This is a genomic window from Microbacterium sp. P5_E9, from assembly GCF_054049175.1.
This window is the reverse complement of record NZ_JBFUMV010000002.1, coordinates 341438-451568: the sequence shown is the minus strand read 5'-3', so window position 1 is coordinate 451568 and position 110131 is coordinate 341438. Positions and strand designations below refer to the sequence as shown.

Genomic DNA, 110131 nt, shown 5'->3' with positions numbered 1-110131 from the left:
CGCCGCAGCGTGGGGAGGAAAGGGCCCCCGAAACAGGGGCGGCATCCCATGGGGGGAATGGGATGCCGCCGCGCGCGACACCCGCATATCGGGGGGTGCATCGGGTGCCGCAATGCCAGAATCGATGTTCGGCCGCGACCGAGCATACGCAGGTCGTCGACGTCCATCCAAACAAATCGGGGCCGTACGCTGAGATATATCGGTCCCACGTCCAGCGGAACCGAGCGCTACCCACTTCCGGAGGTACCGGCCGCCGTTGGAGCGTGGGTAGATTGCATCCGGCTCAGCACGTCCCGCCATTCGTCCAAGCCGCAAAGGAGCGCGCCCCATGAGCAGCCAGATCGACCACCTTCTCGACGAGACCCGACGGTTCGCACCGTCCGCGGATTTCGCGCGCAACGCCGTCGCCACCTCGGACCTGTATGAGCGCGCCGCCGCGGATAGAGAGGGATTCTGGGGGGATCAGGCACGCGACATCCTGCACTGGCACAAGCCGTTCACGCAGGTGCTCGACTGGTCGAACCCGCCGTTCGCGAAGTGGTTCGCCGATGGCGAGCTGAACGTCGCCTACAACTGCCTCGACCGGCACGTGGCGGCCGGCAACGGCGACCGGGTCGCGCTGCTCTGGGAAGGCGAGCCCGGCGACGCCCGCCGCGTGACGTACGCCGAACTCACCGATGAGGTGAAGCGACTCGCGAACGTGCTGGAGGGACTCGGCATCCGCGAGGGCGACCGCGTCGCGATCTACCTGCCGATGATTCCAGAGGCGATCGCGGCGATGCTCGCGGTCGCGCGGCTCGGCGCGATCCACTCGGTCGTCTTCGGTGGCTTCTCCGCAGACAGCCTGCGCTCGCGCATCGACGATGCCGGGGCGAAGCTGGTCATCACCGCCGACGGCGGCTACCGCAAGGGGAAGGTCTCTCCGCTCAAGCCCGCCGTCGACCTCGCTCTTGCCGACCGCAACGGCTCCGGCGTGCAGGAGACCGTCGAGAACGTGCTCGTGGTGCGCCGTGGCGGCAACGATGTGGAGTGGACCGAGGGCCGCGACCTCTGGTGGCACGACGTGGTGCCGCAGGCATCGAACGACCACGAGGCGCGGCCGTTCCCCGCGGAGACCCCGCTGTTCATCCTCTACACCTCCGGCACCACCGGCAAGCCGAAGGGGATCCTGCACACCTCGGGCGGCTATCTCACTCAGGCCGCATTCACCAACAAGGTCGTGCACGACATCCACCCGGAGACCGACGTCTTCTGGTGCACGGCCGACATCGGCTGGATCACCGGACACTCGTACGTCACCTATGGCCCCCTCGCGAACGGGGCGACGCAGGTGCTCTACGAGGGCACGCCCGACACCCCGCACCCCGGGCGCTGGTGGGAAGTCATCGAGAAGTACGGCGTCACGATCCTCTACACGGCGCCCACCGCCATCCGGTCGTTCATGAAGATCGGGCGCGCGGTGCCCAAGAAGTTCGACCTGTCGTCCCTCCGACTCCTCGGCTCGGTGGGTGAGCCGATCAACCCGGAAGCCTGGATGTGGTACCGCAAGATCATCGGCGGCAAGACGGCCCCGATCGTCGACACGTGGTGGCAGACCGAGACCGGCGCGATCATGATCTCCGCCCTCCCCGGCGTCACCGAGACGAAGCCCGGCTCAGCCCAGGTCGCGCTCCCCGGAGTCACCGTCGACGTCGTCGACGAGGACGGGAGCCACGTCGGCAACGGCAACGGCGGACTGCTCGTCGTCACCGAGCCGTGGCCGAGCATGCTGCGCGGCATCTGGGGCGACCCGGAGCGGTTCGTCGAGACCTACTGGGAGAAGTTCCAGAAGCAGGGGTATTACTTCGCCGGCGACGGTGCGCGCCTCGACGAAGATGGCGACGTGTGGCTGCTCGGACGCGTCGACGACGTCATGAACGTCTCCGGCCACCGGCTCTCCACGACCGAGATCGAGTCGGCGCTCGTCGCGAACGAAGCGGTCGCCGAAGCCGCCGTCGTCGGGGCGTCGGATGAGACCACCGGGCAGGCGGTCGCCGCCTTCGTGATCATCAAGCAGAGCTACCTGGCCGCGCACTCCCCCAACGGCCTCGCCCAGTCGCTGCGGGCGTGGGTCGCTGAGCAGATCGGGCCGATCGCCCGGCCGCGCGACGTCTACATCGTCGAGGAGCTGCCCAAGACGCGCTCAGGCAAGATCATGCGGCGGCTGCTTCGGGACGTCGCGGAGGGACGAGAGGTGGGCGACACCACGACCCTCGCCGACACCGCCGTCATGAGCGTGATCTCGGCGCAGGTGCACTGACCCCGGGCAGCAATGCGAAAGGGTGGATTCCCGCCGTTGTGAACGGCGCGAATCCACCCTTTCGTGCAGTGCGGACGAGTCAGGTCACTCGAACGAAAAGACGACCTCGACCTCGACGGGGGCGTCGAGCGGAAGAACCGGAACGCCGACCGCCGAGCGGGCATGCCGACCGGCCTCGCCGAAGATCTCGCCGAGCACCTCGCTGGCGCCGTTGACGACGCCGGGCTGGCCGGTGAACTCGGGAACGGATGCCACGAACCCGGTGACCTTGACGACACCGGTGAGGCGGTCCACCCCGCCGACCGCGGCCGCCGCCGCGGCGACGGCGTTGAGCGCGCACTGGCGGGCATAGTCCTTGGCGTCCGACGCGGGCACGAGCCCGGGACCTTCGCCGACCTTGCCGGTCGCGGGCAGGGCTCCCGAGATCATCGGCAGCTGGCCTGCCGTGTAGACGAGGTCGCCGTGCGCCTTCGCGGGAACATAGGCGGCCACGGGCGGCACGACATCGGGAAGGGCGATGCCGAGCTCGGCGAGCTTCTGCGAGATCGTCATCGGATCAGTTCCCTTCGAACTGCTCTGCGGCCACGGCCGCGGCAGAGAGACCCGTGTTCGCGGTTCCGGCGCCGGTCGGACGCTTCAGATATGCCACCAGCCCGCCTTCGGGCCCCGGCACGACCTGCACCAGCTCCCAGCCCTGCTTTCCCCAGTTGTTGAGGATCGCAGCGGTGTTGTGGATGAGGAGGGGCGTGGTCAGATACTCCCACGTGGTCATAGCGGCTCCGGTTTCGTTCGCGGGGTCGGTCGCGTGTCGGCACTTGAGAAAAGGCCAGATGAGAGAGAATTGCGGACGTCCTGGACGGCGACGCATGAAGGGTTCGCCCAGGGTTCTCCCTTACGATCAAGCCTATGCCCGATACGAAACGGACTGCTAGCGGCGTGCTCGGAGGCTTTGCCGGCCTCATCGGACTGAGCGCGGTCGCAGGCGTGCTCATCACCGCCACCGTCACGCCCGCCATCGCTGTGTCCGGCGCCGCCGCAACCGGCGCCATCGAGATGTTCGACAATCTGCCGAGCGTGCTCGACATCGAGAAGCTCATGCTTCCGACGACGCTGTATGCGAAGAATCCCGACACCGGCGAGTACGTCGAGCTCACCCAGTTCTACGACCAGAACCGCTCTCCCGTCGTCTTCGACGAGATCTCGCCGGTCATGTACGACGCGATCCTCTCCAGTGAGGACAAGAACTTCTACAAGCACGGCGGCATCGACCTCGTCGGCACCGTCAGCGCCGTCTACGACAACGTCCGCGGGCACGACACCCGCGGTGGCTCGTCGATCAGCCAGCAGTACGTGAAGAACATCCTCGTCCAGCGCTGCGAATCGAACGCGACCGAGGTCACCGAGGAGAAGGACGGCCAGACGGTCGTCGTCAAGACCAAGGACGAGGTACTTCGGAACTGCTACACCGAGGCGACGACGTCCACCGGCACGGAGGGCCTGCAGCGCAAGCTCCAGGAGATGCGCTACGCGATCGCCCTCGAGCAGAAGTACTCGAAGAACGAGATCCTGCTCGGCTATCTCAACATCGCGGCCTTCGGCGGCCAGACCTACGGGGTGGATGCCGCCGCACGCCGCTACTTCAACGTCGCGGCGAAGGACCTCACGGTGGGGCAGGCCGCGGCTCTGGCCGGCATGGTGCAGAACCCGAACGCCTACCGTCTCGACAAGCCGGACGGCTCGACGACCAATTCCAACGGGGAGGCGGTCAACAGCGCGGCCGACGGCTACAAGCTCACGAAGGATCGTCAGGTCTACGTGCTCGACCGTCTGCTCGCCGACGGCAAGATCACCCAGGAGCAACACGATACGGCCGTCGCCGAGCCGATCGCACCCGCCATCACGAAGCCCAAGATCGGCTGTGCGTCGGCGCCCTCGGCGCAGTACTTCTGCCAGTACGTCAAGGAGATCATCAAGAGCGACCCCGCCTTCGGCGCGACGCCCGAGGACCGCACGAAGGCCCTGCAGCGGGGCGGGCTCAAGATCTATACGACGCTCGACTACCGGCTGCAGAACGCCGCCCAGGACATCATGTCCCAGACCGCGCCGGCCGCGATCGCCGGCATGAATTTCGGCGCCTCGGCGGTGAACGTCGAGGTCGGGACCGGACGCGTGCTCTCGATGGTGCAGAACTCGCAGTTCAGCGAAGACCAGGCCACCACCGACTCCGACCCAGCGTTCAAGACCCTCGTCTACGCGGCCGACAAGAAGTACGGCAGCTCGACCGGCTTCTCGGCCGGCTCGACGTTCAAGCTCTTCACGCTCATCGACTGGCTCGAAAAGGGCCACTCCGTGAAGGAAGTGCTCAACGGCAACGCCCGCGTCATCAAGCGCGTCACGAATTCGTGCGACGGCGACTGGGTGAATTTCAAGAACGAGAAGGTCAACAACTACCGCAACACCGCCGGCTTCGTGGGCACGCCGATGCAGTTCACCGCCGCCTCGCTCAACACCGGCTACTTCGCGATGGCCGAGAAGCTCGATCTGTGCGACATCCAGAAGGTCGCGACGAAGATGGGTGTGACCAGGGGCGACGACACGCCCATCAAGATGGACACGCTGTTCACTGTCGTGGGCTCGAACTTCGTCACCCCGCTCGCCATGGCCGGCGCCTACGCGACAGTCGCGTCGAACGGCATCTACTGCCAGCCCAAGGCGATCGACCGGGTCACCGATGCCGACGGCGTCGACCTGCCGATCCCGGCGACGACGTGCACGCAGGTGCTCGACCCGAAGGTCGCAGCCACCGCGGCGTTCGTGCTGCAGGGCGTCATGACCGGCAGCGGCACCGGCGCCGTCTCGAACCCCCGGGACGGCACCCCCGTGATCGGCAAGACAGGCACCAACGAAGACGACCAGACCTGGATGGTCGAGTCGTCGACGAAGGTCGCCACGGCAGTCTGGGTCGGCAACACGGTGGGCCCCTACGCATCCCTCAGCAAGCAGTGGGCGAACGGCATCCAGCTCAACCAGATGCGTCACAAGATCGCTCCGGTGATGCAGCGGACGGCCGACGCGGCCTACGGCGGCGCCGAGTTCCCGCAGCCCGACAACGACCTGACGAAGACCGTGCTCACCGATCTGCCCAACGTCGTGGGCAAGTCCGTCGAGGAGGCCACGAATGTCCTTCATGAGGCCGGCTTCGATGTCATCGTGGGCGCCCCGGTCGACTCCAGCGAGGGCGCCGGCATCGTCGTCGCGCAGAACCCCGGGGCCGGCAAGGCCGCCGGCGGCACTGCCATCACGATCAGCCCGAGCAACGGTCAGGGTGTCACTGTGCCATCGGATGTCGCCGGCAAGCCGATCGGCGAGGCGCTCGCCTATCTGAGCACGACGTTCCCCAACGTCAGACCAGGAACGTGCACGGCGGAGAAATCCGCCAAGGGCAACGGCATCGCGACGGGCACCAACCCGCCCGGTGGCACGGTCGTGAACCGGAACACCCAGATCACCGTCGACTACAAGAGCGAGCACTGCAGCTAGTGCCGACGACAGCCGGCCGCTCCGCCCTCACCGCCCTGGCTGCGGTGGGGGCGGTCGGCGTCGGGTCCGCGGTCTGGGGCATCGGGATCGAGCGGTACCTCTACGCGGTCCGCCGCCACGCGCTGCACCTGCTGCCGGAGGGTTCCGCCCCGATCCGCATCCTGCATGTGTCCGATGCCCATATGGCGCCCTGGCAGGAGCGAAAGCAGGCCTGGATCGCCTCGCTGGCGGAACTCCAGCCCGACTTCATCGTCAACACGGGCGACAATCTCGGCCATCAGGAGGGGCTGCGGGGCCTCCGGCGCGCGTTCGACCCGCTCCGCGGCATCCCCGGGGTGTTCGTGCACGGATCGAACGACCACGCGGCTCCGTCGCCCCGCAATCCCCTCCTCTACTTCACCGGCCCGTCCAAGACGACCCCGACCGTCGAACCCCTCGACACGCGGGCGCTCGACGCCTATCTCGTGGAGGACCTCGGCTGGACCGACCTCAACAACAGCGTCGCGACGCTCGACCTCGACGGTCTTCGCATCGACGCCTTCGGGGTCAGCGACGCCCACCGCGGCTGGGACCGGCTCGACGCCCTCCCCGATCCGCTGGACGAGCTGCGGGGCGAGGGAACCGCCGACCTGGAGATCGGCGTGACGCACGCACCGTACCGACGCGTGCTGGACGGCTTCACCGACCTCGGCGCCGACATGATCTTCGCCGGTCACACCCACGGCGGACAGGTGCGACTGCCGGGCTTCGGCGCGCTCGTCGCCAACTGCGACATCCCGCTCCGGCAGGCACGTGGCCTGAGCGAGTGGACCCACGGTGGTCGCACGGTGCCGTTGAACGTCAGTGCCGGCATCGGCCACTCGATCTACGCCCCGGTGCGATTCGCCTGCCGGCCCGAGGTGTCGCTGATCACCCTTCTCCCCGGACTCTGACGTGCCCCGCGCGGCCGGACGGTTCGGAGCAGGTCCACTCATCGGGTAGACTTGGAGGGTTGCCACGGGGTGTGGCGCAGCTTGGTAGCGCGCGTCGTTCGGGACGACGAGGCCGCAGGTTCAAATCCTGTCACCCCGACAGCAGAGAGGCTCCACCAGCAATGGTGGAGCCTTTTGCATCCCAGGAACAGGAGCATGAATGCCGGCACCCCGCCTTGTCGCCTTCGATCTCGACGACACGCTCGCGCCCTCCAAGAGCGCGATCGACCCGCGCATCGGCGACCTGCTGATCGCACTCGCCGAACACGTCGAGGTGGCGGTCATCTCGGGAGGTCAGCTCGCCCAGTTCCAGAAGCAGGTGGTCGACAGACTGCCGGATGCCTCGGCCGAGGTGCTCTCGCACCTGCACCTGCTGCCGACCTGCGGGACGCAGTACTACCGACTCCAGGGCGACGGGGTGACCACCGTCTACGCGCACGCGCTGACCGAAGACGAGAAGGAGCGCGCGCTCGCCGCTGTCGAGGAGGAAGCCCGCGGGCTCGGACTCTGGGAGAGCGAGACCTGGGGCGACATCCTCGAAGACCGGGGATCCCAGATCACCTTCTCGGCGCTCGGCCAGTCGGCTCCCCTGGCGGCCAAGACCGCGTGGGATCCGACCGGAGCGCGCAAGAACGCCCTGCGCTCGGCCGTCGCGGCGCGCATCCCCGATCTCGAGGTGCGCTCCGGCGGCTCCACCTCGGTCGACATCACCCACCGTGGGATCGACAAGGCCTACGGCATGCGCCAGCTCGCCGAGCAGACCGGCATCCCCCTCGACGACATGCTCTTCATCGGCGACCGGCTCGATACCGACGGCAATGACTATCCGGTGCTCGCGATGGGCGTGGCGTGCCACGCAGTCGAGGGCTGGGAGGACACCGCCACGTTCCTCGAGAACCTCATTCCGACCCTCCCGGAACGCTGAGCTGGACCCGAACCGTCGAAAGGGTGGATTCACGCGCGACGTGAATCCACCCTTTCGCCGTCACCGGGCGTGCGTCACGATCGCGCGGCCGAACGGGGCCGCGGGGTGACCCGCGAAGGACCCGGCTGACCGACCGGCACCAGCCGCTGGAGCTGCGTCACGTGCTTGGGCTCGAGCTCGGCCAGCGAGGACACCCCGAGCAGCTTCATGGTGCGCTCGATCTCGCTGCGCAGGATCGCGATCGTGCGATCCACACCCTGGCGTCCGCCGGCCATCAGGCCGTAGAGGTACGCGCGGCCGATCAGGGTGAACTTCGCGCCGAGGGCGACGGATGCCACGATGTCCGCGCCGTTCATGATGCCCGTGTCGATCATCACTGTGGCGTCCTTGCCGACCTCGCGCACGACGGTCGGCAGCAGGTGGAAGGGGATCGGCGCACGGTCGAGCTGGCGCCCGCCATGGTTGGAGAGGATGATCCCGTCGACGCCCAGGTCGATCAGGCGCTTGGAGTCCTCGACGTTCTGCACGCCCTTCACGACGATCTTGCCCGGCCAGATGTCGCGGATGATGGCGAGGTCGTCGAAGCTGATCGTCGGGTCCATCGCCGCGTTGAGCAGCTCCCCCACCGTGCCGCCGGTGGTCGACAGCGATGCGAATTCGAGCTTGGGGGTGGTGAGGAAGTCGTACCACCACCACGGCCGCGGGATGGCGTTGATGATCGTGCCGAGCGTGAGTTGCGGTGGGATCGCGAACCCGTTGCGCTTGTCGCGCAGTCGCGCTCCCGCGACCGGTGTGTCGACCGTGAACTGCAGCGTGTCGAATCCTGCCGCGGCCGCGCGTCGGGCGAGCGCGTAGGAGATCTCGCGGTCGCGCATGACATACAGCTGGAACCAGTTGCGCCCGTGCGGATTGGCCTTCTTGACGTCTTCGATGGACGTCGTGCCGAGCGTGGAGAGCGTGAACGGGATGCCGGCCGCCCCGGCCGCGGACGCGCCGGCGGTCTCGCCTTCGGTCTGCATCAGCCGGGTGAAGCCGGTCGGCGCGATGCCGAACGGCAGCGCGCTCGGGCCGCCGAGGATCGTCGTGGACATGTCGACGTTCTCGGCCGGGCGGAGGATGCCGGGATGGAACTCGATGTCCTCGAACGCCTGACGGGCGCGGCTGAGCGAGAGCTCGCCTTCGGCGGCGCCGTCCGTATAGTCGAACGCGGCCTTCGGCGTGCGCCGTTTCGCGATCGTACGCAGGTCGGCGATCGTGAGGGCCGCCTCGAGCCGGCGCTTACGGCCGTCGAGCTCGGGCTTCTTGAACTGCATGAGTTCGAGCAGCTCGGCCGGTTTGGGCAGTTGTCGAGTGACCATGGGAGATCCTTCCTTCAGCCTCGGGAGAGGCCCGTGGCGGCGTAGTAGCCGACGATGTGATCGTGGACGAGGGTGCGGGCTGCTTCTGCATCGCCGGCGTCGATGGCCTCGAGGATCCGGTGATGCTCGTGGCGCAGGGTGACGGCGATGGCGTCCCAGTCAGCGACCTTCTCCGCGCCGGCGCGGACGTAGCCCTCGATGGCGGCACGCAGGCCGCCCATCGAGGCTGCGACAACGACGTTTCCCGACGCATCGGCGAGGTCGAGGTGGAACTGCGCGTCGAGGGCGAGGAACTCGCCAGGCGTGAGACTCGGATCGTCCATCGCCGCGACAGCGGCGCGCGCCTCGGTCAGATCATGGCCATCGGCTGCGGCCAGCGTGCGAACGATCCACTCCTCGAAAAGCAGGCGGGTCGCGACGACGTCCTCGAGGGGAAATCCGTGGGCGGCGACCTGCAGGCGCAGGAGGGCGGCCAGTCCGCCGCGGGGTGTGGCGGTGATGATGGCGCCGGAGGTCGGGCCCGAGCCGGTGCCCGTGCGGATGAGGCCCATGACCTCGAGCACGCGCAGCGCTTCGCGCACGCTGGATCGGCCGACGCCCAGGGTCGTGGACAGCTCGCGCTCGGGAGGGAGTCGGTCGCCGGGGCCGAGGCGACCCTCGAGCAGGTCGGTCTCGATCTTCTCCAGCACGACGCGCCAGGCGCGTGCGGGAGCCGGTGCTGCTGGTGCGGCGGCGGCATTGTCGGGCACGGGGGCTCCTCTGTCACAGGTGTGGTCCGGTCACACTACACGCTGTGGTCAGACCTCGCAACCCCACCGCCCCGGGACCTACGCTGTTGCTATGGATCCCCTCGCCCTCGTCCTCATCGCCGCGGCGGTCGTCAGCGCCTTCTGCTGGGTCGCGTCGCTGATCACGAAGGACACATCCTGGGTGGACCGGATCTGGTCGATCGTCCCCGTCGTCTACGTGTGGATCTTCGCGGCATCGGCCCTCGTCGACGGTGCGAACGCCACGCGCCTGGTCGTCATGGCCGTCCTCGTGACTGCGTGGGGCGTGCGGCTGACCTTCAACTTCGCCCGCAAGGGCGGCTACAGCGGCGTCGAGGACTACCGCTGGGCGGTCCTGCGCGGGCGCATGAAGCCCTGGCAGTTCCAGCTCTTCAACCTCTTCTTCATCGTCCTTTACCAGAACGCCCTTCTCGTCCTGATCTCATTGCCGGCTCTCATCGCATGGCAGAATCCCGTGCCGTTCACTGGTTGGGATGCCGCGTTCGCGGTGCTCTTCGCGGGCTTCCTGTTCGGCGAGTTCGTGGCCGACCAGCAGCAGTGGAGGTTCCATCAGGCCAAGCGCGCGGCCGGCGGACAGCTCGAGCCGGGATTCGCGACGTCCGGGCTCTTCGCGTACAGCCGCCACCCCAACTTCTTCTTCGAGCAGGCCCAGTGGTGGGCGTTCTATGCCCTCGGCGCCACCGCGGCCGCGGCATCCGGACTCGGCGTGTGGGGTGGGGCGATCAACTGGACGATCGCCGGCGCGGCCCTGCTCACCCTGCTGTTCATCGGATCGACCATCTTCACCGAGTCGATCACCTCGGCGAAGTACCCCGGCTATCGGGACTACCAGCGCGCGACATCGATGCTCATCCCGCTCCCCCGCCGTCGGCGTGAAGCCGAGGCGACCGCCTGAGGCCCGACCGGCTCAGCCGAGTCGGCCGCCTGACTCGCGCAGATAGCACTCCGCGCACATCGACTCGTAGGTGACCCGCTCGGTGGACAGCTCGTCGATGGCGACCTGATCGCCGTCGAACACGAACCGACCGCCGACGAGCCGCGCGTTGAAGATCGCCTTTCGCCCGCACCGGCAGATCGTCTTGAGCTCTTCCAGGCTGTGCGCGAGTTCGAGCAGGCGCCGCGAACCGGGGAACGCCTGGGTCTGGAAGTCGGTGCGGATGCCGTACGCGAGCACGGGGACGCCGTCGAGCACGGCGATCCGAAGGAGGTCATCGACCTGCTCGCGGGTGAGGAACTGCGCCTCGTCGATCAGCAGGCAGGCGACGTCGACCGGGTGGTCGTCGGACTCGGGAACGAGGGATGCCGCGGCATCGCGCTGCACCCGTGCGCGCTCCTGCGCGAACAGCGCGCGCACGCCCGCGCCGGGGCCGATCAGGAAGTCGACCGGACGGCTCACGCCGAGGCGGCTGGAGATCTCATCGGCGCCTTTGGTGTCGATCTCCGGCTTGGCCAGCAGCACGTGCTGGCCGCGCTCCTCGTAGTTGTAGGCCGCTTGCAGCAGTGCCGTCGACTTGCCGGAGTTCATCGCCCCGTAGCGGAAGTAGAGCTTGCCCACCCAGCGAGTCTAGGGGGCTGTCGAAGCGCGCTCCCACGGCTCCACCCCGCCGTGGACCAACACGAACGTCGGCGCAGCGAGCGCCACCGCCGGAATCCGCGGCAGCCAGGCGGCGTCGCGGAGTGCGACCTTCGCGCGCAGGTGCGCCAGCTCGAGGGCGAGCTGGCCATCGGTGACCGGGATGCACGGCGACGCGGCATCCGTCCGCCCGATGAGCGAGCCGTCGAAGCGATAGCCGCGTGCCGTCGCCTCGGCGCGCAGGGCGCCCAGGAAGTGGCCGATGGCGTCGGCGGGCTCCGCCGTGGCGCGGAAGCGCTCCAGCTGCGGGTGACGGGTGTAGCCGCGCGTCCCCCCGGCCAGCACCTTCTGCGCGAGCAGGCCCTCGCGCCAGCACGCGACCAGCGCAGCGCGGTCGAGGATCGACGGGTGCAGCGACCAGAGTCTCATCGGCCGCCGAAGCCTCCTCCGCCGCCACCGCCGCCGGAGAAGCCGCCGCCGCTGGATCCGCCTGAGGACGACCAGCTGCTCGAGGACGAGCTCGACGAGCCGCTCGACCCCGCGCGGGACACGGGAGTGGCGGCGAGGTGCCCGATCGATGACGAGGCATCCGACAGCGAATCGGTCGAAATCGAGTTGAGCAGCGCCAGCCGGCCGGCTTCGATCTGCGGCTGCGCGGCGTGCAGCACCTTCACCCAGTCCTTCTCGAGGCCGTAGAGGACGGCATAGGGCAGCAGGCGCTCGTAGAGGTTCACGACATCGGCGCCCGGCGCGTTCGGGGCATCGCCATACGTCCGGTGGCCGCCGGAGACGAGATCGGCCGTCTCCGGGGACTGTGCGGCGCGCAGGCGCTCCTCCTCGGCGAGCCGGAGGTAGTCGCGGATGCCGTCCAGGTAGGTGCGGTGGATGCCGCCCGCCAGCGTCAGCGTGGTCTTGGGCAGCCCCACCAACGGCAGGATGAAGAACGCGGCGAAGCCGCTGACGATCGCGAGGACGTTGATCCATCCGCCCCACGCGCCGAGGTCCAGCAGCACCGAGGGCACGGAGTCGAGGAAGAACAGCAGCAGGAACGCGACGACGATTCCGACAATCGCGAACGCCCCGCGCATCGCGACCACCCAGTTCGGCACCGCGCTGCGGTACCCGCGCTGGATGGTGAAGTCCACGATGCGGCGCACATAGGTAACCGCGCGCACCGGCGGCTTGCGCGAGAAGCTGCCGAGGTCGACGATGTCGCCGCGCTTGGCGTCCTTGCCGAAGATCGTCGTGACGATGCGCAGGTCGTCGTGCTGCAGACCCTCGAGGTCGCGCAGCACGACATCGAAGTCGGCGACATCCTGACGATCCCCGGATGCCGTGATCTCGACCTTGTCGCGCACCGCGAGGTCGACGACATGGGCGGCGAACGCGCGGGCGGGCACATCGAGCACGCCGGCCGAGAGGGTCGGGGACTCGTCGACAGGTGGGGTGTACTGCACGATGATCGGCGAGTCGTCGGGATTGCGCCGCAGCACCGCCTTCATGACCAGCAGGTAGATGAGCCCGCCGATCCCGGCGAACAGGCCGAGCCCAGGCAGGATCCACTCCCACCACGGGTACGGCGGCGGAGGCGGCGGGGTCGGCGCGGCGAACGTGCCCAGCTCGAAGCCGAGCGCGACCGTCACGTTCTCATCCGGGCCGAGATCGGTGTCGGTCGCCGTGAAGGTGACACCCGACGCCGGCGGCTCGGCGAGGCCGCGGCCCGCCATCCAGGCCACGACCGGCATCGGCCACTCGCCCCCCTCGGCGGGTCCGCTGAGCTCGCACCGATCCGTCGATCCCTCCGGCCCGGTGTAGCAGAAGGCGCGCCCGGGGAGCAGGCCGGCCGCGGCATCCCCGGCGATGTGCACCTTCGCCGTCACCCGCTGGAACGGCTGCGCGTGGTCGGTGCCGATGGTATCCCAGTAGAACTCGTCGGCCTCGGTGGTGTCGGCGTAGCGCAGCACGACCTCGTCCATCCAGTACGAGATCACGTACGTCTGGGGTCCGTGCACATACGTGTCGTCACCGGTGAGGACGTAGACGTAGTCGTCGTCCTCCTCGAACCACCACGGCACCGGCGCCCCGTTCGCCCCGGTCACCGAGACGATCTCGGTGGCGTGCGCGATGCCCGAGTCGGCCTTGGGCAGCCAGCGGACGATCCCCTTGTTCTGATCGGCGTCGGGGAACTTCGCCACGAGCGTCTCGGTCACGAAGAGGTGGCTGGCACCGCCCGGACCCCGCACGAGCCAGTACTCCCCGTCGAAGGAGTCGTAGCTGAAGTCGTCGACCCCCATCGGCGCGTGGGCGGGGCTGCGGGTATCCTGCGGAACGGATGCCGCGGCCGGCGTCGCCACAAGACCCGCTCCAAGCCCTAGCGCACACGCGAGCGCGACCGCGCGCGCGATCGTCCGGAGCCCCATCCGCCCAGACTAGGGGCGGGAGCGATCCAGCCGCTATGCGGTGAGGGCGAGCGTCGCCGCCGTCTCGCTGAGCGACTCCTCGGCGACCTCGGGCTGCGGGTTGAGCTTCTCGCCGTAGCTCGGGATGAGCTCGCGCAGTCGCGGCTCCCAGCCTTCGATCCGGTCGGGGAAGCAGGTGCCGAGCAGCGAGAGCATGATCGAGACGGCCGTCGAGGCGCCGGGCGAGGCGCCGAGAAGCCCTGCGATCGTGCCGTCCTCGGCGGTGACCACCTCGGTGCCGAACTGCAGCACGCCGCCCTTCTCCGGGTCCTTCTTCATGACCTGCGCGCGCTGGCCGGCCTGGATGAGCTCCCAGTCCTCGTCCCGCGCGGTCGGCACGAACGTGCGGAGGCTGTCGACCTTCTTGGCGTGGTTCTTCAGCAGCTCGCTGACGAGGTACTTGATCAGGCCGGGGTTGTCCCATGCCACCTTGGTCATCGGCCAGAGGTTGCCCGGGCGCACCTGGGTCACCAGATCCAGCGGCGATCCGTTCTTGAGGAACTTCGGACTGAAGGTCGCGAACGGTCCGAACAGCAGCGACGCCTGGCCGTCGACCACGCGCGTGTCCAGGTGCGGCACCGACATCGGCGGAGCGCCGACCGACGCCTGCGAGTACACCTTGGCCTTGTGCTGGGCGACGAGCGCCGGATCGCTGGTCTTGAGGAACTGCCCGCCGATCGGGAACACGCCGTAGCCCGAGATCTCGGGGATGCCGGAGCGCTGCAGGAGCTTGAGTGCCCAGCCGCCCGCGCCGACGAAGACGAAGCGAGCCTTGATGTCACCAGGGGTGCGGCCGATCGTGTTGCGCCAGCTGAGCCGCCAGGTGCCGTCGGACTGCTTCTTGAGCCGGCGCACCTCGCGGTTGAGGACGACGTCGACTCCTCGGTTGCGCAGGTTGTCGAACAGCTGGTGGGTCAGGGCGCCGAAATCGACATCCGTCCCCGCCGGAACGCGGGTGGCCGCGAACGGCTCGCCAGCGCGGCGCTTCTTCATGAGCAGCGGCGCCCAGGTGTTGATGACCCGAGAGTCATCGCTGAACTGGATGCCGGCGAACAGCGGCTCGGTCTTGAGCGCCTCGTAGCGCTTGCGCAGGTAATCGACGTCCTTCTCGCCGCGCACGAAGGTCATGTGCGGGGTCGTGTTGATGAAGGTCTTCGGCGCGTCGAGCACGCCCGCCTCCACGAGCGACGCCCAGAACTGGCGGCTCTGCTGGAACTGTTCGTTGATCGAGATCGCCTTGGCCGGGTCGACGGTCCCGTCGGGGCCTTCCGGCATGTAGTTCAGCTCGCACAGCGCCGCGTGACCGGTGCCCGCGTTGTTCCAGGCGTTGGAACTCTCGAGGCCCACATCGCCGAGACGCTCGATGACCGTGATCTTCCAGTCCGGCTGGAGTTCGGAAAGGAGGGTTCCCAGGGTGGCGCTCATGATGCCGCCACCGATCAGGACAACGTCGACAGTCTCGGTCATCATTCGATTCTATGGCTCAGCCGGGCGCCCCCGAGTCCCGCGCGGACCCGCGCTCAGGCGGTGACGCCACCCTTCGACAAGCTCAGGGACCGAGCCGCGACGACCTCGGCGATCTGCACGGCGTTGAGCGCGGCGCCCTTGCGCAGGTTGTCGTTGCTGATGAACAGCACGAGGCCCTTGCCTTCTGGGGCGGACTGGTCGGCACGGATGCGGCCCACGAAGCTCGGGTCCTTGCCGGCCGCCTGCAGCGGGGTGGGGACCTCTTCGAGGGCGACACCGGGCGCTGCCGCGAGCAGTTGGCGGGCGCGCTCTGGGGTGATGTCACGGGCGAACTCGGCGTGGATCGACAGCGAGTGACCGGTGAACACGGGCACGCGCACGCAGGTGCCTGCCACGCGGAGGTCGGGAAGCTCGAGGATCTTGCGGCTCTCGTTGCGGAGCTTCTTCTCCTCGTCGGTCTCGTTCAGGCCGTCCTCGACGAGATTGCCGGCGAACGGGATGACGTCGAAGGCGATGGGCGCGACGTACTTCTCCGGCGCCGGGAAGTCGATCGCGGAGCCGTCGTGCACGAGACGGAGGGTGTCGCCCTGGGCGAGCACGCCCTCGACCTGGCCGAGGAGCTCCTGAGCGCCGGCGATGCCGGAGCCGCTGACCGCCTGGTAGGTGCTGACGATGAGGCGCTCGAGGCCAGCCTCGGCATGCAGGACCTTGAGCACGGGCATCGCGGCCATGGTCGTGCAGTTCGGGTTCGCGACGATGCCCTTGCGCGCCTCGTCGATCGCGTGCGGGTTGACCTCGCTGACGACGAGAGGCACGTCGGGGTCCATGCGCCAGGCGCTGGAGTTGTCGATCACGAGCGCGCCGGCCGCGGCGAACCGCGGTGCGTGCGCGCGACTGCCGGTCGCACCGGCAGAGAACAGCGCGATGTCGATCCCGGCGGGATCGGCGGTCTCGACATCCTCGATCACGACCTGCTGTCCGGCGAATTCGACCGTCGTCCCGGCGGACCGCGCCGTCGCGAACAGTCGGAGCTCGCCGATGGGGAAGGCCCGCTCGGCGAGAATCTCGCGCATGACGGTGCCGACCTGGCCAGTGGCGCCCACGACGGCGACGGAGAGTCCGGATTCGGAGATGCGGGTCATGACGAACGTCCTCAGGGTGCGGGGATGGAGACCCCCGAGTCTACCGGGGCTGTCTGAGGGTGAGCGTGTTCCAGCGGCCGGGCTCGTCGAACGCCCCCGACGCGAGGTCGACACCATCGGGACCGACCGTGGCGACGCACACCAGCAGCGACAAGGTCGGGAACCCATGCGGGCGGTTGTCGCGGACGATTGCGCGATCATCGGTCGCGGGAAGCGCGGTGGACGCCTCGAGCAGTTCGAGCCAGGGGGCGAACCACTCCGCCGGGTCACCGGCATCCGTCCGCTGCTCGGCGAAAGCGGCGAGCCACTGGGCGATCCGCGGAGTCGCGGCGTCGTCGACGCCCTCGTGCGCGATCATGTGTGTTCCGGGTGGGAGGTCGGTGGTGCGCACCTCCACGCCGTCCCACGTGGTCACGCGCGTGCGCGAGCCTTCGACCTCGACGAGATTGAAGCCGTGCGTGGGCGGGCTGTCGCCGGGCGATCGCCCAGCCACAGCCTCGAGCACGACGCCCCCGCGCGACTGCAGCTCGTCGCCCTCGACGGCGGCCAGCTCGGCGCGATTGAGCAGCACCGCGAGCCGGCGCGCCTCGGCGCTCGCGGCCAGCCACGCTCCCCCGGCGCGCACGTCGCGTACGCCGACGACGGCGGGGTAGGTATCGGGCCACCACGCGCCGGGCGGCTGCCAGGGCCGCGCGGGGTCTTCGTCGCGCACGGCCAGCACGCGAGTGGGCTGGTCAGCGCTCTCGGGCACATGGACGATGACGGTGCACATCGGTATCCGCTCTCCGGAGTGGTGCGCGCAGAGCCGGCCAGATGGAAAGCGGTGCGTGGGAGGATCGAGGAATGTTCATCGTAGTCGGTGTGACGGGCGGGATCGCCGCCTACAAGACGGTCCAGCTCGTCCGGATCCTGGTGCTGGATGGCCACGATGTGCACGTCATCCCCACGCAGGACGCATTGAAGTTCGTCGGGCTGACGACCTGGGAGGCGATCAGCCGCAACCCGGTCACGACCAGCGTGCACGAGGACGTCGCCGAGGTGCGCCACGTCGCGCTCGGCCGTGCCGCGGATCTCGTCATCGTCGCACCGGCGACGGCCAACACCCTCGCGTCGATGGCCGCAGGTCTCGCCGACGACCTGCTCGGCACGACCCTGCTGGCCACCAGCGCGCCCGTCGTCGTCGCGCCCGCGATGCACACCGAGATGTGGCGGCATCCCGCCACCGTCGCGAACATCGAGACCCTCCGCGGCCGCGGGGTGCGAGTGGTGGGACCGGCCGACGGCCCCCTCACCGGCGGCGACAGCGGACCCGGACGGATGTCGGAGCCCGACGAGATCGCCGCGTTCGCGCTCGCAGTCGCCACCGAGGGCGGCGACCTCGCGGGGCTCCACGTCGTCGTGTCCACAGGCGGGACCCGCGAGCCGATCGACCCCGTGCGCTACATCGGCAACCGGTCGAGCGGCCGTCAGGGCGCGGAGGTCGCCGTGGCCGCCGCCGACCGCGGCGCCGACGTCGTGCTCGTCGCCGCACATGTCGACGAGTCCGCGCTGGGCGCGGCATCCGTCCATCCCCGGGTGACGATCGTGCGCGTCGGAACCGCCGCCGAACTCGGCGCCGCCGTGGGCGAGGCGGCATCCGCCGCGGACATCGTCGTCATGGTCGCCGCGGTCGCCGACTACCGGGTCGCGAACGTGTCCGACCACAAGCTCAGCAAGGAGGACGGGCCGCTGCAGACGCTCGAACTCGTGCAGAACGACGACATCCTGGCCGGGCTGGTCACGGACCGCGCCCCGGGCCAGACCATCGTCGGGTTCGCCGCCGAGACGCCGGCGGATGCCGATGATCTGCTCGATCGGGCGCGCCGCAAGCGGCGCCGCAAGGGCGTCGACCTTCTCGTCGTCAACGAGGTCGGGTGGGCCAAGGGGTTCGAGGCCGCCGACAACCACGTGCTGGTCATCGATGCCGACGACGCCGTGGCCGCGGAGGCCGCGGGCACGAAGCGGCAGGTGGCCGACGCGGTGTGGGACGCCTTGCGGGTGAGCCGGGAGTCCTAGCGGCCGCTGCCGGCGTGGATGACCGCGTCGGTTTCGCCGTCGAGGCCGTAGGCGGTGTGCACCACGCGCGCCGCCGCAGCGAGGTCGTCGCCGCGCACGACGACCGAAATGCGGATCTCGGAGGTCGAGATCATCTCGATGTTGATCCCGGCGATGCTGAGCGCCTCGAAGAGGGTCGCCGAGACGCCGGAGTGGGTGCGCATCCCGGCCCCGACGACCGAGAGCTTGCCGATCTGGTCGTCGTGCACCAGGTTCTCGAAGCCGACCTCGGCCTGATCGCCGGCCAGCGCCTTGAGCGCCAGGGTGGCGTCGCCCTTGGGGAGTGTGAAGGAGATGTCGGTGCGGCCGGTGGCCGCCGCTGACACGTTCTGCACGATCATGTCGACGTTCGCACCGGACTTGGCGACGATCTTGAAGATCTCAGCGGCCTTGCCCGGCACGTCGGGCACGCCGATCACCGTGATCTTGGCCTGTCCGAGATCGGTCGCGACGCCCGCGACGATCGGCTCTTCCATCTCTGCTCCCTTTTGGCTGTCCGGCAGGGTCATGCCCGCACCGAGCACGTAGGTTCCCACGCTCGAACTGAACGTGGATCGGGCGTGGATGAGCACGCCATGACGGCGGGCGTACTCGACGGCGCGGATGTACAGCACCTTCGCCCCGTTCGCCGCAAGTTCGAGCATCTCCTCGGACGAGACGACGCCGAGCTTCTTCGCCTTCGGCACAACGCGGGGATCGGCGGTGAAGATGCCGTCGACGTCGCTGTAGATCTCGCAGACATCGGCGTTGAGCGCCGCGGCGAGCGCGACGGCTGTCGTGTCCGAACCGCCGCGTCCGAGGGTCGTGATGTCGCGGGTGTCGCGGTTGAATCCCTGGAAGCCGGCGACGATCACGATCGCGCCCTCATCGAGCGCTTCGCGCAGTCGCACCGGGGTGACATCGACGATCCGGGCGGCGCCGTGCGTGGCATCCGTGATCATGCCGGCCTGGCTGCCGGTGAACGAGCGCGCCTCGAATCCCATCGAGTGGATCGCCATCGCCAGCAGCGCCATCGAGATGCGCTCGCCGCTGGAGAGCAGCATGTCGAGCTCGCGCGGCGCCGGGATCGGGGCGACCTGCGCCGCGAGGTCGAGCAGCTCGTCGGTGGTGTCACCCATGGCGCTCACGGCGACGACGACTTCATGGCCGGCGCGGCGCGCGTCGACGACGCGCTTGGCGACCCGCTTGATGCTCTCCGCGTCGGCGACGGAGGACCCGCCGTACTTCTGGACGATCAGCGCCACGTTGGAACTCCCCGGAGATGCCGCGGCGGCGGCATGCGTGTGGTGACGGGCCGCGAACGGATGCCGCGCCCAGTCGTCCATCTTACGTTCGCGGTCACTCGGCAACTCGCCATGTGACCGCTGGCGCGGCGCCCTCGACTGCTACGAGGAGCCGCTCGACGTCGGAGCCGGAAGCGCGCGCACCCTGCCGCCGGTCGCCGCCAGCCAGCAGCCTGCGACCACGAGCGGGAAGCCGATCAGCAGTCCGAGCGTGATCTCCTCGCCGAGGATGATGCTCCCCAGGATGATCGCGACGATCGGGTTGACGTAGGTGAACAGCGGAGCGCGCACGGGCCCCACCCGCGCGATGAGCGCGAAGAAGACGACGAAGGCGATCGCGGTGCACAGGACGGCCAGCGCGACGAGCGACACCGTGCTGCGCGCGGTCGGCACCTCGTGCTGAGTCAGCAGCGCGATCGGCAGATAGAACAGCCCGACCGCGAAGAGCGACAGCGTCACGGTGCCGAGCGACGGCACGTCGTCGAGCCGGTGGGCGACGATGAACGGCGCCGTGGCGTAGCAGATCGCGACGAGAAGCACTTCGCCGACGGCGATGAGCCCGGCACCGCCCTGCACCGCGAGACCAGGGCCTGCGACGATCACCGCCACACCGGCGAAGCCGATCGCGAGCCCGATCGCACGGGCGGGCTTCAGCACACTGCGATCGCCGCCGGTGAAGGCGATGATCGCGGCGAACAGTGGAACGGTGGCGACGAGGAGGCCGGTCAGCCCCGATGGGAGGGTCTGCTCGGCATGCCCGAGCAGCAGGAACGGCCCCGCCATCTCGATCGCACCGAACGCGAGCACCCACCCGATCTTGCGCAGAGCGGGGCGGAGGGCCCGCTGGCGCAGGGCGAAGGGCAGCAGCAGGAGCCCGCCGAGCAGCGTCCGCCCGGCAACCACCGCGGCCGGCGAGTAGGAGTCCACGGCCTCCTTGATGAACAGGTACGGGATGCCCCACAGCACCGCCATGGCCGCGAACAGCGTCCAGGCGCGCGCGTCGAAACGCTGCACGGTCGGAGCGGCCATCAGATCGACCGGCGCCCCTCGAAGGCCCGGCCGAGCGTCACTTCGTCGGCGTACTCGAGGTCGCCGCCCACCGGCAGCCCAGATGCGAGGCGGGTCACACTGATCTCGATCGTGTGCAGCAGGCGGCTGAGGTAGGTCGCGGTGGCCTCGCCCTCGAGGTTCGGGTTCGTCGCGAGGATGACCTCCTGCACGGTACCGTCGGCGAGACGCTGCATGAGCTGGGTGATCCGCAGGTCTTCCGGCCCGATCCCGGCGATCGGACTGATCGCACCGCCGAGGACGTGATACAGCCCGCGGAACTCGCGGGTGCGCTCGATGGCGGCGACATCCTTCGCGTCCTCCACCACGCAGATCAGCGCAGGGTTGCGGCGCGGGTCACGGCAGATCGAGCACCGATCCTGCTCGGACACATTGCCGCACACCTCGCAGAACCGCACCTTCTCGCGGACCTCGCTCAGCAGCACAGCGAGACGCGACACGTCGAAGGACGGCGTCTGGAGGATGTGGAACGTGATGCGCTGCGCGGATTTCGGGCCGATGCCGGGAAGGCGGCCGAACTCGTCGATGAGGTCTTGGACGATGCCGTCGTACATGGCCTAGCTGAACCTCGTGGGCGGCTCGTAGGGCTCTTCGCGCACGAAGGTGGCGCCCAGCACCTGTCGCACCACCGCCTCGCCGTAGCGCGGGCCGCGACCGTGGGCACCGCGTGCAGGTTCGACCGGGGGCGCCGCGCGCGGGGGTGCGATGGCCGGCGGCACCGGAAGGTCGACGGGTGCTGTGCCTGCCGTCTCGTCGTCGTCCTCGTCGCGCTCGATCGACGCGGTCACGACGTTGTCGGGCAGCACGTCGCCTTCGCGGACCGGGTCAAGCGTCACCGTGCGCAGCCGCGCACCCACGGTGGCGGCGTCTTCCGGCTCGTCATCGACCGCGAACTGCGCCACCGACGCGGAGGCGCCGCGCGCGGCGTCGATCGACGCCGAGGCGAACCCGGCTGGGGACTCCGCGCCGGGAATCGACGCGACCGCCCATTCGGTGACCGGCGCCGCTGACGCGCGTGCCGGTGCGGCGCCACGCGCGGGCGGTCGTTTGGCGGCGGGGGGTTCCGAAGGCGGCCCGGATGACGACGGCGGCGATTCCGGCGCGTCCGGCGGGGGCGGCGGCCCGTCGTCAGGGGGCACGACATCGTGCTTGGCGATGTACTTCACCCGGATGCCGAGCACTGCCTGGATCGCGGTGCGCAGGTCTTCGCTGGGCCCTGCCCCTGCCGAAAGCTGCTTGAACTTCGCGACGTCGCTCTGGCTCTGGAAGGTGAGGGTGAGCACGTCGCCGCTCAGCTGGACGGGCTGGGCTGCAGCAGCGAGCAGCCACGACGAACGGCTGATCTTCTCGAGGCGACCGAGCACCTCCGGCCAGGCCGCGCGGAGCTGCGGCAGGGTGATGGGGCCGCTCGGCATGGGGGCTGCCGCTTCGTCCGGCTTCGCTCGGTCGGCAACCGGCGGAGGACCCGCGCTCTCGGTGGCGGGAGGCGGGCCGGCAGCCGCAGGCGTTTCGTCTCGCTTCGCTCGCTCAACGACCGGGGAAAGGCCTGCTCGCTCAACGACCGGGGGCGCGGCGGCCGCGACCACGGCCGGTGCTGCGACCGCGGCACCCTGGGCGAGCACGCGGGCCACGAGCAGTTCGAGCTGCAGGCGGGGCGAGGTGGCACCGGTCATCTCATCGAGCGCGGTGATGACGAGGTCGGCCGTGCGGGAGAGCGCGGCGGCGCCGAAGGCATCGGCCTGGCGCGCCATGCGGGCCAGCTCCTCCTCCGAGCTGCCGCGCAGCACGGCAGCGGCGCCCTGACCTGTCGCGCTCACGATGATGAGGTCGCGCAGGCGCTCCAACAGATCGTCGACGAACCGGCGAGGGTCTTGACCGGTCTGCACGACTCGGTCGATCGCGGCGAAGGCGGCCGCGGCATCCCGCGCGGCGAACGCGTCGACGACCTCGTCGAGCAGCTCGGCGTGCGTATAGCCGAGCAGCGCGACGGCGCGTTCGTAGCGGACGAGCACCGCGCCATCGGCGGGGTCCGATCCGGCGATGAGCTGATCGAGCAGCGACAGCGTGTCGCGGGGTGAGCCGCCCCCGGCGCGGACGACGAGGGGCAGCACGCCGGGCTCGACGGTGACGCCCTCGGTCGCCGAGAGCTGCTGCACGTATTCGAGCATGGCCGCGGGCGGGACGAGCCGGAACGGGTAATGGTGGGTGCGCGACCGGATCGTGCCGATGACCTTCTCGGGCTCGGTCGTGGCGAAGATGAACTTGACGTGATCGGGCGGCTCTTCGACGAGCTTGAGCAGGGCGTTGAAGCCCTGCGGCGTCACCATGTGCGCCTCGTCGAGGATGAAGATCTTGAACCGGTCGCGGGCCGGGGCGAAGATCGCGCGTTCACGCAGGTCGCGCGCATCGTCGACGCCGTTGTGGCTCGCGGCGTCGATCTCGACGACGTCGAGCGACCCGCCGCCGCCGCGACCGAGCTCGACGCAGCTGTCGCACTCGCCGCACGGGGTGTCGGTCGGTCCCTTGGCGCAGTTGAGGCAGCGGGCGAGAATGCGCGCCGACGTCGTCTTGCCGCAGCCGCGGGGCCCCGAGAAGAGATAGGCGTGCCCGACCCGGTCGCCGCGCAGCGCCGTCATGAGCGGCTCGGTGACCTGGGACTGCCCGATCATCTCGCCGAACGCCTCGGGACGGTAGCGGCGGTACAGGGCGGTGGTCACCGCTCCACCCTACGGTGTGGCGCCGACATGCCGGCGGGCCGTGCGCGCGCTCGGATCACACATCGATCGGATCGATGGTGCCGTCCGGGTTCTCCGTGATGATCGTGATCGACGTCGTCACGGTGGGCACGGAGGCCGACAGGATGGTCCCGTCTTCGCGGCGGGCGTCTTCGAACTCGATCAGCGATGGCCGACCGGCGATCACCGGCCCCTGATCGGCGAGCGGCACCGTCACCGTCTCACCCGGAGACACCCGGTAAGGGGCACCACGCACCTCGAACTCGACCTCGAGGCCGCCTTCCGCCTCGATGCGCAGCTCGCTGCGGCTCACGGCGACGGCCAGGCGGGTGCCGTGCCAGTGCACCGTGTAGGCGAGCTCGTCCCACGACGCGGGCAGCCGCGGGTCGAACGTGAGCTTGCCGAAGTGGTCGCGCATGCCGCCGAAGCCGGCGACCACCGCGGTCCACACTCCACCCGCCGAGGCGACGTGCACCCCATCAGACGCGTTGTGGTGCAGGTCGCCGAGGTCCACGAAGGCCGACTGCAGGAAGTAGTCCAGCGCGAGGTCCTGGTAGCCCACCTCTGCCGCGAGGATCGCCTGCACGACCGCGGACAGGGTCGAGTCGCCCGTGGTCAGCGGGTCGTAGTACTGGAAGTCGGCGAGCTTCTCGTCCTGGGTGAAGTGGTTTCCCTGGAGGAACAGCGCGAGCACGACATCCGCCTGCTTGAGCACCTGATACCGATAGATCACCAGGGGGTGGAAGTGCAGCAGCAGCGGGCGCTTGTCGGGCGGCGTGTTCTCGAGGTCCCAGATCTCGCGCTCGAGGAAGACCTCGTCCTGCGGATGGATGCCGAGGGCCGCGCTGTAGGGGATGTGCAGCGCCTCTGCGGCGCGCTCCCACGCCTCCGGCTCGCCGGGATCGAGGGCGAGGCGGTCGACCATGAGCCGATACGCCTCGGGGGCGTCATCCGCCATCTCGCGCACCGTGCGTGCGGCGAACCGCAGATTGAAGCGGGCCATGACGTTGGTGAACAGATTGTCGTTGACCACGGTCGTGTACTCGTCCGGGCCGGTCACGCCGTGGATGTGGAACGTCTCCACTCCGCCGGTGTCTCCGTCGCTCGTGCGCCAGAAGCCGAGCGAGTTCCACAGCCGCGCCGTCTCGACCGCCATGTCGATGCCCTCCCGATGGAGGAATTCCACGTCGCCGGTCGCGCGGACGTACTTCGCGAGGGCGAAGCTCACGTCGGCGTTGATGTGGTACTGGGCGGTGCCGGCGGCGTAGTAGGCGGACGCCTCTTCGCCGTTGATGGTGCGCCAAGGGAAGAGCGCCCCCGCCTCATTGAGCTGACGGGCACGGCGACGGGCGGCCGGGAGCATGAGATACCGCATGCGCAGGGCGTTGCGCGCCCAGAGCGGCGTCGTGTACATGAGGAACGGCAGGACGTAGATCTCGGTGTCCCAGAAGTAGTGACCGCTGTAGCCCGACCCGGTCATGCCCTTCGCGGGCACGCCCTGGCCGTCGGCGCGCGCCGCCGCCTGCGCGAGCTGGAACATGCACCAGCGGGTCGCCTGCTGGAGCTCGTCATGGCCGGCGATGCGCACATCGGACCGATGCCAGAAGTCGTCGAGCCAGGCACGCTGCTGCGTAAAGTGCGCATCGACGCCGACGATCTTGGCGCGGTCGAGAGTGCGACGGCAGCGGTCGACGAGTTCGCGCGCCGGTACGCCGCGGGACGTGTGGTAGCTCACGAGCTTCGTGACCCGGATCGGCACACCCGCTCTGGCCTGCACGCGGAACACGTTCTTGGCGATGTCGGCTTCGATCGAGGCGCGCGCCGAGTACTCGTTGGCGGTCTCGATGACGTGGTCGGCCGCCAGACCGATGGTCATCCCCGATTCGGTCACCCGGTACGACAGCGCGGAGCGACCGCCGTCCTGCCAGAACTCCTGCGGCTGCAGCACGCGCTGGTGGATGCGCTCCGCCTTGCGGGGGTCGAATCCCGGCTTCTTCCCTCCGACTGGGCTCCCGCCGTAGACGTCTTCGCCGTCCTGCCGGTTGATCATCTGGCAGGAGACCGTGACCGGGGCGTCGGCATTGAGCACCGTCACATCGACCCGCATGATCGCCAGGTGCTTCTCTTCGAACGAGACCATCCGCTCGAAGTCGATGCGCACCTCCTTTCCGGAGGGCGTCACCCAGATGAGGTGTCGGCGCAGCACCCCGTCGCGCAGATCGAGCGAACGCTCGTACTCGCGCACGTCGGCGAAATCGAACGACAGGGGCTCATCGTCGACGTAGACGCGCATCACCTTCGCATCCGGCGCGTTGATGATCGTCTGGCCGACCTCGGCGAATCCGTACGCCTGCTCGGCGTGCCGGATCGGGAACGTCTCATGGAAGCCGTTGATGAACGTGCCGTGCTCGAGCGCGTGCCGGCCCTCGGGCTGATTCCCTCGGAGCCCGAGGTAGCCGTTGCCGACGGCGAAGAGGGTCTCGGTCACGCCCGCGTCTTCGAGGCTGAACGACTTCTCGACGAGGCGCCATGGGTCGACGGGAAAACGGTCGCGATCGATCATGGGACGAGCTCCTCCAGGTCCTGAACGACGATGTGGGCACCGGCGGCGGTCAGATCGTCCGCGCCGACGCCGCGGTCCACTCCGACGACGAGACCGAAGCCGCCGGCGACGGCGGACTGCACGCCGCTCAGAGCGTCTTCGACCGCGACGCTGCGGGCTGGATCGACCCCCAGCATCCGTGCGGCTTCGACGAACACATCCGGGGCGGGCTTGGAGGCGAGGTGGTCGCGCTCGGCGATGACCCCGTCCATCACGATCGGGAAGCGGTCACGGATGCCGGCGGCCTCGAGCACCTCTTCGGCGTTCTTCGAGCTGGACACGACTGCGACGGGCGTGCCGGCGGCCTCGAGCACCTCGAGCAGCGCGATCGAGCCGGGGTAGGGAGCGATGCCATCGCGCCGCAGCACGCGGGCGAAGACCACGTTCTTGCGGTTTCCCACCCCGCACACCGTGTCGACCTCGGGCGCATCGGACGGATCGCCCCAGGGCAGCTCGACATCGCGGCTGCGCAGCAGGCTCGCGACGCCGTCATAGCGCTTCTTGCCGTCGAGGTACTCGAAGTAGTCGCGCTCGGCATAGGGGGGCTCGATCTCCCATGCGGCGAAGAGCTCCTCGAACATCGTCTGCCACGCGTGCATGTGCACCTCGGCCGTGGGCGTCAGCACCCCGTCCAGGTCGAACAGCACGGCGTCGTACGAGGTCAGGTCGGGGGGCACATCGGCGGGCACGGAGCCTCCATATCGGGTGCGAGGGCGAAGGAACGGCTCGTCTCCGCGGCGTGGTGCCAGCGTAGTTGCTGGGGGTTGCGCGGCACAGCGAGGCGACGTTACGGATGGATGAAAGATCGCCGAGCGCCGGGATCAGACCGCCACCGCGAGGGTCTGGCGGGCGATCTCGAGCTCCTCGTTCGTGGGCACGACGAGGACCGTCACGGGCGAGGCATCCGTCGAGATGACCCGGATGCCGCGGCCGCGCGCATCGTTGCGCTCCTGGTCGATCTCGACTCCGGCGAACCCGAGTGTGGCAAGGGCGCCGGCGCGCACGATGGGCGCGTTCTCGCCGACCCCGGCCGTGAACGAGATCACATCGACCCCGCCCAGCTGGGCGAGATAGGCGCCCGCGTAGGCGCGGAGCCGATGCAGGTAGACCTCCATCGCGAGGGTGGCCGCGGCATCCCCGTTCTCCATGCCGATCTCGATGTCACGCATGTCCGCGACGCCGGCGAGGCCGAGCACTCCGCTGCGCTTGTTGAGGAGGTCGTCGAGGTCGTCGATGGACAGGTTCGCGCGGCGGGCGAGGTGGAACAGCACCGCCGGGTCGATGTCGCCCGACCGCGTGCCCATGACCAGCCCCTCGAGCGGGGTCATCCCCATCGAGGTCTCCACGGAGCGCCCGCCGTCGACGGCGGTGACGGAGGCCCCGTTGCCGAGGTGGAAGACGATTTGCTTGAGCTCTCCGAGGGGGCGGCCGAGGAAGGCCGCGGCGGCCTCGGAGACGAACTTGTGGCTCGTGCCGTGGAAGCCGTAGCGGCGGATGCGGTGGGTCTCGGCGAGTTCCCGGTCGATCGCGTAGGTGTACGCGGCCGGCGGCAGGGTCTGGTGGAACGCGGTGTCGAAGATGGCGACGTGCGGCAGGTCGGCGAAGGCGGCCTTTGCGGCCCGGATCCCCTGGAGCGCGCCGGGGTTGTGCAGCGGCGCGAGCACGGACAGTTCGTCGATGTTGATCTCGACGAGCGGTGTGACAAGGGTGGGCTCGAAGAAGCGGGCTCCACCGTGCACGACGCGGTGCCCGACCGCGACCGGTGCCCGGTCGTCCAGCGAGGGGCCGTGCTCGGCGAACGCGTCGAGCATCACCCGGAACCCCGCGGTGTGATCGGGGATCGGCAGCTCCCGCTTGTAGGTGGCGTCGAGCATGGCCGGGGCGTCAGATCCGAGGGAGGCCGATGTGACCGTGTGCTTGGAGGTGCCCACCTCTTCGCCGATGCGCTCGACCAGACCCGAGGCCAGCACGGCCTCGGCATCCATGTCGATGAGCTGGTATTTGAACGACGACGAACCGCTGTTGACGACGAGCACAACACTCATGCGGGATGTTCCCCCTGGGCCTGGATCGCGGTGATCGCGATGGTGTTGACGATGTCGTCCACGAGCGCCCCGCGCGACAGATCGTTGATCGGCTTGTTCAGACCCTGCAGCACCGGACCGATCGCGACTGCGCCGGCCGATCGCTGCACCGCCTTGTACGTGTTGTTCCCCGTGTTCAGATCGGGGAAGACGAAGACGGTGGCGCGCCCGGCCACGGCGGATTCGGGCATCTTCGCCTTTGCGACCGCGGCATCCGCTGCCGCGTCGTACTGGATCGGACCTTCGACGAGCAGCTCGGGTGCACGCTCGCGCACGAGAGCGGTGGCCTCGCGCACTTTCTCGACGTCGGCTCCCGATCCCGACTCGCCGGTCGAGTAGGAGAGCATCGCCACCCGCGGGTCGATGCCGAACTGCGCCGCGGTCGCGGCCGATGAGATCGCGATGTCGGCGAGCTGCGCCGCGGTCGGGTCGGGGATCACCGCGCAGTCGCCGTAGACGAGCACGCGGTCGGCGAGCGCCATCAGGAAGACCGACGACACCACCGAGACGCCGGGCTTGGTCTTGATGATCTCGAACGCGGGGCGGATCGTGTGCGCCGTCGTGTGCGCTGCGCCGGACACCATGCCGTCGGCGAGGCCGAGGTGCACCATGAGCGTGCCGAAGTAGGAGACATCGGTCACCGAGTCGGCGGCCTGCGCGTAGGTGACGCCCTTGTGGGCACGCAGGCGCTCGTACTCACGCGCGAACTTGTCGACGTGGACGGCATCGAAGGGACTCAGGACCGCCGCCGCGCTCAGATCGATGCCGAGTTCGAGTGCGCGGCCGCGCACCTCGATCTCCTCGCCGAGGATCGTGAGATCCGCGATGCCGCGGGCAAGCACCTTCGCGGCCGCGCGGAGCACGCGATCGTCGGTCCCCTCGGGCAGGACGATGCGCCTGCGGTCGGACCGAGCACGGTCCATCAGCGCGTACTCGAACATGAGCGGGGTGACCACCGCCGAGTGCGCGAGGCCGAGGGACTCGACAAGCCTCTCGGTGTCGATGTGCGTGTCGAACATCCCGAGCGCCGTGTCGTACCGGCGCTGCGAGTCCGCCGCGAGCCGCCCGCGGGTGGCCATGACGCTCACGACGGTCTCGTAGGTGTCGAGGTCTGCCGTGATGATCGGCAGCGTGACCCCGATCCCGTCGATCAGTCGGTTGATCTCCTCGGGCAGCTCGAAAGGCCCGTTCAGGATGATGCCCGACAGCGTCGGGAAGGTTCCCGATCGGTCGGCGAGGATGGCGGCCAGCAGCACTTCGGTGCGATCGGCCGGGATGATCACGAGTGCGCCGTCGAACAGGCGCGGCAGCACGTTGACCATCGACATGCCGCCGATCACTACCCCGAGCACCTCTCTGGTGAGGAGGTCCTGGTCGCCCTTGAGAAGGGTGCCGCCGACGGAGCGGACTACTTCGCGCACCGAGGGTGCGACGAGGAGCCGATCTTCCGGGAGCGCCCACACGGCGATCGACCGATCCGCGGCGGCGTGGCCGGAGCCTTCCACGGCGTCGACGACCGCCTGGATCCGCGTGACGATCTCGACCAGGTGCTCGGGGTCGGCACGATTGGCGACGACCGCGAGCAGGCCGGCGCGGCCGTGGGTGAGCTCGGCGAGGGCCAGCGCGGTCAGCTGTCCCATCTCGTCAGCGGTGCGCGCCGGCGACGTGCCGAGCTGCTCGGCCTGTCCTTCCCGGCCGCTGAGCACGAGGAGCACCGGGGCGCCCAGGTTCGCCGCGATCCGGGCGTTGTAGCCGAGCTCGGTGGGGCTGCCGACGTCGGTGTAGTCGCTGCCGACGATCACGACCGCGTCGCACCGCGACTCGACGGCCTTGTAGCGTTCGACGATCTTCGCGAGCGCGGCATCCGGATCCTGGCGGACGTCGTCGTAGGACACGCCGACGCACAGGTCGTAGTCGAGGTCCACCCCGTCGTGGTCGAGGAGCATCTCCAGCACGTAGTCGCGTTCGGCGGTGGAACGGGCGACAGGACGGAAGACGCCTACCCGGGGGGTCGCGCGACTGAGCGCTTCGAGCACCCCCAGCGCAACCGTCGACTTTCCGGAATGACCTTCTGCGGAAGTGATGTAGATGCTCTGCGCCACGGGCTCAGCCTATGGGCGCGGCGCCGGTCGAACCAGGGAGCGAGCCCGGAGAAATCGCCGAAAAGAGCACGAAGTCGGCTGTTTCCGGGCAAAGAAAGACTCTCCGCGAACCCGGCAGAGCCCGGTTACCCTTGCTACGTTTCCGTCCTGGGGGATTTGGCCTGGATGCCGCCTCGCGGAGAGCTGAGACAAGTCTACCCGGCCCCGGCGAATGCTCCGAACCGCTGCCGCTTCGATGCCCGGTCACTTCCCAGGAGCCAGGCGGTCACCAGGTTGTTACGATCAGAGAAGTGAGCGACGGCGCTCTGGAACGACGGACGGACCGAGGGGGGTCCCATGGCGGACACTGCGATGACGGATGCCTCGGCCGACGCGGTCGCCGAGCTCACTGCCGAAGACTTCGCCCGCGCGACCGAGGAGATCCTCGCCTCGGTGAGCAGTGTCATCGACGGCAAGCCCGAAGCGGTCCGGTCCGCCCTGGTCTGCCTCCTCGCGGAAGGGCACCTCCTGATCGAGGACGTGCCAGGTGTCGGCAAGACGATGCTCGCCCGGGCGCTCGCGGCCTCCGTCGATGCCACCGTGCGGCGCATCCAGTTCACCCCCGACCTGCTTCCCGGCGATATCACCGGGGTGAGCGTCTTCAATCCGGTCGAGCGCGAGTTCGAGTTCAAGCCCGGCGCGATCTTCGCGAACCTCGTGATCGCCGACGAGATCAACCGCTCCTCCCCCAAGACGCAGTCCGCGCTCCTGGAGGCCATGGAGGAGGGACAGGTGACCGTCGACGGGCGCTCGCACCTGCTGCCTGACCCGTTCCTTGTGGTGGCGACCCAGAACCCACTGGAGATGGAGGGCACCTACGCCCTGCCGGAGGCGCAGCGAGACCGCTTCATGATGCGCATCTCGATGGGCTACCCGGACGCGAAGTCCGAAGCCCTCATGCTGCGTCAGCGGGATGCGATCAACCCGCTCGATGAGCTGGTGCCTGTGGTGTCGGCGGCCGAAGTCGCCGAACTGGTCTCGTGGGCGCGGGCGGTGCATGTCGCTCCGACGATCGAGGACTACGCCGTGGCCCTGGCGAACGCGACCCGCACCCACCCAGATCTGCGCCTGGGCGCAAGCCCCCGCGCGACGCTGCAGCTCGTGCGCGCCGCGAAGGTCTGGGCCGCCCTCGACGGGCGCGGCTTCGTCATCCCGGACGACATCACCGCCCTCCTCATCCAGGTGTTCGCCCACCGCCTGATCCCGACCCGCTCCGCCGGCGGTGCTCGTGCCCGATCGGGCGCTGATGCGATCGTGGGGATCCTCGAACGCATCGCGCAGAGCGTGCGCGTTCCCATCGCCGCACGCCAGTAGCCGGCCGTCCGCGAGCACCCGATGAAGCGTCTCTGGCCGTTCACCGCCCGTGGGACGGGCGGTCTGCTGCTCGCGCTCGGCTGCTTCATCGCGGCGAGTGAACTCGGCGTCACTGTGCTGATGTACTTCGGGCTCCTGCTGCTCGCACTGCTCGTCGCGGGGCTCGTGTCGCTGCATCTCACCCGGCGCACCGACAACGTCACCCGGTCGCTGTACCCGGAGGTCGTCACGGTCGGCCGGTCGGCGACCGTGACCGCGCACGTCGGCATCCGCAGTCCCGTGCCCACTGCCCCGGGCACGTGGGAGGACACCCTGCCGAAGGGGCTCGACGGCCGGCCGCACGGGGTCTTCCCAGCGCTCGGCTCAGCGCTTCGCCGCGCGGACTGGTCGGTCGACATCGAATATCCGGTGACCGGGCTGCGCCGCGGCATCCATCCCACCGGTCCCCTGATCGTGACCTCGACCGATCCGTTCGGACTCGTGCGGCGGCGCACTGTGTTCACCGACCGCACGGCTGTCACGGTCGCACCCGCGATCGTCGACCTGTCCGCGCTGACCGACATGCTCGGCAACACCGGCGGAACGCTGCACACCGAGAACAACCAGCTCGGCCAGGGCGCCGACAACCTCATCGCGCGGCTGTACCTGCCCGGCGACTCGATGCGGCGCATCCACTGGCGCGCGTCCGCGCACCGGGGCGAGCTCATGGTGCGGCAGGAGGAGCAGGAGACGACCCCCGAAGCGGTCGTGGTGCTCGACCGCAGCGCTCGCCGATGGGCGGCCGAGGCGATGGGTTCGACCGGGGCCGATCCCGGCTTCGAGTCGGCCGTGACGACGTGCGTGTCGGCGGTCGCCCGGCTGGTGGTCGACGGCTACTCGGTGGACGTCATCGATTCCGACGGCACCGTCCTCGCCGATCGCATCGAAGGCGGCGACCTGAGCGGTGTCGAGGATCTGCGCACGCATTTCGCCACCGTCACCGCACGGCGCGAAGACCACCTGCCTCAGCTGGCCCGGCTGTTCAACGGCGTGACCACCGGACCGCTCGTGCTGATCGTCGGACGACTCGATTCCGCGGATGCCGAGACCCTGGCGCCGCTCGTGCATCACTGCACGCTTCCGCTGCTCTTCGCCGTCGCCCCCGAGCGCGCGGCGGCGGACCTGGCCGCCGAGTTCGGCTGGCGGGTGGCGACGATCGGTCCGGATGACGAACTTCGGGCCGCGTGGACCGGCACGGTGGATCGGGGGGTGAGCAGTGGTCATCGCTGACCGGACCGTCGACCAGACGGCCGAGCGCGCGCCGATGCGCGCCGACCTCGCCCTGAGCCTCGGCGTGCTCCTGGCGATCTTCGCCGCCCTGCTGCCGCTGCTGACGGTGCTCAAGCCCGGCCCGTGGCTCCCCGCCGCCGTGCTGCTCACCGCGATCGTGCTCGCGGCCGGCTACTTCGGCCGCAGGATCGGGCTGCGCGCGCTGGTGGTGAGCCTGATCGAGATCCTCCTGTGGGCGCTCTTCCTGACCTGCGTGTTCTTCCGCGAGACCGCCCTGCTCTGGTTGATCCCCACCCCGGCGACTGCCCGGGAGGTGCCTGACGCCCTCGCAGCGGCGTTCCAGGACATCAATCTCGGGTCGGCCCCGATGACGGTCAGCGCTGAGCTGGCGTTCCTCATCGTCGGTGCGACGGCTCTCCTGGCGATCATCGTCGACCACGTCGTGCTGACGGCCCGGATGCCGCTCCTCGCGGGCGTCGGGCTGATCGCCGTGTCGCTCATCCCCTCGATCGTCGTGCCGCAGGGCGTCGACATCATGGCGTTCGCCCTTCTGGCGGGCGCCGTGCTGTACCTCATCAGGACCGAGACACGCTCCCGTGATCTGCCCGCCGCGCGCGAGGCATCCCGAGCCGCCGGCGTACCGGCCACTGCACTCGGGATCGGGGCGATCGCGATCGTCGTCGCGATCGTGGTCACTCCCCTGCTCCCCCCGCCCACGCCGATCGTGGCAGGACAGCCCGGTCTCGGGCAGGGAATCGATGTGACGCTGCAGCTCGGCGACGACCTGCGTCAGCCTCGCATCACCGAAGCGCTGCGCCTGCACACGGATGCGCCGACACCGCCCTACCTGCGTGCCGCGACGCTCTCGGTGTTCACGGGAGCCGTCTGGCAGCCCGATCGCATGCGAGCCGTCCCGCTGGACAGCGACAACGCGCTCAGCGAGGTCGCGGTCACCTCGGGCGTGAAGGTGTCGGAGTACACCACCGAGGTCGAGGTGCGCGAACTCGTCGCCTCGTGGCTGCCGGTCGCGTTCCCGGCCGTCGCCGTCACCGGACTCGACGGCACGTGGAAAGTGGTGCCGTACAACCGCACGGTGCTCAGCCAGTCCGGATCGACCAGAGGCCAGACCTATCACGTCGTCACCCACGTGCCCCGACCCACGCTGGAGCAGATCCGCGTCGCCGAGGCCGGCGGACCGCAGATCCGCGACGACACGACGGCGCTCCCGCCGGACCTGCCGCCGATCATCGCGGAGACGGCGGCGGCGGTGACCGCGGGCACGTCGACGGACTACGACGCGCTGATCGCCCTGCAGCGCTGGTTCCGTGGCAGCGACTTCCGCTACTCGCTCAAGGCGCCGGTGGAAGAGGGCTTCGACGGCAGCGGCGCCGACGCGGTCGCGAAGTTCCTGGAGGTGAAGCAGGGATACTGCGTGCACTTCGCGTCCGCCTTCGCGCTCATGGCGCGCACCCTCGGCATGCCGACTCGGATCGTCGTCGGCTATCTGCCCGGCAACCCCACGACCGAGAAGACCCCGGAGCAGACCGGCGAGCAGACCGGCGGGCAGACCATCTATTCGGTGTTCAGCAGCCAGCTGCACGCCTGGCCCGAGGTGTACTTCAACGGCGTCGGCTGGGTGCCGTTCGAGCCCACCGCCAGCCTCGGCGTGCCGACCAGCTTCTCTCCTGCATCGACGACCCTCGGAGATCTCGGCGCCGGGACCGATGTCACGTCGACGCCGAGCCCCACGGCATCGGGGGCGACGGCGAATCCCCTGGATGACGGACTCGACGGCGCACCGGCCGAGAGCGGCTCCGCGGTCCCCCGGGTCGACCCGCTGCCCACCGTCAGCATCATCTTCGGCATCCTCCTCGCCCTGTCGATCCCGGCCCTCCTGCGAGCCTTCCGCGGACGCCGACTGCTGCAGGCGGCGCGCGATGGCGATGCCGCCGCGGCGTGGGTGCTGGTGCAGGACGCCGCGATCGACCTCGGCATCGCGGCGCCCGGGAGCGAGTCGCCGCGCGCGCTGGCCGCGCGTCTGGTGGGCGAGCACGGGGCCCCGGCCGAGCCGATGCGAGAGCTCGTGGTCGCGATCGAGCGGGCCAGCTACGCGCCAGGTGCGGCGCGGCGACGGTGGACGGATGCCTCGATCCCGGCCGCGGCCGTGTGCCGGGGACTCTTCCGCGAGGCGCCGCGGGCTCGGCAGCTCCTCGCGGTCTTCGCGCCGCGGTCCCTCATCGTGCGACCCGGTTCGGTGTACGCCGCAGCGGGTGCCGGACCGGCGGCAGAGCGGGCGACGGCGCGGGAGCGATAGCGCGCATCGGGAAGCGGTCGGCGTCGGGGTGGCCCGCGTCGGGAAGACGGCGCCCGGCAGGATAAGATGGTCTGCGGCCCGCGAGGGCCGAGGAGGATTCGCCTAGTGGCCTATGGCGCACGCTTGGAAAGCGTGTTGGGTGCAAGCCCTCGGGGGTTCGAATCCCCCATCCTCCGCCATTTGATGTCCGAGGACATCGTGAACGGCTGAGTCCCCGGAGACGGGAGCTCAGCCGTTTTCACGTGGGTCGCGGCGGAACGTGACGTGAGTGACTCCACTCGGCGCCGACTCCGACGTCACCCGGCAGCCGGCCTCGAGTCCCCGCAGGTCGTCCCACAGACGCACGCCCCGGCCCAGCAGGATGGGGACGATCGCGACATGCAGATCATCCACCAGCCCGGCTCGGAGGAACTCGCGCACGGTGGTCGGGCCCCCGCCGATGCGGACATCGCCGCCATCCGCCACCGCGACAGCGCGCGCGAGCGCCTCTTCGGGAGACGCGGTCAGGAAGTGGAACGTCGTGCCGCCGTCCATCTCGATCGAGGCTCGCGGCGTGTGGGTGAGGACGAACACGGGAACCCGGAACGGCGGCTCGTCTCCCCACCAGCCGCGCCAGTCAGGATCGTCGGGGTGCTCGTGCAGGCCGAACATCGCGGCGCCCATGATCTCGGCGCCGACGGCCTCGAAGTAGCGTGCGGCGTACTCGTCGTCGACGCCGGTCGTGCCGGCGCCGCTGGTGTCATGCAGGACGCGCTCGCGGAACGTACGGGTGGCGACGTAGGCGTCGGTGAGGCGTCCCCAGTCGTCGCCGAAGGGGTTCTCCGGCGTCTGGTCGGTCGTCGTGGCGAAGCCGTCGAGTGAGATGTTGAGGTCGACGCGGACTCGGGTCATCGGTGAATCTCCCAGGTGGATGATGGATCGGCGTGGGGTGGTCTCAGTCGAGCAGCGTGACGTCGACCTGGAGTTCGGCCGCGAGTCGTTCCACTTCGGCCGTGAGCGCGTCGACGTCGACGGATGCCGGCACACTTGCCGCGATCGTCGCCTCGAACAGACGCCCACCCGCCATGGCTGCGTCGCGCGTCTCGGTGGTCATGCGGTCGATGCTGACGCCGTGCCCGCCGAGGGTCGCGGACAGCTCGCGCACGATCCCTGGATGGTCGTTGCCGAGCACCTGGAACACGAAGCGGCGCGGGGGCGAGGCATCCGTCGGCGCGGTGGGCGCTGCAGGGAGCGCGACCGTCACGAGTCCTTCGAGCTCGGATAGGGCGGAGCGCAGCGCCTCGGCGCGGTCGGCGGCGATCGACACCTCGATGATTCCCGCAAAGGCACCGGCGAGCTCGGCGAGCTGGCTGTTCTCCCAGTTGCCGCCGTGGGAGTCGATGACGCCGGCGACCGCGGCCACCAGCCCGGCGCGATCATCTCCGACGACGGTCAGGACGAGGGTGGTCATGGGCTCAGCGTACCGAGCGCATCGGACAGCCGCTCGTACAGACGACCGCGGGCGAACTCGGCCTGACGGGTCATGTAGCCGAGCAGGGGCGGCGGCGCCGAGACGGCGACGGTCTCCGTGACGCGCGCGCCGCCGGGGGCGTTCACCGCGCGAGCGGTGATGTCCAGTCGGCATCCGGGTGCCGGACGGACGACGCTCGTCATCGAGGTGCCGGTCGTCCTGCTCGTTCGCGTCGGAAAGCGGAGCGGGTAGGAGAACGGGCCGACCCGGGACGTCTCCGTGACTCTCCAGTCCGTCCAGGGCCCGTCGGCATCCGATCCCTCCGCGACGATCTCCGCGTGCGTGAAGTAGGGATGCAGCCCCGGGTGCTGGTCGAGGCGCAGCAGGAAGTCGATCGCCTCGGCAGGCGGAACGCCTACGGAGGTGTCGAGATCGAATGTTCGCGTGGCCATGGCCCGATCATCTCAGCCGCGGAAGTCCTCGGGGTCGACGTCGTTCAGGAACCGCTTGAACTCGTCGACGCGCTCCTCTTCGTCCGGCACCTCATCGTCATCGTCCGCCGTGGTCATGTCGGGGATGCCGGCTTCGTCCATCACTTCGTCCGCCACCCAGATCGGCGCACCGACGCGGGTGGCGAGCGCCACGGCATCCGACGGCCGCGCGTCCACGGTGCGGGTGCCGAGCGCCGTCAGGAGGGTGATCTCGGCGTAGTAAGTGCCCTCGTCGATGCGCGTGACCTCGACGCGCTGCACCTCTGCCCCCGCCCCTTCGAGCAGCGATCGCATCAGATCGTGGGCGAGCGGGCGCGGGACCGGGGTGCCCTGCAGCGCGACCATGATCGAGGTCGCCTCGAGGGAACCGATCCAGATCGGCAGCATCCTGCCGCTGCCGGGCGGCTCGCCGAGCGGCTTGACCAGCAGCACGTGCTGCCCCGCCTCGTCGAGGGCGAGGCCGAGGACGCGTACCTGGACGACCATGGCGGCTCCTCCGGTCGGATGCACTTCCATGGTAGGCACGCGGGGCGCGATGCGCTGGGCTCTCAGCCACCGTCTTCGATGAGGTGCAGCTGTGTGCCGTCGATGTCGATCAGGTACCCGGCGCGCTGACCCCACTCCTGGAGTGCGATCGGCAGGAGCCGCGGCATCCCGGTCGGCGTCTCGGGCACTCCGCTCCGACGGACCGCCGTGAACAGTTCCTCGAGGTCGTGCACGCGGATGCTCGTCATGAACCAGCTCGAGTACGGGTCGTGCTCGGGGGCAGGAAGAACTCCAGCACGACCGTGCCGCGACCGAGGATGAGCCATCCTCCGTCGCGATACGCCACCTCGAACCCGAAGCCGCCGTAGAAGTCGACCGTCGCATCGAACGAACGAGAAGGAAGGTTCGGCACCGCGCGATCGGTCACGAGCCGAACCTACGTCCAGCGGTGGCCGAGCGGAAGATGCGTTGAGGGAGTTGACTGGTTCCACACCCATCGCGAGGAGGACACATGCTGACCCTCGACCCCGAATCGATCGAGACCGCCGTCGCCGAGCGGGCTTTCACCGGCGTGGTCGCCGTGGATTCCGCCGACGAGAGGATCTTCGAGCGCGCCAGCGGATTCGCCCATCGCGCCCTCGAAGTGCCCAACACCGTCGACACGCAGTTCGGCATCGCCAGCGGCAGCAAGGCGTTCACGGCGCTGGCGATCATGCGACTCGTCGAGGACGGCAACCTGAGCCTCGACACGCCTGCGCGCCAGATCCTCGGCACGGACCTTCCCGAGATCGACGATGCCGTCACGATCGAGCACCTGCTCACCCACACGTCCGGCATCGGCGACTATCTCGACGAAGAAGCCGAGTGGGAGCCGTCCGACTACGTCCTCTCCGTGCCCGTGCACACCCTCACGACGGCCGAGGCGTTCCTGCCGCTCGTCGACGGGTTCGAGCAGAGCTTCGCCCCGGGCGAGCGCTGGGCATATTGCAACGGCAGCTACGTCGTGCTCGCGATCATCCTCGAGCGGGTGACCCGGGAGATCTACCACGACGTCGTGCGCCGCCTCGTGTTCGCGCCGGCGGGCCTGCAGAGCACCGACTTCCTGCGACTGGATGAGCTGCCCCGCCGAGCGGCCCTCGGCTACCTCTTCGACGAGGGCGACCGGGTCAACACGCTGAACCTCCCCGTGCTCGGCAGCGGAGACGGCGGCGCGTTCACGACCGCGGCGGACCTGCATGGGTTCTGGCGAGCGCTGTTCGCCGGGCAGATCGTCTCGCCCGCCGTGGTCGCCGAGATGGTCCGGCCCCGCCACGTTCCCGATGAGGGCATGCGCTGCGGGATGGGCTTCTTCCTGCACGCGACCGCGCCGGCCGTGCTGATCGAAGGGTACGACGCCGGCGTGTCGTTCCAGTCGACGCACCTCCCGGCATCCGCCACCACGGCGTCGGTGCTCGGCAACAGCTCCGAGGGGGCCTGGCCGGTCGTCCGGGCCGTCACCGATGCCATCGACCGTCTCGGCGCGGATGGAGGTGGCGGCGCAGGGGGGTGAGGCGTATTCAGGCCGTCAGTCCGGCAGCACGAGCGGTAGCTCGCGGGTCTCGTCCCAGGGCTCGGTCCAACCCAGGTGATCGAACATCGCATCGAGCAGCATGCCAGTGAAGCCCCACACCAGATGCTCACCGCCCGCGTGCGGCACGAGAAAGCCGGGGCCGCGCCACTCCTGTCCGTCGCGGCGGATGACCGTCGACCCGCGGTGCGCGGGGTCGAGCAGATCGGCCACCGGCGCGCGGAACACATCCGACGATTCGGCTTCGTCGACGACGTGCACGGGGGACGGATGCCGCCACCACCCGAGCACCGGAGTCACGAGGTGCTGCGAATACGCCAGCGGAATGGGTTCGAGCATGCCCAGCACCTCGACGCCCGCGGGGTCGAGACCCGTCTCCTCCCGAGCCTCGCGGAGAGCAGCCGCGACGAGACCGTCGTCCTCGGGATCGACCCGTCCGCCTGGGAACGCGACCTGCCCGGGGTGCGAACGGAGCGTCGACGCACGCGCCAGGAGCAGCACGTCGAGATCGCGGGACACCGCACTCGCATGAGCGTCGTGATCGCTGGGAAGCGCGTCGAGCACTCCGAAGAGGATGAGCACCGCCGCCGGGCGCGAATCCGCCGCCTCGGGCAGCTCTGCGATCCGGGGGAGAAGACCGACGCCGCTGCCCGCAGCCACGGCATCGGCGAGTGCGAGGAGCTGCGCCCGCGCGCTCTGGACGGAGATTTCGGCAGGCATTCGTTCAGGCTACGCCGGGTTCGGGGGCCGGGCGCCGGTAGAGCTCGGCCGGTCGGCCGCGCCCTTCGCTGAACAGGTCACCGGTGGGCTCGAGCCCGGCGAGCATGGTGCGCCGGAACGTGTCGGGCAGCAGCCGCTCCCCGGCCACCGCCTCGTGCACTTGGCGCAGCCTGCGGATCGTGAACGGTTCGGGAAGGAATCCTGCGGGGTCGGGTGCGCGCCGATACTCGGCACGCAGGGCAACGACTGCGAACGCGATGATCTTCGCGTGGTCGTATTCCAGAACCGGCAGGGCGTCGACGTCGACGATCCGGGTCCGGTCGGATGCCGGCATCCGCTCCTCTCGCACGACGTCGTAGTGCGCGACGCTGAGCACCCATCCGCGATCGTCGCGGCCCGGCTCGTCGAAGACGTGCAGCTGCCGTGGCTCGAGCCCGACGATCCCCGCCTTGTCCTGGAGCGAGCGCCGCACGGCATCCGCAAGCGTCTCGCCGGGATGGAGGAAGGTGCCAGGAAGCCGCCACTCCGGGGTGCCGCCGCGAGCCGCGTCGTTCGTCAGCGTCAACAGGACGCACAGGCGCCCGCCGGAGATCGTCAGCACCGCGGTGTCGGTCGCCACCGAGGGCCGCGGGTAATCCCCAAGGGTCCGGCCCGAGCCGTCGCGGTAGGTCACAGGCCGATTTTACGCTGAACTGCGCAATGTCGGAGGCGTCTGAGATGCTGAACGCATGGAATCAACCGCCCAGCAGCTCGACCGCGCTGTCGGCGCCGTCCTCGCCTCCGCCGCGGGCGACGCGCTCGGATCGCACTACGAGTTCGGCCCCGCACTGGACGACGCCGTGACGCCGGAGTTCGGAATCGGATGCTTCGGCCACGACGTCGGCGAATGGACCGACGACACCAGCATGGCCCTGCCGATCCTCCAGGTGCTCGCGGATGGCCGCACCCTCGAGGACTCCGCCGCACTCGACGAGATCGTCACCCGCTGGCGCGATTGGTCGCGGACAGCGAAGGATGTCGGCACCCAGACCCGCGGCATCCTCTCGCACCTCACCGACACGACCGCCGACGCAGCGCTCGCCCGCTCGCGTGCTGTGCATGAGTCGACCGGGCGCAGCGCCGGAAACGGATCGCTCATGCGCACGGGCCCGGTCGCCCTCGGCTACCTCGACCGCTCGCCCGGGGAACTGGTCGCGGCCGCAGGTCGGGTCGCGCAGCTGACCCACTGGGAGGACGACAACGTCGACGCATGTGCGATCTGGTGCCTCGCGATCCGGCACGCGATCCTCACCGGCGAGCTGGATGTCCGCGCGCAGGTGGCGCTGATCCCGGCCGGGCGTCGGGCCCGCTGGACGAGCCTGATCGATGAAGCTCTGGCATCGGGCATCCATCCGCGCGATTTCCAGTCCGGGAACGGCTGGGTGGTGCGGGCATTCCAAGCCGCGCTTGCTGCGGTCAGTGGAGCGGCGTCGCTGACGGACGCGCTCGAGCGAGCCGTGCGCGGCGGTGGCGATACCGACACCGTGGCGGCGATCGCGGGGTCGCTCGCGGGCGCGGTGCACGGCGGCAGCGCGGTGCCCCTCGGCTGGAAGCGCCGGCTGCACGGGTGGCCCGGCATCGACGCAGAAGAGCTGACCAGGCTCGCCGGACTCGCCGCGCGCCACGAGACGCTCGAACGCTAGACGGCACCGCCCGGACTACAGCGGGCCGAAGACCCTGGAGGGATCGGCATCCAGCTCCAGCACTTCGAGCGCACCGAGCAGTTCGCGCTCCTCGTAGCGGAAGTGCGACTCCATGATCGCGCCGATGCCATCGAGGTGCCGGCGGAGCACCGCGCCGGGCTCGCCCGACTGCAGCGCGTGATCGAGCTGCGCCAGCAGATGGCCGATCATGCCGTGATCCTGCTCGAGCTTCGCGATCACGGGACGAAGGTCCGGATGCCGCGCCTTGAGCTCGGGGAACAGCCCGGCGTCCTCGCCGACGTGGTGTGTGCCGAGGGCGACGCAGAACCCATGGCAGTAGAGGAGCAGATCGCGGGTCACCGATTCCGGGTCGGATTCGAGGCCGGAGCGCGCGACCTGCAGCGCGGCGCGCAGACGCTCGTGCGCGGTGCGAAGCTCGGCGTCCCACGCGATGAGTCTCGCCCGTTCGCTGTTGCCCACTCCCCCACTCTGGGGCACGGCGAAGCCGATGTCGACCGCGATCTCCTTCACCCGCGGCGCGTCGGCGCTCCTCCCCCGCCCAAGCCGCGGCGCTGGCTCCTGGGAACTGTTCTGACCCCGTCGAAGAGTCGCGCGATCACATCGAGGCATCACTGCATCACGGAGCCTGATGTTATGATGCAGGATGCGCACAACCATCACGCTGACACCTGAGGCCGATGCCCTGGTGCGCCGGGTGATGCGAGAGCGCGGACTGTCTTTCAAAGACGCAGTGAACGCCGCAATCGTCGACGGTCTGGCCCCACGACCGCGCACCGCCTACGAGACGCCGGTGCGACGCCTGGGCCGGGCGCGCATTCCCCTCGATCGGGCGCTGGGCGCGGCATCCGATCTGGAGGACGAAGCGCTCCTGCACAAGCGGGAGCTCGGCAAATGAAGCTCATCGACGCGAACGTGCTGCTCTACGCGGTGGACGCGGATGCCCGCCACCACCAGCAGGCGAAGCGCTGGCTCGATCGCGCCCTCTCGGGGGCCGACACGGTCATGCTGCCGTGGGTGTGCGCGCTCGCATTCGTGCGCCTCACGACCAGCGCGCGGGTCTATGAGAACCCGCTCTCCGTCGACGATGCCCTCGACATCGTCGGGAGCTGGATGTCGCAGCCGAACGTGATCACGCCGGAGCCGGCGAGTGGGCATCTCGAACGGATGCGCGAGCTGCTCACCCACACGGGATCCGGCGGCAACCTCGTCACCGACGCGCATCTCGCCGCGCTCGCACTCCAGCATCGGGCAACAGTCGTCACGTTCGACAGCGACTTCGGGCGGTTCGACGGGGTCGACTGGATGCGGCCCGAGTAGCCGGGGTCACTCCCCCAAGGCCCTCAGGGCGAGGAACGTCACCCACTTCGACGGCTCGCCCGGCGGAACGTCCATCGGGAACCACACCCGACCGGGAACGATGTCCTCCTGCAGCCACGTGCCGTCGGGCTGACGACGGGAGCGCACCAGCTCGAGAGTCTCGTCCACGCGCGGATCGAGGGGCACTCCATCACGACGTGCGGCCTGGGTGAAGTAGTCGACGGCCTTCAGCGCCGTGAACGGCGCCCGATACGGCCATAGGATCACGGTCGCCCAGCGCGTGACCTGCTCGCCATCGGACAGCCGATAGCGCAGCCGGCGCTCGAGCAGATACTCCTCGCCCCGCTTGCGAGCCGCGCGCAGCTCCGGCGTGCTGCCGGCGATCTCCTCGTACGCAAGGATGCCGCGGAGGGCATTGATCGTGGAGTGGAACGACGATCGGGTGGAGCCCTCGATCCATTCGCAGTTCCACCCGCCGTCGGCGAGCTGGTGCTCGGGAAACCATGCGGCGAGCGCACTCACGTCGGCGCCGAGCCACGCGCCGTTCGCGAGGGTCATCGCGTTGATGCAGACATCCACCTCGCCGTCCCAGTAAGGCAGGTCGTCGTACTCCCACCGCGAGTTGGCCGCGATCTTGGCGGCGGTGCCGGCGAGGGCCGCGGCATCCATCCCCCATTCGCGCAGCGCGGTGAGCGACCAGGTGGTCGCGGTCCATGGCTGACCCTCTTCGTCGTTGGTCATGTCAGCGGGGAAGAACGCCCCACCCGCCCACTGCCCATCGGGATCCTGGTGGGCAAGCAGAGCGGCGCCATTCCCCTCGATCGCGATGCGTGCCCGGGTCGCCTGCCAGACCTCCGGCGGCGCTCCGACGAGGTCGCGCTCCACCTGCCAGCGCAGCGTCGGATCGGAGTCGAGCAGCCAGGCCATCACGTCCATTCGCCCACGCTAGATCGCACGGCCGACATGCGCCACGGATGCCTCTACCCCGCGCCGATCGAACCCACCCGTCGTACGCTCGATGCATGGCTACCGAAGCGGGCTGGTACGACGACGGCTCCGGCAGGCAGCGCTGGTGGGACGGAGCGCGCTGGACGGAGCACTACGTCGACCTCAGCGAGCGGGACATCGCCCTGCACGCGGATGAGGCGACACCGGGTCGCGCTCCGGCCCGAGCGGGCTGGTACGACGACGGTCGTGGTCGCGAGCGTTGGTGGGACGGCACCCGCTGGACGGACGCGGCCAAGTTCAGCGGCGACGAGCGGTCGCTCGCGGGCATCGTCATCGATGGGCGCTGGATCCACTTCGGCGCGCTGAGTCAGCCGGTCACCGGCGCCGGTGCGGTGCAGGTGACGGGGGCTGAGCTGCTCAAGCGCGGTCGGCTCCAGAAGCCCGCGGTCGCCCGGACGCTCTTCGGACCCTCGGGCCCGATCACCCCGCATCTGCTCAAGCGCTCGGTGCGGGCCGAGGCGACCTACCTCCTCATCGAGGTGGCGGGACAGACCTGGCTCACCGCCGTTCCCCCGGGACAGGATGCCGAGGCCCGGCAGTTCGCGACCTGGATCAACCAGGTCTCGGAGCATTACCGTTACCGGTGATCGGACCAGAGGAACTCACAGCGCGTCCCCAGGTTCGCGGGACCAAAAGCAGCGCGGCATCCGTTCTTCTCTATGGCGCCGCAGCCAGCAGCGCCGATCCAGGAGGGACCACCCAGTGAGCACCGACTACCGCAAGACCCCCGAGGCGCTCGAGCGCCTCACCGACACCCAGTACCAGGTGACCCAGAACGCGGGCACCGAGCCGCCGTTCCGCAACGAGTACTGGAACAACCACGAGGCCGGCATCTACGTCGACGTGGTCTCGGGCGAGCCCCTGTTCTCGTCACTCGACAAGTACGACAGCGGCACCGGCTGGCCGAGCTTCACCCGGCCGATCGCCCCGGACGCGGTCACCACCAAGACTGACTGGAAGCTCCTGATGCCGCGCACCGAGGTGCGCTCGTCGGCCGCCGAGAGTCACCTGGGGCACGTCTTCAAGGACGGGCCGCGCCAGGCCGGAGGCCTGAGATACTGCATGAATTCGGCGTCTCTGCGCTTCGTCGCCGTCGCCGAGCTCGAGGAGCAGGGGTATGGCGAGTACCTGAGCCTCTTCGACAACACCGACAGCACCACCAGCACCAACACCGAGGAGCACGCATCATGACCAGTGGCAGGACCGACACCGGCATCATCACCCAGACCCCGGGCACCGAGACCGCCGTCCTCGCGGGCGGCTGCTTCTGGGGCATGGAGGATCTCATCCGCCGCCAGCCCGGCGTGCTCGACACCCGCGTCGGGTACACCGGCGGCAAGAACGACCACGCCACGTATCGGCACCACCCCGGTCACGCCGAGGCGGTCGAGATCGTCTTCGACCCCACCAAGACGTCGTTCCGCGACATCCTGGCATTCTTCTTCCAGATCCACGACCCGTCGACCATGAACCGTCAGGGCAACGACATCGGGTCGAGCTACCGGTCGACCATCTTCCCGCTCTCGCCCGAGCAGGAGCAGGTCGCCCGGGACACGATCGCCGACGTCGACGCGTCGGGCCTGTGGCCCGCTAAGGCGGTCACCACGATCGAGCCCGCCGGTCCGTTCTGGGAGGCAGAGCCCGAGCACCAGGACTACCTGATCACGTACCCGAACGGGTACACGTGCCACTTCCCGCGCGCGGGATGGGTGCTGCCCAAGCGCTCCGACGCGACCGTCTAGTCGACGCGATGACGGATGCCGGGGCCCGACGGGTCTCGGCATCCGCTCATTTCCGGCACCTAAACTCGAACCCGTTATGACTCCACTCACCGACGCCCAGATCCGGGCATCGTTCATCAACGCGTCCCGCAGCGAACAGAAGAATGTCACCCTCCCGCCCGACCTCGACGATCTCGTCTGGGACCGGCTCGACTTCCTCGGCTGGCGCGATCCCAAGCTGCCGCACGTCGGATACCTCGTGCTCCACATCGACGACGAACCCGTCGGCCTGATCCTGCGACAGACCGACACGCGAGCGCGCAGCCGCCCGCAGTGCTCGTGGTGCTCCGACATCCTGCTCCCCAACGACGTTGTGCTCTACACGACCAAGCGCGCGGGCCATGCCGGCCGCCGCGGCGACACGGTCGGCACGCTGATCTGCGAGAACTTCGAGTGCTCGAAGAACGTGCGGACGCTGCCGCCGATGGCCTACATCGGCTTCGACCGCGAAGCAGCCAGAGACCGTCGCATCGAGACGCTCCGCGAGCGCGTTGCGGGATTCGTCGGGGAAGTGCGCGGCGAGATCTGATGAGCGGATGCCGCGGCCCGGCCGGGTCGCGGCATCCGTCGTCCGCGCTGTCAGACGTGACGGACGACGACGACCGAGACCGGGTCGCCGATGTCCTTGCCGAGCTGCTTGCGTACCTTCGCGTTGAGCGAGATCATGTGGCCACCCGTCCCGGTGACCATCGCGCCGACGTTCTCCAAGCGAACCTCGTCGATGACGGCATCGACGCGCACGGTCTTGCGCGTACAGAAGAATTCGGCGGACCCGGGGATCTCGACGCAGGCCCAGGTCTCGCCCTTGATCTCGATGCCGATCGTGGTGTCGAAGCGAAGTTCGTCTGAAGGAGTCACGCTGATCCGGTCGTTCGCTCCGCGAGCGCAGCGAGCGCGTCGCCCGTGAGGCGCTGGGTGGTCCACTCGTCCATCGGGGTGGCGTCGAGCGAGCGATAGAACGCGATCGCCGGCGCATTCCAGTCGAGGACGGTCCACTCGAGGCGGCTGTACTCCCGCTCGACGCAGACGGTCGCGAGCGACGCGATGAGCGCCTTGCCGTAGCCGCGGCCGCGCTGCGCCTCGTCGACGATGAGGTCCTCGAGCCAGATGCCGTGCCGGCCGGTCCACGTCGAATAGGTGAGGAACCAGATCGCGATGCCCACGATCTCGCCTTCGCGCTCCACGACGTGCGCGAACGCCTTCGGCGCGGCGCCGAAGAAGGTCTCGGTGATCGCTTCGACGGTGTTCTCGACGGCATCCGGCTCGCGCTCGTAGACGGCGAGCGCGTGGATGGACGCGAGGATGCCGGGCTCGTCGCCTCGGCGAGCCTCGCGCAGCACGGCACCGTCGGAGAAGGTTCGGGGAGTCACGATTCGAGCGTAGAGGCAGCGGGGCGCGGCATCCGTCGCCGGCGGACCAGAGCGGCGATCAGCCGCCAGCCGACGAGGAACAGGAAGAGCACGATCGACGCGACGATGACGAAGACGGGCACGACGCCCTGCCCGGACATGGCACGAAGGACCATTCCGCCGACGACCGTGACCACCCAGAGGCCGAGCCCGGTGCGGATGGGAGCAGCCGGAGCACGCCACGCGACGGTGACGGCCCAGCCGACGACGAGTCCGGCGAGGAACGGCCAGGCGGTGTGCCAGAGGCCGGCGAGGGCGTCCTCGTCATGGCTGGCGCGGCCGATCGCGGCGAAGAGGACGACCAGCAGTGCGTCGAGCGCGAAGGATCCGGCGATTGCCCGAGAAGTGGGCGGGGCACCACTCATCAACGGACCGGGCCGATCGCGGCGAGATCGGGCGTCAGCGCCTCGCGCTCGTCGAATACGAAGCACTCCCCCGTGAAATGGTCGCTGCCGACCTGTTCGAAGTATCCGAGGATGCCGCCGTCCAACTGCAGCGCGTCGACGCCGAGGTCGCCGAGGTAGAGCGCCGCCTTCTCGCAGCGGATCCCGCCGGTGCAGAAGCTCACGACGGTCTTGCCTTCGAGGTCCGCGCGGCGCGCGGTCGCGGCATCCGGGAACTGCGTGAACCGTTCGATGCGCCAGTCGAGCGCTCCCTCGAAGGTGCCGTAGTCGACCTCGAATGCGTTGCGGGTGTCGAGCAGCACCACTTCGCGACCCGCGTCGTCGCGTCCCTGGTCCAGCCACCGGCGCAGGGTCGTCGGTGCCACCGCGGGCGCGCGCACCGCGGTGGGTCGGATGGTCGGGTGGTCCATCCGGATGATCTCGCGCTTGACCTTGACCAGCATCTTGCGGAAGGGCTGATCCTCGGACCAGCTCTCCTTCGTGGTGAGCGCTGCGAATCGCGGATCCTCGCGCATTTCGTCGACGAAGCGGCGCACGGCGTCTGGGTCCCCGGCGAGGAAGAGGTTGATCCCCTCCTCGGCGAGCAGGATCGTGCCTTTCAGGCCCGCCGCGTCGGCCCGCGTGCGCAGCAGGGGACGCAGCGCGGCGCAGTCGTCGAGCGCCGTGAAGAGGTACGCGGAGATGTTGAGGACGGATGCCACGGCTCAAGCCTACGGACGAGGCGGAGTGCCGAGCGACGGGAGCGCGTAACCCGCGACCGGGCGATCGTCAAGGGGTGGGTCGTCGGTGACGACCCGGCGGAGGATGAATCAACCCGTCGCACCTCGGCGGGGAATGGAGGATCCCATGAACGCGTCACTTCCGGAATCACCGCTGCCCGGGCCGGGCGAGGTGCCCGCGGCTCCATCCGCTCCCACCGGCCCGCCGCAACCGGGAACTCCCGGCACCCCGGCGGCACCGCCGGCTGCTCCGCAGCCGGTCGCCCCCACGCCCGACGAGCCGCTCGCGCCGAATCCGGCGGAGCCCACCGTCCCGACGCCGACCGAGCCGCTGGCCCCGAATCCGCCGGAGCCCACCATTCCGGCGCCGGCCGAGCCGCTCGCGCCGCGTCCCGACGAGACTCCCCCGCCCGGCCTGGATCAGCCGACGGCCCCGAACCCCGCCGAGCCCGCCCCGATGTAGCCACGGCGGACGCGGCATCCGTCGTCATCTCATCGCGGAGGCAAGGCGTCGCCGAGATGTTCTTCGAGCCACCCGCACCACTCCGAGATCGCGTGCCACCGCTCGCAGATGACCTCACCCGCCTCCGGCGTCCACATCCAGTCGGCGGGCGGATCGCTGCGGCGGATGGCCAGGCGCTTGAGCCGCAGGAACTCCACCCGCGGGTGATCCGCGGGGTAGCCACGCGGTGCCGTGCGCAGCGCGTCGTCCGTCGAGAGTTCGAACTCCCGCGCATCGAGCGCCCGCAGGACGGAATCGAGCGAGCGAGCGGATGCCTCGTCGTCGACGAGCTGCCGGAAGCGCGCGAGCGCCGCGGGCGGGACGTCGAAGACTCCGCCGCCGGTGAGGAGGCCCTCCTCGCTCAGGTGCACGTAGTGCGCGACCCGCGCGCGAGTGACCATGCCGATGTGGAGCTTGTACGGCGACTTGTCCGCGCTGAACCGGACGTCCCGGTAGGGCCGGAAGATCTTCACCTCACCGAACTCCGCTTCGAGATCGGCGGCGAGCTGGAGCATCGGCTCGTGGACATGCCGCTCGTAGCGGGTCTTGTTCGCCGTCCACCATTCCTTCGTGTTGTCGCCGCGAAGCTCGGCATAGAAGGAAAGCGCGTCGCGGTCGAACCCTGAGAAGCCCACGGCGCGATGGTAGTCCCCGCGCCGGTCGCTGTCGCGCCTCAGCCCGATCGCCCTCGGCGACCCCACAGCCCCCCGAACAGGGCGTGCAGCAGAGCGGGAACCGATGCGACCTTGAGTACTGTCCCGAGGACCCGTGCCTCCGGCCTCGCAACCAGCCCGCCGACGAGGAGCCCGGAGAACAAGACGGCCGACACGATCCGGCGGTTCGCCCGCTCGAGCCGTCGCATGCGCTGGTTCAGCGCCGGCGAGTCGATGGCGAGTCTGCCACCCTCGAGCCGTGTGGTGAGTGCGTCGAGCCGCTGCGGCAGGCGTGCGTAGACGCCGGCGACCGAGAGCGCCTGCTTCGCGAACGTCTGCACGACGTTGCCACCCTGCTCGCGCAGCAGCCTTCCGGCGAAAGGCTCGACGGCACCCCACATGTTGAAGCCCGGGTCGAGAGCGCTGCACATGCCCGACGTCAGCGACATTGCCCGCACGATGAGGAGGAAGTTCTCGGGCAGCTGGAACGGCAGGGCTCGCACCACGTCGCCGAACTCGGTCGCGAAGTCGCGCAGCTCCCGGGGATCGACCTGCTGCAGCTCGGACAGGCCCATGCCGCCGAAGCGGGCGAACAGCTCGGTCATCGCCCGCTCGAGCTCTTCCGTGTCGGCAGAAGGGAGCAGCACGCCTACCTCGTGGATGCTCTCGACGAGTGCCTTGCCGTCGCGTGAGGCGACCGCGATCATCAGCTTCTGCAGGCCTCGACGCAGGTCGTCGGTGACCTCGCCCATCATCCCGAAGTCGATGAATGTCAAGGTCCAGGTGCGGCCGGTGGCGGCATCCGGAGCGCCCGCAATCGGGGTGACGAAGATGTTGCCCGGATGCGGGTCGGCATGGAAGTAGCCGTCCGAGAAGAGCTGCTCAAACATGACGGCGGCGAACTCGGCCGCGACAGCGGCCGGTTCGATGCCCGCCGCTCGCAGGGCATCGAGGTCGTTGATCTTTATCGCGGTGACATCCGCGAGGGTCAGCACCCGACGGGTGGTGCGCTCCCACACCACCTGCGGAGCATCGACCCGCGGATCCTCGGCGAAGTTCTCGGCGAAGCGCTCCGCGTTGCCGGCTTCGTGGATGTAGTCGATCTCCTGCAGGCTCACATGGGCGAACTCCTCCACGAGGGAGGGCAGGTCCACGTGGTCCGCCACGACTCTCACCCGACTGAGCCACGAGGCGACGCGACGGAGGGCCCGGAGGTCGACGGCGACGATCGCGTCGATGCCCGGCCGCTGGATCTTCACGACCCCCTCAGCGATCCCGGTGTCAGCGGCGTCGACGGCCGACAGCCGCACCCGATGGGCCTGGCCGAGGGATGCCGCAGCCAGCGGAGTCGGATCGATCGATGCGAATGCACGCTCGAGCGGCATCCCCAGCTCAGCCTCGGCGATCGCGCGGATAGCCGCGAAGTCCACGGGGGGAACCTCGTCCTGCAGCCCTTCGAGCTCCTTGGTGATCTCGGGGGGCAGCACATCGAGGCGCGACGACATGAACTGGCCGACCTTGATCATGAGCCCGCCGAGCGACACCGCCAGCACGTGGAACCGCTTGGCGATGGTCTCGAGCCGCTTGCCGCGCCCTCGTGCCGACAGCCTTCCGAGCCCGATCCTGGGGAGGAACAGCTCATACCACCACGCCTGGACGATGTATCGCCCAGCGAAGCGCAGAATCCGGCGATAGCGGGCGCGCGAGTCAACTGCGTCGAACATCAAGCCTCCTTGACGCCGACGGGCCGGAGCCGACAATCTCAGTCTTGAGCGAGGATCGAGTACAGCTTACGGCGAGCTTCGTCGAGCACCTCCACCGCCTGCTTCACCTGCTCCGGGGTCCCCGACCGGCCCACCTGCGCGGCCGCCTGAGCGAGATCGATGCCGGCCTTCGGCAGCGCGCTCGTTCGCGGTCCGCCGAGGCCAGTGGACTCCCATGGCGCCGACTTGCCCGTGGATCCCTCTGCTTCGGCGCGCCCCGCATCGGTGAGCGAGTAGGTCTTCTTGCCGCCGGACTCCTCGGCGCTGATCAGGCCCTCATCGGCGAGCATCTGGAGGGTCGGATACACCGAGCCGGCGCTCGGCTTCCACGAGCCGCCGCTGCGCTCCTCGATCTCGTGGATGATCTGGTAACCGTGCATAGGCTGCTCCCCCAAGAGGGCGAGGACGGCGGCACGCACGTCGCCTCGGCCCATGCGCGTGCTGACGCCGACGTTCTTCTCGAACATCGTCTTCAGCTGGTCCAGCCCCTCCCACAGGCTGCCGCCGCCCGGCCAGCCCGAACCCGGCCCGCGACCGTGCGATCCGAAGGGCTCTCCTGCATACGATCCGCTCATGATGTCCTCCTAGCTATCGTCGTCCAGCTCTGGACGATATATACCGATATATCGCTGACTGGCCGAAGATGCCAGTGCCTTGGCGGATTTCACACGCCGCTCCCAGGTTCGACCGGCTGCCGCAGAATGGTCCGCAGCTTCGCCGGATCGGTGCGGCGGATGTCGCTGAGGTAGATCTCGTGGTGCCTGCCCGTCATCCGCAGGCCCCGCGACGGGATGACGTCGCGATGCATCGCCTCCAGGACCGGACCCTCGTCATCGAACGAACCCAGGTGGAGCGTCTGCACGCACCGGCCTTCCGCCAGCGTCGCGATCCGCAGCTTGTCGAGTGCGGGCGCGGCAGCCGCCGAGCGGACGCGATCGATCTGGTCGTCGGTGATCCAGTCCGGCACGAGGTTCATGACCGTCCAGCTCCAGCGGGACTTGTCCCGGTCGCTCGTGAAAGCAGCCATGTCTTCCGACCACCAGAGCGCCTCAAGCGGCATGACCGCATAGTCGCGGCCCGACTCCTTCTTGCTCATGAACTTGAGCCGGTAGGCGACCGGGAAGATCGTGGAGACCGCGTCGGCGTATTCGGGTCCATTCGGATCGCCGTGGCCGTCGATCATCAGATACCGCAGCGGTGGCACATCGACGATGTCGAAGGAGCCACGGCGGGCGCGGTAGGCGGAGATCTCCTTCTTGAGGTCGGTCTTGGCGTTCCGGATGCCGTCACTCATGGCATCACCGTACCCACAGAGGCGACATGCAACTTTTTGGTTGCAGTTCTTCGCGGATCGTGCAACCATAGCGTTGCAGTATTCCTCGAAGACAAGGATCATCATGAGCATGACATTCAACCCGTCGGTGGTCGATGAGGGCGGCTTCGCCGTTCGACGCACGATCCGGATCGCCGCACCGATCGAGAAGGTGTGGTCGGCGGTCACCGACCCCGCGCACATCTCACTGTGGTTCGGCAAGGCCGTGCTGGACGGCGCCGGCGTCGGCGCCGCCGGCACGCTGACCTTCCCGGACTACGGGGCGGTGCCACTCCGGATCGAGGCCATCGATGCACCCCGGACGGTCACGTACCGCTGGAGCAACGATGACGCGCTCGGGCACCTGCCCGCCGCGCTCGACGTCGCACACTCGACCGTGTTCACCTTCACCCTCGAATTGGTGCCGGATGGCACCGAGCTCACCGTGGTCGAGACCGGATTCGAGAACACGTCCGATCCGACCGCCAACCTCGAGAGCCACCGCGAGGGCTGGGACTCCGAGCTCGACAAGCTCGTCGCCCTGCTCGAGGGCGGCTCGTGATCGAGACGCTGGTTCCGGTGTTCGCCGCGCTCGGAGACGAGACCCGGTGGAGCATCCTCGCGGCACTCGGCGAGGGCGACGCTTCGGCGTCTGCCCTCGCCGGGCGCCTGCCGGTGAGTCGCCAGGCGATCGCGAAGCACCTCGCGGTGTTGCACGAGGTAGGCCTCGTGGAACCGATTCGCGTGGGGCGCGAGCTGCAGTACCGCGTGATCGGGTCGCAGCTGAGCGCCACCGCGCAGCGCCTCGACACGATCGGCGCCGAGTGGGACCGCCGCCTCGCCGTGATCAAGGCGATCGCGGAGGGCTCGGCCTACTTGTAGAAGCCCTCGCGCAGGGAGATGCCGTGCTCGAGCCAGACCTTGAGCGCGGCGAGCATGCCCGTCCAGCCCTCGCAGTTGCCGAACGCTCCCTTCGCGCCCTCGGCGGTCGCAAGCCACGTCGACTCGGTGATCGTCACGAGTGTCCTGGCCCCGTTGTCGATCGGCGCGAACTCGAAGGTGACCGTCGTCTTCCCGTCCGCTGCAGTCGCTGCAGCTGGGGCGGTCCAGCGGAGGACGATCCTCCGAGGTGGGTCGGCCTCGCTCACGTCGATCGGGAAGGCGCCCGGGAAGTCGTGGAAGTCCCACGTGACGTCGGCTCCGGCATCCAATCTGCCCTTCGCTCCCCCGGTGGTGAAGTACCGGGAGAGCTGAGCAGGGTCGGCCACGGCTTCATAGACCTCCGCGACCGGACGCGCGATGCGGCCGGACACCGTGAAGGCGAGTTCTTCCAGCGGTTGCGATGAAGCGGTCGACACACCTCACCGTTACGCCCGCCCCCGGGGGTTGTCAAGGTGGTTCCGGGCACCGGCATCCGCTTCTAGCGTCGAAGCATCCACACGACGGAAGGAACGAAGATGGCCACGGCACGTGAAATCATGACGTCGGACCCGCAGTGCATCGGCGAGAACGACACGCTCGTCGACGCGGCGAAGCTTCTCGCGCGCATCGATGTCGGTGCTGTGCCGATCTGCGGCGAGGACAAGCGGCTCAAAGGCATGCTCACCGACCGCGACATCGTCGTCAGGGCACTCGCGACAGGCAAGGACCCGAGCACGACGACGGCGGGCAGCCTCGCCACGGGGTCCGTCGTCTGGGTCGATGCCGAAGCCGACGCCGAAGAGGCCATGCGGCTCATGAAGGACAACCAGGTCAGGCGGCTTCCGGTCATCGCCGACCATCTGCTCGTTGGCATCATCAGCCAAGCCGACATCGCGCGCTCGATGTCGCCCGAGGCGACCGGCGAGGTGGTCGAGGAGATCTCCGAGTAGAGCCGAGGACCGTCGGGCGGCGAGGGCGCGGCGGCGAGGCATCCCGTCCGTCCCCGCCTAACCTGGCCACATGGTGGCCAGCAACAGCCGACGGGCGCGCGCAGCGCGCAGACGCGTTCGGCGCGTTGCGGCGGCGGACAACGACCTGACCGCAGCCGAATGGGACAGCATTCGTGAAGCATGGGCGGCGTGCGCGTACTGCGGCGCGACCGGCGTGCCGCTCCAGCGAGACTGCGTCCAGCCGATCTCGCGTGGTGGGCGCTACACCCTCGACAATGTCGTCCCCGCCTGCGGGTCGTGCAACGCAAGCAAGTCCAACTCCGAAGTCACCTCGTGGATGCGCCGGCGACGCCTCGACGAGCCGGCATTCCTCCTGCGCTACCGCGAAGTGACGGTGCTTCTGCGGCCACCGGTGGCCGTCAGCAATCCGCCCCAGGCTTAGTCGGGCGTACACGTACTGCGGGGGAAGGCGATAGTCGCCCTCCCCCGCAGTGCGTGAAGTACAGGTGCTAGGAGGCAGCCGCCTTCGGGGTCACTTCGATGACGAGGTCACCCGGCTTGACGGTTCCCTCGAGCACCGGCGACACCTCACCGAAGTCGTCAGCGTTGAGCACGATGACCGGGGTGATCAGCGGGTAGCCCGCATCTTCGATCACCTTGCGGTCGAACACCACCAGCGGGGTGCCGAGCTCGACCCGGTCGCCGTTCTTGACCTTCACGTCGAAGCCCTTGCCCGCGAGGTTCACGGTGTCGATGCCCACATGGATCAGCACCTCGAGCCCGCCGTCCAGCACGAGACCGAACGCGTGTCCGGTCGGCTGGGCCGCCGCGACGGTGCCGGCTCCCGGCGAAAACACCGTGTTGCCGCTCGGGATGATCGCCACGCCGGGTCCCATGACTCCGCCAGCGAAGACGGGATCGGGCACCTCGGAGATCGGCACGATCTGGCCCGCGAGGGGGGACCCGACCTCGAGTACGACGCGGTCGAGCAGCGCCGTCCCCGCCACCGTCGCTGTCGCAACGGCGGCTGCGGCCGCGGCCGGCCTGGCGTCGGATGCGTCGATCGCTCGCGATTCGGCCGCCTCGACCGATGCCGCCGAGACATGTTCAGCGGCAGCCGTAGCCTCAGCGGCGTCGCGCACCGCCTCGAACTCCGCCTGCTGCTCCTTGGTGCGGAAGTTCGACCCGATCACGAGGAACATCGACGTGAAGAAGGCGCCGGCGATCGCGATCGCGTAGAGCCCGATGGGGTTGAACGCCGGAATCGTGAGCAGAGAGGTGAACACGAACGCGTTGGTCGTGACGCCGTCCGGCAGACCCAGGATCAGGCTGCCGGTGCCGATGATCAGACCGCCGACGAAGCATCCGACGAGCATGCGTGGATAGATGCGCTTGAAGCGCAGATGGATTCCATACAGCGACGGCTCCGAGATGCCGCCGAGCAGACCCGCGGCGAGAGCACCGGTCGCGGTCTGCCGCATCTGCTGGTCGCGGTGGCGGAGCGAGAGCACGAGCACGCCTGCCGTCGCGCCGAAGCACGCGAAGTTCCACGCGCCCATGGGGCCCTGGATGAAGTCATAGCCGAGTGTGTTGATGTTCAGCAGCATGACGGCGTTGATGGGCCAGTGCAGGCCGAGCGGCACCATGAACGGATACGCGAGCGGGATGACGATCGCGAAGATGAACGGTGACCATTGGTTGATCGCCGCGAGCCCCTGCGCGAGCGCGGCACCCGCGTAGACGCCGATCGGGCCGATGATGAAGGCCGTCAGCGGGATCATGATGAGCATCGCGAAGAACGGCACGAAGATGAGCTGCAGGTTCGCCGAGATGATCTTGCGCAGCAGCTTGTAAAGCGGTCCCAGTACGGCTGCCATGAGCAGCGGCGGGAACACCTGGGAGCTGTAGTCGAAGATCGTCAGCGGGAAGCCGAAGATCGGGACGATGAAGACCGTCGAGCCGAACACGACCTGCTCGGTCGCCTCGGCCTTGAGGGCGGTGAACCCCGGCAGCATGAGCACGGCCATGATCGCGAAACCCACCCACGGGTCGGCGCCGATCTTCTTCGATGCGTTGTACGCGACCATGAGCGGCAGGAAGACGAAGACAGATTGCCACATCAGGTTGATGAACGCCCACGACGGGTCGAGTGTCACGCCGGGCGCGTTCCAGTCGGGGATGACGTCGAGTGTCGCCATGAGCGCCATGAAGGTGATGAAGAAGGATGCACCGAGCAGAGCGCCGAGGATCGGCCGGAAGGAGTCCGACAGGAACTCGAAGAACGAGTCGATCCATGCGACCTTGCCCCGGACGCCCTTCGCGCGCTCCCGAGCCTTGATCGCGTCGAGATCGTCGTCGTCACCGCCGGACGGTGCTGCCACGGTCCGGCCGGTCATCTCGGGCAGCGCATTGATGTCGTTGTAGACGGTCTGCACGGCGCCACCGATGACGACCTGGTAGCGGTTGCCCGCCTGGGGCACCGCGCCCATCACGCCGGGGATCGCCTCGACGACCTTCTGGTCGACCGCGCTGCCGTCCACCAACTGGAACCTCAGCCTCGTCGCGCAGTGCGTGAGGCTCTCGATATTTCCCGCACCACCGACGCTCTTGACGATGTCGGCTGCAGTATTACTGGCCATTCACTCGCTCCTTCGAAGTCCCCCGTCACGGAGACGACCGTTCATGCAGAGATTTCACAGGAAGGGGCCGTCGCTCCGGATGCTATACCCGTAGTCGGGGACAACTGAAGGGGGCTCCCGGCGCGCCGGATGCTCCATGCATTCATTGGAATGCATCGGTCGCGTGTGCCGTTGCACACCACATGCAGCGCTTCGGAACCCTCTCCTTCGGCCACTACGGCCCCCTCGGCGGAGGCCGGCAGCTGACCGCCGGCGACTCCATGCGGCAGGCGATCGACCTCGCCCAGGGGATGGACGATCTGGGCGTCGACGGCACGTACTTCCGCGTGCACCACTTCGCCCGGCAGCAGTCGTCCCCCATGCCACTGCTGGCCGCGATCGCGGCGCGGACGAAGCGGATCGAGGTCGGCACCGGGGTCATCGACATGCGCTACGAGAACCCTCTCTACCTCGCCGAGGAAGCGGCTTCCGTGGATCTCATCAGCGACGGGAGACTTGCGCTCGGCGTCAGCCGCGGCTCACCCGAGACGGTGGTGCGCGGCTATGAGACGTTCGGCTACACGGGGTCGGACGACCCCCGCGGCGCGGACATCGCGCGCGACCACTTCTCGACCTTCCTGCGCGCGATCGAAGGCGAAGGGCTCGCGGAGCGGGATGCCTCGAGCCCGTTCGGCGGCGGCCCGTCGACAGGCTCAGTGACCGACTTGCAGCCCATCGAACCGCACTCCCCCGGTCTGCGCTCGCGGATCTGGTGGGGCGCCGGCAACAGCGACTCCGCGGAGTGGGCGGGACGGATCGGCGTGAATCTCATGTCGTCCACCCTGCTGACCGAGTACCGCGGGCTCCCGTTCGACGAGCTGCAGGCACAGCAGATCGAGGTGTTCCGCACGGCCTGGCGCGAAGCCGGGCACGCCGGCGAGCCGCGCGCGTCGGTGAGCCGCAGCATCTTCCCGATCACCACCGCCGAGGAGGAGATGTACTTCGGCGGGCGCCAGGACGGCGACCAGGTCGGCGTGATCGACGGCATCCAGTCGACCTTCGGCAAGACGTATGCCGCTGCGCCCGATGTACTCGTCGAGCAGCTGCTGGCGGATGCCGCGATCCGCAGCGCGGATACGCTCATGCTCACGATCCCGAGCCAGCTCGGGGTCGAGTTCAACCTGCGCCTCGTCGAGTCGTTCGCGAAGTACGTCGCCCCGGCGCTCGGCTGGACCGGCACGCGCGCCGCCTGAGCGAGCGCCGCTCAGCCCAGGAAGGTGTTCGGGTCGAATTCGTCGATCGGGATGACCCGGATGCGCGGCAGAGGCGCGTCGAAGACGCGGGCGTCGTACTCGAGGTCGAACTTCTCGATGCCCTCGAGCGCGTTGAAGCCCGCGTTGCGGAACTCCGTGAATGCGACGACTCCCACCCGGCGGTCCTCGCCGATGAGCGCACCGACATCCTGCAGGAAGTCCCCGTCGTGGCTCACGAGCATGACATCGGCGGAGCGCGGCTCGAGCGCCTGCAGCGTCCGCTGGATCGCGATGTCGACGACCTTCTCGTCAGGCGCACCGGCCAGGGGTACGACGACGAAGTCCATCGCCTTGAGCGCCTGGACGAACGCCATCGGGATGCCGGACGAGGCGTTGAGGAAGAACACGCCCTGCGCGTGCTGAGACCACACGCGGGCGCAGAAGGAGATGAGTCGATCCCACCGCGGCCGCTCATCCGGCTGCGGTCGACGCCCCAGAATCGCGGTGCCGAAGGTGGCATCGATGTTCTCGCCATCCACCAGCACCCAGGTGATGCGACCGTCGTTCGCCATGTCCCGCCTCCGTCGCGCACCGCAGTGGTCCGCTGGTCCTGATCCTATGGGGCGGAGGCGACGACCAGACTCGCAGTGGCCCACGCGCGAGAGCGCCCCCCGCACGCGGCGGGGAGCGCTCTCGCAACCAGCTGGAGGGTTACGCGGCCTTCTTGCGACCGGCGATGAGCCAGTAGATCAGCAGCACGATGAACGAGCCGACGATCGCGAGCACCCAGGTCCAGATCGAGAAGAAGTCGCCGAGGGGGGCGTTGAACAGGACGCTGCCGAGCCAGCCGCCCAGGAGTGCGCCGACGACGCCGAGGAGGAGGGTGATGAGCCATCCGCCGCCTTGCCGACCGGGCATGAGGAGCTTGGCGATCGCTCCCGCGATCAGACCAAGGATCAGAAATGCAATGAATCCCATGAGGGTGCTCCTTCGTTGTGAAGCGCTCCGGGCATCGTTGTCCGGAGGTCATGAGCGTATTCCCCATGGTATTGCGCGCCGGGACGGCCTCGGCGTGTCCGGAATCGTCGTGATGAGAATGCAATGTGCGCGGGGAAGCGGGCCGCGGTATCCGTTTATGAAGTCACGTAATCATGAACTAAGGTAACGATATGCACTCGCCCATTCTGCTGGATCGTCTGCTCGAGGTCGGCGAGCTGTTCCAGCGCGATATGACACGCGCCTTCGACGGCACCGCACTGTCGTCGGCGCGGATGCGGGTGCTCTGGGTCATCCACCACACCGGGCCGCTCACTCAGCAGTCGCTGGCGACGAATCTCGCAGTGACCCCCCGGAACGTCAGCGGGCTCGTCGACGCACTCGAAGCCACTGGGTTCGTCGTGCGAGGCCCACATCCCACCGATCGCCGGGCGACGCTGGTCACCCTCACCGCGACCGGCATGCAGCTCATGGGCCGGACCGTGCGCGAGCACGCCGACCTGAGCGCGACGCTGCTCGATGCCGTGCACGCGGATGATCGCGCGTCGCTCGAGCGCGGACTCGACGCCGTGCTGGCGCGCCTGCGAGGGCTGGTCGCCGAAGCAGAAGCCGACGACGAAGCGGCGGAGTCGTGACCACGACCGAGGCGCCCCGCAGGATCGTCGCGATCGGGTCGCTGCTGTGGCGAGCGGTCCTGATGGAGCTGCGGGTCTACGCGAACATCGGCCGTGCGATCGTCCGTCGTCCAGCGCTCCCGGTCGGCGCCTCGGGGTTCGGCTACCACCGTCCCGTGCTGACGATCCTGCTCGTCTTCATCGGACTGTCGGCGATCGAGATCCCGATCATCGACCTCATCGCGCAGCGCTGGCCGGCCGCACGGGTCGGGCTCCTCATCCTCGGCATCTGGGGCGTCACCTGGATGGTCGGTCTGCTCTGCGCGTACCTGATGCGTCCGCACACCGTGGGGCCCGATGGCATCCGCGCTCGGCAGGGCTTGGAGATCGACATCCCGCTCGCGTGGGACGACGTCGCCTCGGTCGCCCGAAAGCTGGTCATCGACGCGCCGAAGGCGCCCCGCATCGCCGACACCGAGGGCGTACGGATTCTGTCACTCCGGATGCAGAACGAGACCAATGTCGAGATCCTCCTGGAGCGACCGACGGAGGTGCGGCTCCCGGGACACGCCCCGAAGGGCGGGGCTCAGGTGGTCGAGGCTGTGCGGCTGTGGACCGACGACCTCGACGGCTTCATGGCCGCCGTGCGCGAGCACATGCCCTAGTCGCGGAGTGCCCGCCAGTCGGGAGACTGACGGGCAGGTGATCTTGCCTCGGAGCTCTAGTAGCCGACCGCCGTCAGCGCGAACGCGATCTGCTCGGCGCTGTATTCCTCGTAATCCAACTGATCAGCGAGTTCGTCACGCGAGAATGAAGAGTGGTCCAGGTAGGACTGAGCCGACTCAGCCGCCTCCTGGTTCCAGTCGGCGCCCGCCGCGTCCGTCGCCCAAGTGGCCTCGTCCGTGGTGTATCCCTCATACTCCAACTGGCCGATCAGGCCAGCGCGCGAGAAGCTGCTGTGCTTGAGATAGGACTGCGCCGACTCCAGCGCGTTCTCCTGCGCGAGGGTGAGTACAGGCTTCTTCTCGACGGTCAGCGTGATCGTGGATCCCTCCTCGACCTCGCCCGACTCGGCGACCGCGAGGACCTTCGCGCCCTCGAGTCCATCGCCGTCGTCTGTCACCTCGAGGCCGAGCGCCTCCAGCGCCGCGACGGCATCCGTCAGCGGCATCCCGACGAGGTCAGCCGGCACGGTGACCATCACCGGCGCCGCGACCTCCTCCACCTGGGATGTGCTGACTGAGCTACTGGCCGCCGGATCCGAGGATCCGTTGGCGACTGACGAGATACCGGCGACGGCGAGCGTGGCCGCCAGCACGGAACCGGCGATGATCAAGCCCTTCTTTTTCTTCTTCTTCGGCTTCTTTCCGTCGGACGGCTCGGCAAGCGGAGCCGGCGGAGCGGGCGGAGCCGGCGGAGCGGCGGGGGCTGCCGGACGCGTCTGGTCGGTCCACTGCGTGCCGTCGAACCAACGCTCGAATCCGGGCCGATTGGTGTCGGGGTACCAGGCTGCTGGCGGAGAAGTGGTTTCCTGCGGGGTCTGAGTGCTCATCGGAGCCTCCATGTATCTCGTGGCTTCGGTGGGTGAATTGGCCCAACGACCCGATGCCGCGCGATGCAGAAGGAAAGATGCAGGAATGGGTGAGTCACCTATCCCCGCGGCGGATTCCGAGGCGGACTCTGCTGCCCTGGGCTCGACTTACGCCGCGCCGTCCTTAGATCCGATTCGCGCTTGATCTGGTGTTTTCAGTTTAGCGTATGTGGTCAGACCACACCCTGCGAGGGAACCGTGAAGGTCCTGGAGTTGCCTGGGCGCAAGACGACGCGCCCGCGTTGCTCACCAGGTGGAGACGTACTCCGAGACGCGCTGCTGCGCGGCCTGCTCGATAAGCGGCAGACCGCGGCTGACGGCCTGCTCGATGCGCTGTTCGACGCTGCCCTCACGCAGGCGGTAGCCGTCGAAGTCGCTCGTGCTTGCATAGACGCCGAGCGGCAGGGTGAGCGACTGGAAGAACCCGAACAGCGGGCGCAGCTGGTGCTCGATGATGAGCGCGTGGCGCTCTCCCCCGCCGGTGGCGCCGAGGAGGACGGGCTGGCCGACGAGAGCGTACTGATCCACGAAGTCGAAGAGGTGCTTGAACAGGCCGGTGAAGCTTGCCCGGTAGACGGGACTCGCGACGATGAGCAGGTCGGCGCTCTCGATGTCGAGGAGTGCCTGCTCGACATTCTCCGGAAGATCGGAGCGCTTCAGCGAGCCGGCGAGTGAAGGGCCGAGCTTGGCGATCTCGATCAGCTGCGCGTCCACGGGCACCTTGCGCCCGACGGCCGCGATGAGCGCCTCGACGAGCGCGCTCGTCTTGCTCGGCTCGTGCAGCGAGCCCGACACGCCGACGACCTTGAGCGGTCGGCGGACGGAGCCCGCGAGGGTGCTGGAGGACTCGATGCGGTCTGTGATCGTCGTCATGCGTCGACCGTACGGCGATCCGGCTCGGGGCGCGCACGCGGTCCGACTCAGGGCGTCACACGAACGTCATGCCGCGTAACGGTCCGCCCTCACCACCGAAAACCCCGGATAGCGTCGTAATCCCGCACGGAACTTCAACGCCCGCGCGAGAACCGACATCCGCACGCGCGAGAGGCACCCACCGCCATGACCGACTTCTTCGACCGCGAGGGCGACCGCGCCTACACCCGCGTCTACAAGGCCGAGACCCCCGACATACTCAAGGCCTGGGCCGAGTTCGACGGCGCCGTGTTCGCCGCCGAGGGTCGCGAGATCCCGCTGAAGTACCGCGAGCTCATCGCGCTGGCTGTGGGCATCACGACGCAGTGCACGTACTGCATCGACGGACACTCGCAGAAGGCGGTCCGCGCCGGAGCCACCGAGGCCGAACTCGCCGAGACCGCGTGGGTCGCCGCCGCGATCAAGGCAGGCGGCGCCGTCGCGCACGGCCGCCTCGGCTTCAAGTTCGCGCAGGACGCAGTTCCCGTCCACCAGCACTGAGTCTCAACCCCGGCAGCACTCTCAGAGGCTGCTGCCGGGGTTCAGGATCCCCTGCGGGTCGAACAGCGCGCGCAGCCTCAGCTGCAGCCCGTGCACGTCGGCACCGAGTTCGCGGCGTGCCCACTCGCGCTTGAGGCGCCCCACGCCGTGCTCCGCCGTGATGGTGCCCCCCAGCTCGAGTGCCAGCGCGAAGATCCGGTCGGCCGCGGACTGCGCGGCGGGCGGGATGACGGCATCCGTCGCTCCCTCGGTCACGATGATCGGGTGCAGGTTGCCGTCTCCGGCATGCCCGAACACGAAGATGCGCACGCCCTCTTCGGCGGCGATCGCGCCGATCCGCTCGACCGCTTCGACGAGTCGCGAGCGCGGCACGGCGATGTCCTCGATGAGGGCTCTGCCCAGTGCCTCGAGGGCCGGCAGGGCACGCCGCCGTGCGAAGAGGAGGCGATCGGATGCCGCGGCATCCGTCGCCGTCTCCACCTGCGTGACGAGCCCCGAGATCGCGTCGACGATCACCGCGAGCTCCTCCTCGGCGCCGAACCCGTCGGTCTGGATCAGGAGGAAGGCCTCGCCCCGGCTGCGCAGGTCGGTGCCCTCGAGCAGGTCGATCGCGCCGAGGGTCGGCCCGTCGACGAGTTCGAGCACCGCGGGTCGGGCGCCCGACCGGGTGATCGCGGTCACCGCATGAGCGGCGGTGCTGACATCGGCGAAGAATGCCGCCGCCGTGGCGGTGCGGACGGGCCGCGGGATCAGCCGCACCGTGGCGCCCACGATGATCCCGAGGGTGCCCTCGGAACCGGTGAACAGCCCGACCAGGTCGTAGCCGGTGACGCCCTTGATGGTGTCGCGGCCGACCCGGATGAGTGTGCCGTCGGCGAGGACGACATCGAGCGCGAGCACGTGATCGCGCGTCACGCCGTACTTCGCGCCGCGCAGCCCTCCGGCGTTGGTGGCGATGTTGCCGCCGATCGTCGAGATGCCGACGCTCCCTGGGTCGGGTGCGTACATGAGGCCGTGAGCGGATGCCGCCGCATCCAGTGCCGCGGTGATCACACCTGGCTGCACCCGGGCGAGCTGTTCGTCGGGATCGAGGTCGAGGATCCGGTCGAGCCCGGAGAGGTCGAGGATGACCGCGCCTTCGAGCCCGACCGCCGCACCGGCGAGACCGGACCCCGCGCCACGGGCGACGACGGCCGTGCCGCTCGTGTGGGCCCAGGCGATGAGCTGCTGCACCTCGGCGATGTCGGCGGGCCGGAAGACGGCCCCCGGAGCGACCGCGCCCGGCCACCCGGAACGGTCTGTCGTGACCGCACGGAGGGCCGCGGCATCCGTCTGCAGTTCGATCAGGACCGTCGGCGCGCTCACGCGCGCGCCCGCTCGACCCGGAGCGACCCCGACGCGAACTCGGGCGGCAGCGGCAGGGCCCCGGGTGCGCCGTGGCGGGCCGCGAGCAGTCCGAGTTCGCGCGCCACCGCGGCATTCAGCGGTGCGGCGCTGGCGTGCAGCCGGGCGAGGAACGCGATCTCGCCGCTCAGGTAGTCCACCTCGCTCGACGTGCCGCGGGCGAAGCTCTGCCAGGTCGACAGATGCCCCGACTCGTGGCCCGGCACGTCGGCGACCTCCAGCCGGGGCGCGTCCCAGGGAGGAGCTGCGACCTCGAGGCCGGCGGCAGCGAAGATGCGGCGCGCTTCGTCGGCGAGCGCCTGCTCCGCGTATTCGCGCTCCTCGTGGGTCGCGGCGAACACGTCGACCACATTGCGGAGGTTCGCGATCAGCTTGCGCCGCTTCGCCGCGGCGATGTCGGGCTCGATGAGCGCCGCGAAGCCCGCCTGGGCGAAGGCGACCCGGTGTCGCTCCTCTTCGCTCGGGATCGGCTTCGGATAGCCGCCGATCCAGGCGACCCCGACGACGGGCCGGCCGGGCGAGACGATCACCCCCGGCTCGAGGTGACTCGCCGGGATGCCCACTGACACCCCGATCACCCGATCGAAGCGGCGCAGCGCGAAGTCCTCGGTGGCGATACCGTTCTGGAGGGTCAGGATCGGGAGATCCGCCACGACGCCCCGCCCATCGGCGAGCGGCACCCAGGCGGCCTGCGCGATCGCCGACTCGGAGTCCTGCGACTTGACCGCGAGCACGATGGTGTCGGAGATCGTCGGCTTGGCGTCGGCGACCGACTCCACGACGTCGACCTCGACGACCTCATCGCCCTCGGGCCGGCGCACGCGCACGCCATGGCGCGCGATGACCTCGAGCGACCGTCCGCGCGCGACCAGGGTCACCGGGACGTGGGCGATCGTCCACTGGGCCGCGAGGAGCGCCCCCAGTGCCCCCGCGCCGATGACGATGTAACGGCTCATGAGACGACCTCTCGCAGTGCGCGCCCAGGAACGGCGTCCAGGAGCGCGCGGGTGTATTCGTGGGTGGGTGCCCCGAGGACCTCGACGGCCGTGCCCGATTCGACGACGCGGCCGCGCTGGACGACGGCCACGTCGTGGGCCACCTGGGCGACCACGCCCAGGTCGTGCGAGACCAGGACGTAGCCGACGCCAAGGTCGGCCTGCAGCTGCGCGAGGAGGCGCAGCACCTGATCCTGCACCGAGACGTCGAGGGCGGACACGGGCTCATCCAGGTAGAGGAGCTCGGGCTCGATCGCGAGCGCCCGGGCGATCGCGACCCGCTGGCGCTGGCCGCCGGAGAGCTCCGAAGGTCGCCGCTGCGCGGCATCCGTCGGCAGTCCCACGAGATCGATGAGCTCGGCCACCCGCGCGCGGCGCGTGGCACGCGAGCCGATGCCGAAGGACACGAGCGGCTCGGCGATGGTGCGGCCGACCGAGAAGCGCGGATCGAGCGCCGCGAACGGGTTCTGCTGCACCAGCTGGAATCGACGGCGCAGCGGTCGCGCCTCGCGCCAGCCGAGTGCGGAGATGTCGACGTCGTCGAACACCACCCGACCTGACGTGGGCTTCTCCAGGCCCAGCGCAATGCGCAGGAGGGTTGTCTTGCCCGACCCCGATTCGCCGACGATCGCAAGGGTGCGGCCGGCGCGCGCCTCGAGCGTCACCTCGTCGACGGCGCGGAGGCAGCGGGATGCCCCGCCCGCGGGCAGCGCGAAGTCCTTGGTGACGGCCTCCCAGCGCACGATCACCCTGGCGTCGCCGCCCGAGTCGCGGGGTGGGACTGTCGCGTTCAGCCCGGGAGCCGCGGCCACAAGGCGCCGCGTGTAGTCGTCGGTCGGGGCGGAGAGCACGTCGATCGAGTCACCGTGCTCGACGACCACACCGTCGCGCAGCACCACGACCCGGTCGGCTCGATCGGCCGCGACGCCGAGGTCGTGGGTGATGACGACCAAGGCGATCCCCCGGTCGCGCACGAGCGCGTCGAGGTGATCGAGGATCCGCCGCTGCACGGTGACATCGAGCGCACTGGTCGGCTCGTCGGCGACGATGACATCAGGGTCGCCGGCGAGGGCGATCGCGATCAGCACCCGCTGCCGGAGGCCGCCGGAGAGCTCGTGCGGGTACTGCCGTGCCCGGGCCACCGGGTCGTCGATGCCGGCCTGCTCGAGCGCCTCGACCACCGCGACGTCGACGGCCGGCCCGCGGACGCCGCGCAGCGTGACCGCCTCGCCCACCTGGTGGCCGATCCGCTGCGTCGGATTGAGCGAGACGCTCGGGTCCTGCGGCACGAGTCCCACGACGCGACCGCGAATGCCGCGGGCCACCCGCTCGCTCGCGCCCGCGAGTTCGACCCCGGCGATCCGCGCTGAGCCGGCCACAATGTGACCGCTGTGCGGCAGCAGGCCGAGCAGCGCGTGCGCCGCCGTGCTCTTGCCGGAGCCGGACTCCCCCACGATCGCGACCCGCTCGCCGCGGTGCACCGTGAGGTCGATGCCGCGGAGCGCATGCGCGACGTGTCCGTCCCTGCGGTAGTCGACCTCGAGTCCGCGGATCTCGATGAGCGGCTCGGCGCTTGATCGCTTGGCGGTCATCGCTGCACCTCCTCGAGGCTCTTCGCCAGGTGGTTGAGGCTCAGGACGACCAGCGCGACGAACAGTCCGGGCAGGAGCGAGACCCAGGGCGCCGTGATCAGGTAGTTGCGTCCGTTCGAGATCAGCGTCCCCCACTCGGCGGCCGGCGGCGCTGCGCCGAATCCGAGGAAGCTGAGTGCGGCCACCGCGAGGATCGCGGCGCCGAAGTCGAGCACGGCGAGCACCGCCACTGGACCCCACGAGTTGGGCAGGATGTGCGTGAAGAGGATGCGAGTCCACGATCCGCCGCCCGCGCGGGCCGCCTCGATGTACGGCAGCGTCTTGACCCGCAGCACCTCGGCGCGCGTGGTGCGGGCGAACCCGGGGATGATGCCGACCCCGACGGCGATCGCGACCGGCAGCGTGCCGAACCCGAGGGCCGTGACGATCGCGAGCGCGAGCAGCAGGCCGGGGATGGCGAGGAAGACGTCGACGACGCGCATGGTCACCGAATCCACCGCACCACCGGCGAAGCCGGACAGGATGCCGAGCGTGAGACCGGCGGTCAGGGCGATGGCGATGGCCAGCGCGGTCGCGGCGATCGTCAGCGTCGAACCGTGGACGACCCGCGAGTAGAGGTCGCGGCCGATCTCGTCGGTCCCGAACCAGTGCGACAGGCTCGGCGGCAGGAGGCGATCGGCCGGTGCGGTGGCGGTCGGGTCATAGGTGGCGAACAGCTGCGGTGCGATGGCGGTGAGCAGGGCGAACACCACTATGCCGACCGCGAGGATCACCCCAGGGCGCCGCAGGATCGCGAGGACCGGGTTGCGCCGGCGGCCCCGCGTGGTCTCGGCCGCCCGAGCCGCCGAGGGTGCGGCGGCCACGGCATCCGTCCGCCCGATCGGGAGGGCGATCGGGGGTGTCTCGAGCAGATCGGTCATGCGCGGCTCACCTTCGGGGTTCGGGCGATGCGGGGATCGAGCAGGGGGTAGAGCAGATCGACGACCAGGTTGACCACGACGAAGGCGGCGGCGGCGAGGACGACGACCGCCTGGACGACCGGGATGTCCTGCGCCATCACGGACTCCTGGGCGAGGCGGCCGAGGCCGTTGCGGGAGAACACGGTCTCGACGACGATCGATCCGGTCACGGTCGCGCCGACCAGCAGACCCAGGATCGTGAGGGTCGGCAGCGCCGCGTTGCGGAACGCGTGCCGCACCTGCACCGCGAAGCGGCTGAGGCCCTTCGCCCGTGCGGTGGCGATGTAGGGCTCGTCGAGCGTGTCGTCGAAGCTGCGGATCAGCACCTGCGAGAGCACCGCGGCGGTCGGGATCGCCATCGTGATGGCCGGCAGCACATAGCTCTGCGGACCCTCGCTGCCCATGGCAGGCAGCCAGCCGAGCGTGAACGCGAACACCTGGATGAGCAGCAGCCCGATCCAGAAGTTCGGCACGCTCACGCCCACCGCCGGGAGCCGGCGGATGACGGTGGAGATCGGTCCGCGCGGCAGCCACGTCGCCACGAACGCGATCGTGATGCCGAACCCGAGGGCCAGGACGACCGCCACGATGCTCAGGGCGAGCGTCGTGGGCAGGCGCTGCGCGATGAGCTCGGTGACCGGGATCTGCTTGGCGAAGGAGATCCCGAAGTCACCGCGCAGCGCCGCCCCGAGCATGCCGAGGTACTGCTCCCAGACGGGCCGGTTGAGACCCAGTCGCGCTGCCGCCGCCTCGCGCTGGGCGGGCGTGAGCGAATCGACCTCGATGTTGTTGGCCGACAGCTGGATCGCGACCGGATCGCTGGGCAGCAGATACAGGATGACGAACGTCACCGTGTAGGCGGCCCACAGGACCACCGCCGCCTGCCCGACCCGTCTGAGAACGTACCCCGTCATGTCCTACTCCGCGCTCTTCCAGATGTCGTAGTACGACAGGAACGACTCGCTGGTGAACCGGAACCCGTGCACGTCCGGCGCGGTGGCCGCATACTGCACGCGCTCGAAGATCGGGAACGAGACCCCGTCGTCGATGAGCAGCGCCTGCAGCTCGGCGTAGTAGTCGGCCCGCGCCTCGGGGTCGGTCTCCTGCAGACCCGCGTCGAACAGCTCCTGGATCTGCGCGGCGGTCTCGGGCGTCTGGCTGGCCGCCGCGAACGCCTTCGACCCCGCGTAGCGCGCGTCGAGGATCCAGGCGAGCACACCCGGATCGGCCCGCGTGTAGTAGGTGGCCAGGAGGTCGTACTCGCCGTTGGCGGTGAGCGAGGCGCGGTCGGCCGGCAGGTACACGGGCAGCTGCAGGTCGATGCCGATCTGCTTGAGCTGGTCCTGCAGGAGCACGTCACCGGGCGTCTCGGCCGTGATCGGGGCCTCGAGCGTCAGCGTCTCGCCGTCGCGGGTGCGATAGGTCGCGCCGTCCTCCAGCACCCAGCCGGCGTCGTCGAGCAGTTGGCCGGCGCCCTCAGGGTCATAGGCGAGCGCGTCGGCCTGGCTGACGAAGTAGGGCGTCGTCGTGTTGAACGGTCCCTCGACCACCGGGAAGTCGGGGCCGTAGATGGTCGCGGCGTACGTCTTCCGGTCGATGGCCTTCTGCAGCGCCTGACGCACCTCGAGCTCGGCGAGCGGATGCCCGTCGGCGACGTTCGGGTACCACGCCTGCGACGGGCCGGGCAGCGACCGCGACTGCAGAGCGGCACCGCTGGATTCGAGCAGCGCCGCGTCCTCAGGTGTGAACGGGTTGCGCGGCCATGCGATGTCGCTCGCGCCGCTGGTCAGATTTCCGACCCGCACGCTGTCTTCGGCGACGTAGTGGATGTGCACCGCGTCGAGGTACGCATCGCCCTGGTGCGCGTTGAGCGCGCTCGCCCACTCGTAGCCGTCGCGCTTGGACAGCTCGATGCCCTCACCGGGTGTGTAGGAGTCGAGGACGAACGCACCCGAGCCGACGACGTTGCCGAGGCACCGCTCTTCCGGTGTCGCCTCGTACGAGGAGGCCGCGAGAATCGCGAGGTTCGTGGTCGACGTGCCCTGCAGGAAGGCGGCGTTCGGGGTCGTGAAATGGATCTCGACGGTGTCTTCGTCCACCGCGGTCGCCGTGTCGAGGCCGGAGATGTACACGCCGCCGTACGCACCGGGCGCCGCGGCGAGGGTGGCCTTCGCGCTCTCGAGCGCGAGCACGACCGAGTCGGCCGTGAACGCCGTGCCGTCGCTGAACGTGACGTCGTCGCGCAGGTTGAAGGTGTAGGTGAGGCCGTCGGGGCTGATCTCCCAGTCCGTCGCGAGCCACGGCACGATCTCGCCGGTCTCGGGGTCCTGGTCAGTGAGCGAGTCGGCGTAGTTGCGGATCACCTGGCGGTGCTCGATCCAGTACGTCTGGAACGGGTCGACGCAGGAGAAGGCGGCGTTGTCGGGCCAGAACTCGAGGGTGAGCTCGCCGCCGGCGACGGGATCGGCAGCCTCGTTCGGCACGGACGCGGTGGTTGCGCTCGTCGAGCAGCCGGCGAGCGCGACGACGGATGCCGCGGCCAGCGCGACGAGCGCGGGCTTTCGGAAGCGGTGGGTGGTCATGATGGGTGGTGCCTCTCTGTGATGTGCGGGTTGTTCGGGGAGTCAGGTGCGCAGGAGCGCGCGCCCGGTGGCGAGCAGCGCGGCGTCGTCCTGCGGAGGGTGCGGGCGGGAGCACAGCACGTCGCGCAGGTGCCGCTCGAACGGCAGCGAGCGGGTGAGCCCGGGGTTGCCGATCGCGGCGACGATGCCCTGCACGGCGGCGATCGCGTGGCGCGAGGTGATGAGTTTCACGATGCCCAGGGCTTCGGCATCCGCGCGGCCGGAGTCGACGTCTCCGGCGATCTGGCTGAGCACGAGCTCCGCCTCGAGGATCTGAGCGCGGGCCTCGCCCGCGACGGTCTGGATGCGCTCGAGGGTCGCGATCGGGCGGCCGAGCGAGGTGGGGACGCGGTCGCGGGTGAAGTCGACGAAGGCGGCGAGCGCAGCGCGCGCGACGCCGAGGTACAGGGCGGGAACGGCAACGGCGAAGGTGCCGTTCCATCCGCTGTTGTTCGGCACCGTGCCGACGGGTGCGCCGCTGAAGTTCTCGAACGGCACTCGAACGTCGGTGTAGATGACGTCGTGGGTCGAGGTGGCGCGCATGCCGAGGTGGTCCCACGTGCGCTCGATCCGGATGCCCGGGGTCTCGCGAGGCACGATCACATGACCCACGCGAGGCTCGTCCTCGTCGGTCACGACCCACACGAGGTGATAGGCGAGCCCCTCGGATCCGGTGGCGTAGCCCTTGTGGCCCGAGACCGACCAGCCGTCGGAGGTGCGTGTCGCGACAGTCGCGGGCAGGCCACCCCGGGCGGGTGCGCCGAGCTCGGGTTCCGCGCGGATCGCATTGAGGAGGATGGGACGGTCCGCCGACTCCGTGAGAACGCGCTCGTAGAGGGCTTCGGGCCACACGCTCGCGACATCCTGCAGAGCGTGCTGGATGGAAGTCATCGCCGTGAGCAGCGCGACCGAGGGGTCGCCCTCGCCGAGGGCGAGGAAGACGTCCAAGGTCTCGCGGGCGGTGAGCGGGCGGCCACCGTAGCGGCGGCCCACGGAGGCCGTGAGCAGGCCCGCCTCATGGACGGCCGCGACCCCCTGCCAGGGGAACGATCCGTCCTGGTCGTGCGCCGGCGCGTGCACGGCGAGTGCCGCCGTCACCTGCGCAAGCGATGTCTCATCCAGGGTTGCAGTACGCAGCCCTGCGGTGCGACGCGCCACGTCTGAGGCGATCCCGCTCACGGCCTCCGCGGTGCTCATGCGCGGACGCCCTCGACGATCGGGGGCTGGGCCACGATCTCGCCGCGCACGCCGGTGGCTTCGCGGTGCGCGAGCTCCTGGCGGACGAGCGGCAGGACATAGCGGCCGTAGTCGATCGCGTCGTTGAGGTTGTCGTAGCCGCGGATCGAGATGAGGTCGGCACCGAGGTCGACGTAGTCGAGGATCGCCGCGGCGACCGTCTCGTAGCTGCCGACGAGCGCCGTGGAAGCGCCGCCGGCGTTGGTCACCTCGGCCGGCTTGGTCCAGAGCGCGCGGTCGTGCAGCTCTCCGCGGGAGGCGGCATCCAGCAGCCGCTGCGAGCCGACGTTCTGGGGCGCACCCTTGGTCTGACGGAAGGGCACGAGTCCCGCGTTCGCGTACGTCTCGGCGACCTTCGCGATCTGTCGGTGCGCCTTCTCCCAGGCGAGCTCGTCGGTCTCGGCGACGATCGGACGGAAGGTCACCCACGTGCGCGGGTTGTCCTCCCGGCCCGCCGCGCGAGCGCCCGCCTCGATGCGCGCGATCTGCTCGCGCGTGTCTGCGAGGGGCTCGCCCCACAGGCCGAAGATGTCCCCGAGCGCTCCGCCGACGCGGTACGCGGCATCCGACGATCCACCGACCGAGATCGGAATGGGCGAGTAGGGCCGGAAGCCGGGTCCGAAGTCGTCGAACTGGTAGTAGCGACCGTGGTGGCTGAACGGGCCCTCTTCGGTCCACGACTGCCGGACGATGCGGATCCACTCCTCCGAGCGGTCGTACCGCTCGTCCTTGGTGAGGAAGTCGCCCTGGCGCGCCTGCTCGGTGTCGCTGCCGCCCGAGATGATGTGCACGACCGCACGACCGTCCGACAGCTGGTCGAGGGTGGCCAGCTGCTGGGCGGCGACCGTCGGGAAGACGGTGTTCGGACGCACCGCGACGATGGGCTTGATGCGCTCGGTCGCCGCGGCGACCGCGGTCGCGACCACGAACGAGTCGGCCCCCGCGCTGCCATAGGGCACCAGGGTGTAGTCGAACCCGGCATCCTCGAGGGTGCGGGCGTAGCGCTTGAGGTAGGCGGGATCCAGCGGACGGCCACCCCGGCGGGGGTTGAGCTCGTCGCCCTCCCGCACATTGATCGCGCTGATGAACTCGACGGTCATGACTGCTCCTTTTCGAAGACGCGCGCGGAGGCGTCGCCCGGCTGGGGCCCCGTGGCGACGGGGCGATCGAGGTGGTTCGACCACTGGCTCCACGACCCGGGGTACAGCTGGGGGGCGAAGCCGGCGAGGGTGAGGGCGACGAAGGCGTGGGATGCCGTGACCCCGGAGCCGCAGTAGACCCCGACCGGCGCATCCCGCGTGACGCCGATGTCTTCGAAACGCTGGCGCAGGGTGTCGGCGTCGAGGAAGCGGCCCTCCGTGTCGACGTTCTCGCCGGTGAAGCGGTTGACCGCGCCCGGCACGTGACCCGCCCGAGGGTCGATCGGCTCCGTGTCGCCCCGGTAGCGCTCCGCCGCCCGGACATCGATGAGCACGCCTTGTGCGGGCAGCACTGCCGCCTGACCGATGGTGAGCTTCGGCAGCAGGCCGCGGGAGAGCGTCACCGAGCCGCGCTCCGGCACGATGTCGCCGTCCTCCAGCGCGTGGCCCGCAGCCACCCAACCGCGCAGCGAGCCGTCGAGGATCCGCACGTCGGCGACGCCGGCATCCACCAGCAGCCACCAGGCGCGTGCGGCCGACAGCGACTTGAGGTCGTCGTACACGACGACGAGGTCGCCGTCGCTCAGGCCCCAGCGCCTGGCCGCGTCCTGCAGATGCTCGCGCGACGGGAGCGGATGCCGTCCGTCGGTCGGTGCGCCGTGCTCGGCGAGCTCGCGGTCGAGGTCGACGTACACGGCGCCCGGGATGTGGCCCTCGAGATACTCCGGCCGCCCATCGGGTCGATCGAGTCGCCACCGCACATCGAGGATGCGGACGGTCTGACCCTTGGCGACGAGATCGGCCAGTGCGTCGGGGGTGATGAGGATGTCGGACAACGGATCTCCTGGGGTGGGGTGGGGTGGGTGCGGTGGTGCGGAGCGGTGCAGCGGGTGCGGTCGGGCTCGGCATCGAGGATGCTCGGCGCAGCACCCCCAGCGGGGCGCGGCAGGAATGCAGCGGGATGGGGCTGGGTGGGGCTGGGTGGTGCGGGCGGCGCGGGAAGATCAGCGCGCGACGGCGAGGTCAGCGCGGGGCGCCATCTCGCACATTCGACAGGAGGGCATTCGACGCGTTGCGCCGACGCCCCCGGCCCCCGGCCCGTCGCCGCGCACCAGCGCACCCGGGCGGGTGTCGGTGGCGAGAATCGGTCGCATCAGGGGTCCGGTCTGTCGAGGTGGTGTCGCAAGGCTATGGGCATCGCCGAACCCGCCGCAGAGCGATCCGCGTCAATGTGACGTCGCATGTCGTCGTGCGTCGCAAGAGGGCGGAATCCGCGCAGAATCGCGCCACATCGGGGCTCTGAGCCCTCCGCGATCGTTGCAGTATGTTTCGCCGCGGTCACCCGAGCCGGGCGACCGCGGGCCGCCGGGGGACTCCGATCCGGTCCTCGCTCGGTAGGCTCGTCGGCATGGCCACCAAGAGCACCCGCAGCAGCGCTGTCGAAGAAGACGACTACGACCTGTCGAGCAAGTCCACGCTCTGGGGCTTCCTCGTCGGCATCATCGTCACGGCTTTCATCGCCGTCCCGCTGTCGGCCGCCTTCTCGTTCGCGACGCACCCGGGCACGCAGCAGCTCTTCGGCGGGCGGCTGGCGGATGCCACTCAGGGCGGCTACGTCGCCTTCTGGTGGATCGTGACGCTCTTCCTCATCGCCCTTCCGATCCTCGCCGGCTTCAGCGTCGCGAAGCTGTCCGGCCGCACACTCGCGATCGTCGGCGGCATCGTCGCCGTGTTCGTCATCGCCATCATGGTGCTGGGGCAGCTCTTCGTCTTCTGAGCCGCCCAGGCACACCGCGGCGTGACGCACGCAGCCCTCGGCGTCAGACCGTCGCGGGCGCGCCGACCGTGATGCGGTCGGCCCTCGAATAGACGTTCATCGACGTTCCCCTGACGAATCCGGCGAGCGTGAGGCCGGATGCCTCGGCCAGCTCGACCGCGAGCGATGAGGGTGCCGACACCGCGGTGAGCATCGGGATGCCGGCCATGACCGCCTTCTGCACGAGTTCGAAGCTCGCCCGGCCGGACACCTGGAGCACCACTCCGCGCAGCGGCAGCCGATCGCTCAGCACCGCCCAGCCGATGACCTTGTCGACGGCGTTGTGCCGGCCGACGTCTTCGCGCGCCACGAGGAGCTCCCCCGAGGCCGCGTCGAACAGCGCGGCCCCGTGGAGGCCGCCGGTCTTGTCGAACACGGTCTGCTCCGATCGCAGCCGGTCGGGCAGCGCGACGACGGCCGCGGCATCCATCGTCACGTCGTCGGCGGCGACGTCGTACGCCGACACCGTCTCGACAGCATCGATCGACGCCTTGCCGCACAGGCCGCACGAGCTGGTCGTGTAGAAGCTGCGGGCGAGGTCGGGGTCGGGAGCCTTCACGCCGGGCGCGAGCGACACGTCGAGCACGTTGTAGGTGTTGCCCTCCGATGCCCCATCGGCCGACTGGAGCAGATCGCCGCGGCCGACCGGGCTGAGCAGGCCGCCGGTGCCCGGACCGCCGCAGTGGATCGCCGAGCGGAACTCGTCGCCGCGCGAGATGACACCCTCCGACACGAGGAATCCGGCGGCGAGTTCGACGTCGTGCCCGGGGGTGCGCATCGTGATGGCGAGCGGCGTGCCGCCCACCCGGATCTCGAGGGGCTCTTCGACCGCGAGCGTGTCTGGGCGTCGAGTGGATTCACCGCCGACCGTGATCTTGACGATCGGCCGCCGTGTCGTGATCCGTCCCATGGACTCAGGGTAGCCCGCGGCAGGATCGCCGCGACCGGGGCTCAGCCCCCGATCGCGTTCATCCCCCGGGCGGGCTGGAGGAAGCCGGGGTCGTTGATCGCGTGACCGGGGAGCTTGCGCCGAACGCAGGAGCGCAGCATCCGATCGATCCCCGCATCCACGTCGGCACCGTCGCCACCGCGCAGCACCGGCAGGAGGTCGAACTCGGTCGTGGAGAAGAGGCAGTTGCGCAGCTGGCCGTCAGCGGTGAGGCGCAGCCGGTCGCAGTCGCCGCAGAACGGTGCCGTGACCGACGCGATGACGCCCACCTTGTGCGGTCCGCCGTCGAGCGTCCAGCGCTCCGCCGGAGCGCCGCCCCGACCAGGCACCGGGGTGAGCGTCCACCGCGTCGACAGCGTGTCGAGGATCTCGTCGCGGGTGACCATCCGCGACCGCTCCCACGTGTGTCCCGCGTCGAGCGGCATCTGCTCTATGAAGCGCAGCTCGGCATCGTGGTCGAGGGCGAACTGCACGAGATCGATCAGCTCGTCGTCGTTCACATCGCGCATCGCGACCGCGTTGAGCTTGAGCGGGCGGAGACCGGATGCCGCGGCCGCGGCGATCCCGGCGAGCACATCGTCGAGCCGATCCCGGCGGGTGAGGTCGCGGAAGCGATCGCGGCGCAGCGTGTCGAGCGAGATGTTGAGCCGGCCCAGGCCCGCCTCGATCAGTCCGGGGAGCACCTCGGGCAGGCGGATGCCGTTCGTGGTCATCGCGAGTTCCACCGGCTCACCGTCGGGCCCGGTGATCGCGGCGAGCCGGCCCACGACTTCGACGATGTCGGCGCGCAGCAGCGGCTCTCCCCCGGTGAGCCGGAAGGTCGTGACCCCGGCCGCCGCGGCGACCCGCGCGATGCGTTCGATCTCATCGACGGTCAGGATGCTCGAGCGGGCGAGCCACTCGTTCCCCTGCTCGGGCATGCAGTACGTGCAGCGCAGCGAGCAGCGGTCGGTGAGCGAGACGCGCAGATCGCGGTGGACGCGACCGAACGTGTCGACGAGCGGACCGGACGTCGCGGAATCCGAAGCGTCCTCGACGGCAGCCGCGCGCCTCGTGCCGATGAGCACGGGCACCGCGCTCATCCTCGCTCCCGCCGATTGCCCATGCTTCGAGGGTAATCCCGCAGCAGCACCCGGGAGCGCGATCGGTTTTCCACGGCCATGCGCCTGGAAGGCTGGGAGATTCCTGGATAGGTTGGCCGCAGATTCCTGTTGCGACGTGGGAGGTCACATGGACTGGCTCGATCCGCTGCTGCTCGCCCGCTGGCAGTTCGGCCTGACGACCCTGTACCACTTCATCTTCGTGCCGCTCACGCTGGGCATGTCGATCTCGGTCGCGATCTTCCAGACCGCGTGGTACCGCACCGGCAACCTCAAGTGGCTGCACCTCACGCGCTTCTTCGGGAAGATCTTCCTCATCAACTTCGCGATGGGCGTCGTCACCGGCATCGTGCAGGAGTTCCAGTTCGGCATGAACTGGTCGGCGTACAGCCGGTTCGTCGGCGACATCTTCGGCGCCCCGCTCGCCTTCGAGGGCCTCATGGCCTTCTTCTTCGAGGCGACCTTCATCGGGCTGTGGATCTTCGGGTGGGACAAGCTGCCCAGGGGCCTGCACCTCGCGACGATCTGGATCGCCTCGATCGGCGCCTGGATCAGCGCCTACTTCATCCTCGCCGCGAACGCGTTCATGCAGAATCCGGTCGGCTACCAGCTGGCCGAGGACGGCCATCGCGCCGAACTGGTCGACTTCGTCGCCGTCCTCACCAATCGCGTCGCACTGGCGGCGCTTCCGCACACGCTGTTCGCCGCGATGATGTTCTCCGCCGGGGTCATCATCTCGGTGTCGGCGTGGCAGCTGTCGCGCAAGCTCAACGTCGTCATGATGCGCTCATCGCTGCGATACGGCCTGTGGTTCATGATCGTGGCGTTCATCGGGGTCGTGCTCTCCGGCGACCAGCTCGGTCTGCAGATGGTCGCGACGCAGCCGATGAAGATGGCGTCGGCCGAGGCGCTGTACGACTCCGCCTGCGGAGCGGATGCCTCGTTCTCGATCTTCTCCATCGGCACACCGGACGGCTCGGAGGAGATCTGGTCGCTGCGCGTGCCCTATCTGCTCGCATTCCTCTCCACCCACACCCTCACCGGCTGCGTCGAGGGCATCAACGACCTGCAGGCCCTGTACACCGAGCAGTTCGGCGCCGGCGTGGACTACTCCCCGATCATCTGGATCACCTACTGGTCGTTCCGCTGGATGATCGGCTTCGGCGGACTGGCCGTGCTGGTCGCGATCGCGGGTCTCTGGTTCACCCGCAAGAAGGCCACCCGCGAGGTGCCGCAGTGGGCGTGGAAGCTCGCCGTGTGGTCGGCGCCCCTGGCCCTGTTCGCCACGCTGATCGGCTGGATCTTCACCGAGATGGGCCGGCAGCCCTGGATCGTCTTCAGTCTCATGTTCACCGAGGACGGGGTCTCGCCGAGCGTGCCGGGGTGGAACGTCCTGCTCTCGCTCGTCACCTTCACGGCTCTGTACGCCGTGCTCGCGGTGGTCGAGATCGGCCTCATCATCAAGACCGCCCGCACCGGCCCAGAGCCCCTGCCCGGGCCGGGCGATCCCGATCCCTCCGAGCTCGCGCTCGAAGACACGCCGACCACGGTCTACTAGGAGGCCGCCATGGATCTCGCATACCTCTGGTTCTTCATCGTCGGCTTCCTCTTCGTCGGCTACTTCGTCCTCGACGGCTTCGACTTCGGCGTCGGGATGTCGCTCCCATTCCTCGGCAAGGACGACATCGGCCGCCGCCAGATCATCAACACGATCGGCCCGGTCTGGGACCTGAACGAGACGTGGCTCATCGTCGCCGGCGCGTGCCTCTTCGCCGCGTTCCCGGAGTGGTACGCCACGCTCTTCAGCGGCTTCTACCTCGCCTTGCTGCTGATCCTGCTCACTTTGATCATGCGCGGGGTCTCGTTCGAGTACCGCCACCAGCGCGACAGCCTGAAGTGGAAGTCGGGCTTCGACACGATGATCGTCGTCGGCTCCGCCGTGCCGGCGCTGCTGTGGGGCGTCGCGGTGGGCAACATCGTCCAGGGCGTGCCGATCGACGCGGACCACGAGTTCACCGGGTCGCTTCTCACGCTGCTGAACCCGTACGGGCTGTGGGTCGGGGTGACGACGCTCCTGCTGTTCTTCCTGCACGGCGTGTACTTCGTCGCCATCAAGACCGACGGCCAGGTGATGGAGGATGCGCGCAAGCTCGCCTGGCGTGCCGCCATTCCGACCGTCATCTTCGCCGCCGGCTGCGTCGTCTGGACGATCGCCATCGCGGCCGGCCGTGAGGCCCCCCTGCTGTTGCTGACGATCACGTGCGGTGTCGTCGCGGCAGTCGCGCTGATCGGCTCGATCCTGGCGAACATGCGCAAGCGCGAGGGCTGGGCGTTCGCTGCCGGAGCGGTGACGATCATCTTCGCCGTGCTCACCCTCTGGACCGCGCTCTTCCCGTTCGTCATGCCGTCGACGACGGATGTCGCGAACAGCCTGACGATCGAGAATGCGTCGAGCACCCACTACACGCTGACGATCATGTCCTGGGCCGCGCTCGTCTTCCTCCCGCTCGTGCTCGCCTACCAGGCGTGGACGTACTGGATCTTCCGCAAGCGCGTCTCCCGCACCCGCATCGAGCGGGCCGTCGCCGCCGCCGCGCACTGACCCCTCCCTGATCCTGGAATAGGGTCGAGACAGCATGAGTGAGCAGGAAGCCGGGGCAGCGCGGCGCACGCCTCCGGTCGATCCGCGGCTGCTGAAGCACGCCAGCGCATCGCGTGGATTCTTCGTCGCGATCGCGGCGATCAGCGTCGCGCAGACCGCGGCCATCGTCGCGTTCGCGTGGCTGCTCACCCGGGCGATCGTCGGGGCGATCGACGGGATGCCGGTGGCCGAACTGGGCGTGACGCTCGGCGCGCTCGCCTTCGTGGTCGCCGTCCGCGCGGTCCTGGTGTGGGCACGCGAGGCTGTCGCCTCCCGCGCCGCGGCGAAGGTGGAGGCGCAGCTGCGCGCGCACCTCGTCGACGCAGTCGGCACGCTCGGTCCGCGCTGGCTCGCCACCCGCAGCACCGCCCAGCTCGCGGTCACCGCGGGCCGGGGACTCGCCGCGCTCGACCCGTACTTCGGCCGCTACCTGCCGCAGCTCGTGCAGACCGTCGTCGCGACACCCGTCATCCTGCTCGTGATGTGGTGGCAGGACTGGATCGCAGGGCTCACGGTGCTGCTCACCCTCCCCCTCATCCCGGTGTTCATGGTGCTCATCGGCATGGCGACGCGCGGTGTGCAGCAGCGTCAGTGGCGCACGCTGAACCAGCTCGCCACCCGCTTCGCGGACACGGTGCAGGGTCTGTCGACGCTCAAGGTGTTCGGGCGTCAGCATCGGGCCGCGGCATCCATCCAGTCCGTCACCGAGCGCTACCGCGTGGAGACGATGAAGGTGCTGCGGGTCTCGTTCCTCTCCGGGTTCGCCCTCGAGTTCCTCGCGAGCATCTCGGTGGCGATCATCGCCGTGTCGATCGGCTTCCGGCTGCTCGACGGGTCGCTCGCGCTGACGGTGGGGCTGTTCGTCCTGCTGCTCGCGCCGGAGGCCTACCTGCCGCTGCGCCAGGTCGGGGTGCAGTTCCATGCCGCCGCAGAGGGTGTGGCCGCGACCGAGGACGTGTTCGTCGTGCTGGATGCGGCGCAGGCACTCGCCCCGGTCACGGTCCCGCCGCCCGCCGCGGTCGTTGAGCGAGCGAAGCGAGACGAAACGGCGCGCACCCTCGTCCTTGCCGGGGTTCGCGTGCACCGCGGCGACCGCACCCTTCCCCCGGTCGATCTCACCGCCGAGCCGGGCACCGTCACCCTCATCGAAGGACCGAGTGGCTCGGGCAAGTCGAGTCTGCTGGCCGCGCTCCGCGGTGCCGCGGAGTTCGACGGCGATGCGCTCTGGGCAGGGCACGATGTCCGCGGGCTCGCACCATCGACATGGCTCGCGTGGGCGGGCCAGCAGCCCGGACTCATCGCCGGCACCATCCACGACAACGTGTCGCTCGGTGACGCATCCCCCGACCACGCTGCCGTCGCTCGCGCCCTCGACCTCGCCGGCGCGACGAACCTCGAGGCCGCGTTCGAGCTCGGCGTCCAGGGTGCCGGGCTCTCCGGCGGCCAGGCGCAGCGGGTCGCGGTCGCCCGGGCGTTCTACCGCCACCTGCGGGGAGTGGGACCGGTGATCGCCCTCGACGAGCCCAGCTCCGCGCTCGACCGCACGACCGAGGCCCGGCTGTGGCGCAGCGTCCGCGCCCTCGCCGACGACGGCGCTCTCGTCCTGGTCGTCTCCCACCGCACGAGTGCGCGCGAGTTCGCCGACCAGGTCGTGCGACTCGAGCCGAGCGAGGTGGTCGTGTGAGCACCCTCGAGACGCGGGCGACGGATGCCGCGACATCCGTCTCTTCCCCCGCCGCGATCCTGCGCGGCGCGATGCCGTCATGGCGGCGCTTCGCACTGGGCGCCGGGTCCGCGTTCCTCTCCGAGGCCTCGGCGGTCGCGCTGCTCGCGGTGAGCGCCTGGCTGATCGTGCGCGCGAGCGAGCAGGTGCCCGTGCTCTACATCTCGATCGCGGTAGTCGGGGTGCGGTTCTTCGCGATCTCGCGCGCGGTCTTCCGCTACACCGACCGGCTGGCGAGCCACGATGCCGCCCTGCGGCAGCTCGCCACCACGCGCACGTCGCTCGTGCGCCGGCTGATCCCGCTCGCGCCCGACGGCCTCTCCCGGACGCGCCGTGGCTCGGTGCTCGGCGCGCTCGTCGACGACGTCGACGACCTCCAGAACCTGCCGCTGCGGGTGGTGCAGCCCCTCATCGCCTCAGCCGCCGTGGCGGTGGGCGCCGTCATCCTCGTCGCGGTGGTCTGGTGGCCGGCCGCGCTCACCCTGCTCGGCTGCCTGCTGGTGGCCGGGGCGGCATCCCTGATCTGGGGCTGGGCGTCGGGGTCGAAGGCCGAGCGCGCGATCGCGCCGCTGCGCGCCCAGCTGGCCGATGGCATCACCGATCACCTCGGCAGCCTCGAGGTGCTGATCGCCTGCGGCGCAGAAGCGGCGAGCCAGGAGCGGGTGCGCTCGGCCGATCAGGCGCTGCACCGCGCGGTGACGCGTCGCGCGGGCGCACAGGCGGGCACGACCGCGGTCGTGTCCCTCCTGGCCGGGCTCGCCTCGGTCCTCGCCGTCCTCGTCGCGGCGCCGGGCGTCTCGTCCGGTGCGCTCGCCGGCCCCGCACTCGCGGTGGTGGTGCTCGTCCCGATGGCCGTGTTCGAGGTCTTCGCGGCGGTGCCGATGGCAGCCTCGGCGTGGCGGCAGGTGCGCGCTTCGGCCGAGCGCATCGCCGACTCCCTCCCCGCCGAGCTGCCCGCCGGCCTGGTGCCGGAGACCGTCGCTGCCGAAGGCGTCGGTCCCGATCTCGGCGACGGGCTGCGTCTGCGGAACGTCTCGGCGCAGTGGCCCACGGCGGACGGCGACGCGCTCGACGGCGTCGACCTCGATGTGCGACCGGGAGAACGGCTCCTCGTGGTCGGATCGAGCGGCGCGGGCAAGACGACTCTCGCGCATGTCCTGGTGCGCTTCCTCGACAGCGGCGGCGACTACACGATCGGCGGGCGCTCCGCCCACGATCTGGCCGGCGACGACCTCCGGCGCACCGTCGGCCTGTGCGAGCAGCATCCGATGCTCTTCGATGAGGACATCCGGCAGAACCTCCTCTTCGCCGATGACACCGCAACGGATGCCGAGCTCGAGGCCGCGCTGGAGCGTGTCGGTCTCGGCACCTGGCTGCGGGACCGGGGTGGGCTCAGCGCTCGGGTCGGCGAGCGCGGTGCGCTCGTCTCGGGGGGTCAGGCGCAGCGGATCGCGCTGGCGCGGGCGCTGCTGCGCGGTTTTCCGGTGCTCGTGCTCGACGAGCCGACGGCGGGCGTCGACCCCGAGGCATCCGATGCCCTGCTCACCGACCTGCTCACCGCGGTGGGGCCAGACCAGGCGGTGATCCTGATCTCGCATGTGGAGGTGCCCGCCGGACTCGTCGATCGCACCGTGCGTCTGGACGCGGGACGGGTTCGCTGAGCGGACGCCCCATAATCGAAGGGTGCCGCGCCGCGTCGAGGACTACCGTGGGCTGACTCAGCTGAGCCGCCTCAGACTCCTTCGTGCGATCCAGGTGACGCCGGACTGCACGCTCAACGAACTCGTCGCCGAGACCGGGCTGCACCCCAACACGATCCGCGAGCATCTGCAGGTGCTCGAGGAAGAGGGGCTGATCGCCTCGGCGACCGCACATCGCGGCACCCGGGGCCGGCCGCCGGTGGTGTACCGACCTGTCGCCGCCGCGTCCGACAGCGCTGCCGCCGAACGGCGGATCCGGCTCTCGGTGGAGCACGGCGACCTGCTCCGCAGGGTCGCCCCTGAGCTCGACCACACCGCGGAGCTCGGGACCGACGCCGTGCACCAGCTCGACGCGCTGTACGAGCATCTGGAGGATGCCGGGTTCCAGCCCGATCTCGACGATCAATCGCTGCGCGTGGACCTCGTCCCCTGTCCCTATCAGACCGATGTCGATGAGGAGCGGCAGCTGGTGTGCCAGGTGCACCAGCAGCTGATCCTCGATCTGCTCCGGCAGGTTCCGGGGCCGGTCGAGGTGCGCACCCTGCTCCCGTTCGCTACGCCGAACCGGTGCACCATCCATCTCCAGCTGAGCGCCCAGGCGTAGCCGCGACCCGTTCGGTCACCGGCCGTGCTCCTCCTGCGTTGCCTCGGCAGCAGCGGCGATCCGGTTCGCCATACCGCGGAAGATGAACCCGTGGAACGGCAGCACCGCGAGCCAGTAGAGCCGTCCGGCGAGTCCTTGAGGAAAGAAGACCGCCCGCTGGTCATAGCGGGATCCGTCTCCGTCCGCCGATGCCCGGAGCTCGAGCCAAGCGAGACCCGGCACCTTCATCTCGGCGCGGAGGCGCAGGAACGATCCGCGCTCGATCGCCTCGACGCGCCAGAAGTCCAGGGCATCGCCGACTTCCAGCCGGGCTCGGCTGCGGCGACCTCGGGCGAGTCCGATGCCGCCGACGAGGCGATCCATCCATCCGCGCACAGCCCACAGGAGTGGGGACGAGTACCACCCGTTCTCGCCGCCGATCCCCTCGATCACGCGCCAGAGCTCGGCTGGGCGCGCGGATGTGAATGCCGTTCGGGCATCGACGAACACCGTCTTGCCCGCCCAGTCCGGGTCGCTCGGCAGGGGGTCGCTCGGTACGCCCAGCACCTCGGCATCCAGCCAGCTCGTCTCGACCGCGTCGCCCTTCAGTCGCCCGAGAGCCAGGGCGACCGCGCGCCGATAAGGCGTGAGTCCCTCCGCCGGGGGCGGGATGAGGGCATCCACGTCATGGTCCTTCATCACGCACTCGTTCTGCAGCGACTCGACCAGGGGACGTGCGATCGCCCTCGGGATGGGCGTGACGAGGTTCACCCAATGCGATGCGAGCCGCGGTGTCAGCACCGGCAGCGCCGCGATCGGCCGCTGCGGCAGCCCCGCTTCGAGCGCGTAGGCGTTCATCATCTGCCCGTAGCGCAGCACGTCCGGCCCGCCGATGTCGACGGCGCGATTGACGTCGGGGGCAATCCGCGCGGCACCGAGCAGATAGTGCAGCACATCGCGCACGGCGATCGGCTGGATGCGATTGCGCACCCACTTCGGCGCCGGCATGTATGGCAGCACGTCCGTGAGATGCCGGACCATCTCGAACGAGGCCGAGCCCGAGCCGATCACGACCCCGGCCTGCAGGACGAGCGTCGGCACTCCTGATCTCAGGAAGACCTCACCCACCTCGACCCGGGACCGCAGGTGTGGCGACAGCGCGTCGCCTTCTGGGTGCAACCCGCCGAGATACACGATCCGGGAGACGGATGCCGCGGCCGCCGCGTGCGCGACGGTCTCCGCCGCACGGCGGTCGGCCTCCTCGAAGCCCTTACCGGCCGACATGGAGTGGACGAGGTAGTAGACCAGGTCCGCTCCGCTCACCGCTCGGCCCACCGGAATGGGATCGGTGGCATCCCCCGCAATCGCCTCGACTGCGCTCCCCCACGCGAAGGCGGAGACCCGCGATACATCGCGCGCGACGACGCGCACCCGATAGCCCGCCGCGATCAGGCGCGGTACGAGACGCCCACCGATATAGCCCGTGCCGCCGAACACGACCGCGACCGGAGGGGTGCCGTCCGCCTGGGGCACGGCGGCGAGTTCCGGTTCGCGGCCGGTGGGAGCAGAGAGGTCATCCATCCCCGCAGGCTACGCGCGCGGCCCGCGGTCACGGCAGGGCTTGACGAGACCTCGAGATGACTCTGCCGCCGGCACCAGGCTCAGGGCGATCCGTCTCGCTCGCGTCGCTGGGTGAGCGTGTCCTGCTGCCAAGCGTGCACATCACTCACCCACTCCCAGCCGGGCTTGGCCGATGCGCCGATACGCGGGTCGTCGGGCACCTCGCCGTCGCGCACGGCGATCACGTAGGCCCGATCCTGTTCGATCCGCGCACGCAGTTCGTCCGCGTCCCCGACGGACCCGTGACCGGGGATGACGACCTCCACATGGTCGGCCACGCCCTCGATCAGGTCGAGGGCGGCGAGGTAGTCCGCGATCGGGTCATCGGCCTGCAGATCGAGCAGGGGGATCAGGACGTCGGAGAGCATGTCGCCGGCGACCAGAACACGGCGTTCTTCGATCACGAGCGCAGCATGACCCACGGAGTGCGCTCGATGCTCGATGATGCGAACGCTGGGCCCATCCCACGGCACGTGCACGGTTCCGGCGGGCAGGCCGGTGATGAGCCCGAGCAGCTCCATCGGGACATCATCGGCGACCTCCGGCGGCAGCTCTTCGGCGATTTCGGCCTGCCAGCCCGCGACGGCCAGCACCTCACGGATGGATGCCGCGCAACGGGCCGTGCCGTAGCGTGGCGCGTCGCCGAGCGCGGGGTGCCAGAGCACGTGGTCCCAATGCGGATGCGTCGAGAAGCCCGCCACGACGGACCGGCCCAGGGTGCGAAGGTCGTTCGCGATTGCAGCCATCTCGTCACGCGTGATGCCGGCGTCGATGAGCAGCACCCCCGCGTCGCCCGCCACGGCGACGGCGTTGCTCTGGATGCACTCGCTCTCGTGCACCAGCACGCCCTCGGCCACCTTCGTGAGCATCAGCGGACCTCGCTCTCGTCGCGTCGTCTCCGCCGATGATCCCGCCCGTGCGCGAGGATCGCAACCTCCCGGCGGGCCGCTCGCGCCCGAGCCCACGTGAGCCGGGACGGGAACTATGGTGGGCCTGTGAAGCGAATCTGGCCGTATCTCGTCCCTGGCATCCTGCTCAGCGCCGTCGGTCTGGTGTGGACCCTGCAGGGTCTCAACGTGCTGGGCGGGTCGGCCATGAGCGGGTCCCCATTGTGGGCGACCATCGGTCCGATCGTGCTGGTGCTCGGCGTGGTGCTGATCGGGATCGCGATCGTCATCGCCCGGCGCCGTCGCCAGGTGAAGTAGCCGCTTCGGCCCCCGCCCACGGACTCAGAGCGTGCGGGCGAACGCCTGGACGCCCTCGTGCGAAGGCAGCGGTTCGAACCCGAGGCGCCGGTAGAACGCGAGCGCACCGACGTTGTCCGCGGACGCCACGAGGTGCAGCCCCGCCACCCCCCGCTCCTGCAGCGCGGCGACGAGCGTGTCGATGAGCCGGCGACCCCAGCCCTGGCCCTGCAGTTCGGGGAGAAGGTCGATGTGCAGGTGCGCCGGGTAGCCCTGCGAGTACGGCTCGCGTCCGGGTTCGCGCCCATAGGCGTAAATCAGGATCCCGTCCTGGCGGGACTGCTCAGTGCCCGGGAGCGGCCACCGCTCGGCGAACCGCGGCCACCACTCGTCGTGGAACCACGCCTCGAACGCGTCGGTGTCGGGGGCGCCGACGACGTAACCGGCGACGCGATCATCGTCGGTCTCGACGACGAACGCCAGATCCGGGTGCCGCGCCACATACGGAAGCACGAAGATCTCTGCCCAGAGATCGTCGTCGGCGAGCACACCCGTCGCGTCGGCTCCGGCATCCGCTGTCTTGAGGCAGATCTCGGCGAGGGCCGGCTCGTCGCCCGGCTGAAACGGTCGGATCCTGGTCACCCGCCCGATTCTAGGGCGCCCCACCGAACCGATGCGCGGCGGCGACGGCCGCGACGAACCGCGTGGCGGGCGCGGCGAGCACGTCGTCCACGAGGCCCTCCTGGGCGACTGTCCCCTGCTCCAGCACCACGAGCCGGCGCGCGACGCCCACCGCGTCGGTCGCGTCGTGCGACACCAGGAGCGCGGTCGCGCCCGTCTCAGCGAGCTGCGCGCGCAGCAGTTCCCGCACGTCGGCGGCGGTCTCGACATCCAGCGAGGTGAGAGGTTCGTCGAGCAGCAGCATCCGCGGTTCCACGGCAAGTGCTCGCGCGAGGGCGACCCGCTGCTGCTGACCGCCGGACAGCTGCGCCGGATGCCGCTCCCCCGCGTCTGCGAGACCCACTCGTCGCAGCCACTCGGTCGCGCTCCGCCGTGCGGCGGCCCGGTCGATGCCGTGCGCTCGCGGACCGAAAGCGACGTTCTCGATGATCGTGAGGTGCGGGAACAGCCGTGGGTCCTGGCCGAGCAGCACCACTCCTCGCTCCGCCGCCGGGACATGGACCTCCGGGTCGGTGGATGCCACCGTGGCCGCGTCGAGGCGGACGTGGCCGCCGTCGAGCCGGACGAGTCCGATGATCGCGCTGAGCAGGGTCGATTTGCCCGCGCCGCTCGGGCCCATGATCGCCACGACCTCGCCCGGAGCGGCGGTGATCGCGGCATCGAGTCGGAACGCGTGTCGCTCGACGACGACGCGGGCGTCGAGTGGGGCGCCGGTCATCGCGGGGTCTCCGGGCGCCACGCCCGCACGAGCAGCAGCACGGCGATCGCGGTGACGAGCAGCAGCAGCGACAGAGCGACCGCCGTCCCCTGCGAGACACCCGACCCGTTGAAGGCGGTGTAGATGGCAAGCGGCATCGTCTGCGTCACCCCCGGGGCATTCCCGGCGAACAGCGCCGTCGCCCCGAACTCCCCGATCGCGCGGGCGAAGCACAGGATGATGCCCGCGGTGAGTCCCGGCGCGGCGAGGGGCAGCGTCACGCGGCGCAGGATCGTCCACCGGCTCGCACCGAGTCCCGCCGCGGTCTCCTCGTAGCCGACCCCCGTGGAACGGAGCGAGCCCTCGACGGCGAGCACGAGGAACGGCAGTGCCACGAACGTCTGCGCGAGAACGACCGCACTCGTCGAGAACGGAACGCGGATCCCCCACTCTCCCAGCACGCCGCCGAGCCAGCTCGTGCGGCCGAACAGGTAGAGCAGGGCGATGCCGCCGACCATCGGCGGCAGCACCAGCGGGACGGTGATGAGCGCGCGCAGCACGCCGGCCAGCCGCGCGGAGCTGCGCGCGATCACGAGCGCGAGCGGCACGCCCAGGACGACGCAGACGAGGGTGGTGGCGAGGCCCGTTCCGAGCGACAGCAGCAGCGCCGAGACCGCCTCGGGAGAACTGATGTCCGCCCAGAGCGTCGACCAGTCCACCCGTGCGACGAGGGTGACGAGCGGCAGCACGAGAAGTGCGAGTCCGATGACCGCGGGGACCAGCAGGATCTGCGGCACGAACCCCCTGGCAGCGCCACGACTCACGGCGAGCCGAAGCCGAACTCCGCGAGCACCTGCTGCCCCTCGGGGCTGAGCACGAATTCCGCGAAGGCCTCGGCCGCCTCCGGGTTGCGGGCGCCGGTGAGCGCCGCGATCGGATAGTGGTTCACCACAGCCGCGGCGCCATCCGGCACGAGGGAGTCCACGTCGTCGCGGCCACGCACGTCGGTCGTGTAGACCAAGCCGGCATCCGCTTCGTTCGCCGCGACTTTCGTGAGCACGGCGGTGACGTTCTGCTCGATGCTCGCCGGAGCGACGGTCACCCCCGCGTTCGCGAGCAGCTGCTGCGCGGCCGCGCCGCACGGCACCTCCGGTGCGCAGAGCACGACCGTGACGCTGTCGTCGCCGAGATCGCTCAGGTCCTCCACCCCGCCGGGGTTGCCCTTCGGCATGGCGATCACCAGGGTGTTGGTCCCGAAGAGCTCCGGGCCGGTCGCAAGATTCGCGTCGACGAGCTTCTGCATGTTCGCCTCGTCTGCGGAGGCGAACACATCGGCGGGCGCTCCCTCGATGAGCTGCGTCGCGAGCGTGCTCGAGCCGTCGTAGACGATCGGGAGCACCTCGAGACTCGGATTCCGCTCCTCGAACTTCGTGGCGAGCTCGTCGAACGCGTTCTTGAGCGAGGCCGCGGCGTACACCGTGAGCTCACCCGTCAGCTCCGGACCGATCGAGCCCGCGGGGCTCTGCTGCGCGTTCGGATCCTCGTCGCCGATGCTCGCGCAGCCGCTGAGAAGCAGGACGGATGCCGCGGCCAGCGCGGCGAGTCGAGCAACGGTGCGCAACCCTCAGCCCTTCGGAGTCTCGACGATGACGTTGGTCGCCTTGACGACGGCGACAGCGAGCGACCCGACCTCCAGTCCGAGATCGCGCACGGCCTCGGACGACAGCAGCGAGACGACCCGGTGGGGTCCGGATTGGATGTCGACCTGCGCCATCACGCCGTCGATCTGCAGGCGCGTCACGAGCCCGACGAACCGATTCCGCGCGCTGGAGAGCACATCGGTGGGATCGGATGCCGCGTGCGCGTAGTCGACGGCGCGTGCGGCGAGCGCGTCGCCGGGGATCTCGACGGGGCTCGCGTCGGTGGTCGGCAGCAGGCCCTGATCGACCCACCGACGGACGGTGTCGTCGCTCACCCCGAGGAGGCGTGCGGCCTCGGTGATCTTGTAGCTCGCCATGGCCTTACGCTACACCCGCAGATGCGGCGAAATACCCTGCTTCGAGCCGCATCTGCGGCCTGGTCAGTCGGCCCGCTCGTCGGTCCTCCGCTCGGCGGAGTCGGATAGGGGACGGGAGGGAGCTGCAGGCGGTTCGGCACCTTCGCTCGCCCGATCCACTCCGCTGGGCGGAGGTGAGCAGAGGGTGTCTGATTCGGATGCCGACACCTCGCGCCGAGGCGGGCTCCGCCGGTCGTACCCTGGGATCATGCCCTTCCCGCCGCTCGTGGAGCCGGTCGCCGCACTCAGCGCGGACGAGCGCGCCCGCACCGCGCGCCATACGCGCCTGGCCGGACTGGGCGAGATCGGTCAGCGCCGGCTCGCCGCGGCGCGCGTGGCCGTGGTCGGCGCCGGCGGTCTGGGCTCGCCCGTCGTGCTCGCCCTGGCCGCGGCCGGGGTCGGCGAACTCATCGTCATCGACGACGACATCGTCGAGTCGTCCAACCTGCAGCGCCAGATCATGCACCGGCTGTCCGACGTCGGCGCGGCGAAGGTCGACAGCGCGGTCCGCACCGCGCGGGACCTCTCGCCCGAGACGGTCGTGCGCGGTGTGCGCGAGCGACTGGATGCCGGGAACGCGGCCAGGCTGCTCTCCGGAGCGCACCTGGTGATCGACGGCACCGACACGTTCGACACGCGCGAAGCCGTGGCATCCGCCTGCGAAGCCCTCGGCGTGCCGCTCGTGTGGGGCTCCGTGCAGGGCTTCGACGCGCAGGTCACCGTGTTCTGGAGCGCGCCGCCGGCAGGCGCGGCGCCCGTCCGCCTGAGCGACCTGTATCCGCACGGCAGCGTCGGGGAGGTGCCGACCTGTGCGGACGTCGGCGTGCTCGGGGCGCTCTGCCTGCAGATCGGCGGCCTGCTCGCGACGCAGGCGATCGTGCTCATCGCGGGGATCGGCGAGCCGCTCCTCGGCCGCGTCCTCGTGATCGACGGACTGCGCGCCCGGCAGTTCGAGGTCCCGCTGCGCGCCGCGACCACGACCGCGAGCCCCACGCCCGACGCCGGGGTCACGCGTCCCGCCGCTCCCACCGCCCCACCCGTCGTCGCCGTCGCCGATCTCGACGCGCATCGCGGCGCCATTTTCCTCGATGTGCGCGAAGCCGACGAGGTCGCAGCCGAGCCTTTCCCCGGTGCCCGCCACATTCCGCTCGCCGAGGTGCTGACCGACCCCACCGCACTCGCCGACGTGGGCTCGATCGTGGTCGTGTGCCAGATCGGCGTGCGCGCCCGCCGTGCGGCCGAGGCGCTGCGCGCCGCCGGGATCGAGGCATCCGTCCTCGCAGGCGGCGTCGAAGCATGGCGATCCGCCTCGACGGTGCGGGTGTGAGCGCCCTGCGGGGCGTCGAGGAGCAGCGCGCACTGATCCTCTCGCGCGTCACACCGGTCCCAGCCGGCCAGGTGCCGGTCTCGGCCGCGCTCGGCCGCACCCTGCGCGAGCCCTTGCGCGCGCGGGTCGACATCCCGGTGTTCGACAACTCCGCGATGGACGGATTCGCGGTGCGCTTCGCGGATGTGGCGGATGCCGCGCCCGACCACCCGGTGCGGCTCCAGGTCGTCGCCGATCTGCCGGCCGGCACCGCCCTCGACCCGGCGCTGGCCGCCGGCGAGGCTGCCCGCATCATGACGGGATCCCCCGTGCCGACGGCCGCGGATGCGATCGTCCCCTTCGAGGACACCGTGGGCGGCCTCGCCGATTCGCTCGACGAGATCTTGGTGGAACAGGCGCCTCCGGCAGGCGGCGCCCACATCCGTCGCCAGGGTGAGGACGCCCGCACGGGAGACGAGCTGCTCCGCGCCGGGGTCGTCCTAGGACCGCTCCAGCTGGCAGCGGCCGCGGCGGCGGGAGTCGCCGAGGTCGTCGTCTCCCGTCGAATCCGGGTCGCCGTGGTGTCCACCGGCTCTGAGCTCGTGACGCCGGGCGAACCGCTCGAGCGTGGCCAGATCCCGGAGTCCAACAGCGAGCTGCTCGCCGGTCTGGTCGCCGAGGCCGGGTGCGAGGTCGTGCTGCGACTCTCGGTGCCGGACGAGGGCGACGGTCCCGCCGATGCCGTGGCCGCGGCATCCGCGCTCGGCGCCGACATTGTGGTCTTCACCGGCGGGGTGAGCGCGGGCGCCTACGAGCCCGTCAAGAACTCGCTCGCGGGCGTCATGGAGTTCACCAAGGTCGCGATGCAGCCGGGCAAGCCGCAGGGCTTCGGCGTGACGGACGGCGGGATGCTGCTGTTCGGCCTCCCCGGAAATCCGGTGAGCGCGGCGGTGTCGTTCGAGGTGTTCGTCCGCCCCGCGCTGCTGGCGCTACAGGGCCGCACGGCGCTCGACCGGCCTGTCCTCAGACTGACCGCGGCCCAAGGATGGCGCACCCCGCCCGGACGCCGGCAGTATCTCGCGGCGGCGATCGACCGCACCGATCCCGCACGCTGGACCGTCCGGCCCGCGACGGCCGGTGGTTCGGGGTCTCATCTCGCGTGCGGTCTCGCCCGCGCCGACGCCTACGCGATCGTTCCTGCCGAGGTGGCGGCCGTGGCCGCCGGCGACGAGGTCGATGTCATGCTGATCTCATGAGCTTCACGCACCTCGACGACGCCGGCCACGCACGCATGGTCGATGTCACGGCAAAGCAGCCGACCGTGCGCGCGGCGACCGCGCGCGGGTTCGTCCGCTGCTCCACAGCGGTCGTGGCTGCGCTGCGCGGTGGCACGGTGCCGAAGGGCGACGTACTCGCCGTGGCGCGGATCGCCGGCATCCAGGCCGCCAAGCGCACCCCCGACCTGCTGCCCCTCGCGCACGTCATCGGCGTGCACGGCGCCGTCGTCGATCTGACGATCGTCGATGCAGGCGTCGAGATCGAGGCGACCGTGCGCACCGCCGACCGCACCGGCGTCGAGATGGAGGCACTCACGGCCGTCTCGGTCGCCGCCCTCGCGATCGTCGACATGGTGAAGGGCCTCGACAAGGCGACCTCGATCGAGCGCGTCCGCATCACCGCCAAGGAGGGCGGGCGTTCGGGGTCGTGGACCCGGCCCGACGAGTCGGCGACACCACCCGACGCGGCTCTGCCCGACGATCTCCCGCGGTCCGGCGGATCGTGACGGCAGCACCGACCGTCGGGGCGATCCTGCTCGCCGGCGGGCGGGCATCTCGCGTCGACGGCGCCGCGAAGCCGCTCTTCGACGTCGGCGGCCAGACCCTGCTCGCCCGTGCCGTTGCCGCGGTCTCCGGTGCGGGAGCGCGTCCGATCGTGGTCGCAGCCCCCGTCCTCGATCCGACCCTCGCGGTCGAGTGGGTGCCGGAGGATCCTCCGTTCGGCGGCCCAGTCGCGGGCATCGTCGCGGCGCTCCAGCATCCCGATGCGTGGGCGCCCGAGCCCGACTGGACGTTCCTGCTCGCATGCGACCTCCCCAAGGTTGATGCCGCCGTCGCGCGGCTGAGAAGCGACATCCTCCTCGTCCCCACCGACACCGACGGGGTCTGTCTCGGCGACTCGTCGAGCCGGCCGCAGTGGCTCACCGGCATCTATCGCACCGCAGTTCTGCGCCGGGCCGCCGAGGCCATGCCCGACGGCGGTCGCGACGCGCCGGTGCGCGCCCTGCTCCACGGCCTCGCCATCACGGTGATCGCGGTCCCCGGCGACCTCACCGACGACGTCGACACATGGGAGGATCTGAGCAGGGCCCGCGCCGCCGCCGGGTCGCACCCGGGCACCGAGGAGGAGTCATGACCGAGGCATCCCGCACGCTCCCACCTGAGGCACTCGACGCGTGGGCCGCGGCCCTCCGCGAGCGCTTCGACCTCGGCCCCGACGACGTCCCCATCACCCTGATCCTCGACCTCGCACGCGATGTCGCGAACGGTGTGGCACGCCCGGCCGCACCGCTGAGCGCATTCGTCGCGGGCCTCGTCGCCGGCCGTACCGGTGGAACGCCGGCGGATGCCGCGGCCGCCGTCGCCGCGATCTCCGCGCTCGCCGGGAGCTGGGAGTCCTGATGGCGCAGGTGCGCTACTTCGCCGCCGCGCAGGAGGCGACCGGGCTCGACCAGGAGCAGCGGTTCGAGGCGACCCTCGGCGAACTGCGCGCCGCGGTGGCCGCGGAGCATCCCGGGCTCGGCGGCATCCTCCCCCGCTGCGCCGTGCTCGTCGGCGGAGCCCGCGTCGAGGACGACACGCTCATCGGCGCTGACGACCTCGTCGACGTCCTGCCGCCCTTCGCCGGCGGCTGAGGCAACCACGCAACGTCGCGAGATCAGGTGATGTCGCGAACACAGGCTCTTCCGCCGCGTACCGACCTGCATTCGCCTCATCACCTGATCCGGCGACGCTGTCCGCCCCGCCACTCAACGTCGCGAGATCAGGTGATGTCGCGAACACAGGCTCTTCCGCCGCGTACCGACCTGCATTCGCCTCATCACCTGATCCGGCGACGGGGTGGCAGGGGCCCCGACGTCGATGAGGGACGCCGATCAGCCGCCGAGGCCCTTCCAGGCGGTCGTCCCATCCGCCTCGACCTGGCGCTTCCACACCGGCAGGTCGGTCTTGATCGACTCGATGAGGGCACGGCAGACCTCGAACGCCTCCGCGCGGTGCGGCGACGACACGGCGATCACGACCGCGTCGTCGCCCACCGCGAGCCGGCCGATCCGGTGGCTCACCGCGACGAGCGCCGACGACGACCCGATCGCCGCCTCGGCGAGGCGGTGCAGCGCCGCCTCCGCGTCGGGATGGGCGGAGTATTCCAGCGCAACGACGGCGGTCGCGGCATCCGGATCGTGATCGCGTACGCGCCCGACGAAGGTCGTGACGGCGCCGCACGTGGGGTCGTCCACCGCGTCGAGGTGCGCATCCAGATCGAGGCGCACGGAACTGACCGCCGCGAGGCGCACAGCGCCCATCAGTGGTCTCCCCCGCCGAGCTGATCGAGCACGTGCCGGGCCACGGAGACGACGACGGGAATTCCGGATGCCACGCCCCCTGGCGATCCCGGAAGGTTCACGATGAGGGCCCCGACGCCGTCCACGACGCCGGCGAGTCCGCGCGTCAGCATGCCCGCGGGCATCTCGACCGCGCCTCGACGACGCAGCTCCTCGGCGATGCCAGGCACCTCGCGAGTGAGCACCCGGGCGGTGCCCTCGGGAGTCGCATCGCGCGGACCCACTCCGGTCCCGCCGCTCGTGACGATCAGCCGCGCGCCGTCGGCGAGGGCATCGCGCAGCGCCCGCTCGACGCTGTCCGCGCCATCCGGCACCACGATGGGCTCACCGCACTCGAACCCGGCTTCGCGCAGCGCGGCGACGGCGATCGGCCCGCTCGCATCGGAGCGCGTGCCAGCCGATGTTCGGTCGGACACGGTGATCACGGCCGCGCGGTAGCTCATCCCCCCACCCTATGAGCAGGGTCAGCGCCGCTCGAGCCGGATGACGACCGACTTCGAGGTGGGCGTGCCGCTCACGTCGGCGACCGAGTCGAGCGGGACGAGCACGTTCGTCTCGGGATAGTAGGCGGCGGCGTTGCCGCGCGGCGTTCGGTACGCGATGATCCGGAACTCCTCGGCGCGGCGCTCCTGCAGCACGCCGTCCGGCCCGACCCACTCCGAGACCAGGTCGACGATCTCGTTCTCGTCGAAGCCGAGCGCCTGGATGTCCTTCGCGTTGACCAGCACCACCCGTCGTCCGCCGTGGATCCCGCGATAGCGGTCGTCCTTGCCGTAGATCGTGGTGTTGTACTGGTCATGCGAGCGCAGCGTCTGCAGCAGCAGGCGCCCGCGCGGGATGTGCGGGTACTCGAGCGGGTTCACCGTGAAGCGCGCCTTGCCGTCGGCGGTGGCGAAGCGGCGCTCGTCGCGCGGGCCGTTGGGCAGGAACAGCGTCCGCCCCTTGTCGATCGACGCCTCGAAGTCCTCGAACCCCGGAACGACCGCGGCGATGTGCCGGCGGATCAGTGCATAGTCGTGCTCGAGGGCCGCCCAGTTCGCCTGGGGGAAGGACCGCGGATGCCGCGGCGCGGCCGCGTCTTCCGCTTCGAGGGGGCGGATTTCGAGCTGGCCGCGCTCCGCCTGGCCGTAGTCGACCTCGACCGCCGTATCCACGTCGATCTCCGGGCCTGGCCGGTCCCCGGCATCCGTCCCGAACAGCAGCGCGCACAGCCGCGCCACGATCGCCACCTCGCTCAGCAGGTCCTCGGACGGCGGCGCCAAGCGCCCGCGCGAGGCGTGCACCGCGCCCATCGAGTCCTCGACCGTGACGCGCTGCTCGCCGCTGCCTCGCCGGTCACGATCGGTGCGACCGAGCGTCGGGAGGATGATCGCGCGGCGCCCGGTGACGACGTGCGACCGGTTGAGCTTGGTCGAGATCTGGACCGTCAGGTCGGTCTTGCGCAGCGCCGCTTCGGTCACGAGCGTGTCGGGAGTGGCGGAGACGAAGTTGCCGCCCATCCCCACGAAGACGCGGGCAGCGCCGTCCCGCATCGCCCGGATCGCGGCGACGGTATCGTGGCCGTGCGCTCGAGGGGCGGCGAACTCGAACTCGCGATCGAGGGCGTCGAGGAACGCGGCAGAGGGCTTCTCGTAGATCCCCATGGTGCGATCGCCCTGCACGTTCGAGTGACCGCGCACCGGGCAGACGCCGGCGCCCGGGCGCCCCATGTTGCCCTGCAGGAGCAGCACGTTCACGACGTCGCGCAGCGTGGCCACGGAGTGCTTGTGCTGCGTGAGGCCCATCGCCCAGCACACGATCGTCGCCTTCGAGGTGCGCACGGATTCACCGACGCGACGAAGGGTCTTCTCCGGCAGGCCGGTCGCAGAAACCAGCTCACGCCACGGGATCTCGGCCATCGCCGCCCGGTACGCCTCGAATCCGCTGGTGTGCTCGGCGATGAACGCGTGGTCGAGCACCCCGCCGAGCTCGGACTCCGCCTCGAGCAGGTGCTTGCCGATCGCCTGGAGCAGGGCCTGGTCACCACCCAGGCGGATCTGCACGAACTGGTCGGCCAGCTTCGTCCCGCCGAGGAGCACGCCCTTCACTGTCTGCGGATTCTCGAACCGCACCAGCCCCGCCTCGGGAAGTGGGTTCACCGCGATGATCGTCGCGCCGTTGCGCTTCGCCTTCTCGAGTGCGACGAGCATCCGAGGGTGGTTGGTCCCGGGGTTCTGTCCGGCGACGATCAGCAGGTCGGCGTTGTGGACGTCCTCGATCGAGACGGTGCCCTTGCCGATCCCGATCGTCTCGTTCAGCGCCGACCCCGACGACTCATGGCACATGTTCGAGCAGTCCGGCAGATTGTTCGTCCCGAACCCGCGCACCAGCAGCTGATAGAGGAACGCCGCCTCGTTCGACGTGCGCCCAGACGTGTAGAAAACCGCCTCATCCGGGTCGTCGAGAGCCCGCAGCGCGGCGGCGATCTCGCGCAGCGCGTCATCCCAGGCGATCGGACGATAGTGCGTCCCGCCTTCGTCCAGGATCATCGGGTGGGTCAGCCGGCCCTGCTGGCCGAGCCACCAGTCGTCATGAGCCGACAGCTCGGAGACCGAGTGAGCGGCGAAGAACTCCGGTCCGATGCGGCGCAGGGTCGCCTCCTCGGCGACCGCCTTCGCGCCGTTCTCGCAGAACTCCGCGATGTGCCGCTTGTCCTCCTCGGGCCATGCGCAGCCCGGGCAGTCGAACCCGTCCTTCTGGTTCACCCGCAGCAGGCTCTGAACGCTGCGGCTCACCCCCATCTGGTCGTACGAGATCTGCAGCGCGTGCAGCACCGCGGGCACGCCGACCGCCACCTTCTTGGGGTGCGTGGAGCGGACGAGGGTCTCGTCGATGTCCGTCCGCGGGGGCTTCGTCGCCATACCCCTAGGTTAAGCCGCGCGAGGATGCGGAGGCGGCGGGAGGCGGCATCCGTTGTTCAGCTGTGTCTGACCGAAATGCCGCTCCGGCCAGCGTGTCAGGGCAGCGCGGCGGCCAGGTCCTCGAGCGCGGCGATGTCGTTCTCGCCCTGCTCGATCACCTGCTCCGCCGACTCGCGGACGCGCGGGTGCGGATCGCCCTCGAGGATCTGCGCGGCGAAAGCGACCATCGCCTCGTGCTGGGCGATCAGGAGCTCCGCGTAGGTGCGCTCGGCATCGGCGCCCTCCGCGGCGAGCAGGGCTGACCACTGCGCGGGCGTGGGCATCCCCGGCATCTGCGCGTGGTCCGAATGACCCGCGCAGGGTCCCTCGTTCGGCCGTTCGAGCGGCCGGTGCTCGCGCCACGACAGGTACCAGGGCCGCAGCTGCTCGAGCTCGTCCGCCTGGTCCGCGGTGAGCTGCTCCGCCAGGTCGCGGCCTTCGGGTGTGATCCCCACCTTGCGGAGGAGCGCGTCGCTCAGGTCGGTGGTCTCGACGCGGTAGTAGATCATCGCCTCGACGTAGCAGAAGTCCGTCGCGGTCACCGGATCAGCGGTGGCCTGGGGATCCGGCCGCGTGCCATCGCCCGCGAAGGCCCAGGCGGCGAGCGCGATTCCCACCGCCGCGACGCAGACAGCGACGACAAGGCCGACCACGGCGACACGACTGCGCACGAGCAACCTTCGATCCACGACCCGTGGTCTGACGGGTCAGCGACGCCCGGTGCCGAACATCCCGCGGATGACGCCACTCAGAATGGTCTGCGTCGCCTTGGATCCCAGCACCTGCTCGATTGGAGACTTCTGCGACGACCGCGAGGTGCGGGTGGTGCCGCCGGTCTTCTTCATCAGTCGCTCGTACTCCTGCTGCGCCTTCTTCTCGCGCGCGGCCTGGGCCTTGTCGATCGCCGCCTGCTGCTTCGCGTACTCGGCGTCGGCTTTCGCTTTCGCGACCGCTGCCTCCGCCGCCGCGTGGGCCTCGTCGGCGGCGTTCATCTTGGCTGTCAAGATCTCACGGGCCGACTCGCGATCCACTGCGGTCCCATATCTGGTCAGGAGGGGGGATGCCGCGACCGCCGCCGCGATCTGCGCCGCCGGCGTCGGGGACATGAGTCCCTGCGGGGCGCGCAGGCGCGTCCATGCCACCGGCGTCGGGGCACCCTTCTCGCTCATGACCGTGACGATCGCCTCGCCCGTGCCGAGCTCCTGGAGCACGCGCTCGAGGTCGTACCCCGACCTCGGGTAGGTGCCTACGGTGGCGCGCAGCGCCTTCGCGTCATCCGGAGTGAACGCGCGCAGCGCGTGCTGCACCCGTGAGCCGAGCTGCGCGAGCACATCGCCCGGCACGTCCTTGGGGGTCTGGGTCACGAAGAACACCCCGACACCCTTGGAGCGGATGAGCCGGACGGTCTGGACGATCGCCGCGGTGAAGTCCTTCGACGCGTCGCGGAACAGCAGGTGCGCCTCGTCGAAGAAGAAGACGAGCTTCGGCTGGTCGAGGTCTCCCACTTCGGGGAGCAGCTCGAACAGCTCGGCCAGCAGGTACATCAGGAAGGTGGAGAAGAGCGCCGGCTTGTCGGCGACTCCTGGCACCTCGAGCAGGCTGATGATGCCGCGGCCGTCGGCGGCGGTCCGCAGGAACTCCCGCACATCGAACTCGGGTTCGCCGAAGAACACGTCGGCGCCGCCGTCGGCGAAGGTGATGAGCTCGCGCATTATGACCCCGGCCGTAGCCGCCGACAGTCCACCGAGGTCTTTGAGCTCGACCTTGCCCTCGTCGCTCGTGAGGTAGCTCAGCACCGCACGCAGATCCGAGAGGTCGACCAGGGCGAGCCCGTGGGCGTCGGCGTAGTGGAACACCAGTCCGAGGCTCGACTCCTGCGTCTCGTTGAGCCCGAGCACCTTGCTCAGCAGCAGCGGCCCGAACCCGCTGACCGTCGCGCGCACGGGCACCCCCGTGCCGATGCCGCCGAGCGCGTAGTACTCGGTGACGGATGCCGCGGGCTGCCAGTTCTGCCCGATTCCGCGGGTGCGGGCCAGCAGCTTGTCATTCGGCTCCCCCGGCGTCGCGACGCCGGAGAGGTCGCCTTTGATGTCGGCGGCGAACACCGGGACGCCTTTGGCCGCGAGCTGCTCGGCGAGCCCCTGCAGCGTGCGGGTCTTGCCGGTGCCGGTCGCGCCGGCGACGAGGCCGTGCCGGTTCATCATGCCGAGCGGGATGCGGATCTGCGCCTGCGGCACCGGGTCGGTGTTCACGAGCGCACCGAGATCGAGCGTCGCCGCCTCGAACGTGTAGCCCGCGACGACGGCCGCGACCTGCTCGGCGTCGAGGGGGCCAGCCACGGTCCCTGAGCTTGTCGAAGGCTCCGCGGTGGCGCCGGACGCTTCGACAGGCTCAGCGACCGGCTGCGGCTCGGCGACCGGCTCCGGCTCAGCGACCGGCTGCGGCTCAGCGACCGGCTGCGGCTCAGCGACCGGCTGCGGCTCAGCGACGGGCTGCGAGCCGGTGTTGGCCCGTGCCTTCGCGGCCGCGGCTTCGGCCGTGGCGAGGGCCGCCTTCGCCTGTGCCGCCTTCAGCTGCGCGTCGGCAGCCTCGGCTTCCGCTCGCAGTCTCGCGAGCTCCGCCTCCGCGGCGACGATGGACGGATCGGGCGCGGCGCTGTCGCTCATGCCCTCGACTCTAGCGACGGCACCGGTGGCAGGGCGGTGCCGCGTTCCCGGGCCAGCGGCACGGCGAACGGCACGGCGACGAGAAGTGCGACGCCCACACCGATCAGCGCGCCACCGATCGTATCGGTGAGCCAATGTGCGTGCAGATACGTGCGGCTGAGCGCCATCGTGAACACCCACACTGCTCCGACGATCACCACCCAGAGCCGCGGGAAGAGGATGACGGCGACGGTCGCGAGCGTCGCGGCGTTGGCGACATGCCCGGAGGGGAACGAGCCCTTGTCGGTGAGGACGATGATGTCCTCGGGCCGCACGCGGCCGAACAGATGCTTCAGGAGCTGCACGGCACCGGTCGAAGCTGCCTCAGCCGCCAGGAAATAGACCGCGCTCCATGGCCGCTTCACCAGCACAAGTGCGATGGCGCCCGCCAGCGGCACGAGGATCACTCCTACCCATCCGCCGCCGAGGAAATTCATCACCCGCGACAGACCGAGCATGATCGGCGACGCCCACCCTGCGAGGAGTTCGTTCCACCAGATGTCGATGTCGAACGGAAAATCCCCGCGGAGGAAGATCACGTAGCCGAGTACGCAGGACGCCACCACCAGCACCACCCCGACGATGAGAAAGGCCGTTCGAGGCAGGGTCGCGGCATCCTTCGTCTTGGTCTCCATCGCCCCATTCTGGCCGCCTGCCCGCAAAACCGCCGGGGCCTTGACAAGGCGCGCCGCGCTCGGCCCTTGCTCGCGGCGGAAGATGATGGCCCGAGCCGGTGCGGGCGAGCAGGGCATGATGGGCGCATGGCAACTGCCGTCGACATCCTCCGCGGCGTCATCGCGCCTCTCACTCGCACGCGCGTCTGGCGACGGATCGCGCCCGTCGTCCTTCCGCCACTGGAGCGCTTCGTCACCCGCATCTCCGGCGGTCGTGCGCACCTGACCGCGTTCATCGTGCCGTCGCTGCTGCTGCACACGATCGGGGCGAAGTCGGGGCAGCCGCGCGACGTGCCGCTCATGTACACCGCGGACGGCAAGGGTCGCGCGATCGTGGCCGGCACCAACTGGGCGGACGCCCGGCATCCGGCGTGGACCGCGAATCTGCTGGCGCATCCGGATGCCGAGATCTCGGTGCGCGGACGCCGCTTCGCTGTCCACGCCACCGTCATCCCCGATTCCGACCGCGATGCCACGTGGGCGCGGATGGAGGCGCAGTGGCCGGACTACCGCGACTACGAGCGGGACTCCGGCCGCACCGCCCGGCTCTTCCTGCTGACCCCGGTGCGCCGGCTCGATTGAGCGGACCCCGTCAGGGCGCGATCACGGCGTGAGAAGCGCGACGGTGCGCGGCCGCACGATGAGCCACAGCGACAGCACCCCGATGATCGCGCAGCCGACCATCACGGCGGCCATGGTGGTCGGCGTGATCCCGGCATCGCGGGCGATCCAGCCGACCAGCGGCGAGATGATGCCGGCGACGCCGAAGTTGGTCGCGCCGACGATCGACTGCGCGGTGCCCGCTGCCTTGCCGTGCCGGTCGAGCGCGAGCACCTGCACGCACGGGAAGGTGAAGCCGCAGGCGGTCATGAAGAAGAACAGCGGGATGATCGTGCCCCAGAGGCCGAAGCCCAACTGGTCGGTGACGATGATGGCGGATGCCGCGACCACCAGCACCGCGGTGGACCACGCCAGGACCCACTGGGGTCCGAATCGGGAGGCGAGCCGCGAGGCGAACTGCACGCCGACGACGACGCCGAGCGAGTTGACCGCGAAGAGGAGCCCGAACTGCTGGGCGTCGAAGCCGTACCCGAGCTGGAACAGGAAGGACGACGACGAGAGGTACGAGAAGAGTCCGCTGAACGTCATGCCGCCGATGATGAGCACGCCGATGAAGACCCGGTCGCTGAACACACTGCGATAGCGCTGCCAGACCGTGGCGCCACGTTCATTGCGGCGCGCGCGCGGAAGCGTCTCGGGGAGGAAGATCGAAGCGGAGACGAGCATCACGGTGCCGTAGACCGCGAGCACGACGAAGACTCCGCGCCACGGCATCACCAGGAGCAGCACCGATCCGAGGAGCGGCGCGAGGACGGGCGCCACCCCTGAGACGAGCGCGAGGCGCGAGAGCATGACGACCAGGCGGCGTCCGCCGAAGAGGTCTCGCACGATCGCCGCGGCGACGACGCCGCCGGCAGCGGCTCCGGCGCCCTGCATGACCCGAGCGGCCGTCAGCAGCTCCAGCGTGGGCGCGAGCGAGGCGGCGACGCTGGCGAGCACGTGCAGCGCGGTGACGGACAGCAGCGGGATGCGGCGGCCGACCTTGTCGCTGAGCGGACCGACGATCAGCTGGCCGAGGGCGAAGCCGAGCATCGTGCCGGTCAGAGTCAGCTGGATCGCCGCGGCCGTGGTCTGGAAGTCCTGCTCCAGGACCGGGAACGCCGGAAGGTAAAGGTCGATCGTGAACGGTCCGAGCGCGGTGAGTGCGCCGAGCAGCACGATGTAGAGCACCCTGCGGCGGTGCGGAACCGAGTCGCCGGGGTGCAGCATGATCGGCGCGGTGGCCGGATTCGGACCCAGCGTGCGGATGGCTGCGGTGTCTGTACGGATCGAACCGGTGCTCGTGCGGATCGATCCGGTGCTTGTGCGGATGGAACCCGTTGAGTTCGAGGCCCGTGCGTCGGCGGTCGGGGTCGGAAGGGAGTCGGTGTCAGGCACGTCGGCAGTCAATCGGTTCGCGGCGGGAGCGTCCGAATCGATTCGACGCTCGCGTCCATGGTATCCGAACCACGGCGGTCTCCGGCATCCGATCCTTCGCCGCGAAGCGGCCTTCGAGATCGCCCACAGCACTGCCGCCTAGACTGAGCGCACTTTCCCGTACCCGCCTGTGGCAGTCCACCGGGCGCACCTGAGCCGAGATCGAACATGACCCCGACACCCCCACGCGCCGACGACAAGCGCACCAGCGGAAACCCGGCCGCGCAGGCCAAGATCGACCTCACGGTCAAGCAGCAGCGCGAGCAGAAGCGTCAGGAGAAGCTCGCCCAATACCAGCGGCAGCTCGCGAAGCGCCAGCGCAGCAAGGTGGTGTGGTGGACGGCCGGCTCGGTCGCCGCAGTCCTCGTCGTGGCCGCGATCGTCGCCTCCATCGTGTTCGCGCCGAAGCCTCCCGTCGCATACGCCGAAGGCGGCACCGGCGCGAAGATCGAGGGCGTCCAGACCTACGAGAACACTTCCCTCCACGTCGAGGATGCCGTCGACTACCCGCAGTCGCCCCCCACTGGTGGATCGCACAACGCGGTGTGGCTGAACTGCGGGATCTACTCTCAGGCTGTGCCGAATGAGAATGCGGTCCATTCCATGGAGCACGGCGCGGTGTGGGTCACGTACGACGCGGACGAGCTCTCGGCTGCCGAGCTGAGGACGCTCAAGAGCAAACTGCCGTCGACGTATCTCGTGCTGTCGCCGTACGAGGGCCTGCCGTCCCCGTTCGTGCTCTCGGCCTGGAACCACCAGCTCACCCTCGACTCGGTCGACGACCCCCGCGTCGAGGAGTTCCTCGAGGAGTACTGGCGCAACCAGAACGCCCCCGAGCCCACGGCCCCGTGCACCGGCGGGATCGACGCGCCCGGCAAGGAGTCCTGAGCCGATGAGCGGACCCGCCCGCTCGGCGCGACCGCGCTGGTGGGTGTTCGTCCTGGTGGGACTCGGTGTCGCGGCGCTCGCTTTCGCCATCGGGCGGTTCTCGACCTTCAGCGCCGGCGCCCAGGGGCCCAATGCCGCCGACGCCGGCTTCGCGCGCGACATGCAGCTGCACCACGCTCAGGCGATCGACATGGCGATGGTCCTCTACCGCGAGACCGACGATCCGCAACTGCGCTCGATGGCCTACGACATCGCCACGAGCCAGGGCGGCCAACGCGGCGAGATGTACGACTGGCTGGTCCAGTGGGGTCTCCCGCAATCCGGCGTGCCGATGACGTGGATGACAGCGAGCGGCGACGAGCACGGCGGGCACGGAGCGCCCAGCACGCCGATGACCGACGATGAGATGCGAGCTGCCATGGGAATGGCGTCGGATGCCGAGCTCGACGAACTCCGCGCCGCCGAGGGCGCGGCGGCGGACTGCCTCTTCCTCGAGCTGATGATCCGTCATCACGAGGGCGCGCTGCCGATGGTGGACGCGGTGCTCGAACTCGGCAGCATGCCCCGCGTGCTCGCCGTCGCGGGCAGCATCAAGCAGGCGCAGACGGCGGAGGTCGAGGCGATGAAGGCCGCTCAACTCCGACTCGGCTGCACCACGGGCTGACCTATCCCACGCGAAGCGGGTCGGCACGCCCCCCGGCGCCGACCCGCTTCGCGTTCCCCCGTCGATCAGCCCTTGGTGGACCCGGCCAGCAGTCCTCGCACGAAGAACCGCTGCAGTGACAGGAAGACGATCAGCGGCACCAGCAGGGCGATGAAGGCACCCGCCGTGAGCAGATACCAGTCCTGGCCGCGACTTCCGGTCATCTCGGCGAGCAGCTTCGTGATGGGGGCCACGGCACCATCCGCGAAGATGAGCGCCACGAGCAGGTCGTTCCAAACCCACAGGAACTGGAAGATCGCGACCGACGCGATGGCCGGCATCGTGAGCGGAAGGATGATCCGGAAGAAGATCTGCCCGTGTCCGGCGCCATCGACCCGCGCCGCCTCGATGACCTCGTTCGGGATCTCCGAGACGAAGTTGTGCAGCAGGTAGATCGTGAGGGGCATCGCGAAGATCGTGTGCGCGATCCACACCTGGGTGTATCCGGGACCGCCGAATGCCTGGATCACCGGGATGCCGAAGATCGTGCCCCGCGAGAAGAGCAGCAGGAGCGGCACCAGCGCCATCTGAATCGGCACGATCTGCAGCGCGAAGATCGCGATGAACAGCAGGTTCTTGCCGCGGAAGTCGATCCACGCGAACGCATATGCGGCGAGAAGCGCGATCGAGATCGGGATGATCGTGGCGGGGATCGTGATCGCGAACGAGTTCACGAACGCGCCGGCCATGTTCAGCTGGCTGTTGCCTGACTGCAGAGCTGTCGAATAGTTGTCGAGCGTCCAGCCCCAGTTCTGGAAGACCGTCCACCAGCCGGTGGTCGCGATCAGTTCGGCGGGGCGGAACGATGAGATGAACAGTCCGAAGGTCGGCAGTGTCCACAGGATCGCGATGATCAGCGCTGCGAGCGTCGCCCACCGGGAGGTGAGGCGTCGCTTGGTGCGCTTGAGCATGTCACGATCGGCCTTCTCCACGCCGCGGGCGAGTTCCGCCTTGGCGTCATCATCCATCGGGAGATCGACGGGCATTACGGCACTCATCAGTGCGCCTCCCTCTGTCGCTTGAGCTGTCTCGCGTTGTAGATGACGATCGGCAGCACGAGGATGAAGAGGATCACGGCGAACGCTGCCGATCGACCGGCTTCGAAGCTCTTGAACTGCGTGTACATCTCGTTGGCGACGACCGACGTGTTGTTCGCACCCGCCGTCATCGTGCGGACGATGTCGAACACCTTCAGTGAGGCGATCGAGATCGTGGTCAGTACGACGATGAGCGCGGGACGGATGCCGGGAACGACGACGTTGATGAACTTCTGCCAGCCGTTCGCTCCATCGAGCTCCGCCGCCTCGAGCTGCTCCGTCGGCACGCCCTTGATCGCCGCGGAGAGGATGACCATCGCGAAACCGGTCTGGATCCAGATCAGCACGATGATCAGGAACAGCGTGTTCCAAGGATCCTCGGCGAGGAAGTTCACGGGCTGTCCCCCGAACCACACGATCACCTGATTGAGGAAGCCGATCTGTTCGGCACCAGGAGGGCGAGTGGCGTACATGAAGCGCCAGATGATGGACGCGCCCACGAACGAGATCGCCATCGGCATGAACACCAGGATCTTGTAGTACTTCTCCCCGCGTGTCTTGTCGATGAAGTACGCGTAGGCCAGGCCCGCGACCGTCGAGACGATCGGGGCGATCAGCACCCAGATGATCGTGTTGAGGATGATCCGCAGGTTCTGCGGCTGCGTGAAGATCCACTCGTAGTTCTGCAGTCCGACGAACTTGGTGCTCGAGGAGTTCATGAACGACTGGAAGGTGGTCTGGATCATCGGAACGATCAGGCCGACCAGCACGAGGATGAGGGCGGGGGCGAGGAATCCGACCAGCTGGAAGTATGAACCGGCACCGCCTTTTGCGCGCCGATCGAGGAAGAAGAACGCCACGCCGAGGACGGCGGCGACTCCGATCGCCCATTGATACGACTGCAGGAGCCACAGGATCAGCACAGGGCCGATGACGCAGGCGGCGAGCCGGGTGTAGGTGTAGATCGCGCCCTTGCGTGGTGCGATCTCGACCAGGAAGAGGATCAACGCGATCACGATGAGGAACGCGCCGATGACGAGGGGGATCTGAAGCCAAGGCGAGAGGGTGCTCAGCCATTGGAAGAAGCCGGACATGGGATCCTTTCGAGTACGTCGGCGGACTCGGGTCGGTGGTGCGGACGTCTTATGGGTGAGGACGGGGCCGCTCGTGACGAGCGGCCCCGCCTTACTCAACTGCTGGTTATTGCGAAGGCCAGCCCGCTTCGATCTGCGTCAGGACCGTGTCGGTGGGTGTGCCGTTCACCCAATCGACCATGCCCTTCCAGAACGTGCCCGCTCCGACAGCCGACGGCATGAGGTCCGATGCGTCGAACCGGAACGTCGTCTCGTCGGACTGCAGGATGCCGATGGCTTCCTTCAGGATGTTGCTCGAGGCGTTCTCGGGGTCGAGGCCCTTGTTGGCGCTGATGACGCCGCCGAGGGACACTCGCGAGTTCGCCCACTCGGGGCTGGACAGGTACTCCTGCACCTTCTGCGTGGACTCGGCGTCGTCGAACGCGGCGACGATCTCGCCGCCACCGGTCACGACGTCTCCGCCGGACTCGCCACCGAATGCCGGCGTCAGGAACGCCCAGATGTCGCCGTCCTCAGCCACGGTTCCGTCTGCGGCGGTGATGAAGCCGTCGTAGAAGGATGCCTGGTGGTGCAGCACGCAGTCACCGGCCACGAGCGCCGTTGCCGGGTCGCCGAACGGCGTCGTCACGATCGACTTGACGTCGCCGTATCCGGCGTTGACGTACGTCGGGTCGAGGGCGATCTTCGCGAATTCGTCGAACGCAGACTTGATGGCGGGGTCGGTGAAGGGAACCTCGTTCTTCACCCACTGGTCGTAGACCTCGGTGCCCGACTGACGCAGCACGATGTCTTCGATCCAGTCCGTGCCCGGCCAGCCGGTCGCGGCATCCGAGCCGAAGCCGATGCACCACGGCGGCTTGCCCGTGTCGGCCTGGATCGTCTTGGTGAGGTCGATGAGACCGTCCCACGTGGTCGGGATCTCCCAGCCCTTCTCCGCGAAGAGCGCCGGCGAGTACCAGATCCAGCCCTTGACGCTCGCCATCAGGGGCGCTCCGTACAGAGTGTCGTCGGCGGTGGCATAGCCGGCCCAGTCCTTGGTCCAGTACTCGGCGACGTTGTCGGCGACGGCCTTCGGTGCGGGCTTGAGATATCCGCGCGTAGCCATGTCGGCCATCAGGCCGGGCTGCGGGAAGATCGCGATGTCGGGCGGCGTGCCACCCTGAGCGCGCACGGCGATCTGCGCCTCGAACTCCTTCGTCCCCTCGTACTTGATGTCGATGTCGTTCTCTTTTTCCCAGTCCGCCCAGGACTGCTCGAGCAGTTCCTGTTCGGTGTCCACGATGGTGCCGTACACGGTGACGACGTTGTCGTCCTCGCCTCCACCGGTGTTGGTCGCGCCAGGACCGCCGGAGCATGCTGCGAGCGCGAACCCGGCGATGCTGAGAGTCGCGACCGAGATGAGGATTCTTCCTCGCCTCTGTGTCTTCATGTGTCCTCCTCGTTGAGTGGTGCAGGGACGTTCATCCCACAAAGCGCCCACGGTGGATTGCGGAACCGCTTCCACACCCACGCTAGGCGATGCCGGCGGCACGGCACAATCATTGGATAATCACAAATGTGTAACCGCTCCCACGCTGCTATTGCCCCGAGTCGGGCAGCACGTACACTCTGGAAGCGGTTCCAGAATTCGCCCCACAAGGGTGGAAGGCCCCGGGTTCGCTCAGAGAGGAGTGACGGTGGCAGGCATTGCCGAGGTAGCTCGTGCCGCCGGCGTCTCCAAGGCGACCGCGAGCCGGGCGATCACCGGGAGCGGCTATGTGTCGCACGAGACCCGAACGCGCGTGCTCGAGGCTGCATCAGCCCTCGGCTACGCACCTTCGACCAGTGCAGTCAGCCTCGCCACGGGCCGCACGCAGAACATCGGCGTCATCCTTCCGTACGTCGACCGCTGGTTCTTCGCCGAAGTCCTCGAGGGGATCCAGGACTCGCTGCTGCGCGAAGGGTACGACCTCACGCTCTACGAGGCCCGACCGGGGACGCCGGGGCGCAAGCGCGTCTTCGAGGACTTCCTCGCACGCAAGACGTTCGACGGTCTGATCGCCATCGGCCTCGAGCCGGACGACCACGAACTCGATCGCCTGGTCGCGATCGGCCGCCCGGTGGTGAGCGTCGTCGGAGACGCGGGGCCGACGACCAGCCTCGTCACGCTCGATGATCAGCATGCAGCGCGTCGGGCGACCGAGCATCTGCTCGAACTCGGGCACACCCGCATCGCCTTTCTGGGCGGAGGCGGTACGCACTGGGCCCACGTCGATCACGACCGGCTGCTCGGCTATCACGCGACCATGCTCGAGGTGGGGCTCGCCCCTTGGCACGTGCGGTCGCCGGTGACGCTGCCCGGCGGCTACGCGGCTGCCGCGGATCTGCTCGGCGACGTCCGCGCGCGCCCGACCGGAATCGTCGGCACCTGCGACGAGGTCGCCATCGGCGCCGTCATCGCAGCGCGACGACTCGGCATCTCGGTGCCCAGTTCTCTCAGCGTCGTCGGCATCGACAATCACGAGTACGCCGAGATGTTCTCGCTGACCACACTTGAGCAGCGTCCGCAGGAGCAGGGGGCGAAGGCCGCCGAGCTCCTGCTCACGCAGCTTCGTTCGCCTGGGGCCGCGCCGGTCCAGCTGCACCTGCAGGCGACGCTCATCATGCGCAACTCCACCGCTCCCCCGCTCGGAGTGGCTTCGGCATCCGTGTCGTAGACGCGCGAAAGCCCCGGGACGGATCCCGGGGCTTTCGCGATGATCGCCAATGGCGATCGGTGACTACTTGAGGGTGACGGTCGCGCCGGCCTCTTCGAGAGCAGCCTTGCCCTTTTCGGCAGCCTCCTTGGAGACACCCTCCAGGACAGCCTTGGGGGCACCATCGACGACGGCCTTGGCCTCGCCCAGGCCGAGCGAGGTGAGCTCGCGGACGACCTTGATGACCTGGATCTTCTTCTCGCCAGCGGCCTCGAGCACGACGTCGAATGCCGTCTGCTCCTCGACCTCTTCGGCGGGGGCGGCACCGGCGGCAGCCGGGCCGGCAACGGCGACGGGCGCCGCGGCGGTGACCTCGAAGGTCTCCTCGAACTTCTTCACGAACTCCGACAGCTCGATGAGCGTGAGCTCCTTGAACGCGTCGAGCAGCTCGTCAGTGCTGAGCTTTGCCATGATGATTCTCCTTGATTCGGTTGGTTGTCAGCCGGGCCTTGTCAGGCCGCGGACTCCTGCTTCTCACGCAGCGCGTCGACCGTGCGAACGGCCTTCGACAGCGGAGCGTTGAACAGATAGGCGGCGCCGAACAGCGAGGCCTTCATCGCACCGGCGAGCTTCGCCAGCAGGACTTCACGGCTCTCAAGATCGGCGAGCTTGTTGACCTCTTCTGCGGTCA

General features: G+C 69.5%; 115 protein-coding genes, 2 tRNA genes and 1 other RNA gene (1 of these 118 only partly in view). 45 read left to right on the top strand and 73 right to left on the bottom strand.

The genetic code is table 11. The features are described 5' to 3' along the window. Nucleotides 1-328: 328 nt before the first annotated feature. Nucleotides 329-2299 carry an acetate--CoA ligase gene (gene acs / locus ACXJ3V_RS05450; protein WP_457099242.1) on the top strand — a complete coding sequence of 657 codons (1971 nt, stop codon included), beginning with the start codon at nucleotides 329-331 and terminating at the stop codon, nucleotides 2297-2299. Between the two features lie 84 nt (nucleotides 2300-2383). Here the strand turns inward: acs and ACXJ3V_RS05445 are convergent, their stop codons facing one another. Together ACXJ3V_RS05445 and ACXJ3V_RS05440 are read right to left on the bottom strand one after the other, a co-directional pair. Then, complete coding sequence (locus ACXJ3V_RS05445) at nucleotides 2384-2851, bottom strand: RidA family protein (RefSeq protein ID WP_457099241.1); 468 nt, start codon at nucleotides 2849-2851, stop codon at nucleotides 2384-2386. A 4-nt stretch (nucleotides 2852-2855) separates the two neighbouring features. Next, nucleotides 2856-3071: a hypothetical protein gene (locus ACXJ3V_RS05440; protein WP_457099240.1), complete on the bottom strand. Its 216-nt coding sequence runs from the start codon at nucleotides 3069-3071 to the stop codon at nucleotides 2856-2858. A gap of 134 nt (nucleotides 3072-3205) precedes the next feature. On the opposite strand from ACXJ3V_RS05440, the gene ACXJ3V_RS05435 reads away from it, so the two are divergent. The 4 genes from ACXJ3V_RS05435 (at nucleotide 3206) to ACXJ3V_RS05420 (ending at nucleotide 7735) form a co-directional block, all read left to right on the top strand. Continuing rightward, nucleotides 3206-5839 (top strand): transglycosylase domain-containing protein, encoded by a 2634-nt coding sequence (locus ACXJ3V_RS05435; protein WP_457099239.1) that lies wholly within the window; start codon nucleotides 3206-3208, stop codon nucleotides 5837-5839. Next, nucleotides 5839-6771: a metallophosphoesterase gene (locus ACXJ3V_RS05430; protein ID WP_457099238.1), complete on the top strand. Its 933-nt coding sequence runs from the start codon at nucleotides 5839-5841 to the stop codon at nucleotides 6769-6771. The genes ACXJ3V_RS05435 and ACXJ3V_RS05430 overlap by 1 nt, the downstream gene beginning before the upstream one ends. Nucleotides 6772-6836: 65 nt before the next feature. Then, nucleotides 6837-6910: transfer RNA gene (locus tag ACXJ3V_RS05425), tRNA-Pro, on the top strand. A gap of 60 nt (nucleotides 6911-6970) precedes the next feature. Beyond that, the gene (locus ACXJ3V_RS05420) at nucleotides 6971-7735 is read left to right on the top strand and encodes an HAD-IIB family hydrolase (protein ID WP_457099237.1); all 765 of its coding nucleotides are present in this window, start codon (nucleotides 6971-6973) and stop codon (nucleotides 7733-7735) included. A gap of 74 nt (nucleotides 7736-7809) precedes the next feature. On the opposite strand, the gene ACXJ3V_RS05415 is transcribed toward ACXJ3V_RS05420, so the two are convergent. Together ACXJ3V_RS05415 and ACXJ3V_RS05410 are read right to left on the bottom strand one after the other, a co-directional pair. Beyond that, nucleotides 7810-9093, bottom strand: a complete 1284-nt coding sequence (locus ACXJ3V_RS05415) for an alpha-hydroxy acid oxidase (RefSeq protein WP_457099236.1) — start codon at nucleotides 9091-9093, stop codon at nucleotides 7810-7812. Between the two features lie 14 nt (nucleotides 9094-9107). Next, on the bottom strand, nucleotides 9108-9842 hold the full coding sequence (locus ACXJ3V_RS05410; protein WP_457099235.1) for a FadR/GntR family transcriptional regulator: 735 nt from the start codon (nucleotides 9840-9842) through the stop codon (nucleotides 9108-9110). A 91-nt stretch (nucleotides 9843-9933) separates the two neighbouring features. On the opposite strand from ACXJ3V_RS05410, the gene ACXJ3V_RS05405 reads away from it, so the two are divergent. Then, entirely contained in the window at nucleotides 9934-10776 is an 843-nt protein-coding gene (locus ACXJ3V_RS05405; RefSeq protein ID WP_457099234.1) for a DUF1295 domain-containing protein, read from the top strand. 12 nt (nucleotides 10777-10788) lie between these two features. Here the strand turns inward: ACXJ3V_RS05405 and ACXJ3V_RS05400 are convergent, their stop codons facing one another. The 6 genes from ACXJ3V_RS05400 to ACXJ3V_RS05375 are packed head-to-tail and all read right to left on the bottom strand — an operon-like array spanning nucleotide 10789 to nucleotide 17294. Next, nucleotides 10789-11436, bottom strand: coding sequence for a thymidine kinase (locus ACXJ3V_RS05400; protein ID WP_457099233.1), 648 nt, complete (start codon nucleotides 11434-11436; stop codon nucleotides 10789-10791). A 9-nt stretch (nucleotides 11437-11445) separates the two neighbouring features. Next, nucleotides 11446-11883 carry a pyrimidine dimer DNA glycosylase/endonuclease V gene (locus ACXJ3V_RS05395; RefSeq protein ID WP_457099232.1) on the bottom strand — a complete coding sequence of 146 codons (438 nt, stop codon included), beginning with the start codon at nucleotides 11881-11883 and terminating at the stop codon, nucleotides 11446-11448. Beyond that, entirely contained in the window at nucleotides 11880-13874 is a 1995-nt protein-coding gene (locus tag ACXJ3V_RS05390; protein WP_457099231.1) for a DUF2207 domain-containing protein, read from the bottom strand. Before ACXJ3V_RS05390 ends, ACXJ3V_RS05395 begins: the two co-directional genes overlap by 4 nt. Nucleotides 13875-13907: 33 nt before the next feature. After that, nucleotides 13908-15380: a malate:quinone oxidoreductase gene (locus ACXJ3V_RS05385; protein WP_457099230.1), complete on the bottom strand. Its 1473-nt coding sequence runs from the start codon at nucleotides 15378-15380 to the stop codon at nucleotides 13908-13910. Nucleotides 15381-15433: 53 nt separating this feature from the next. Further along, on the bottom strand, nucleotides 15434-16522 hold the full coding sequence (locus tag ACXJ3V_RS05380) for an aspartate-semialdehyde dehydrogenase (protein WP_457099229.1): 1089 nt from the start codon (nucleotides 16520-16522) through the stop codon (nucleotides 15434-15436). Between the two features lie 40 nt (nucleotides 16523-16562). Further along, nucleotides 16563-17294: an NRDE family protein gene (locus tag ACXJ3V_RS05375; protein WP_457099228.1), complete on the bottom strand. Its 732-nt coding sequence runs from the start codon at nucleotides 17292-17294 to the stop codon at nucleotides 16563-16565. 71 nt (nucleotides 17295-17365) lie between these two features. On the opposite strand from ACXJ3V_RS05375, the gene coaBC reads away from it, so the two are divergent. Beyond that, nucleotides 17366-18577, top strand: coding sequence for a bifunctional phosphopantothenoylcysteine decarboxylase/phosphopantothenate--cysteine ligase CoaBC (gene coaBC, locus ACXJ3V_RS05370; RefSeq protein WP_457099227.1), 1212 nt, complete (start codon nucleotides 17366-17368; stop codon nucleotides 18575-18577). Here the strand turns inward: coaBC and ACXJ3V_RS05365 are convergent. From ACXJ3V_RS05365 to ffs, 9 genes are all read right to left on the bottom strand, one after another. After that, nucleotides 18574-19860 (bottom strand): aspartate kinase, encoded by a 1287-nt coding sequence (locus ACXJ3V_RS05365; protein WP_457099425.1) that lies wholly within the window; start codon nucleotides 19858-19860, stop codon nucleotides 18574-18576. The genes coaBC and ACXJ3V_RS05365 overlap by 4 nt on opposite strands. Before the next feature lie 141 nt (nucleotides 19861-20001). Further along, nucleotides 20002-20928 carry a DMT family transporter gene (locus ACXJ3V_RS05360; RefSeq protein WP_457099226.1) on the bottom strand — a complete coding sequence of 309 codons (927 nt, stop codon included), beginning with the start codon at nucleotides 20926-20928 and terminating at the stop codon, nucleotides 20002-20004. Then, entirely contained in the window at nucleotides 20928-21521 is a 594-nt protein-coding gene (recR, locus tag ACXJ3V_RS05355; protein ID WP_457099225.1) for a recombination mediator RecR, read from the bottom strand. Before recR ends, ACXJ3V_RS05360 begins: the two co-directional genes overlap by 1 nt. 3 nt (nucleotides 21522-21524) lie before the next feature. Beyond that, nucleotides 21525-23684 (bottom strand): DNA polymerase III subunit gamma and tau, encoded by a 2160-nt coding sequence (locus ACXJ3V_RS05350; RefSeq protein ID WP_457099224.1) that lies wholly within the window; start codon nucleotides 23682-23684, stop codon nucleotides 21525-21527. A 55-nt stretch (nucleotides 23685-23739) separates the two neighbouring features. Continuing rightward, nucleotides 23740-26265: a glycoside hydrolase family 65 protein gene (locus ACXJ3V_RS05345; RefSeq protein ID WP_457099223.1), complete on the bottom strand. Its 2526-nt coding sequence runs from the start codon at nucleotides 26263-26265 to the stop codon at nucleotides 23740-23742. Beyond that, entirely contained in the window at nucleotides 26262-26993 is a 732-nt protein-coding gene (locus tag ACXJ3V_RS05340) for an HAD family hydrolase (RefSeq protein WP_457099222.1), read from the bottom strand. Before ACXJ3V_RS05340 ends, ACXJ3V_RS05345 begins: the two co-directional genes overlap by 4 nt. Nucleotides 26994-27125: 132 nt before the next feature. Next, on the bottom strand, nucleotides 27126-28349 hold the full coding sequence (locus ACXJ3V_RS05335) for an acetate/propionate family kinase (RefSeq protein WP_457099221.1): 1224 nt from the start codon (nucleotides 28347-28349) through the stop codon (nucleotides 27126-27128). After that, nucleotides 28346-30490, bottom strand: a complete 2145-nt coding sequence (gene pta, locus ACXJ3V_RS05330) for a phosphate acetyltransferase (protein ID WP_457099220.1) — start codon at nucleotides 30488-30490, stop codon at nucleotides 28346-28348. Before pta ends, ACXJ3V_RS05335 begins: the two co-directional genes overlap by 4 nt. Before the next feature lie 91 nt (nucleotides 30491-30581). Next, nucleotides 30582-30678: signal recognition particle sRNA small type (gene ffs, locus ACXJ3V_RS05325), an RNA gene on the bottom strand. A gap of 148 nt (nucleotides 30679-30826) precedes the next feature. Between ffs and ACXJ3V_RS05320 the strand changes: the two genes are divergently transcribed. The 4 genes from ACXJ3V_RS05320 to ACXJ3V_RS05305 all read left to right on the top strand — a co-directional run bounded on the left by ACXJ3V_RS05320 (nucleotide 30827) and on the right by ACXJ3V_RS05305 (nucleotide 35605). After that, entirely contained in the window at nucleotides 30827-31843 is a 1017-nt protein-coding gene (locus ACXJ3V_RS05320) for an AAA family ATPase (RefSeq protein ID WP_457099219.1), read from the top strand. A gap of 21 nt (nucleotides 31844-31864) precedes the next feature. After that, entirely contained in the window at nucleotides 31865-33112 is a 1248-nt protein-coding gene (locus tag ACXJ3V_RS05315; protein ID WP_457099218.1) for a DUF58 domain-containing protein, read from the top strand. Next, the gene (locus ACXJ3V_RS05310; RefSeq protein ID WP_457099217.1) at nucleotides 33099-35426 is read left to right on the top strand and encodes a transglutaminase family protein; all 2328 of its coding nucleotides are present in this window, start codon (nucleotides 33099-33101) and stop codon (nucleotides 35424-35426) included. Before ACXJ3V_RS05315 ends, ACXJ3V_RS05310 begins: the two co-directional genes overlap by 14 nt. A 91-nt stretch (nucleotides 35427-35517) precedes the next feature. Beyond that, a tRNA-Ser gene (locus tag ACXJ3V_RS05305) sits at nucleotides 35518-35605 on the top strand. A 49-nt stretch (nucleotides 35606-35654) separates the two neighbouring features. On the opposite strand, the gene ACXJ3V_RS05300 is transcribed toward ACXJ3V_RS05305, so the two are convergent. The 6 genes from ACXJ3V_RS05300 to ACXJ3V_RS05275 form a co-directional block, all read right to left on the bottom strand. Further along, entirely contained in the window at nucleotides 35655-36317 is a 663-nt protein-coding gene (locus ACXJ3V_RS05300; protein ID WP_457099216.1) for a dihydrofolate reductase family protein, read from the bottom strand. Nucleotides 36318-36360: 43 nt separating this feature from the next. Beyond that, nucleotides 36361-36876: a glycine cleavage system protein R gene (locus tag ACXJ3V_RS05295; RefSeq protein WP_457099215.1), complete on the bottom strand. Its 516-nt coding sequence runs from the start codon at nucleotides 36874-36876 to the stop codon at nucleotides 36361-36363. Then, nucleotides 36873-37328 carry a hypothetical protein gene (locus ACXJ3V_RS05290; RefSeq protein ID WP_457099214.1) on the bottom strand — a complete coding sequence of 152 codons (456 nt, stop codon included), beginning with the start codon at nucleotides 37326-37328 and terminating at the stop codon, nucleotides 36873-36875. The genes ACXJ3V_RS05295 and ACXJ3V_RS05290 overlap by 4 nt, the downstream gene beginning before the upstream one ends. A gap of 12 nt (nucleotides 37329-37340) precedes the next feature. After that, nucleotides 37341-37853 (bottom strand): bifunctional nuclease family protein, encoded by a 513-nt coding sequence (locus ACXJ3V_RS05285; protein WP_457099213.1) that lies wholly within the window; start codon nucleotides 37851-37853, stop codon nucleotides 37341-37343. Nucleotides 37854-37915: 62 nt separating this feature from the next. Next, the gene (locus ACXJ3V_RS05280) at nucleotides 37916-38101 is read right to left on the bottom strand and encodes a hypothetical protein (RefSeq protein WP_457099212.1); all 186 of its coding nucleotides are present in this window, start codon (nucleotides 38099-38101) and stop codon (nucleotides 37916-37918) included. Next, nucleotides 38098-38280: a hypothetical protein gene (locus ACXJ3V_RS05275; RefSeq protein ID WP_457099211.1), complete on the bottom strand. Its 183-nt coding sequence runs from the start codon at nucleotides 38278-38280 to the stop codon at nucleotides 38098-38100. The genes ACXJ3V_RS05280 and ACXJ3V_RS05275 overlap by 4 nt, the downstream gene beginning before the upstream one ends. A gap of 84 nt (nucleotides 38281-38364) precedes the next feature. Between ACXJ3V_RS05275 and ACXJ3V_RS05270 the strand changes: the two genes are divergently transcribed. Further along, nucleotides 38365-39402 (top strand): serine hydrolase domain-containing protein, encoded by a 1038-nt coding sequence (locus tag ACXJ3V_RS05270; protein WP_457099210.1) that lies wholly within the window; start codon nucleotides 38365-38367, stop codon nucleotides 39400-39402. Nucleotides 39403-39417: 15 nt separating this feature from the next. Here ACXJ3V_RS05270 and ACXJ3V_RS05265 read toward each other — a convergent pair whose 3' ends face one another. Then, the gene (locus ACXJ3V_RS05265) at nucleotides 39418-40140 is read right to left on the bottom strand and encodes an NUDIX hydrolase (protein WP_457099209.1); all 723 of its coding nucleotides are present in this window, start codon (nucleotides 40138-40140) and stop codon (nucleotides 39418-39420) included. Nucleotides 40141-40144: 4 nt separating this feature from the next. Beyond that, complete coding sequence (locus tag ACXJ3V_RS05260; protein ID WP_457099208.1) at nucleotides 40145-40813, bottom strand: NUDIX hydrolase; 669 nt, start codon at nucleotides 40811-40813, stop codon at nucleotides 40145-40147. A gap of 55 nt (nucleotides 40814-40868) precedes the next feature. Between ACXJ3V_RS05260 and ACXJ3V_RS05255 the strand changes: the two genes are divergently transcribed. Next, complete coding sequence (locus tag ACXJ3V_RS05255; protein WP_457099207.1) at nucleotides 40869-41822, top strand: ADP-ribosylglycohydrolase family protein; 954 nt, start codon at nucleotides 40869-40871, stop codon at nucleotides 41820-41822. Nucleotides 41823-41837: 15 nt separating this feature from the next. Here ACXJ3V_RS05255 and ACXJ3V_RS05250 read toward each other — a convergent pair whose 3' ends face one another. Next, nucleotides 41838-42353 (bottom strand): hemerythrin domain-containing protein, encoded by a 516-nt coding sequence (locus ACXJ3V_RS05250; RefSeq protein WP_457099206.1) that lies wholly within the window; start codon nucleotides 42351-42353, stop codon nucleotides 41838-41840. Nucleotides 42354-42486: 133 nt separating this feature from the next. Here ACXJ3V_RS05250 and ACXJ3V_RS05245 point away from each other — a divergent pair, with 133 nt between their 5' ends. Both ACXJ3V_RS05245 and ACXJ3V_RS05240 read left to right on the top strand, forming a co-directional pair. Then, entirely contained in the window at nucleotides 42487-42738 is a 252-nt protein-coding gene (locus tag ACXJ3V_RS05245; RefSeq protein WP_457099205.1) for an antitoxin, read from the top strand. After that, on the top strand, nucleotides 42735-43160 hold the full coding sequence (locus tag ACXJ3V_RS05240) for a TA system VapC family ribonuclease toxin (RefSeq protein WP_457099204.1): 426 nt from the start codon (nucleotides 42735-42737) through the stop codon (nucleotides 43158-43160). The genes ACXJ3V_RS05245 and ACXJ3V_RS05240 overlap by 4 nt, the downstream gene beginning before the upstream one ends. A gap of 6 nt (nucleotides 43161-43166) precedes the next feature. Here the strand turns inward: ACXJ3V_RS05240 and ACXJ3V_RS05235 are convergent, their stop codons facing one another. Further along, nucleotides 43167-44096 carry a squalene cyclase gene (locus ACXJ3V_RS05235; protein WP_457099203.1) on the bottom strand — a complete coding sequence of 310 codons (930 nt, stop codon included), beginning with the start codon at nucleotides 44094-44096 and terminating at the stop codon, nucleotides 43167-43169. A gap of 86 nt (nucleotides 44097-44182) precedes the next feature. On the opposite strand from ACXJ3V_RS05235, the gene ACXJ3V_RS05230 reads away from it, so the two are divergent. From ACXJ3V_RS05230 to ACXJ3V_RS05215, 4 genes are all read left to right on the top strand, one after another. Next, entirely contained in the window at nucleotides 44183-44755 is a 573-nt protein-coding gene (locus tag ACXJ3V_RS05230; RefSeq protein ID WP_457099202.1) for a DUF2510 domain-containing protein, read from the top strand. 115 nt (nucleotides 44756-44870) lie between these two features. Further along, a complete protein-coding gene (gene msrB, locus ACXJ3V_RS05225) occupies nucleotides 44871-45359 on the top strand; it encodes a peptide-methionine (R)-S-oxide reductase MsrB (protein ID WP_457099201.1) in 489 nt (162 codons plus the stop codon). Beyond that, a complete protein-coding gene (msrA, locus tag ACXJ3V_RS05220) occupies nucleotides 45356-45910 on the top strand; it encodes a peptide-methionine (S)-S-oxide reductase MsrA (protein WP_457099200.1) in 555 nt (184 codons plus the stop codon). Before msrB ends, msrA begins: the two co-directional genes overlap by 4 nt. 76 nt (nucleotides 45911-45986) lie before the next feature. Further along, on the top strand, nucleotides 45987-46478 hold the full coding sequence (locus tag ACXJ3V_RS05215; protein WP_457099199.1) for an FBP domain-containing protein: 492 nt from the start codon (nucleotides 45987-45989) through the stop codon (nucleotides 46476-46478). A 50-nt stretch (nucleotides 46479-46528) separates the two neighbouring features. On the opposite strand, the gene ACXJ3V_RS05210 is transcribed toward ACXJ3V_RS05215, so the two are convergent. From ACXJ3V_RS05210 to ACXJ3V_RS05195, 4 genes are read right to left on the bottom strand one after another with little or no spacing between them, the layout of a single operon-like run. Then, the gene (locus ACXJ3V_RS05210; protein ID WP_457099198.1) at nucleotides 46529-46807 is read right to left on the bottom strand and encodes a DUF1905 domain-containing protein; all 279 of its coding nucleotides are present in this window, start codon (nucleotides 46805-46807) and stop codon (nucleotides 46529-46531) included. Then, entirely contained in the window at nucleotides 46804-47319 is a 516-nt protein-coding gene (locus tag ACXJ3V_RS05205; RefSeq protein WP_457099197.1) for an N-acetyltransferase family protein, read from the bottom strand. The genes ACXJ3V_RS05210 and ACXJ3V_RS05205 overlap by 4 nt, the downstream gene beginning before the upstream one ends. Further along, nucleotides 47316-47723, bottom strand: coding sequence for a DUF3054 domain-containing protein (locus ACXJ3V_RS05200; RefSeq protein ID WP_457099196.1), 408 nt, complete (start codon nucleotides 47721-47723; stop codon nucleotides 47316-47318). The genes ACXJ3V_RS05205 and ACXJ3V_RS05200 overlap by 4 nt, the downstream gene beginning before the upstream one ends. Further along, nucleotides 47723-48463, bottom strand: coding sequence for a sulfurtransferase (locus tag ACXJ3V_RS05195; protein ID WP_457099195.1), 741 nt, complete (start codon nucleotides 48461-48463; stop codon nucleotides 47723-47725). The genes ACXJ3V_RS05200 and ACXJ3V_RS05195 overlap by 1 nt, the downstream gene beginning before the upstream one ends. A gap of 145 nt (nucleotides 48464-48608) precedes the next feature. Between ACXJ3V_RS05195 and ACXJ3V_RS05190 the strand changes: the two genes are divergently transcribed. Then, on the top strand, nucleotides 48609-48944 hold the full coding sequence (locus ACXJ3V_RS05190; protein WP_457099194.1) for a hypothetical protein: 336 nt from the start codon (nucleotides 48609-48611) through the stop codon (nucleotides 48942-48944). 29 nt (nucleotides 48945-48973) lie between these two features. On the opposite strand, the gene ACXJ3V_RS05185 is transcribed toward ACXJ3V_RS05190, so the two are convergent. The 4 genes from ACXJ3V_RS05185 to ACXJ3V_RS05170 form a co-directional block, all read right to left on the bottom strand. Continuing rightward, on the bottom strand, nucleotides 48974-49618 hold the full coding sequence (locus ACXJ3V_RS05185; protein WP_457099193.1) for a DUF2461 domain-containing protein: 645 nt from the start codon (nucleotides 49616-49618) through the stop codon (nucleotides 48974-48976). 38 nt (nucleotides 49619-49656) lie between these two features. After that, nucleotides 49657-51360 carry an ABC1 kinase family protein gene (locus tag ACXJ3V_RS05180; protein WP_457099192.1) on the bottom strand — a complete coding sequence of 568 codons (1704 nt, stop codon included), beginning with the start codon at nucleotides 51358-51360 and terminating at the stop codon, nucleotides 49657-49659. 38 nt (nucleotides 51361-51398) lie between these two features. Continuing rightward, the gene (locus ACXJ3V_RS05175; RefSeq protein WP_457099191.1) at nucleotides 51399-51974 is read right to left on the bottom strand and encodes a PadR family transcriptional regulator; all 576 of its coding nucleotides are present in this window, start codon (nucleotides 51972-51974) and stop codon (nucleotides 51399-51401) included. 89 nt (nucleotides 51975-52063) lie between these two features. Next, nucleotides 52064-52693, bottom strand: coding sequence for a GyrI-like domain-containing protein (locus tag ACXJ3V_RS05170; protein ID WP_457099190.1), 630 nt, complete (start codon nucleotides 52691-52693; stop codon nucleotides 52064-52066). A 103-nt stretch (nucleotides 52694-52796) separates the two neighbouring features. Here ACXJ3V_RS05170 and ACXJ3V_RS05165 point away from each other — a divergent pair, with 103 nt between their 5' ends. Both ACXJ3V_RS05165 and ACXJ3V_RS05160 read left to right on the top strand, forming a co-directional pair. Next, on the top strand, nucleotides 52797-53273 hold the full coding sequence (locus tag ACXJ3V_RS05165; protein WP_457099189.1) for an SRPBCC domain-containing protein: 477 nt from the start codon (nucleotides 52797-52799) through the stop codon (nucleotides 53271-53273). Next, nucleotides 53270-53593, top strand: a complete 324-nt coding sequence (locus ACXJ3V_RS05160; protein WP_457099188.1) for an ArsR/SmtB family transcription factor — start codon at nucleotides 53270-53272, stop codon at nucleotides 53591-53593. The genes ACXJ3V_RS05165 and ACXJ3V_RS05160 overlap by 4 nt, the downstream gene beginning before the upstream one ends. On the opposite strand, the gene ACXJ3V_RS05155 is transcribed toward ACXJ3V_RS05160, so the two are convergent. Continuing rightward, nucleotides 53584-54069 (bottom strand): SRPBCC domain-containing protein, encoded by a 486-nt coding sequence (locus ACXJ3V_RS05155; RefSeq protein WP_457099187.1) that lies wholly within the window; start codon nucleotides 54067-54069, stop codon nucleotides 53584-53586. The genes ACXJ3V_RS05160 and ACXJ3V_RS05155 overlap by 10 nt on opposite strands. A gap of 99 nt (nucleotides 54070-54168) precedes the next feature. Between ACXJ3V_RS05155 and ACXJ3V_RS05150 the strand changes: the two genes are divergently transcribed. Further along, entirely contained in the window at nucleotides 54169-54582 is a 414-nt protein-coding gene (locus ACXJ3V_RS05150; RefSeq protein WP_457099186.1) for a CBS domain-containing protein, read from the top strand. Between the two features lie 70 nt (nucleotides 54583-54652). Then, on the top strand, nucleotides 54653-55024 hold the full coding sequence (locus tag ACXJ3V_RS05145; RefSeq protein WP_457099185.1) for an HNH endonuclease: 372 nt from the start codon (nucleotides 54653-54655) through the stop codon (nucleotides 55022-55024). A 67-nt stretch (nucleotides 55025-55091) separates the two neighbouring features. Here ACXJ3V_RS05145 and ACXJ3V_RS05140 read toward each other — a convergent pair whose 3' ends face one another. Next, complete coding sequence (locus tag ACXJ3V_RS05140; RefSeq protein ID WP_457099184.1) at nucleotides 55092-57221, bottom strand: glucose PTS transporter subunit IIA; 2130 nt, start codon at nucleotides 57219-57221, stop codon at nucleotides 55092-55094. A 182-nt stretch (nucleotides 57222-57403) separates the two neighbouring features. Here ACXJ3V_RS05140 and ACXJ3V_RS05135 point away from each other — a divergent pair, with 182 nt between their 5' ends. Continuing rightward, complete coding sequence (locus ACXJ3V_RS05135; RefSeq protein WP_457099183.1) at nucleotides 57404-58453, top strand: LLM class flavin-dependent oxidoreductase; 1050 nt, start codon at nucleotides 57404-57406, stop codon at nucleotides 58451-58453. An 11-nt stretch (nucleotides 58454-58464) separates the two neighbouring features. Here the strand turns inward: ACXJ3V_RS05135 and ACXJ3V_RS05130 are convergent, their stop codons facing one another. Next, nucleotides 58465-59025, bottom strand: coding sequence for an NYN domain-containing protein (locus tag ACXJ3V_RS05130; RefSeq protein WP_457099182.1), 561 nt, complete (start codon nucleotides 59023-59025; stop codon nucleotides 58465-58467). 139 nt (nucleotides 59026-59164) lie between these two features. Beyond that, nucleotides 59165-59431 carry a GlsB/YeaQ/YmgE family stress response membrane protein gene (locus ACXJ3V_RS05125; RefSeq protein ID WP_457099181.1) on the bottom strand — a complete coding sequence of 89 codons (267 nt, stop codon included), beginning with the start codon at nucleotides 59429-59431 and terminating at the stop codon, nucleotides 59165-59167. Nucleotides 59432-59622: 191 nt separating this feature from the next. On the opposite strand from ACXJ3V_RS05125, the gene ACXJ3V_RS05120 reads away from it, so the two are divergent. Both ACXJ3V_RS05120 and ACXJ3V_RS05115 read left to right on the top strand, forming a co-directional pair. Beyond that, a complete protein-coding gene (locus tag ACXJ3V_RS05120; RefSeq protein ID WP_457099180.1) occupies nucleotides 59623-60084 on the top strand; it encodes a MarR family winged helix-turn-helix transcriptional regulator in 462 nt (153 codons plus the stop codon). Next, a complete protein-coding gene (locus ACXJ3V_RS05115; protein ID WP_457099179.1) occupies nucleotides 60081-60728 on the top strand; it encodes a hypothetical protein in 648 nt (215 codons plus the stop codon). Before ACXJ3V_RS05120 ends, ACXJ3V_RS05115 begins: the two co-directional genes overlap by 4 nt. Nucleotides 60729-60784: 56 nt before the next feature. Here ACXJ3V_RS05115 and ACXJ3V_RS05110 read toward each other — a convergent pair whose 3' ends face one another. Beyond that, nucleotides 60785-61615, bottom strand: coding sequence for an Ltp family lipoprotein (locus ACXJ3V_RS05110; RefSeq protein WP_457099178.1), 831 nt, complete (start codon nucleotides 61613-61615; stop codon nucleotides 60785-60787). A gap of 285 nt (nucleotides 61616-61900) precedes the next feature. After that, nucleotides 61901-62527, bottom strand: coding sequence for an FMN reductase (gene msuE, locus ACXJ3V_RS05105; RefSeq protein WP_457099177.1), 627 nt, complete (start codon nucleotides 62525-62527; stop codon nucleotides 61901-61903). A 186-nt stretch (nucleotides 62528-62713) separates the two neighbouring features. Between msuE and ACXJ3V_RS05100 the strand changes: the two genes are divergently transcribed. Continuing rightward, nucleotides 62714-63067: a carboxymuconolactone decarboxylase family protein gene (locus tag ACXJ3V_RS05100; RefSeq protein ID WP_457099176.1), complete on the top strand. Its 354-nt coding sequence runs from the start codon at nucleotides 62714-62716 to the stop codon at nucleotides 63065-63067. Between the two features lie 21 nt (nucleotides 63068-63088). Here ACXJ3V_RS05100 and ACXJ3V_RS05095 read toward each other — a convergent pair whose 3' ends face one another. The 9 genes from ACXJ3V_RS05095 to ACXJ3V_RS05055 are packed head-to-tail and all read right to left on the bottom strand — an operon-like array spanning nucleotide 63089 to nucleotide 73849. Further along, a complete protein-coding gene (locus ACXJ3V_RS05095) occupies nucleotides 63089-64432 on the bottom strand; it encodes an FAD-binding oxidoreductase (protein WP_457099175.1) in 1344 nt (447 codons plus the stop codon). Further along, nucleotides 64429-65427 carry a ketopantoate reductase family protein gene (locus ACXJ3V_RS05090; RefSeq protein ID WP_457099174.1) on the bottom strand — a complete coding sequence of 333 codons (999 nt, stop codon included), beginning with the start codon at nucleotides 65425-65427 and terminating at the stop codon, nucleotides 64429-64431. Before ACXJ3V_RS05090 ends, ACXJ3V_RS05095 begins: the two co-directional genes overlap by 4 nt. After that, entirely contained in the window at nucleotides 65424-67058 is a 1635-nt protein-coding gene (locus ACXJ3V_RS05085; protein ID WP_457099173.1) for a dipeptide ABC transporter ATP-binding protein, read from the bottom strand. The genes ACXJ3V_RS05090 and ACXJ3V_RS05085 overlap by 4 nt, the downstream gene beginning before the upstream one ends. Next, a complete protein-coding gene (locus tag ACXJ3V_RS05080; RefSeq protein WP_457099172.1) occupies nucleotides 67055-67978 on the bottom strand; it encodes an ABC transporter permease in 924 nt (307 codons plus the stop codon). Before ACXJ3V_RS05080 ends, ACXJ3V_RS05085 begins: the two co-directional genes overlap by 4 nt. Beyond that, a complete protein-coding gene (locus tag ACXJ3V_RS05075) occupies nucleotides 67975-68931 on the bottom strand; it encodes an ABC transporter permease (RefSeq protein ID WP_457099171.1) in 957 nt (318 codons plus the stop codon). Before ACXJ3V_RS05075 ends, ACXJ3V_RS05080 begins: the two co-directional genes overlap by 4 nt. Before the next feature lie 3 nt (nucleotides 68932-68934). Next, nucleotides 68935-70599: an ABC transporter substrate-binding protein gene (locus tag ACXJ3V_RS05070; RefSeq protein WP_457099170.1), complete on the bottom strand. Its 1665-nt coding sequence runs from the start codon at nucleotides 70597-70599 to the stop codon at nucleotides 68935-68937. Nucleotides 70600-70641: 42 nt separating this feature from the next. Beyond that, the gene (locus tag ACXJ3V_RS05065; RefSeq protein ID WP_457099169.1) at nucleotides 70642-71835 is read right to left on the bottom strand and encodes an acyl-CoA dehydrogenase family protein; all 1194 of its coding nucleotides are present in this window, start codon (nucleotides 71833-71835) and stop codon (nucleotides 70642-70644) included. Beyond that, the gene (locus ACXJ3V_RS05060; protein WP_457099168.1) at nucleotides 71832-72974 is read right to left on the bottom strand and encodes an LLM class flavin-dependent oxidoreductase; all 1143 of its coding nucleotides are present in this window, start codon (nucleotides 72972-72974) and stop codon (nucleotides 71832-71834) included. Before ACXJ3V_RS05060 ends, ACXJ3V_RS05065 begins: the two co-directional genes overlap by 4 nt. Then, nucleotides 72971-73849: a sulfurtransferase gene (locus ACXJ3V_RS05055; RefSeq protein WP_457099167.1), complete on the bottom strand. Its 879-nt coding sequence runs from the start codon at nucleotides 73847-73849 to the stop codon at nucleotides 72971-72973. The genes ACXJ3V_RS05060 and ACXJ3V_RS05055 overlap by 4 nt, the downstream gene beginning before the upstream one ends. 572 nt (nucleotides 73850-74421) lie before the next feature. Here ACXJ3V_RS05055 and ACXJ3V_RS05050 point away from each other — a divergent pair. After that, on the top strand, nucleotides 74422-74790 hold the full coding sequence (locus tag ACXJ3V_RS05050; RefSeq protein ID WP_457099166.1) for a hypothetical protein: 369 nt from the start codon (nucleotides 74422-74424) through the stop codon (nucleotides 74788-74790). A gap of 43 nt (nucleotides 74791-74833) precedes the next feature. On the opposite strand, the gene fdhD is transcribed toward ACXJ3V_RS05050, so the two are convergent. Together fdhD and moaA are read right to left on the bottom strand one after the other, a co-directional pair. Beyond that, nucleotides 74834-75739, bottom strand: coding sequence for a formate dehydrogenase accessory sulfurtransferase FdhD (gene fdhD / locus ACXJ3V_RS05045; protein ID WP_457099165.1), 906 nt, complete (start codon nucleotides 75737-75739; stop codon nucleotides 74834-74836). Nucleotides 75740-75780: 41 nt separating this feature from the next. Then, nucleotides 75781-76860 carry a GTP 3',8-cyclase MoaA gene (moaA, locus tag ACXJ3V_RS05040; RefSeq protein ID WP_457099164.1) on the bottom strand — a complete coding sequence of 360 codons (1080 nt, stop codon included), beginning with the start codon at nucleotides 76858-76860 and terminating at the stop codon, nucleotides 75781-75783. A gap of 148 nt (nucleotides 76861-77008) precedes the next feature. Here moaA and ACXJ3V_RS05035 point away from each other — a divergent pair, with 148 nt between their 5' ends. Genes ACXJ3V_RS05035 through ACXJ3V_RS05015 form a run of 5 tightly spaced genes read left to right on the top strand, consistent with a single transcriptional unit; the run spans nucleotide 77009 to nucleotide 83546 of the window. Continuing rightward, nucleotides 77009-78436, top strand: a complete 1428-nt coding sequence (locus ACXJ3V_RS05035) for a cytochrome ubiquinol oxidase subunit I (RefSeq protein WP_457099163.1) — start codon at nucleotides 77009-77011, stop codon at nucleotides 78434-78436. A gap of 9 nt (nucleotides 78437-78445) precedes the next feature. Next, the gene (cydB, locus tag ACXJ3V_RS05030) at nucleotides 78446-79480 is read left to right on the top strand and encodes a cytochrome d ubiquinol oxidase subunit II (RefSeq protein ID WP_457099162.1); all 1035 of its coding nucleotides are present in this window, start codon (nucleotides 78446-78448) and stop codon (nucleotides 79478-79480) included. A 34-nt stretch (nucleotides 79481-79514) separates the two neighbouring features. Then, the gene (cydD, locus tag ACXJ3V_RS05025; RefSeq protein WP_457099161.1) at nucleotides 79515-81203 is read left to right on the top strand and encodes a thiol reductant ABC exporter subunit CydD; all 1689 of its coding nucleotides are present in this window, start codon (nucleotides 79515-79517) and stop codon (nucleotides 81201-81203) included. Then, nucleotides 81200-82903 carry a thiol reductant ABC exporter subunit CydC gene (gene cydC, locus ACXJ3V_RS05020; RefSeq protein WP_457099160.1) on the top strand — a complete coding sequence of 568 codons (1704 nt, stop codon included), beginning with the start codon at nucleotides 81200-81202 and terminating at the stop codon, nucleotides 82901-82903. Before cydD ends, cydC begins: the two co-directional genes overlap by 4 nt. Nucleotides 82904-82925: 22 nt before the next feature. Then, nucleotides 82926-83546, top strand: coding sequence for a winged helix-turn-helix transcriptional regulator (locus tag ACXJ3V_RS05015; RefSeq protein ID WP_457099159.1), 621 nt, complete (start codon nucleotides 82926-82928; stop codon nucleotides 83544-83546). Between the two features lie 15 nt (nucleotides 83547-83561). Here ACXJ3V_RS05015 and ACXJ3V_RS05010 read toward each other — a convergent pair whose 3' ends face one another. Continuing rightward, nucleotides 83562-85106 carry an SDR family oxidoreductase gene (locus ACXJ3V_RS05010; RefSeq protein ID WP_457099158.1) on the bottom strand — a complete coding sequence of 515 codons (1545 nt, stop codon included), beginning with the start codon at nucleotides 85104-85106 and terminating at the stop codon, nucleotides 83562-83564. 80 nt (nucleotides 85107-85186) lie between these two features. Then, complete coding sequence (locus ACXJ3V_RS05005; protein WP_457099157.1) at nucleotides 85187-86014, bottom strand: MBL fold metallo-hydrolase; 828 nt, start codon at nucleotides 86012-86014, stop codon at nucleotides 85187-85189. A 126-nt stretch (nucleotides 86015-86140) separates the two neighbouring features. Between ACXJ3V_RS05005 and ACXJ3V_RS05000 the strand changes: the two genes are divergently transcribed. After that, nucleotides 86141-86350 (top strand): hypothetical protein, encoded by a 210-nt coding sequence (locus ACXJ3V_RS05000; RefSeq protein ID WP_457099156.1) that lies wholly within the window; start codon nucleotides 86141-86143, stop codon nucleotides 86348-86350. A gap of 24 nt (nucleotides 86351-86374) precedes the next feature. Here the strand turns inward: ACXJ3V_RS05000 and ACXJ3V_RS04995 are convergent, their stop codons facing one another. From ACXJ3V_RS04995 to ACXJ3V_RS04975, 5 genes are read right to left on the bottom strand one after another with little or no spacing between them, the layout of a single operon-like run. Further along, complete coding sequence (locus ACXJ3V_RS04995; RefSeq protein WP_457099155.1) at nucleotides 86375-86971, bottom strand: N-acetyltransferase family protein; 597 nt, start codon at nucleotides 86969-86971, stop codon at nucleotides 86375-86377. A gap of 10 nt (nucleotides 86972-86981) precedes the next feature. Beyond that, the gene (locus ACXJ3V_RS04990) at nucleotides 86982-87728 is read right to left on the bottom strand and encodes a sulfate/molybdate ABC transporter ATP-binding protein (RefSeq protein ID WP_457099154.1); all 747 of its coding nucleotides are present in this window, start codon (nucleotides 87726-87728) and stop codon (nucleotides 86982-86984) included. Further along, complete coding sequence (locus tag ACXJ3V_RS04985) at nucleotides 87725-88504, bottom strand: ABC transporter permease (RefSeq protein ID WP_457099153.1); 780 nt, start codon at nucleotides 88502-88504, stop codon at nucleotides 87725-87727. Before ACXJ3V_RS04985 ends, ACXJ3V_RS04990 begins: the two co-directional genes overlap by 4 nt. Nucleotides 88505-88527: 23 nt before the next feature. Continuing rightward, entirely contained in the window at nucleotides 88528-89328 is an 801-nt protein-coding gene (gene modA, locus ACXJ3V_RS04980; protein ID WP_457099152.1) for a molybdate ABC transporter substrate-binding protein, read from the bottom strand. Nucleotides 89329-89331: 3 nt separating this feature from the next. Further along, on the bottom strand, nucleotides 89332-89724 hold the full coding sequence (locus ACXJ3V_RS04975; RefSeq protein ID WP_457099151.1) for a TOBE domain-containing protein: 393 nt from the start codon (nucleotides 89722-89724) through the stop codon (nucleotides 89332-89334). 247 nt (nucleotides 89725-89971) lie between these two features. Here ACXJ3V_RS04975 and ACXJ3V_RS04970 point away from each other — a divergent pair, with 247 nt between their 5' ends. From ACXJ3V_RS04970 to ACXJ3V_RS04945, 6 genes are read left to right on the top strand one after another with little or no spacing between them, the layout of a single operon-like run. Next, entirely contained in the window at nucleotides 89972-91090 is a 1119-nt protein-coding gene (locus ACXJ3V_RS04970; protein ID WP_457099150.1) for a ThiF family adenylyltransferase, read from the top strand. Further along, complete coding sequence (locus ACXJ3V_RS04965) at nucleotides 91060-92325, top strand: molybdopterin molybdotransferase MoeA (RefSeq protein WP_457099149.1); 1266 nt, start codon at nucleotides 91060-91062, stop codon at nucleotides 92323-92325. Before ACXJ3V_RS04970 ends, ACXJ3V_RS04965 begins: the two co-directional genes overlap by 31 nt. Beyond that, the gene (gene moaC / locus ACXJ3V_RS04960) at nucleotides 92322-92852 is read left to right on the top strand and encodes a cyclic pyranopterin monophosphate synthase MoaC (RefSeq protein ID WP_457099148.1); all 531 of its coding nucleotides are present in this window, start codon (nucleotides 92322-92324) and stop codon (nucleotides 92850-92852) included. Before ACXJ3V_RS04965 ends, moaC begins: the two co-directional genes overlap by 4 nt. Beyond that, on the top strand, nucleotides 92849-93481 hold the full coding sequence (mobA, locus tag ACXJ3V_RS04955; protein WP_457099147.1) for a molybdenum cofactor guanylyltransferase: 633 nt from the start codon (nucleotides 92849-92851) through the stop codon (nucleotides 93479-93481). Before moaC ends, mobA begins: the two co-directional genes overlap by 4 nt. Further along, entirely contained in the window at nucleotides 93478-93747 is a 270-nt protein-coding gene (locus ACXJ3V_RS04950; protein ID WP_457099146.1) for a DUF6457 domain-containing protein, read from the top strand. Before mobA ends, ACXJ3V_RS04950 begins: the two co-directional genes overlap by 4 nt. Next, entirely contained in the window at nucleotides 93747-93980 is a 234-nt protein-coding gene (locus ACXJ3V_RS04945) for a MoaD/ThiS family protein (protein WP_457099145.1), read from the top strand. Before ACXJ3V_RS04950 ends, ACXJ3V_RS04945 begins: the two co-directional genes overlap by 1 nt. A gap of 240 nt (nucleotides 93981-94220) precedes the next feature. Here the strand turns inward: ACXJ3V_RS04945 and ACXJ3V_RS04940 are convergent, their stop codons facing one another. The 6 genes from ACXJ3V_RS04940 to ACXJ3V_RS04915 form a co-directional block, all read right to left on the bottom strand. Then, complete coding sequence (locus ACXJ3V_RS04940; protein WP_457099144.1) at nucleotides 94221-94649, bottom strand: molybdenum cofactor biosynthesis protein MoaE; 429 nt, start codon at nucleotides 94647-94649, stop codon at nucleotides 94221-94223. Further along, entirely contained in the window at nucleotides 94649-95131 is a 483-nt protein-coding gene (locus ACXJ3V_RS04935; protein WP_457099143.1) for a MogA/MoaB family molybdenum cofactor biosynthesis protein, read from the bottom strand. Before ACXJ3V_RS04935 ends, ACXJ3V_RS04940 begins: the two co-directional genes overlap by 1 nt. Before the next feature lie 21 nt (nucleotides 95132-95152). Further along, nucleotides 95153-97588 carry an FdhF/YdeP family oxidoreductase gene (locus tag ACXJ3V_RS04930; RefSeq protein ID WP_457099142.1) on the bottom strand — a complete coding sequence of 812 codons (2436 nt, stop codon included), beginning with the start codon at nucleotides 97586-97588 and terminating at the stop codon, nucleotides 95153-95155. Nucleotides 97589-97683: 95 nt separating this feature from the next. After that, entirely contained in the window at nucleotides 97684-98298 is a 615-nt protein-coding gene (locus ACXJ3V_RS04925; protein ID WP_457099141.1) for a DUF305 domain-containing protein, read from the bottom strand. Between the two features lie 36 nt (nucleotides 98299-98334). Further along, nucleotides 98335-100293: a helicase HerA-like domain-containing protein gene (locus ACXJ3V_RS04920; protein WP_457099140.1), complete on the bottom strand. Its 1959-nt coding sequence runs from the start codon at nucleotides 100291-100293 to the stop codon at nucleotides 98335-98337. Next, the gene (locus tag ACXJ3V_RS04915; RefSeq protein WP_457099139.1) at nucleotides 100290-100967 is read right to left on the bottom strand and encodes a phosphatase PAP2 family protein; all 678 of its coding nucleotides are present in this window, start codon (nucleotides 100965-100967) and stop codon (nucleotides 100290-100292) included. Before ACXJ3V_RS04915 ends, ACXJ3V_RS04920 begins: the two co-directional genes overlap by 4 nt. A 126-nt stretch (nucleotides 100968-101093) precedes the next feature. On the opposite strand from ACXJ3V_RS04915, the gene ACXJ3V_RS04910 reads away from it, so the two are divergent. Next, nucleotides 101094-101588 (top strand): nitroreductase family deazaflavin-dependent oxidoreductase, encoded by a 495-nt coding sequence (locus tag ACXJ3V_RS04910; protein WP_457099138.1) that lies wholly within the window; start codon nucleotides 101094-101096, stop codon nucleotides 101586-101588. A gap of 21 nt (nucleotides 101589-101609) precedes the next feature. Here ACXJ3V_RS04910 and ACXJ3V_RS04905 read toward each other — a convergent pair whose 3' ends face one another. Next, entirely contained in the window at nucleotides 101610-102836 is a 1227-nt protein-coding gene (locus ACXJ3V_RS04905; RefSeq protein ID WP_457099424.1) for a multidrug effflux MFS transporter, read from the bottom strand. A 375-nt stretch (nucleotides 102837-103211) separates the two neighbouring features. Between ACXJ3V_RS04905 and ACXJ3V_RS04900 the strand changes: the two genes are divergently transcribed. Together ACXJ3V_RS04900 and ACXJ3V_RS04895 are read left to right on the top strand one after the other, a co-directional pair. Next, nucleotides 103212-103931 carry a DUF3105 domain-containing protein gene (locus ACXJ3V_RS04900; RefSeq protein WP_457099137.1) on the top strand — a complete coding sequence of 240 codons (720 nt, stop codon included), beginning with the start codon at nucleotides 103212-103214 and terminating at the stop codon, nucleotides 103929-103931. Between the two features lie 4 nt (nucleotides 103932-103935). Then, entirely contained in the window at nucleotides 103936-104595 is a 660-nt protein-coding gene (locus ACXJ3V_RS04895; RefSeq protein ID WP_457099136.1) for a DUF305 domain-containing protein, read from the top strand. Nucleotides 104596-104660: 65 nt separating this feature from the next. On the opposite strand, the gene ACXJ3V_RS04890 is transcribed toward ACXJ3V_RS04895, so the two are convergent. From ACXJ3V_RS04890 to ACXJ3V_RS04880, 3 genes are all read right to left on the bottom strand, one after another. Continuing rightward, on the bottom strand, nucleotides 104661-105632 hold the full coding sequence (locus ACXJ3V_RS04890; protein ID WP_457099135.1) for a carbohydrate ABC transporter permease: 972 nt from the start codon (nucleotides 105630-105632) through the stop codon (nucleotides 104661-104663). Then, entirely contained in the window at nucleotides 105632-106765 is a 1134-nt protein-coding gene (locus ACXJ3V_RS04885; protein ID WP_457099134.1) for a carbohydrate ABC transporter permease, read from the bottom strand. Before ACXJ3V_RS04885 ends, ACXJ3V_RS04890 begins: the two co-directional genes overlap by 1 nt. A 106-nt stretch (nucleotides 106766-106871) precedes the next feature. Then, the gene (locus ACXJ3V_RS04880) at nucleotides 106872-108194 is read right to left on the bottom strand and encodes an ABC transporter substrate-binding protein (RefSeq protein WP_457099133.1); all 1323 of its coding nucleotides are present in this window, start codon (nucleotides 108192-108194) and stop codon (nucleotides 106872-106874) included. Between the two features lie 247 nt (nucleotides 108195-108441). On the opposite strand from ACXJ3V_RS04880, the gene ACXJ3V_RS04875 reads away from it, so the two are divergent. Continuing rightward, a complete protein-coding gene (locus ACXJ3V_RS04875) occupies nucleotides 108442-109461 on the top strand; it encodes a LacI family DNA-binding transcriptional regulator (RefSeq protein ID WP_457099132.1) in 1020 nt (339 codons plus the stop codon). A 63-nt stretch (nucleotides 109462-109524) separates the two neighbouring features. Here ACXJ3V_RS04875 and rplL read toward each other — a convergent pair whose 3' ends face one another. Together rplL and rplJ are read right to left on the bottom strand one after the other, a co-directional pair. Further along, on the bottom strand, nucleotides 109525-109911 hold the full coding sequence (gene rplL / locus ACXJ3V_RS04870) for a 50S ribosomal protein L7/L12 (protein WP_457099131.1): 387 nt from the start codon (nucleotides 109909-109911) through the stop codon (nucleotides 109525-109527). Nucleotides 109912-109952: 41 nt separating this feature from the next. Beyond that, nucleotides 109953-110131, bottom strand: the 3' portion of a protein-coding gene (gene rplJ, locus ACXJ3V_RS04865) for a 50S ribosomal protein L10 (RefSeq protein ID WP_457099423.1). 337 nt of this gene lie beyond the right edge of the window; the window shows 179 of its 516 coding nt (coding positions 338-516); its start codon lies off the right edge, out of view; the stop codon is at nucleotides 109953-109955.

Coding starts and splice junctions, on each gene's coding strand:
- acs (WP_457099242.1), top strand. CDS start 329: ATGAGCAGCCAGATCGACCACCTTCTCGACGAGACCCGACGGTTCGCA.
- ACXJ3V_RS05445 (WP_457099241.1), bottom strand. CDS start 2,851: ATGACGATCTCGCAGAAGCTCGCCGAGCTCGGCATCGCCCTTCCCGAT.
- ACXJ3V_RS05440 (WP_457099240.1), bottom strand. CDS start 3,071: ATGACCACGTGGGAGTATCTGACCACGCCCCTCCTCATCCACAACACC.
- ACXJ3V_RS05435 (WP_457099239.1), top strand. CDS start 3,206: ATGCCCGATACGAAACGGACTGCTAGCGGCGTGCTCGGAGGCTTTGCC.
- ACXJ3V_RS05420 (WP_457099237.1), top strand. CDS start 6,971: ATGCCGGCACCCCGCCTTGTCGCCTTCGATCTCGACGACACGCTCGCG.
- ACXJ3V_RS05415 (WP_457099236.1), bottom strand. CDS start 9,093: ATGGTCACTCGACAACTGCCCAAACCGGCCGAGCTGCTCGAACTCATG.
- ACXJ3V_RS05405 (WP_457099234.1), top strand. CDS start 9,934: ATGGATCCCCTCGCCCTCGTCCTCATCGCCGCGGCGGTCGTCAGCGCC.
- ACXJ3V_RS05395 (WP_457099232.1), bottom strand. CDS start 11,883: ATGAGACTCTGGTCGCTGCACCCGTCGATCCTCGACCGCGCTGCGCTG.
- ACXJ3V_RS05390 (WP_457099231.1), bottom strand. CDS start 13,874: ATGGGGCTCCGGACGATCGCGCGCGCGGTCGCGCTCGCGTGTGCGCTA.
- ACXJ3V_RS05385 (WP_457099230.1), bottom strand. CDS start 15,380: ATGACCGAGACTGTCGACGTTGTCCTGATCGGTGGCGGCATCATGAGC.
- ACXJ3V_RS05380 (WP_457099229.1), bottom strand. CDS start 16,522: ATGACCCGCATCTCCGAATCCGGACTCTCCGTCGCCGTCGTGGGCGCC.
- ACXJ3V_RS05375 (WP_457099228.1), bottom strand. CDS start 17,294: ATGTGCACCGTCATCGTCCATGTGCCCGAGAGCGCTGACCAGCCCACT.
- coaBC (WP_457099227.1), top strand. CDS start 17,366: ATGTTCATCGTAGTCGGTGTGACGGGCGGGATCGCCGCCTACAAGACG.
- ACXJ3V_RS05360 (WP_457099226.1), bottom strand. CDS start 20,928: ATGGCCGCTCCGACCGTGCAGCGTTTCGACGCGCGCGCCTGGACGCTG.
- recR (WP_457099225.1), bottom strand. CDS start 21,521: ATGTACGACGGCATCGTCCAAGACCTCATCGACGAGTTCGGCCGCCTT.
- ACXJ3V_RS05345 (WP_457099223.1), bottom strand. CDS start 26,265: ATGATCGATCGCGACCGTTTTCCCGTCGACCCATGGCGCCTCGTCGAG.
- ACXJ3V_RS05335 (WP_457099221.1), bottom strand. CDS start 28,349: ATGAGTGTTGTGCTCGTCGTCAACAGCGGTTCGTCGTCGTTCAAATAC.
- ACXJ3V_RS05320 (WP_457099219.1), top strand. CDS start 30,827: ATGGCGGACACTGCGATGACGGATGCCTCGGCCGACGCGGTCGCCGAG.
- ACXJ3V_RS05315 (WP_457099218.1), top strand. CDS start 31,865: ATGAAGCGTCTCTGGCCGTTCACCGCCCGTGGGACGGGCGGTCTGCTG.
- ACXJ3V_RS05300 (WP_457099216.1), bottom strand. CDS start 36,317: ATGACCCGAGTCCGCGTCGACCTCAACATCTCACTCGACGGCTTCGCC.
- ACXJ3V_RS05295 (WP_457099215.1), bottom strand. CDS start 36,876: ATGACCACCCTCGTCCTGACCGTCGTCGGAGATGATCGCGCCGGGCTG.
- ACXJ3V_RS05290 (WP_457099214.1), bottom strand. CDS start 37,328: ATGGCCACGCGAACATTCGATCTCGACACCTCCGTAGGCGTTCCGCCT.
- ACXJ3V_RS05285 (WP_457099213.1), bottom strand. CDS start 37,853: ATGGTCGTCCAGGTACGCGTCCTCGGCCTCGCCCTCGACGAGGCGGGG.
- ACXJ3V_RS05280 (WP_457099212.1), bottom strand. CDS start 38,101: ATGACGAGCATCCGCGTGCACGACCTCGAGGAACTGTTCACGGCGGTC.
- ACXJ3V_RS05270 (WP_457099210.1), top strand. CDS start 38,365: ATGCTGACCCTCGACCCCGAATCGATCGAGACCGCCGTCGCCGAGCGG.
- ACXJ3V_RS05265 (WP_457099209.1), bottom strand. CDS start 40,140: ATGCCTGCCGAAATCTCCGTCCAGAGCGCGCGGGCGCAGCTCCTCGCA.
- ACXJ3V_RS05255 (WP_457099207.1), top strand. CDS start 40,869: ATGGAATCAACCGCCCAGCAGCTCGACCGCGCTGTCGGCGCCGTCCTC.
- ACXJ3V_RS05245 (WP_457099205.1), top strand. CDS start 42,487: ATGCGCACAACCATCACGCTGACACCTGAGGCCGATGCCCTGGTGCGC.
- ACXJ3V_RS05240 (WP_457099204.1), top strand. CDS start 42,735: ATGAAGCTCATCGACGCGAACGTGCTGCTCTACGCGGTGGACGCGGAT.
- ACXJ3V_RS05235 (WP_457099203.1), bottom strand. CDS start 44,096: ATGGACGTGATGGCCTGGCTGCTCGACTCCGATCCGACGCTGCGCTGG.
- ACXJ3V_RS05230 (WP_457099202.1), top strand. CDS start 44,183: ATGGCTACCGAAGCGGGCTGGTACGACGACGGCTCCGGCAGGCAGCGC.
- msrA (WP_457099200.1), top strand. CDS start 45,356: ATGACCAGTGGCAGGACCGACACCGGCATCATCACCCAGACCCCGGGC.
- ACXJ3V_RS05215 (WP_457099199.1), top strand. CDS start 45,987: ATGACTCCACTCACCGACGCCCAGATCCGGGCATCGTTCATCAACGCG.
- ACXJ3V_RS05200 (WP_457099196.1), bottom strand. CDS start 47,723: ATGAGTGGTGCCCCGCCCACTTCTCGGGCAATCGCCGGATCCTTCGCG.
- ACXJ3V_RS05190 (WP_457099194.1), top strand. CDS start 48,609: ATGAACGCGTCACTTCCGGAATCACCGCTGCCCGGGCCGGGCGAGGTG.
- ACXJ3V_RS05180 (WP_457099192.1), bottom strand. CDS start 51,360: ATGTTCGACGCAGTTGACTCGCGCGCCCGCTATCGCCGGATTCTGCGC.
- ACXJ3V_RS05175 (WP_457099191.1), bottom strand. CDS start 51,974: ATGAGCGGATCGTATGCAGGAGAGCCCTTCGGATCGCACGGTCGCGGG.
- ACXJ3V_RS05170 (WP_457099190.1), bottom strand. CDS start 52,693: ATGAGTGACGGCATCCGGAACGCCAAGACCGACCTCAAGAAGGAGATC.
- ACXJ3V_RS05165 (WP_457099189.1), top strand. CDS start 52,797: ATGAGCATGACATTCAACCCGTCGGTGGTCGATGAGGGCGGCTTCGCC.
- ACXJ3V_RS05150 (WP_457099186.1), top strand. CDS start 54,169: ATGGCCACGGCACGTGAAATCATGACGTCGGACCCGCAGTGCATCGGC.
- ACXJ3V_RS05145 (WP_457099185.1), top strand. CDS start 54,653: ATGGTGGCCAGCAACAGCCGACGGGCGCGCGCAGCGCGCAGACGCGTT.
- ACXJ3V_RS05140 (WP_457099184.1), bottom strand. CDS start 57,221: ATGGCCAGTAATACTGCAGCCGACATCGTCAAGAGCGTCGGTGGTGCG.
- ACXJ3V_RS05135 (WP_457099183.1), top strand. CDS start 57,404: ATGCAGCGCTTCGGAACCCTCTCCTTCGGCCACTACGGCCCCCTCGGC.
- ACXJ3V_RS05130 (WP_457099182.1), bottom strand. CDS start 59,025: ATGGCGAACGACGGTCGCATCACCTGGGTGCTGGTGGATGGCGAGAAC.
- ACXJ3V_RS05125 (WP_457099181.1), bottom strand. CDS start 59,431: ATGGGATTCATTGCATTTCTGATCCTTGGTCTGATCGCGGGAGCGATC.
- ACXJ3V_RS05120 (WP_457099180.1), top strand. CDS start 59,623: ATGCACTCGCCCATTCTGCTGGATCGTCTGCTCGAGGTCGGCGAGCTG.
- ACXJ3V_RS05110 (WP_457099178.1), bottom strand. CDS start 61,615: ATGAGCACTCAGACCCCGCAGGAAACCACTTCTCCGCCAGCAGCCTGG.
- msuE (WP_457099177.1), bottom strand. CDS start 62,527: ATGACGACGATCACAGACCGCATCGAGTCCTCCAGCACCCTCGCGGGC.
- ACXJ3V_RS05100 (WP_457099176.1), top strand. CDS start 62,714: ATGACCGACTTCTTCGACCGCGAGGGCGACCGCGCCTACACCCGCGTC.
- ACXJ3V_RS05090 (WP_457099174.1), bottom strand. CDS start 65,427: ATGAGCCGTTACATCGTCATCGGCGCGGGGGCACTGGGGGCGCTCCTC.
- ACXJ3V_RS05085 (WP_457099173.1), bottom strand. CDS start 67,058: ATGACCGCCAAGCGATCAAGCGCCGAGCCGCTCATCGAGATCCGCGGA.
- ACXJ3V_RS05080 (WP_457099172.1), bottom strand. CDS start 67,978: ATGACCGATCTGCTCGAGACACCCCCGATCGCCCTCCCGATCGGGCGG.
- ACXJ3V_RS05075 (WP_457099171.1), bottom strand. CDS start 68,931: ATGACGGGGTACGTTCTCAGACGGGTCGGGCAGGCGGCGGTGGTCCTG.
- ACXJ3V_RS05070 (WP_457099170.1), bottom strand. CDS start 70,599: ATGACCACCCACCGCTTCCGAAAGCCCGCGCTCGTCGCGCTGGCCGCG.
- ACXJ3V_RS05065 (WP_457099169.1), bottom strand. CDS start 71,835: ATGAGCACCGCGGAGGCCGTGAGCGGGATCGCCTCAGACGTGGCGCGT.
- ACXJ3V_RS05060 (WP_457099168.1), bottom strand. CDS start 72,974: ATGACCGTCGAGTTCATCAGCGCGATCAATGTGCGGGAGGGCGACGAG.
- ACXJ3V_RS05050 (WP_457099166.1), top strand. CDS start 74,422: ATGGCCACCAAGAGCACCCGCAGCAGCGCTGTCGAAGAAGACGACTAC.
- fdhD (WP_457099165.1), bottom strand. CDS start 75,739: ATGGGACGGATCACGACACGGCGGCCGATCGTCAAGATCACGGTCGGC.
- moaA (WP_457099164.1), bottom strand. CDS start 76,860: ATGAGCGCGGTGCCCGTGCTCATCGGCACGAGGCGCGCGGCTGCCGTC.
- ACXJ3V_RS05035 (WP_457099163.1), top strand. CDS start 77,009: ATGGACTGGCTCGATCCGCTGCTGCTCGCCCGCTGGCAGTTCGGCCTG.
- cydB (WP_457099162.1), top strand. CDS start 78,446: ATGGATCTCGCATACCTCTGGTTCTTCATCGTCGGCTTCCTCTTCGTC.
- cydD (WP_457099161.1), top strand. CDS start 79,515: ATGAGTGAGCAGGAAGCCGGGGCAGCGCGGCGCACGCCTCCGGTCGAT.
- ACXJ3V_RS05010 (WP_457099158.1), bottom strand. CDS start 85,106: ATGGATGACCTCTCTGCTCCCACCGGCCGCGAACCGGAACTCGCCGCC.
- ACXJ3V_RS05005 (WP_457099157.1), bottom strand. CDS start 86,014: ATGCTCACGAAGGTGGCCGAGGGCGTGCTGGTGCACGAGAGCGAGTGC.
- ACXJ3V_RS04990 (WP_457099154.1), bottom strand. CDS start 87,728: ATGACCGGCGCCCCACTCGACGCCCGCGTCGTCGTCGAGCGACACGCG.
- ACXJ3V_RS04975 (WP_457099151.1), bottom strand. CDS start 89,724: ATGGCGAGCTACAAGATCACCGAGGCCGCACGCCTCCTCGGGGTGAGC.
- ACXJ3V_RS04970 (WP_457099150.1), top strand. CDS start 89,972: ATGCCCTTCCCGCCGCTCGTGGAGCCGGTCGCCGCACTCAGCGCGGAC.
- ACXJ3V_RS04965 (WP_457099149.1), top strand. CDS start 91,060: ATGGCGATCCGCCTCGACGGTGCGGGTGTGAGCGCCCTGCGGGGCGTC.
- moaC (WP_457099148.1), top strand. CDS start 92,322: ATGAGCTTCACGCACCTCGACGACGCCGGCCACGCACGCATGGTCGAT.
- ACXJ3V_RS04950 (WP_457099146.1), top strand. CDS start 93,478: ATGACCGAGGCATCCCGCACGCTCCCACCTGAGGCACTCGACGCGTGG.
- ACXJ3V_RS04945 (WP_457099145.1), top strand. CDS start 93,747: ATGGCGCAGGTGCGCTACTTCGCCGCCGCGCAGGAGGCGACCGGGCTC.
- ACXJ3V_RS04940 (WP_457099144.1), bottom strand. CDS start 94,649: ATGGGCGCTGTGCGCCTCGCGGCGGTCAGTTCCGTGCGCCTCGATCTG.
- ACXJ3V_RS04935 (WP_457099143.1), bottom strand. CDS start 95,131: ATGAGCTACCGCGCGGCCGTGATCACCGTGTCCGACCGAACATCGGCT.
- ACXJ3V_RS04930 (WP_457099142.1), bottom strand. CDS start 97,588: ATGGCGACGAAGCCCCCGCGGACGGACATCGACGAGACCCTCGTCCGC.
- ACXJ3V_RS04920 (WP_457099140.1), bottom strand. CDS start 100,293: ATGAGCGACAGCGCCGCGCCCGATCCGTCCATCGTCGCCGCGGAGGCG.
- ACXJ3V_RS04915 (WP_457099139.1), bottom strand. CDS start 100,967: ATGGAGACCAAGACGAAGGATGCCGCGACCCTGCCTCGAACGGCCTTT.
- ACXJ3V_RS04910 (WP_457099138.1), top strand. CDS start 101,094: ATGGCAACTGCCGTCGACATCCTCCGCGGCGTCATCGCGCCTCTCACT.
- ACXJ3V_RS04905 (WP_457099424.1), bottom strand. CDS start 102,836: ATGCTGCACCCCGGCGACTCGGTTCCGCACCGCCGCAGGGTGCTCTAC.
- ACXJ3V_RS04900 (WP_457099137.1), top strand. CDS start 103,212: ATGACCCCGACACCCCCACGCGCCGACGACAAGCGCACCAGCGGAAAC.
- ACXJ3V_RS04895 (WP_457099136.1), top strand. CDS start 103,936: ATGAGCGGACCCGCCCGCTCGGCGCGACCGCGCTGGTGGGTGTTCGTC.
- ACXJ3V_RS04890 (WP_457099135.1), bottom strand. CDS start 105,632: ATGAGTGCCGTAATGCCCGTCGATCTCCCGATGGATGATGACGCCAAG.
- ACXJ3V_RS04885 (WP_457099134.1), bottom strand. CDS start 106,765: ATGTCCGGCTTCTTCCAATGGCTGAGCACCCTCTCGCCTTGGCTTCAG.
- ACXJ3V_RS04880 (WP_457099133.1), bottom strand. CDS start 108,194: ATGAAGACACAGAGGCGAGGAAGAATCCTCATCTCGGTCGCGACTCTC.
- rplL (WP_457099131.1), bottom strand. CDS start 109,911: ATGGCAAAGCTCAGCACTGACGAGCTGCTCGACGCGTTCAAGGAGCTC.